Annotated in this window: 97 protein-coding genes and 1 pseudogene (2 of these 98 cut by a window edge); 70 read left to right on the forward strand and 28 right to left on the reverse strand. The window is 61.9% G+C overall.

The window, feature by feature from the left end:
* From ACA067_RS10995 to ACA067_RS11020, 6 genes are all read left to right on the forward strand, one after another.
* Nucleotides 1–383, forward strand: partial view of an aliphatic sulfonate ABC transporter substrate-binding protein gene (locus ACA067_RS10995; RefSeq protein WP_497461768.1) — the 3' portion only. It extends 559 nt beyond the left edge of the window; only the last 383 of its 942 coding nucleotides appear in the window; its start codon lies off the left edge, out of view; it ends in the stop codon at nucleotides 381–383.
* A 12-nt stretch (nucleotides 384–395) separates the two neighbouring features.
* Nucleotides 396–1,721 carry an LLM class flavin-dependent oxidoreductase gene (locus ACA067_RS11000; RefSeq protein ID WP_497461769.1) on the forward strand — a complete coding sequence of 442 codons (1,326 nt, stop codon included), beginning with the start codon at nucleotides 396–398 and terminating at the stop codon, nucleotides 1,719–1,721.
* Nucleotides 1,722–1,750: 29 nt separating this feature from the next.
* Nucleotides 1,751–2,824 (forward strand): ABC transporter substrate-binding protein, encoded by a 1,074-nt coding sequence (locus tag ACA067_RS11005; protein WP_497461770.1) that lies wholly within the window; start codon nucleotides 1,751–1,753, stop codon nucleotides 2,822–2,824.
* Nucleotides 2,811–3,809: an ABC transporter permease gene (locus ACA067_RS11010; protein WP_497461771.1), complete on the forward strand. Its 999-nt coding sequence runs from the start codon at nucleotides 2,811–2,813 to the stop codon at nucleotides 3,807–3,809. The genes ACA067_RS11005 and ACA067_RS11010 overlap by 14 nt, the downstream gene beginning before the upstream one ends.
* Nucleotides 3,803–4,594 carry an ABC transporter ATP-binding protein gene (locus tag ACA067_RS11015; RefSeq protein WP_497461772.1) on the forward strand — a complete coding sequence of 264 codons (792 nt, stop codon included), beginning with the start codon at nucleotides 3,803–3,805 and terminating at the stop codon, nucleotides 4,592–4,594. The genes ACA067_RS11010 and ACA067_RS11015 overlap by 7 nt, the downstream gene beginning before the upstream one ends.
* A 165-nt stretch (nucleotides 4,595–4,759) precedes the next feature.
* Nucleotides 4,760–7,030 carry a molybdopterin guanine dinucleotide-containing S/N-oxide reductase gene (locus ACA067_RS11020; RefSeq protein ID WP_497461773.1) on the forward strand — a complete coding sequence of 757 codons (2,271 nt, stop codon included), beginning with the start codon at nucleotides 4,760–4,762 and terminating at the stop codon, nucleotides 7,028–7,030.
* A 158-nt stretch (nucleotides 7,031–7,188) separates the two neighbouring features.
* Here ACA067_RS11020 and ACA067_RS11025 read toward each other — a convergent pair whose 3' ends face one another.
* From ACA067_RS11025 to ACA067_RS11085, 13 genes are all read right to left on the reverse strand, one after another.
* A complete protein-coding gene (locus ACA067_RS11025; protein WP_497461774.1) occupies nucleotides 7,189–9,678 on the reverse strand; it encodes a TonB-dependent receptor plug domain-containing protein in 2,490 nt (829 codons plus the stop codon).
* 276 nt (nucleotides 9,679–9,954) lie between these two features.
* Nucleotides 9,955–10,452 (reverse strand): RidA family protein, encoded by a 498-nt coding sequence (locus ACA067_RS11030; RefSeq protein WP_497461775.1) that lies wholly within the window; start codon nucleotides 10,450–10,452, stop codon nucleotides 9,955–9,957.
* 177 nt (nucleotides 10,453–10,629) lie between these two features.
* The gene (locus tag ACA067_RS11035) at nucleotides 10,630–12,204 is read right to left on the reverse strand and encodes a flavin monoamine oxidase family protein (RefSeq protein WP_497461776.1); all 1,575 of its coding nucleotides are present in this window, start codon (nucleotides 12,202–12,204) and stop codon (nucleotides 10,630–10,632) included.
* 554 nt (nucleotides 12,205–12,758) lie between these two features.
* Nucleotides 12,759–13,718, reverse strand: coding sequence for a D-isomer specific 2-hydroxyacid dehydrogenase family protein (locus tag ACA067_RS11040; protein ID WP_497461777.1), 960 nt, complete (start codon nucleotides 13,716–13,718; stop codon nucleotides 12,759–12,761).
* Nucleotides 13,715–14,902: an acyl-CoA dehydrogenase family protein gene (locus tag ACA067_RS11045; RefSeq protein WP_497461778.1), complete on the reverse strand. Its 1,188-nt coding sequence runs from the start codon at nucleotides 14,900–14,902 to the stop codon at nucleotides 13,715–13,717. Before ACA067_RS11045 ends, ACA067_RS11040 begins: the two co-directional genes overlap by 4 nt.
* Nucleotides 14,903–15,095: 193 nt before the next feature.
* The gene (locus ACA067_RS11050; protein WP_497461779.1) at nucleotides 15,096–16,106 is read right to left on the reverse strand and encodes an ABC transporter substrate-binding protein; all 1,011 of its coding nucleotides are present in this window, start codon (nucleotides 16,104–16,106) and stop codon (nucleotides 15,096–15,098) included.
* Between the two features lie 13 nt (nucleotides 16,107–16,119).
* A complete protein-coding gene (locus tag ACA067_RS11055; RefSeq protein WP_497461780.1) occupies nucleotides 16,120–16,809 on the reverse strand; it encodes a peroxiredoxin-like family protein in 690 nt (229 codons plus the stop codon).
* The gene (locus tag ACA067_RS11060) at nucleotides 16,806–18,152 is read right to left on the reverse strand and encodes an LLM class flavin-dependent oxidoreductase (protein ID WP_497461781.1); all 1,347 of its coding nucleotides are present in this window, start codon (nucleotides 18,150–18,152) and stop codon (nucleotides 16,806–16,808) included. Before ACA067_RS11060 ends, ACA067_RS11055 begins: the two co-directional genes overlap by 4 nt.
* Before the next feature lie 27 nt (nucleotides 18,153–18,179).
* Nucleotides 18,180–19,142, reverse strand: coding sequence for an ABC transporter substrate-binding protein (locus ACA067_RS11065; protein ID WP_497461782.1), 963 nt, complete (start codon nucleotides 19,140–19,142; stop codon nucleotides 18,180–18,182).
* A gap of 352 nt (nucleotides 19,143–19,494) precedes the next feature.
* Nucleotides 19,495–21,969: a TonB-dependent receptor plug domain-containing protein gene (locus ACA067_RS11070; protein WP_497461783.1), complete on the reverse strand. Its 2,475-nt coding sequence runs from the start codon at nucleotides 21,967–21,969 to the stop codon at nucleotides 19,495–19,497.
* Between the two features lie 115 nt (nucleotides 21,970–22,084).
* Complete coding sequence (locus ACA067_RS11075) at nucleotides 22,085–22,954, reverse strand: TauD/TfdA dioxygenase family protein (protein ID WP_497461784.1); 870 nt, start codon at nucleotides 22,952–22,954, stop codon at nucleotides 22,085–22,087.
* 102 nt (nucleotides 22,955–23,056) lie between these two features.
* Nucleotides 23,057–24,640 carry a rhodanese homology domain-containing protein gene (locus ACA067_RS11080; protein WP_497461785.1) on the reverse strand — a complete coding sequence of 528 codons (1,584 nt, stop codon included), beginning with the start codon at nucleotides 24,638–24,640 and terminating at the stop codon, nucleotides 23,057–23,059.
* Nucleotides 24,637–25,245, reverse strand: coding sequence for a cysteine dioxygenase family protein (locus ACA067_RS11085; RefSeq protein WP_497461786.1), 609 nt, complete (start codon nucleotides 25,243–25,245; stop codon nucleotides 24,637–24,639). Before ACA067_RS11085 ends, ACA067_RS11080 begins: the two co-directional genes overlap by 4 nt.
* Nucleotides 25,246–25,476: 231 nt before the next feature.
* Between ACA067_RS11085 and ACA067_RS11090 the strand changes: the two genes are divergently transcribed.
* Both ACA067_RS11090 and ACA067_RS11095 read left to right on the forward strand, forming a co-directional pair.
* Complete coding sequence (locus tag ACA067_RS11090; RefSeq protein ID WP_497461787.1) at nucleotides 25,477–26,382, forward strand: LysR family transcriptional regulator; 906 nt, start codon at nucleotides 25,477–25,479, stop codon at nucleotides 26,380–26,382.
* A 123-nt stretch (nucleotides 26,383–26,505) separates the two neighbouring features.
* The gene (locus ACA067_RS11095; protein ID WP_497461788.1) at nucleotides 26,506–27,300 is read left to right on the forward strand and encodes a class II aldolase/adducin family protein; all 795 of its coding nucleotides are present in this window, start codon (nucleotides 26,506–26,508) and stop codon (nucleotides 27,298–27,300) included.
* 130 nt (nucleotides 27,301–27,430) lie between these two features.
* Here ACA067_RS11095 and ACA067_RS11100 read toward each other — a convergent pair whose 3' ends face one another.
* Nucleotides 27,431–28,519, reverse strand: coding sequence for an LLM class flavin-dependent oxidoreductase (locus ACA067_RS11100; protein ID WP_497461789.1), 1,089 nt, complete (start codon nucleotides 28,517–28,519; stop codon nucleotides 27,431–27,433).
* Nucleotides 28,520–28,900: 381 nt separating this feature from the next.
* Between ACA067_RS11100 and ACA067_RS11105 the strand changes: the two genes are divergently transcribed.
* From ACA067_RS11105 to ACA067_RS11120, 4 genes are all read left to right on the forward strand, one after another.
* Nucleotides 28,901–29,782, forward strand: a complete 882-nt coding sequence (locus ACA067_RS11105) for an ABC transporter permease (RefSeq protein WP_497461790.1) — start codon at nucleotides 28,901–28,903, stop codon at nucleotides 29,780–29,782.
* A 1-nt stretch (nucleotide 29,783) separates the two neighbouring features.
* Nucleotides 29,784–30,584 carry an ABC transporter ATP-binding protein gene (locus tag ACA067_RS11110; RefSeq protein ID WP_497461791.1) on the forward strand — a complete coding sequence of 267 codons (801 nt, stop codon included), beginning with the start codon at nucleotides 29,784–29,786 and terminating at the stop codon, nucleotides 30,582–30,584.
* A gap of 37 nt (nucleotides 30,585–30,621) precedes the next feature.
* A complete protein-coding gene (locus ACA067_RS11115) occupies nucleotides 30,622–31,647 on the forward strand; it encodes an ABC transporter substrate-binding protein (RefSeq protein ID WP_497461792.1) in 1,026 nt (341 codons plus the stop codon).
* A 300-nt stretch (nucleotides 31,648–31,947) separates the two neighbouring features.
* Nucleotides 31,948–32,457, forward strand: coding sequence for a hypothetical protein (locus ACA067_RS11120; protein ID WP_497461793.1), 510 nt, complete (start codon nucleotides 31,948–31,950; stop codon nucleotides 32,455–32,457).
* A 122-nt stretch (nucleotides 32,458–32,579) separates the two neighbouring features.
* On the opposite strand, the gene ACA067_RS11125 is transcribed toward ACA067_RS11120, so the two are convergent.
* From ACA067_RS11125 to ACA067_RS11135, 3 genes are all read right to left on the reverse strand, one after another.
* Nucleotides 32,580–33,170, reverse strand: a complete 591-nt coding sequence (locus tag ACA067_RS11125; RefSeq protein ID WP_497462762.1) for a helix-turn-helix domain-containing protein — start codon at nucleotides 33,168–33,170, stop codon at nucleotides 32,580–32,582.
* Nucleotides 33,171–33,223: 53 nt separating this feature from the next.
* Nucleotides 33,224–33,385, reverse strand: a complete 162-nt coding sequence (locus ACA067_RS11130) for a hypothetical protein (RefSeq protein WP_008156931.1) — start codon at nucleotides 33,383–33,385, stop codon at nucleotides 33,224–33,226.
* A gap of 118 nt (nucleotides 33,386–33,503) precedes the next feature.
* Entirely contained in the window at nucleotides 33,504–34,364 is an 861-nt protein-coding gene (locus tag ACA067_RS11135) for a LysR substrate-binding domain-containing protein (RefSeq protein WP_497461794.1), read from the reverse strand.
* Between the two features lie 254 nt (nucleotides 34,365–34,618).
* Between ACA067_RS11135 and ACA067_RS11140 the strand changes: the two genes are divergently transcribed.
* From ACA067_RS11140 to ACA067_RS11300, 33 genes are all read left to right on the forward strand, one after another.
* Nucleotides 34,619–35,461 (forward strand): transporter substrate-binding domain-containing protein, encoded by an 843-nt coding sequence (locus ACA067_RS11140; protein WP_497461795.1) that lies wholly within the window; start codon nucleotides 34,619–34,621, stop codon nucleotides 35,459–35,461.
* Nucleotides 35,462–35,533: 72 nt separating this feature from the next.
* Nucleotides 35,534–35,656: a hypothetical protein gene (locus ACA067_RS11145; protein ID WP_497461796.1), complete on the forward strand. Its 123-nt coding sequence runs from the start codon at nucleotides 35,534–35,536 to the stop codon at nucleotides 35,654–35,656.
* On the forward strand, nucleotides 35,653–36,387 hold the full coding sequence (locus ACA067_RS11150) for an amino acid ABC transporter permease (RefSeq protein ID WP_497461797.1): 735 nt from the start codon (nucleotides 35,653–35,655) through the stop codon (nucleotides 36,385–36,387). Before ACA067_RS11145 ends, ACA067_RS11150 begins: the two co-directional genes overlap by 4 nt.
* Nucleotides 36,377–37,165 (forward strand): amino acid ABC transporter permease, encoded by a 789-nt coding sequence (locus tag ACA067_RS11155; RefSeq protein ID WP_497461798.1) that lies wholly within the window; start codon nucleotides 36,377–36,379, stop codon nucleotides 37,163–37,165. The genes ACA067_RS11150 and ACA067_RS11155 overlap by 11 nt, the downstream gene beginning before the upstream one ends.
* Entirely contained in the window at nucleotides 37,152–37,988 is an 837-nt protein-coding gene (locus ACA067_RS11160) for an amino acid ABC transporter ATP-binding protein (protein WP_497461799.1), read from the forward strand. Before ACA067_RS11155 ends, ACA067_RS11160 begins: the two co-directional genes overlap by 14 nt.
* A gap of 17 nt (nucleotides 37,989–38,005) precedes the next feature.
* On the forward strand, nucleotides 38,006–38,602 hold the full coding sequence (locus ACA067_RS11165) for a cysteine dioxygenase family protein (RefSeq protein WP_497461800.1): 597 nt from the start codon (nucleotides 38,006–38,008) through the stop codon (nucleotides 38,600–38,602).
* 43 nt (nucleotides 38,603–38,645) lie between these two features.
* On the forward strand, nucleotides 38,646–41,402 hold the full coding sequence (metC, locus tag ACA067_RS11170; protein WP_497461801.1) for a cystathionine beta-lyase: 2,757 nt from the start codon (nucleotides 38,646–38,648) through the stop codon (nucleotides 41,400–41,402).
* Between the two features lie 134 nt (nucleotides 41,403–41,536).
* Nucleotides 41,537–42,367, forward strand: a complete 831-nt coding sequence (locus ACA067_RS11175) for an energy transducer TonB (RefSeq protein ID WP_497461802.1) — start codon at nucleotides 41,537–41,539, stop codon at nucleotides 42,365–42,367.
* A gap of 83 nt (nucleotides 42,368–42,450) precedes the next feature.
* On the forward strand, nucleotides 42,451–43,173 hold the full coding sequence (locus ACA067_RS11180; RefSeq protein ID WP_497461803.1) for a MotA/TolQ/ExbB proton channel family protein: 723 nt from the start codon (nucleotides 42,451–42,453) through the stop codon (nucleotides 43,171–43,173).
* Between the two features lies 1 nt (nucleotide 43,174).
* Nucleotides 43,175–43,576 carry an ExbD/TolR family protein gene (locus ACA067_RS11185; RefSeq protein ID WP_019578566.1) on the forward strand — a complete coding sequence of 134 codons (402 nt, stop codon included), beginning with the start codon at nucleotides 43,175–43,177 and terminating at the stop codon, nucleotides 43,574–43,576.
* Nucleotides 43,577–43,909: 333 nt separating this feature from the next.
* Complete coding sequence (tssB, locus tag ACA067_RS11190; RefSeq protein WP_150763192.1) at nucleotides 43,910–44,413, forward strand: type VI secretion system contractile sheath small subunit; 504 nt, start codon at nucleotides 43,910–43,912, stop codon at nucleotides 44,411–44,413.
* A gap of 34 nt (nucleotides 44,414–44,447) precedes the next feature.
* On the forward strand, nucleotides 44,448–45,986 hold the full coding sequence (gene tssC, locus ACA067_RS11195) for a type VI secretion system contractile sheath large subunit (RefSeq protein ID WP_497461804.1): 1,539 nt from the start codon (nucleotides 44,448–44,450) through the stop codon (nucleotides 45,984–45,986).
* Nucleotides 45,987–46,010: 24 nt separating this feature from the next.
* Complete coding sequence (tssK, locus tag ACA067_RS11200; RefSeq protein WP_497461805.1) at nucleotides 46,011–47,366, forward strand: type VI secretion system baseplate subunit TssK; 1,356 nt, start codon at nucleotides 46,011–46,013, stop codon at nucleotides 47,364–47,366.
* Nucleotides 47,363–48,046, forward strand: coding sequence for a type VI secretion system protein TssL, short form (gene tssL, locus ACA067_RS11205; protein WP_497461806.1), 684 nt, complete (start codon nucleotides 47,363–47,365; stop codon nucleotides 48,044–48,046). The genes tssK and tssL overlap by 4 nt, the downstream gene beginning before the upstream one ends.
* A gap of 190 nt (nucleotides 48,047–48,236) precedes the next feature.
* Nucleotides 48,237–49,847 (forward strand): OmpA family protein, encoded by a 1,611-nt coding sequence (locus ACA067_RS11210; protein WP_497461807.1) that lies wholly within the window; start codon nucleotides 48,237–48,239, stop codon nucleotides 49,845–49,847.
* On the forward strand, nucleotides 49,813–50,304 hold the full coding sequence (locus ACA067_RS11215; protein WP_497461808.1) for an Hcp family type VI secretion system effector: 492 nt from the start codon (nucleotides 49,813–49,815) through the stop codon (nucleotides 50,302–50,304). The genes ACA067_RS11210 and ACA067_RS11215 overlap by 35 nt, the downstream gene beginning before the upstream one ends.
* Before the next feature lie 155 nt (nucleotides 50,305–50,459).
* On the forward strand, nucleotides 50,460–53,126 hold the full coding sequence (gene tssH / locus ACA067_RS11220) for a type VI secretion system ATPase TssH (protein WP_497461809.1): 2,667 nt from the start codon (nucleotides 50,460–50,462) through the stop codon (nucleotides 53,124–53,126).
* Between the two features lie 2 nt (nucleotides 53,127–53,128).
* Nucleotides 53,129–55,993, forward strand: a complete 2,865-nt coding sequence (locus ACA067_RS11225; protein ID WP_497461810.1) for a type VI secretion system Vgr family protein — start codon at nucleotides 53,129–53,131, stop codon at nucleotides 55,991–55,993.
* The gene (locus ACA067_RS11230; protein WP_497461811.1) at nucleotides 55,990–56,412 is read left to right on the forward strand and encodes a hypothetical protein; all 423 of its coding nucleotides are present in this window, start codon (nucleotides 55,990–55,992) and stop codon (nucleotides 56,410–56,412) included. The genes ACA067_RS11225 and ACA067_RS11230 overlap by 4 nt, the downstream gene beginning before the upstream one ends.
* Before the next feature lie 81 nt (nucleotides 56,413–56,493).
* Nucleotides 56,494–56,880 carry a DUF7079 family protein gene (locus tag ACA067_RS11235; RefSeq protein ID WP_497461812.1) on the forward strand — a complete coding sequence of 129 codons (387 nt, stop codon included), beginning with the start codon at nucleotides 56,494–56,496 and terminating at the stop codon, nucleotides 56,878–56,880.
* Nucleotides 56,881–57,059: 179 nt separating this feature from the next.
* Nucleotides 57,060–59,099 carry a lipase family protein gene (locus tag ACA067_RS11240; RefSeq protein WP_497461813.1) on the forward strand — a complete coding sequence of 680 codons (2,040 nt, stop codon included), beginning with the start codon at nucleotides 57,060–57,062 and terminating at the stop codon, nucleotides 59,097–59,099.
* A 29-nt stretch (nucleotides 59,100–59,128) separates the two neighbouring features.
* Nucleotides 59,129–59,902 (forward strand): hypothetical protein, encoded by a 774-nt coding sequence (locus tag ACA067_RS11245; RefSeq protein WP_497461814.1) that lies wholly within the window; start codon nucleotides 59,129–59,131, stop codon nucleotides 59,900–59,902.
* Nucleotides 59,899–60,672 (forward strand): hypothetical protein, encoded by a 774-nt coding sequence (locus ACA067_RS11250; RefSeq protein WP_497461815.1) that lies wholly within the window; start codon nucleotides 59,899–59,901, stop codon nucleotides 60,670–60,672. The genes ACA067_RS11245 and ACA067_RS11250 overlap by 4 nt, the downstream gene beginning before the upstream one ends.
* Nucleotides 60,673–60,839: 167 nt before the next feature.
* The gene (locus tag ACA067_RS11255; RefSeq protein WP_497461816.1) at nucleotides 60,840–61,106 is read left to right on the forward strand and encodes a PAAR domain-containing protein; all 267 of its coding nucleotides are present in this window, start codon (nucleotides 60,840–60,842) and stop codon (nucleotides 61,104–61,106) included.
* Nucleotides 61,107–61,109: 3 nt separating this feature from the next.
* Entirely contained in the window at nucleotides 61,110–62,273 is a 1,164-nt protein-coding gene (locus tag ACA067_RS11260) for a KPHS_23130 family T6SS system protein (protein ID WP_497461817.1), read from the forward strand.
* Nucleotides 62,270–65,635, forward strand: a complete 3,366-nt coding sequence (locus ACA067_RS11265) for an ImcF-related family protein (protein ID WP_497461818.1) — start codon at nucleotides 62,270–62,272, stop codon at nucleotides 65,633–65,635. Before ACA067_RS11260 ends, ACA067_RS11265 begins: the two co-directional genes overlap by 4 nt.
* Entirely contained in the window at nucleotides 65,632–67,218 is a 1,587-nt protein-coding gene (gene tssA / locus ACA067_RS11270) for a type VI secretion system protein TssA (RefSeq protein ID WP_497461819.1), read from the forward strand. Before ACA067_RS11265 ends, tssA begins: the two co-directional genes overlap by 4 nt.
* A 23-nt stretch (nucleotides 67,219–67,241) precedes the next feature.
* Entirely contained in the window at nucleotides 67,242–69,011 is a 1,770-nt protein-coding gene (tssF, locus tag ACA067_RS11275) for a type VI secretion system baseplate subunit TssF (RefSeq protein ID WP_497461820.1), read from the forward strand.
* Nucleotides 68,975–70,072, forward strand: a complete 1,098-nt coding sequence (gene tssG, locus ACA067_RS11280) for a type VI secretion system baseplate subunit TssG (RefSeq protein WP_497461821.1) — start codon at nucleotides 68,975–68,977, stop codon at nucleotides 70,070–70,072. The genes tssF and tssG overlap by 37 nt, the downstream gene beginning before the upstream one ends.
* Nucleotides 70,053–70,589 (forward strand): type VI secretion system lipoprotein TssJ, encoded by a 537-nt coding sequence (gene tssJ, locus ACA067_RS11285; RefSeq protein WP_497461822.1) that lies wholly within the window; start codon nucleotides 70,053–70,055, stop codon nucleotides 70,587–70,589. Before tssG ends, tssJ begins: the two co-directional genes overlap by 20 nt.
* Before the next feature lie 3 nt (nucleotides 70,590–70,592).
* Entirely contained in the window at nucleotides 70,593–71,039 is a 447-nt protein-coding gene (gene tssE, locus ACA067_RS11290; protein WP_497461823.1) for a type VI secretion system baseplate subunit TssE, read from the forward strand.
* Between the two features lie 15 nt (nucleotides 71,040–71,054).
* Nucleotides 71,055–72,173: an OmpA family protein gene (locus ACA067_RS11295; protein ID WP_497461824.1), complete on the forward strand. Its 1,119-nt coding sequence runs from the start codon at nucleotides 71,055–71,057 to the stop codon at nucleotides 72,171–72,173.
* Nucleotides 72,174–72,434: 261 nt separating this feature from the next.
* Nucleotides 72,435–72,833 carry a DUF6124 family protein gene (locus ACA067_RS11300; protein ID WP_497461825.1) on the forward strand — a complete coding sequence of 133 codons (399 nt, stop codon included), beginning with the start codon at nucleotides 72,435–72,437 and terminating at the stop codon, nucleotides 72,831–72,833.
* Between the two features lie 75 nt (nucleotides 72,834–72,908).
* Here ACA067_RS11300 and ACA067_RS11305 read toward each other — a convergent pair whose 3' ends face one another.
* Entirely contained in the window at nucleotides 72,909–73,622 is a 714-nt protein-coding gene (locus ACA067_RS11305) for a cupin domain-containing protein (protein WP_497461826.1), read from the reverse strand.
* Between the two features lie 55 nt (nucleotides 73,623–73,677).
* Nucleotides 73,678–74,535 carry a GNAT family N-acetyltransferase gene (locus tag ACA067_RS11310; protein ID WP_497461827.1) on the reverse strand — a complete coding sequence of 286 codons (858 nt, stop codon included), beginning with the start codon at nucleotides 74,533–74,535 and terminating at the stop codon, nucleotides 73,678–73,680.
* A 242-nt stretch (nucleotides 74,536–74,777) separates the two neighbouring features.
* On the opposite strand from ACA067_RS11310, the gene ACA067_RS11315 reads away from it, so the two are divergent.
* From ACA067_RS11315 to ACA067_RS11375, 13 genes are all read left to right on the forward strand, one after another.
* Nucleotides 74,778–76,250, forward strand: coding sequence for an aldehyde dehydrogenase family protein (locus ACA067_RS11315; protein WP_497461828.1), 1,473 nt, complete (start codon nucleotides 74,778–74,780; stop codon nucleotides 76,248–76,250).
* A 513-nt stretch (nucleotides 76,251–76,763) separates the two neighbouring features.
* Entirely contained in the window at nucleotides 76,764–77,432 is a 669-nt protein-coding gene (locus tag ACA067_RS11320) for a haloacid dehalogenase type II (protein ID WP_129444761.1), read from the forward strand.
* Nucleotides 77,433–77,474: 42 nt separating this feature from the next.
* Nucleotides 77,475–78,749 carry an NAD(P)/FAD-dependent oxidoreductase gene (locus ACA067_RS11325; protein ID WP_497461829.1) on the forward strand — a complete coding sequence of 425 codons (1,275 nt, stop codon included), beginning with the start codon at nucleotides 77,475–77,477 and terminating at the stop codon, nucleotides 78,747–78,749.
* A 254-nt stretch (nucleotides 78,750–79,003) separates the two neighbouring features.
* Entirely contained in the window at nucleotides 79,004–80,641 is a 1,638-nt protein-coding gene (locus tag ACA067_RS11330; RefSeq protein WP_497461830.1) for an ABC transporter substrate-binding protein, read from the forward strand.
* Nucleotides 80,642–80,687: 46 nt separating this feature from the next.
* The gene (locus tag ACA067_RS11335; protein WP_497456659.1) at nucleotides 80,688–81,644 is read left to right on the forward strand and encodes an ABC transporter permease; all 957 of its coding nucleotides are present in this window, start codon (nucleotides 80,688–80,690) and stop codon (nucleotides 81,642–81,644) included.
* Nucleotides 81,641–82,516 (forward strand): ABC transporter permease, encoded by an 876-nt coding sequence (locus ACA067_RS11340; protein ID WP_497461831.1) that lies wholly within the window; start codon nucleotides 81,641–81,643, stop codon nucleotides 82,514–82,516. The genes ACA067_RS11335 and ACA067_RS11340 overlap by 4 nt, the downstream gene beginning before the upstream one ends.
* Nucleotide 82,517: 1 nt before the next feature.
* Nucleotides 82,518–84,359, forward strand: coding sequence for an ABC transporter ATP-binding protein (locus tag ACA067_RS11345; RefSeq protein ID WP_497461832.1), 1,842 nt, complete (start codon nucleotides 82,518–82,520; stop codon nucleotides 84,357–84,359).
* Nucleotides 84,356–84,664 carry a (2Fe-2S)-binding protein gene (locus ACA067_RS11350; RefSeq protein WP_497461833.1) on the forward strand — a complete coding sequence of 103 codons (309 nt, stop codon included), beginning with the start codon at nucleotides 84,356–84,358 and terminating at the stop codon, nucleotides 84,662–84,664. Before ACA067_RS11345 ends, ACA067_RS11350 begins: the two co-directional genes overlap by 4 nt.
* Nucleotides 84,646–86,037, forward strand: coding sequence for an FAD/NAD(P)-dependent oxidoreductase (locus tag ACA067_RS11355; RefSeq protein WP_497461834.1), 1,392 nt, complete (start codon nucleotides 84,646–84,648; stop codon nucleotides 86,035–86,037). The genes ACA067_RS11350 and ACA067_RS11355 overlap by 19 nt, the downstream gene beginning before the upstream one ends.
* On the forward strand, nucleotides 86,034–87,188 hold the full coding sequence (locus ACA067_RS11360) for an NAD(P)/FAD-dependent oxidoreductase (protein WP_497461835.1): 1,155 nt from the start codon (nucleotides 86,034–86,036) through the stop codon (nucleotides 87,186–87,188). The genes ACA067_RS11355 and ACA067_RS11360 overlap by 4 nt, the downstream gene beginning before the upstream one ends.
* Nucleotides 87,185–88,342 carry an acetylornithine deacetylase gene (argE, locus tag ACA067_RS11365; protein ID WP_497461836.1) on the forward strand — a complete coding sequence of 386 codons (1,158 nt, stop codon included), beginning with the start codon at nucleotides 87,185–87,187 and terminating at the stop codon, nucleotides 88,340–88,342. Before ACA067_RS11360 ends, argE begins: the two co-directional genes overlap by 4 nt.
* 274 nt (nucleotides 88,343–88,616) lie before the next feature.
* Nucleotides 88,617–90,074 carry an NAD-dependent succinate-semialdehyde dehydrogenase gene (locus tag ACA067_RS11370; protein ID WP_497461837.1) on the forward strand — a complete coding sequence of 486 codons (1,458 nt, stop codon included), beginning with the start codon at nucleotides 88,617–88,619 and terminating at the stop codon, nucleotides 90,072–90,074.
* 26 nt (nucleotides 90,075–90,100) lie between these two features.
* Complete coding sequence (locus tag ACA067_RS11375; protein WP_497461838.1) at nucleotides 90,101–91,180, forward strand: tartrate dehydrogenase; 1,080 nt, start codon at nucleotides 90,101–90,103, stop codon at nucleotides 91,178–91,180.
* 123 nt (nucleotides 91,181–91,303) lie between these two features.
* Here the strand turns inward: ACA067_RS11375 and ACA067_RS11380 are convergent, their stop codons facing one another.
* Nucleotides 91,304–92,230, reverse strand: coding sequence for a 2-hydroxyacid dehydrogenase (locus ACA067_RS11380; RefSeq protein ID WP_497461839.1), 927 nt, complete (start codon nucleotides 92,228–92,230; stop codon nucleotides 91,304–91,306).
* 274 nt (nucleotides 92,231–92,504) lie between these two features.
* Between ACA067_RS11380 and gabT the strand changes: the two genes are divergently transcribed.
* The 6 genes from gabT (at nucleotide 92,505) to ACA067_RS11410 (ending at nucleotide 98,987) form a co-directional block, all read left to right on the forward strand.
* The gene (gene gabT, locus ACA067_RS11385; RefSeq protein WP_497461840.1) at nucleotides 92,505–93,797 is read left to right on the forward strand and encodes a 4-aminobutyrate--2-oxoglutarate transaminase; all 1,293 of its coding nucleotides are present in this window, start codon (nucleotides 92,505–92,507) and stop codon (nucleotides 93,795–93,797) included.
* A gap of 98 nt (nucleotides 93,798–93,895) precedes the next feature.
* On the forward strand, nucleotides 93,896–94,552 hold the full coding sequence (locus ACA067_RS11390; RefSeq protein WP_497461841.1) for an HAD family hydrolase: 657 nt from the start codon (nucleotides 93,896–93,898) through the stop codon (nucleotides 94,550–94,552).
* A 44-nt stretch (nucleotides 94,553–94,596) separates the two neighbouring features.
* Complete coding sequence (locus ACA067_RS11395) at nucleotides 94,597–95,085, forward strand: Lrp/AsnC family transcriptional regulator (protein ID WP_003174918.1); 489 nt, start codon at nucleotides 94,597–94,599, stop codon at nucleotides 95,083–95,085.
* Nucleotides 95,086–95,563: 478 nt separating this feature from the next.
* On the forward strand, nucleotides 95,564–96,331 hold the full coding sequence (locus ACA067_RS11400; protein ID WP_497461842.1) for a DUF4198 domain-containing protein: 768 nt from the start codon (nucleotides 95,564–95,566) through the stop codon (nucleotides 96,329–96,331).
* 39 nt (nucleotides 96,332–96,370) lie between these two features.
* On the forward strand, nucleotides 96,371–97,576 hold the full coding sequence (locus ACA067_RS11405) for an acetyltransferase domain-containing protein (protein WP_497461843.1): 1,206 nt from the start codon (nucleotides 96,371–96,373) through the stop codon (nucleotides 97,574–97,576).
* Nucleotides 97,577–97,643: 67 nt separating this feature from the next.
* Nucleotides 97,644–98,987 (forward strand): OprD family porin, encoded by a 1,344-nt coding sequence (locus ACA067_RS11410; RefSeq protein WP_497461844.1) that lies wholly within the window; start codon nucleotides 97,644–97,646, stop codon nucleotides 98,985–98,987.
* Nucleotides 98,988–99,041: 54 nt separating this feature from the next.
* Here ACA067_RS11410 and ACA067_RS11415 read toward each other — a convergent pair whose 3' ends face one another.
* The 3 genes from ACA067_RS11415 to ACA067_RS11425 all read right to left on the reverse strand — a co-directional run bounded on the left by ACA067_RS11415 (nucleotide 99,042) and on the right by ACA067_RS11425 (nucleotide 101,043).
* Nucleotides 99,042–99,455 carry a VOC family protein gene (locus tag ACA067_RS11415; protein WP_497461845.1) on the reverse strand — a complete coding sequence of 138 codons (414 nt, stop codon included), beginning with the start codon at nucleotides 99,453–99,455 and terminating at the stop codon, nucleotides 99,042–99,044.
* 90 nt (nucleotides 99,456–99,545) lie between these two features.
* On the reverse strand, nucleotides 99,546–100,205 hold the full coding sequence (locus ACA067_RS11420) for a TetR/AcrR family transcriptional regulator (RefSeq protein WP_497461846.1): 660 nt from the start codon (nucleotides 100,203–100,205) through the stop codon (nucleotides 99,546–99,548).
* Nucleotides 100,192–101,043, reverse strand: coding sequence for a 3-hydroxybutyryl-CoA dehydrogenase (locus tag ACA067_RS11425; RefSeq protein ID WP_497461847.1), 852 nt, complete (start codon nucleotides 101,041–101,043; stop codon nucleotides 100,192–100,194). Before ACA067_RS11425 ends, ACA067_RS11420 begins: the two co-directional genes overlap by 14 nt.
* A 166-nt stretch (nucleotides 101,044–101,209) precedes the next feature.
* Between ACA067_RS11425 and ACA067_RS11430 the strand changes: the two genes are divergently transcribed.
* The 3 genes from ACA067_RS11430 (at nucleotide 101,210) to ACA067_RS11440 (ending at nucleotide 105,354) form a co-directional block, all read left to right on the forward strand.
* Entirely contained in the window at nucleotides 101,210–102,247 is a 1,038-nt protein-coding gene (locus tag ACA067_RS11430; RefSeq protein WP_497461848.1) for an AraC family transcriptional regulator, read from the forward strand.
* A gap of 114 nt (nucleotides 102,248–102,361) precedes the next feature.
* Entirely contained in the window at nucleotides 102,362–103,492 is a 1,131-nt protein-coding gene (locus ACA067_RS11435) for a hypothetical protein (protein WP_497461849.1), read from the forward strand.
* Between the two features lie 47 nt (nucleotides 103,493–103,539).
* Nucleotides 103,540–105,354, forward strand: a complete 1,815-nt coding sequence (locus tag ACA067_RS11440; RefSeq protein WP_497461850.1) for an ABC transporter ATP-binding protein — start codon at nucleotides 103,540–103,542, stop codon at nucleotides 105,352–105,354.
* A gap of 3 nt (nucleotides 105,355–105,357) precedes the next feature.
* Here the strand turns inward: ACA067_RS11440 and ACA067_RS11445 are convergent, their stop codons facing one another.
* From ACA067_RS11445 to ACA067_RS11460, 4 genes and pseudogenes are all read right to left on the reverse strand, one after another.
* Nucleotides 105,358–106,302 carry an alpha/beta hydrolase gene (locus tag ACA067_RS11445; protein WP_497461851.1) on the reverse strand — a complete coding sequence of 315 codons (945 nt, stop codon included), beginning with the start codon at nucleotides 106,300–106,302 and terminating at the stop codon, nucleotides 105,358–105,360.
* Between the two features lie 213 nt (nucleotides 106,303–106,515).
* Entirely contained in the window at nucleotides 106,516–107,514 is a 999-nt protein-coding gene (locus ACA067_RS11450) for an NAD(P)H-quinone oxidoreductase (protein WP_497461852.1), read from the reverse strand.
* A pseudogene (locus ACA067_RS11455) lies at nucleotides 107,511–107,846 on the reverse strand (YbfB/YjiJ family MFS transporter); the annotation flags it as partial. The gene ACA067_RS11450 and the pseudogene ACA067_RS11455, both read right to left, overlap by 4 nt.
* A gap of 143 nt (nucleotides 107,847–107,989) precedes the next feature.
* Nucleotides 107,990–108,712: a pirin family protein gene (locus ACA067_RS11460; protein ID WP_497461853.1), complete on the reverse strand. Its 723-nt coding sequence runs from the start codon at nucleotides 108,710–108,712 to the stop codon at nucleotides 107,990–107,992.
* Nucleotides 108,713–109,038: 326 nt separating this feature from the next.
* On the opposite strand from ACA067_RS11460, the gene ACA067_RS11465 reads away from it, so the two are divergent.
* The gene (locus ACA067_RS11465) at nucleotides 109,039–109,989 is read left to right on the forward strand and encodes a GlxA family transcriptional regulator (RefSeq protein ID WP_497461854.1); all 951 of its coding nucleotides are present in this window, start codon (nucleotides 109,039–109,041) and stop codon (nucleotides 109,987–109,989) included.
* A gap of 184 nt (nucleotides 109,990–110,173) precedes the next feature.
* Complete coding sequence (locus ACA067_RS11470) at nucleotides 110,174–111,658, forward strand: ATP-binding protein (protein WP_497461855.1); 1,485 nt, start codon at nucleotides 110,174–110,176, stop codon at nucleotides 111,656–111,658.
* On the opposite strand, the gene ACA067_RS11475 is transcribed toward ACA067_RS11470, so the two are convergent.
* Nucleotides 111,623–114,421: an ATP-binding protein gene (locus tag ACA067_RS11475; RefSeq protein ID WP_497461856.1), complete on the reverse strand. Its 2,799-nt coding sequence runs from the start codon at nucleotides 114,419–114,421 to the stop codon at nucleotides 111,623–111,625. The genes ACA067_RS11470 and ACA067_RS11475 overlap by 36 nt on opposite strands.
* A 180-nt stretch (nucleotides 114,422–114,601) precedes the next feature.
* Here ACA067_RS11475 and ACA067_RS11480 point away from each other — a divergent pair, with 180 nt between their 5' ends.
* On the forward strand, nucleotides 114,602–115,343 hold the 5' portion of the coding sequence (locus ACA067_RS11480; RefSeq protein ID WP_497461857.1) for an alpha/beta fold hydrolase. It continues 83 nt past the right edge of the window; 742 of the gene's 825 nt are visible here — the first part of the coding sequence; it begins with the start codon at nucleotides 114,602–114,604; its stop codon lies beyond the right edge, outside the window.

Genomic DNA, 115,343 nt, shown 5'->3' on the forward strand with positions numbered 1-115,343 from the left:
AGCAACTGGATCATCACGTGCGCGTGCTGGCCGATGGCAAGGACGGTGTGGCCAATTACAACCGCTTCTACCTGGCGACGTCGGAGTTCGCCAATGCACACCCGGACGTGTTGCAGGTCACCTTCGACACCCTGCGCGAGACCGGGCAATGGGTCAAAACGCACCCGCAAGAGGCCGCGAAAATTCTCGGACCGCTGTGGGGCAACATTCCCCCGACCACGGTGGAGCTGGCGAACACCCGCCGCAGCTACGACATCGTGCCGGTCAAGGTCGATGAACTGGCCGAGCAGCAACGCATCGCCGATACCTATTACGCGGCGAAGCTGACGCCCAAACCGTTGAAGGTATCCGACATCGCTGTCTGGACGCCGAAGGCGCAGTAAGGGGGCGTTGCCATGAGTCGTCAAATTCACCTGTCCGCCTTTTTGCTGACCGGCCCGGTCGTCCACAGTCACGCGGTGTGGCGTCATCCGGAAACCGTCGGTAACTACCTCGAACCCGAGTACTACGCGCGCGTTGCGAAAGTCGTGGAGGAGGGCTTGTTCGATTTTCTGTTCTTCGCCGATCGCCTCGCGGTCGGTGACCAGATGGGCGGCTCCCGGGATCTGGCCTTGCGCTATGGCGCCCAGGACGCGACCCGCCTGGACCCATTGCCGATCCTGTCTTACCTGATCGGGCAGACCCGCAAGCTGGGCCTGGGCGCCACCCGTTCCACCACCTATTACGAGCCGGCGCATATCGCCCGGGAATTCGCCACCCTGGATCACCTGTCCAGGGGCCGCGCGGCCTGGAATATCGTGACCTCGATGAACGACAGCGAAGGGCGTCTGTTTGGCAAGGACAAGCACCTGGAGCATGACCTGCGTTACGACCGTGCCGACGAGTTCGTCGAAGTGGCGTTGAAGCTGTGGCGCAGCTGGGGTGCGGACGCGCTCAAGCTCGACCGGGAAAGCGGGGTGCTGGCCGATCCTTCGCAGATCCGGTCGGTGCAGCATCAGGGTGAGTGGTTCAAGGTCCAAGGCCCGTTGAACATTCCGCGCACACCCCAGGGGCGACCGGTGCTGATCCAGGCCGGCTCGTCCGGTCGAGGCCGGCGTTTCGGCGCGCGTTGGGCCGAGGCGATCTTCACCATTCATCCGCACTTGAACGCCATGCGCGCCTTCCGTGACGACGTGCGGGCGCAGGTCGTGCAACAAGGTCGCAAGGCCGACAGCTGCAAAGTGCTGACGGCGGTCATGCCGTTCATTGGCGGCAGCGAAGCCGAAGCGCGGGCCAAGCGTGATCGGCACAACGCGCTGGCCCGTCCCGAATTGGGGCTGGTCACCCTGGCCTCGCAACTCAATGTCGACCTGTCGCCGTTTGCGTTATCCGCGACCCTGGCCGAGATCGCCCGGTCGCCGCTGATCCATCCGGCCGCTGCCGAAAAGCTGCTGATGCAGGGCCCGGAAACCACCCTGGAGCAACTGGGACGGATTTTCGCCAGCAGCGTGCGCGTACCGCAGCTGGTGGGCACCGGCGCACAGATCGCCGATCAATTGGCCGAGCTGTTCCTGGGCGAAGGCTGCGACGGCTTCGTGATCTCGCCGGCTTACCTGCCGGGCTCGTTCAGCGAATTCGTCGAAAGCGTGATTCCCCATCTGCAACGCAAAGGGTTATTCCGTCGCGCCTACGAGGGTTCGACCTTGCGTGAACATCTGGGGCTGGCCGGGCTGAAGGACTAAGCACCTCCATCAATCAAAGGGATATTTGCATGGCTGTTTTCGATCGTTTGACCCGTCGTCACCTGCTGGGCCTGGCCAGCGTCGCCCTGGCGAGTCCGTTGCTGATGTCATTGCCGCGCGCCAGTTGGGCGACCGATGAACACGCTGGACATGCTGTCGAGGGCGCAAGCGAGCCCGGCGGCACTGGCGAGTTTATCCGCCTGGACGCGCCGCGGGCGCTGAAGCTGGCGGTCAACCTCAATGCGGTGTGCCTGGCGCCGGTGGTCATCGCCCACGGGCAAGGCTTCTTCAAGAAGCACAACCTCGATGTGGAACTGGTCAACTTCGGCAACTCCACCGAGGTCCTGCTCGAAGCGATCGCCACCGGCAAAGCCGATGCCGGTGTCGGCATGGCGTTGCGCTGGCTCAAGGCCCTGGAGCAGGGCTTCGACGTCAAGCTCACCGCCGGTACCCACGGCGGTTGCCTGCGTTTGCTCAGTGCGGTCAATGGCGACGTGCATAAACTCGAAGACCTCAAGGGCAAGACCATCGGCGTCACCGACATGGCCAGCCCGGACCGCAATTTCTTTTCGATCCTGCTGAAAAAACACGGCATCGATCCGGTGCGCGATGTCGACTGGCGACTGTTCCCGGCCGACCTGCTGGGCACGGCGCTGGAACGTGGCGAAGTCCAGGCCATCAGCGGCAGCGACCCGTTCATGTACCGCCTGATCAAGGGCGGCCAGGCCCGGGAACTGTCCACCAACCTGGTCGAGGAATACGCCAATCTCAGCTGCTGCGTGGTCGGCGTGACCGGCAAACTGGTGCGCGAGGAAAAACGCGTGGCGGCGGCCCTGACCCAGGCGATTCTCGAGGCCCACGATTACTCGGTGAAAAATCCCCGGGCCGTGGCCAAGGGTTTCCAGGCCTATGCCCTGAACACCTCGGTCGAAGAAGTCGAGGCGATCCTGCATGACCACACCCACGGCCATCATGCCGTGGGCGCGCTGCTGACCAAGGAAATCACCACCTACGTCAGCGACCTGAAAACCGTGGAAGTCATTCGCCAGAGCACTGACGCCGGCGAGTTCGCCAAGGAGATCACCGCCGATGTCTTCAGCTGAGGTTTCAACACTGGCCGCAGCGGCGACGTCGCGGGCGTTCAAGGTCTGGCGCCAAGGCGCGGTGGCGGTGACGGCATGGGTGGCGGTGGCGCTGTTGATCAGCTATTGGCCCAACGCCACGCGGGTCTGGCCGATGACCCAGGGCCTGGCGAATCTGTGCCTGGCGGTGGCGGCCTTGATCGGGCTGCTGGGTATCGTCGGTCGCTGGTCGGTGAAGATCGCCACCCGGATTCGTGCAGCAGGGGCCTGGTTGATCGCATTGCCGATCCTGTTGGCTATCTGGGAGCTGCTCACCGCCAAGCTGGGCCTGCTGCCGGTGCCATTCTTCGCGCCGCCCCAAGCCTTGCTCGCGGTGTACGTTGAAGACTGGCCGCGTCTGGCCGAGAGTTTGCTGCATTCGGCGCTGCTGCTGGGCACGGGCGTAGCGCTGGGCGCGGCGACGGGTTTTGTCGCCGGGGTGGCCATCGGTTGGTCGACGAGCATCGGCTACTGGCTGCATCCGGTGCTGCGCATTCTCGGGCCGGTGCCTTCCACGGCCTTGCTGCCGCTGTGCTTCTTTCTGTTTCCCACCAGCTGGAGTGCCAGCGTATTCCTGATCGCCCTGGCGACCTGGTTTCCAGTGACAGTGCTGACCTGGTCCGGCGTGGCCAGCGTCGACAAGGCTTATTACGACGTGGCGCGGACCCTGGGCGCGAAGCAGGGCTTCCTGATTTTCAAAGTGGCGATCCCGGCGGCGTTGCCCCATGTGTTCGTCGGATTGTTCATGGGGCTGGGCGCCTCGTTCTCGACCCTGGTGGTCGCGGAAATGATGGGGGTCAAGGCCGGTATCGGCTGGTACTTGCAATGGGCCCAGGGTTGGGCCGCGTACGCCAATATGTATGCTGCGCTGTTGATCATGGCACTGGCTTGCTCGGGGCTGATCTCGGCGCTGTTCCTGGTCCGTGACCGGTTGCTGGCGTGGCAAAAAGGAGCGATGAAATGGTAGCGCTGGCACAAAAAACAACGGCATCGGCTTCGGGGCTGGCCTTGCGCATCGACAATCTGAGCCATGGGTTTGCCCTGGACGGTCAGCACTTGCCGGTGCTGGAGCGGGTTTCCCTCGACGTCGCGCCCGGCGAATTCGTCGCCTTGCTCGGGCCTTCGGGTTGCGGAAAGTCCACTCTTCTGCGGCTGGTGGCCGGGCTGGAGCCGGCCGATTCCGGCAGGTTGCTGGCTGACGGTGTGTCTATCACCGGCCCGGACCCGAGTCGGGTCGTGGTGTTCCAGGATCCCACGCTGTATCCCTGGCGCCGGGTGTGGGACAACGTCGCCCTTGGGCTCGAAGCCCAGGGCATCCTGAAAACCCATTCGGCCAAGGTCGATGCCGCCCTGGAAAAAGTCGGCCTCAGCCAGTTCGCCCGGGCTTACCCACGGCAGCTGTCAGGGGGGATGGCCCAACGTGTGGCATTGGCCCGGGCGCTGGTCAACGAACCGCGGTTGCTGATTCTCGACGAGCCGCTGGGCAAACTCGATTCCCTGACCCGCATCACCATGCAGAAAGAGCTGATCGATTTGTGGCAACGCCAGGGCTACACCGCGCTGCTGGTGACCCACGATGTCGAAGAGGCCTTGCTGCTGGCCAATCGGGTGATCGTGTTCAGCGACCGGCCGGCGGCGATCAAGGCGCAATTGACCATCGAACGGCCGTATCCGCGGCATCGTGATGATCCTTATCTGGTGGATCTGCGACGCCAGATCATGGGCTTGCTCGGGTTGGGGGAGAGCTGGTAATCGTGGGGTGAATCCCGGCTCGCGACACAACGAAGTACCCCTGTGGGAGCGAGCCTGCTCGCGAAGGCGGTGTGTCAGGCAATATATATGTCGACTGATACACCGCCTTCGCGAGCAGGCTCGCTCCCACAAAGAACTCCATATTCCATAGGATTCGTTCAGACCATGAGTTTCACTTCCATGCATTGGGGGGCCTACCGCCCGCAGGTCGTCGACGGAAAGCTGGAAGCGATGGTCCCGGCGGAATGGGACCCGGATCCGTCGCCTATCGGCGCCTCGATTGCCGAAGCCCTCACATCGCCGACGCGAATCTTGCGCCCGGCGGTGCGCCGCAGTTATCTCGCGGAGCCCGGTTCTCACCCTGAGCTGCGCGGCCAGGAGCCCTTCGTCGAAGTGTCGTGGGACGTTGCCCTGGACCTGGTCGCCGGGCAGCTGAAACGGGTCAAGGCCGAGCATGGTAACCAGGCTATTTTCAGCGGCAGCTACGGCTGGGGCAGCGCCGGCCGATTCCATCATGCGCAAAGCCAGTTGCACCGCTTCCTCAATCTGTTAGGTGGCTACGTGTTCAGCATGGACAGCTACAGCCTGGGCGCCGGCCGGGTGCTGATGCCGCACATCGTCGGCAACATGGACTGGCTGCTGGCGGCCCATACCTCATGGAAAAACCTGGCGCAGCATTGCGAGCTGTTTGTCGCCTTCGGTGGCCTGCCGGCGAAAAACGCCCAGACCAGCCCCGGTGGCGCCAGCGAGCATCTGTTGTCCCGCGCGTTGGAAGAAATGTCCGGGGCCGGGGTGCAGTTCGTCAACGTCAGTCCCTTGCGTGACGATCTGAGCGGGCCGCACAACATTCAATGGCTGCCGGTTCGCCCCGGCAGTGACACCGCGCTGATGCTGGCGTTGTCCTACGTGCTGGTCAGCGAAGGCTTGCACAACGAGGACTTCGTCCGGCGCTACACCGTCGGCTATGAGCGGTTTCACGAATACCTGCTCGGCCATGCGGACGGCCAGCCCAAGGACCCGCTGTGGGCGCAGGCCCTGACCGACATCCCGGCACAGCAGATCATCGACCTGGCGCGGCGCATGGCCCGCCAGCGCACCATGATCAACGTTGCCTATTCCCTGCAGCGTTCGGTGCATGGCGAGCAGCCGTTCTGGATGACCGTGACCCTGGCCGCGCTGCTCGGGCAGATCGGCTTGCCGGGTGGTGGCTTCGGGCTCGGTTATGGCTGCATGAACAACACCGGCAGCGGTCGCAAGGCGTTTTCCGGACCGCGTTTTTCCCAAGGGGTCAACCCGGTCAAGGATTTCATCCCGGTGGCCCGGGTCACCGACATGTTGCTCAACCCGGGCGCGCCCTTCGACTACAACGGCAAGCAGTTGCATTACCCGGACATCCGCCTGGTCTATTGGGCAGGGGGCAACATCTTCCATCACCACCAGGACCTCAACCGTCTACTGGAGGCCTGGAAGCGACCGCAAACCATCGTCGTCCATGAGCAGTTCTGGACCGCCCAGGCCAAGTACTCGGACATCGTGTTACCGGCCACGACGGCCCTGGAACGCAACGACATCGGCAGCTCCGCGTCGGACCGTTTCATGATCGCAATGCACCAGGCGATCGCGCCGGTGGGTGAATCCCGGGATGATTATTCGATCCTGGCGGATATCTCCAGGCGCCTGGGTTTCAGCGACGCCTTCACCGAAGGTCGCGACGCTGAAGCCTGGCTGCGCTTCACCTATGACGAGTCCCGGGGTAGGGCGCAGGAGCACGGGATCGAGCTGCCGGACTTCGACCGCTTCTGGCGCGACGGCCTGTTCGAAGTCGATTACCCCGACAACGATACTGTCCTGCTCAAATTTTTCCGCGAAGACCCGGACGCCCATCCGCTGCCGACGCCCTCGGGACGCATCGAAATCTTCTGCGAACGCATCGCCAGCTTCGGCTACGCCGATTGCCCCGGTCATCCAGTATGGCTGGAAAAGCCGCCGGCCCGGTTCCCGTTGCAGCTGCTGTCGAACCAGCCGAAAACCCGCCTGCACAGTCAATACGATCACGGCGCCTACAGCCGCTCCTCGAAGATCCGGCAGCGTGAACCTTTGACTCTCAACCCCGCGGACGCGCGCGCTCGAGGCCTTGTCGACGGCGACGTGGTCAAGGTGTTCAACGAGCGCGGTGCCTTCCTGGCCGGGGTGATTGTCTCTGACGGCATTCGCCCGGGCGTGGTGCAAATCGCCACGGGGGCCTGGTTCGATCCGTGGGTGCCTGGCGAGCGCAACAGCCTGGAAAAACACGGCAACCCGAACATGATTACCGCCGATGTCGGGGCTTCAAGTCTGTCCCAGGGCTGCTCGGCGCAGACCGCTTCGGTGGAGATCGTGAAGTGGGATCAGGCGTTGCCACCGGTCACGGCGTTCGAGCCGCCCTCGATGGTTTGAGGGTGGAGCAGTTTGCCCGATTCACCGACGAGGTCCTGCCCCCCTGTAGGAGCTGGCTTGTCGGATCGCCGCACCGCAGCGACGGCGGTCTCAAGCCTTGCAGCGCCCCTGAAGACGCCTTCGCCAGCAAGCCGGCTCCTACAGGGGTGGGGGAGAACTCAGAACGCGTACTGCAACCGGGTATAGTAATACCCACCTGTGAAGCCAAAAGGTGAGTAGCTACCCCAGTTATCGCCGAACGACGAATTGGGCACGCCGATATGATCGGGGTATTTGTCGAATAGATTCTGCGCACCAACGGCTACGGTCAGCTGTTTGTTGATCGCATACGCCACGTCGAGGTCGGTAATCCATTTTGCCGAATACTCCCGATCCAGGCTCGGATCACTCGAACTGTTGACCTCGGTGTAAGTGCCATAACGGGTCAAGCGCAGGTTGACGTCGAAGTCGCGGATCGCCCAGTCGGCAGAGAAGATCATCTTGCTGCTGGGGGAGGTCTTGGTGATCAGCGCCCGTGACTGGCGCCCGAGCGTTTGAAAGTTGCTGCCCAGGGCCGTGAGTTGCGACGGGGTTTCGTTGACGCTGAGGATTTGCGTGTGGTTGTAGTTCAGCGCCGCGGTCCATCTTACCGAGCCAAACCGGTTGAGATCCTGTCGGTAGTTACCCACCACATCCACCCCCGAGGTGCGGGTGTTGGCGCCATTGGTGAAGTACTGCGCCCCGGCGGTGGCGGGCACGCCGATGCTGTCGAGAAGGGCGGCGACGCCCGGGCCCTGGAAGCGTTCGCTGAGCACCAGGCGGTCGCGCAGGTTGATCACGTAGCCGTCCACGGTCAGGCTCAGGTCTTCACTGGGCGTCAGGGCGAAACCGAGACTGAAGTTGGTCGAGCGCTCGGGTTTCAACGACTCGGCCCCGAGTGCCTGGGCGCCTGCCGAGTTCACCGGCAGGATCACGTAGTTGTAGGACTGGTAGACGCCATTGATGGTGTCGAACCCGGTCGAGCGCGCGGTGAAGATCTCGTTCGCCAGCGACGGCGCGCGGAAGCCGTTGCTGATGGTGCCGCGCACCGAGAACACCGGGTTGAATTCGTAGCGGGTGCTGAGCTTGCCGCTGCGGGTTGCGCCGACCCCTTCGTTGTAATGCTCATAACGTGCGGCGATGCCGAGGTACCACTGCTCGACCGGATAGAAACCCAGATCGATGTAGCTGGCGACGCTGTTGCGACTGACTTTCTGCGCATCGTCCGGGGTTATGCCGTTGGTGACCTGAGCGCCCGGATCAGGCCGTTGCCCGGCGCGCGGATGACCGGCCGGGAACACGTAGCCGCCATCGATATAAGAGGCTTCGGAACCGGCGCGGGTCTCGTAACTTTCACGCCGATGCTCGAAGCCGAAGGCCACGTCCAGTGGCTTGGCCAGGCCGATCTCGTAGCTGTTTTTCAGGTCCAGGTTGCTGGTCAACTGGTCGGCGATGTAAATGCCGGAGGTGAACTTGTTCGGGGTGTTTTCACCCAGCGACGGGTTCTGGTTGTTGTAGGTCCGTTGCTTGGCATAGTTACGGCCATAGGTGCTGCTCAGGTCCCAGGCCCATCCGCCGATATCGTCGCCCTTGGCACCGAATGCGGACTGGAAGTCGTTTTCGTTGATCAGCCAGTACGGGCTGTAACCGTCGGGATAGCCGTTGGGGCCGGTGGTGATGGTGTTGCGGCCGTTGGGTAGGCGAAAGTTTTGCCCGTCGTTGTTCTCCCGGGTGGCCAGGGTCGAGAACGAATAGAGAGTGACGGCATCGTTCAGCGGCAGGTCGAGGTTATAGGCGACATCCGCCAACTGACTGCGCGGCAAGCCATAACCTTTGTAGGTGTGATGGCTGGCGGTGGCTTCGCGCGGGTCGGGCGAGCCGTCGGCCAGTGGATAGTAATGCGAGCTGTAGCCGTTGCTGCCGGCCTTGTTGTCCCGTTCCTGGTAGCGGGTGTCGAGGGACAGATTGAGCACGCCGGCTTCGCCGACTTCAAAGCCATAGTTGATCGCCTCTTGCCCGGTGCCGCGCTTGCCGTCGTAGCCCTGGCCGAGGCTGGTGTCGGAACTGCCGCCGGTGGTCTGCTTGAGGATGATGTTGATCACCCCGGAAATCGCATCCGAACCGTATTGGGCGGCGGCGCCGTCACGCAGCACCTCGATATGATCGATCGACGCCACCGGGATCAGGTCCAGATCGCTGGGCGCCGCGCCGCTGTTGATGCCGTTGATGTTCAGCGTGGCGCTGGTATGCCGCCGCTTGCCGTTGACCAGTACCAGCACATGGGACGCGGTCAGGCCGCGCAGGGTGGCCGAGCGCACCACGCCGCTGGCGTCCCAGCCCGCACGGTCGGGCAGGTTGAAGGACGGGATGAATTTACTCAGCGCCTCCAGCAGGCTCGGTTTGCCGACCGAGCGCAGTTGTTCGCCGGTCACCACGTCTATCGGTGTCGGGCTGGTGGTGACGGTGCGTTGCTCGGCGCCACGGTTGCCGGTGACGACCACCGTATTGAGGGTCGGTGAAGGGGTTTCGGCAGCCTCCAGGTGGAACGAGGCCAGGCCGCAGGCGATCGACAACGGAACTAACAAAGGACGATAGGAAGGCGCCGTTCGGCGCGCTGGGCAGTTGACCATGAATATGAAGCTCCTGAATAACCTGATGCTGTTCCCTGAGGCGCGAGCATCCACATCTGTGGCGAGGGGGCTTGTCGGAACGCCGCATCGCCCCGTCGGGTCGCGAAGCGGCCCCCTGCGTCCATTCAGACAAAACCGAGTTGTCCGGACTTACGACTGCTTCGCAGCCGAACGGGGCGATGCGGCGTTCCGACAAGCCCCCTCACCACAGATTTGATGTTTGCCTGAAGGTTTTTTAAGAGAGCGCAATGAACTCAATAACGGGTGATGTCCGTGTCATTTCTTGCGCGCTGCGACAGCCTCGATTTCGACCAGGCCGCCGGGCAGCGGCAGGGCCACTACCTGCACGGCGGTGCGTGCCGGTTTGTTCGGTTGCGCGGCGCTGCCGAAGAACGGCGTATAGCCTTCCTGCAACCCGGCAAAGTCGAGCTTGCCGTCCTTGGCCGGGTCACCCACCAGGAACACCCGCAGTTGCACCACATCGCCCAGGTCCAGGCCCTGGCTCTGCAATACGCCTTTGAGCTTGTTGAGGATCGAGGTGGTCTGGGTTGCGGTATCGCCATAGGCAGCGAAGGAATCCTTCGCTGCCTTGGGGTCATGCAGGTCGGCGAGCAGGCCGCTGACGAACAGCAGGTCGGTTTGCGCCGGCACCGACACCGCCAGGGAAATCGGGAAATTCGAGTTGGGCAGGGCGATGCGTTTGATCTCGTCGGCGTGGCTGGTGAGGGCGGTCGCGGTCATGAGGAGTCCTGTGAGCAGAGTAATGGCTTTCATCGGTCAGTCCTTTTATGAAAAAAGTCGGGTGGTAACGCTTAATGCCAGTCAGTTGATGAACCTGTGGGAGCGAGCTTGCTCGCGAAGGCGGGGTGTCAGGCGACATCAATGTTGACTGTGCCGCCGTCTTCGCGAGCAAGCTCGCTCCCACAGGGGATTGCGGTTAATTGAGCGGCATCAGGCGGCAACGCCCGGTTGCTGGCGTTCGGCATGGCGGCTGATCAGTGAAACGATGCGCCGCGCCGAGTCGGCGGCGCTGTTCTGCCAGATGCCGACACCGCCGTGGGCGAGGGCGTCGCTGGCCAGATAAGTGCGGCCTTGAGGTTCGTTGAGGATCTGATAAGCGCTCTCGCCGACCTCGTCGTTGACGATCCACGGGCCTTTGCTGAAAGGCACCTTGGCCCAGTTGATCGCCACCGGTTTCTGCAGCTTGTTGCTGTGGCCGGGGTGCAGCAGTTCCACGGCTTGCCGGGAGGATGCGAACTGTTCGGCGAGGGATTTCTTGCTGAAGGCCTGGGCCGATTCGCTGGTGTTGTAGGCCGCCACCAGAATGCCCTGGGCACTGTTCAAACGATCGCTGGGGTACCACAAGCCTTTGACTTCATGGTCCAGGTAAGAGAGCCCGCCGTAGATGTTGAAGTCGGTTTCCCAGAACCGTGGCGACTGCCAGGCGACCTTGTTTGCCTGATCGCTTTGCGCGCTGAGAATCGCCTGCTTGAACGGCAGGCTGAAGTTGCTCGGCAACCTGGCCAGTAATGGCAGGGGCACGGTGACGATGGCGTAGTCGGCGTTGAGCGTCTGGGTGGCACCGGTCTTGCGATCCCGGAAGGTGATGCGGCTACCTTGTTCCGAGGTCTGGATGTCGCTGACTTCGGCGTTGAAGCGCACCGCGTCCTTGAGCTTGTCGTAGAACGCATGGGGAATCCGGTCCATGCCGCCGACCGGCTGGAACATGGTCGAGGAGAACTCGGGGATTTCATCGAACACCAACGCACCCCAGAGCTTGGGGTTGAGCAGGGTCTGCAGCTCCAGCGGCGCGCGGGTGATGCCGGTCTGGTCGCCGGCACCGGGCACACGGTCGTAACCGGAGCGCACCGAACCCTTGTATTGCAAGTCGGCATTGAGGTCGCCGTAGACCTTGAGGAAACTCAACAGCGCCTGACGGTCGTCGGCAGTCAGATCCTGGTCCAGGGCTTTGCGGCTGACGGTGCGCGCCAGCAGTTCGGACAGTTGCCCGCGAGTGTCATTGACCGCCTGGCGCAACTGGAACGCCGGTTTTTTCGGATCGGGCAAGGCCAGGGCGTTGCGGCTGCTGTTGACCAGCACTTGCAGTTCGACGCCCAACTCGCGGCAGTAACCGAGGATGGTCTGGTGATGGCTGGGAATGCGCGCAGGGCCAGCATTGAAAAACTGCCCGTCATCGAAGTCCACGGTCTGGCTGACGCCATCGTCGAAATCAATTTTGCTGCCGCGCCGCAACGTCCAGTTGCGCCCGCCCACCCGCTCGCGGGCTTCGAGGATGGTCACGCTGAAGCCCGCCTTGCGCAGCTCGTAGGCACTGACCAGCCCGGAAATGCCGGCGCCGACCACCACCACATGCTTGCCTTTGCCACTGCTGCCCAATTGCAACGGGTTGAACGTTGCCGCCACGGCCTGAGGCGTGAGCCCCAGTGCGCCAAGCGCGCTGACAGCGGCGGAATAGCCACCGACGGCGGCAATGCGGGAGATCAGTTCCCTGCGGGTGAAAGCCATGGTGTCGCTCCTTGGGGTGTTCACACATCGTTAGAAATGGGTACAGATCACCTGTAGGAGCTGCCGCAGGCTGCGATCTTTTGATCTTGATCTTTCGCTCAGACCACGGGTTGCCTGTACCCATGTGAAGATCAAAAGATCGCAGCCTGCGGCAACTTCTACGGGGTGTTTGTATTCAGGTCGGAGGTCGTAGCGCACCAATGACAAGAGGGGTCGCGGGTCGTTGACCAGGTTTGGTTATTGCGTTGACCGTGGAGTGGTGTCGGCCGGAAAAACGTGCAGTTCCGTGGGCCTCCACCTGGTCAGGGGTCGGTAATGGTTGTAACAATATTTGTATAAATAGGCGCTGTAAAAGTCCGAATAGTTATAAGGTAATTATAAAAAACTAACATTAATATTTATTATTAAATGCGTATATCTGATGTTTATTTTTTTGGCTGACATGACGCAATCGCGGGCAAGCCCGCTCCCACAGGTAATGTGCATAACCTGTGGGAGCGGCGGTGCGACGATTCGACTTGCCCGCGATGACGGTGGATGGGAATGACTCGGGATCAATACCCGCGCTGTACGTCCGCCTGATTCTCCAGCGCCAGGCCATTGAGGTAGCGCTCGAGATTGGCCAGGAAACTGTCGGCAATCTCGTGACGACTGTTGCTGGAAATCGCCGAGGTATGGGGCGACAGGCGCACCCGAGGGTGGGCGTAGAGCGGGTGTCCGTCCGGCAGGGGCTCGGGTTCGGTGACGTCCAGTGAAGCCAGGCCGACGCTGCCCGTTTCCAGTGCCTCCAACAACGCCCCGTGGTCGAGCAGGCCACCCCGGGCGATGTTGATCAGGTGCAGGCCGGGCTTGGCGCTGGCCAGCACGGCGCTGTCGACGATGTGTCGGGTCGAAGCGGTCAAGGGCGCGGCCAGCACCAGGTGATCGGCGCGGGCAAACAGGTCATGGATATCCCGCGCGGCTTCCACGCCTTCTACCTCGAACGGCGTCTGGCTCTGACGCAACGCCAGCACCTTGATGCCCAGGGCATGGGCCTTGGTTGCCAGGCTGCGACCAATGGCGCCGAAACCGAGAATCCCCAAGGTGGTGCCCTTGAGCGGCGTCAGTGCGGTGAAATTCCATTGCGAGTCGTGCACCCAAATATCTGGCAGGCGCTTGGCCGCCGCGAAAATCGCAGCCAGGGCGAACTCGGCGATGTTCTCGGCGGCGCTGCCGCGGGAGGTGCTCACCGGTGGGCCGTTGAACAGCCATTTCGGGTAGAAGTCGATGCCCGAAGACACCACCTGAATCCACTTCAAGCCATAGGGCCAACCCGGTGGCGGCGTGTCCGGCGCTTGATAACCGCGCACGTTGATCGGCCGCGCCAGCAGGATGCCAACCTCGGCCGGCAGGTCGCTGGGCACTCCGGCCGGCACGCCGATGACGCGGGCACCAGGGTGGGTTTGCGCGAGGCGCTGGCGGATCACTTCGTTGAAATCTTCATCCAGTTGGCTGGCGATGACGAGCTGGCTCATGGGCGTTCCTTTGGCTGGCGCTGGGCGAAGACCGCTTTGCCGACGCCTTGCAGGACGGCGTCGTTTTGCGGGGTGTGAACCCGGCTGCAGAGCACGTCGCGATAATGCCGTTGCAGCGGATTGGTGCGTGACAGGCCCGGGTTGCCGGAGGCCTCGATGGCCAGCTCGACGGCGCGGATGGCGTTGCCGGTGACCAGGTATTTCAGTTGCGCCGCGTGACTGGCCGGGGTGTGGCCCTCGGCGGCGGAGTCGAGCAGGCTGCGGTTGGCGAACAGCAGGGTGTCGATGTGGCCGACGGTTTCCTGAAAGCGCGGCAGGGTTGACAACGCCGCGCCGAGGTTCGACGGCGCGCGGCTTTCCAGCCAGCCCACCAACCAGTCGCGCGCCGCCTGGGCGACCCCGTCGTAGACCGAGGACAGCAACACCGACATCCACAGAAAACCATCGCCATCGAGCTCGGGTTGCGGCGCGCTCCAGCGGCTGACGCTGACCGCGTGATCCAGGGGCACCAGCACATTGTCGAACACCACCTCATGGCTGCAGGTGGCGCGCATGCCCAGATGGTCCCAATCCTCGATGATGCTGATGCCCGGTGTGTCCTTGTGCACCAGCCAGGCGCCGACCAGCGGGTCTTCATCGTTGCTGCGCGCCCAGACGCTGAACCAGCTCAGGCCATGGCTGCCGGTGGAGTAGATTTTCCGCCCGCTGATGCGCCAGCCCGCCGCGGTACGCCGGGCGATGGTCGCCGGCAGGCCGCCACGGGCCGGGGTGCCGAGGTCGGGTTCGACGCGCAAGGCGTTGATCAACGCGCCACGCTCGACGGCGTCCCGGGCAACCTGCTGGCGCAGCGCGTCAGGCCAGCTTCGACTGTCTTGCAGTCGTGAGTGCTGCAGGTATTGCATCACCAGAATCAAGGCCGTGGAGGGCTCGCCCTTGGCGATGGCACTGATGGCCTTGCGTGCTTGTGCCAGGTTCGCGCCGCCACCGCCCAGGGCCTTGGGTACGGTCAACGCGACCAGGCCGTGTTCGTGCAACAGCTTGAAGTTGTCGTGGGGAAAGGCGCCGCTCTCGTCATACAGGTGGGCCGTGGCGGCCAGTTGTGCGCCGATGTTTTCGAGCAGGGTTTCGAATTGCGCCACTTCGACGGATCGCAGTGGTGGGGAATGTTGGGAAGAAAGACTCATGGTGGATTCACTCGATCAAAAAAGCGTGAGAGCCGGTATCTGTTCATGTACGACACAGCCCCCTGTAGGAGCTGCCGAAGGCTGCGATCTTTTGATTTTGAAGATCGAGATCAAAAGATCGCAGCCTTCGGCAGCTCCTACAGGTGTCAGGGCAAGCCTCCTCATTACAGGGTTCGGTGTATGGCCACAGTGCTCATAACGGCAGCAACGGGAAGTTTTTGTCCCACAACGGGCTGACGTCGAGCCGTTCGCTCAACACACCCGCATCGAAGAACAGATCCGCAACCTCCTGCTGCGAATCAATGGCCTGATCGTTCACGGCAATGATTCTCGACGGCTGGCTACGGCTGTTGTACATGTCGAGAAACACCGCTTTGTCGACCCCCAGCAATTGCGCCGATTTCGCGGCCCAGGGCTCGGGATTGTTGTTGATCCATTCCAGCGTGCGTGCCTGGCGCTGCAGGTAGTCCTGGATCGCCTGCTTGCGCAGCGGATCTTCCAGTGCCGCGGGGCGCGCGGCGATCAGGTAGTTGCCCGAGAGGTAACCCAGGGCGGTTTTCAGCACCCGGGCGCCGCTGCGGAATTTCGCCAGCTGGATAAACACGCCATAGATCACCCAGGCATCGAGCTGGCCACTCTGGAAAGCACTGAAACCATCCTGGGGCGTGAGCGCCACCGGGGTGATGTCCTTCAGGGTCAGGCCTTGTTCCTTCAGCGCCTTGATCAGGAAATAGTGCGAAGTGGTGGAGCGCACGTAGCCGACCCGCTTGCCGCGCAGTTGCGCCACCGATTCCAGGGTCGAGTCCTTGGGGATGAGGAACACCTGGTTGTTCACATCGCCTTGCAACACCGCGATCAGCCGCGGTTGGCGATGGCTCTGGATCGAGAAGATCGGTGGAATCTCGCTCATGCCGCCAACGTCCAGGCTGCCCGAGGCCAAGGCTTCGACGATCAGGTTGCCGCCGGCGAACTCGGAGTAATCGACTTTGTAGGGCGTGTTGGCGGTGCCGGCGTCTTCCGTGAAATACGAGTCCTGACCCCGGTAAGTGGCGACGCCCAGGGTCAGGTCCGAGAGCTTGTTGGCCTGGGCGAATGCACGCGGCGCCAGTCCCAGGGAAGACAGCCCCAATGCGCCAAGGGCGATAGAGCTGGCCGTCAGGAAACCGCGACGATTGAACTGTCCCTGTGTGATCTTTTTCGTCATGGTCAGGCTCTTGTCAGATGGCGAGTTGCAGGGGGGATTGCCCCAGCAGTTGTTCGACCGCGCGCAATACCGGATCGGCTTCGGTGCGCACCAGCCAGTCGGGGCTGACTTCGGCGAAGGCCACCGTGCCGTCCTTGGCGATGACGACCACAGTAGGCTGCGGCAATTCCCAGGTGCCGGTGCCGGTGCCGGTGGTTTCACCGATGCCATTGCCCTTGGCCAATGCCGCTTTGCGGGAGGCTTCATCGAAGCTGTAGAGAATGCCCAGGCGCCGGCCGAGGCTGTTGTCCGGGTCACTGGCCACTTGCAGTTCAAGGTTATGGCGGGTCTTGATCTCCACCAGTTTTTCCGGCACCTGCGGGCTGACCGCCACCAGCGGCACGCCCAGTGCGTGCAGTTGCGGATAGAGCCGGCGTTGGTAATAGGGGATGGCGATGTTGCAGGCCGGGCAGCCGGCGAAGCGGAAGAAAATCAGCACCGCCGGACCGTTGGCGAGCAACTCGTCGCGGCTCAGACTGCCGCCTTCGACCTTCAACAGGGTGAAGGGCTCAAGCGAGTCGCCGGCCTTGACGAAGTCCTCGACCCTGGCTTCATCCACCAGGCGCTGGCGTTGATCGATATTGACTTGCAGGGCCGCCGGCTCCCAGGTCGCCACACGTTCGGCATGCAGGTTCGCCAACAGGCGGTTGAGGGATTCGCTCATGCCAGTGCCTCGCTGTTCTCTTCAACCTGAGTGATGGAATGACGGTTGGCCGGTACCTCGAGACCGAGGTTATCGCGCAGGGTGCTGCCGCTGTATTCGTCGCGAAACAGACCGCGCTGTTGCAGCACCGGCACCACCAGTTCAGTGAAATATTGCAGGCCATCCGGCAACAGCGAGTTGATGATGAAACCGTCCGCAGCGCCTTGTTCAAACCAGGTCTGCAGGGCATCGGCCACCTGTTCGGGCGTGCCGACGAAATCGCGCCGTGGTCGGGAGAAGCGCAGGGCGACTTCGCGCAAGGTCAGGCCTTCATCCCGCGCAAACTGCTTGATCCGGTCCGATCCGCCTTTCTGGCTGTTGGAACCCAGGTCGCCCAGCTCGGGGAATGGCGCATCCAGCGGGTATTGGCTGAAGTCATGGTCATTGAACGGCCGACCGAGAGCGACGATGGCATCCTCGATGGTCACCAGTTCCACCGCTTGCTGGTAGCGGCTTTCAACTTCCGCTTCATCACGCCCGACGATCGGGCGGATGCCCGGCAGGATCGACAGCTTCTGCGCCTCCCGGCCGAAGCCGCTGGCCCGTTGTTTCAGGTCCTGGTAGTAGGCGCGGGCTTCGTCGAAGGACTCGGGGCTGACGAAAATTGCATCGGAGTTTTCGGCGGCGAAACTGCGTCCCGCCTCGGAGGTGCCGGCCTGGAATATCACCGGTTGACCTTGCCGGGAGCGAGCGATGTTCAGCGGTCCTTTCACCGAGAAGAATTCACCCCTGTGCTCCAGGGCGTGCAGCTTGCCAGGAGTGAAAAACTCGCCGCTCTGCTTGTCGTAGGCGAAGGCATCGTCTTCCCAGGAATCCCACAGGCCCTTGACCACGGCGACGTGCTCCTTGGCGATGCGGTAGCGCACGGCATGGGGCGGGTGCTCGGCCTTGCCGAAGTTATCGGCGGTGCCGCTGAGCCAGGACGTCACCACGTTCCACCCGGCGCGACCGCCGCTGATGTGGTCCAGCGAGGCAAACTGGCGCGCGACCTGGAAGGGTTCGGTGTAGCTGACCGTGACAGTCGCCACCAGGCCGATGTGGTGCGTGGTAGCGGCCAGGGCCGAGAGAATGGTCAGCGGCTCGAAGCGGTTGAGGTAGTGCGGGCTGGATTTTTCATGGATGTGCAAGCTGTCGGCGATGAACACGAAGTCGAACTTCGCCGCTTCCGCCAGCTGCGTCTGCTGCTTATAGAAATCGAAGTTCACGCTGGCGTTGGCCAGGGCCTGTGGATGGCGCCATTCGCCCCAGCCATGGCCGACGCCATGGACCATCGCACCGAGTTTCAGTTGGCGTTGTTTGCTCATGGTTCTACTCCTGAATCAGTCGCATTGTTAGCGCGATGCCTGGTTAAGTTGCGCACGCTTGGCGTTGAAGCTCTTGTCGAAGCCTTGGGAGACGTCGATGTGTTTTGTGAGAATGCCTTCTTCCTGATAGATGTCCGCGGTGGTTTGCAGGCCGCTGATGACCTTGTCGTCAATCTCCACGGGTTCCATGTGGGTGCCTTTGGCCACGGCGACATGCACCGCCAGCGGCAAGCCGGTCACGCGCGCCTGGGCGGCGGCGTATTCCTCGGGATGGGCGTTGGTCCAGCGGTAGGCACGATCGACCCGGGCGACGAAGTCTTCGAGTTGCTGGCGTTTGCCGGCGATGGCCTGGCTGGTGGCGGCCAGGTACAAATGGTTGGTCAGCAGGGTTGCGCCACTGGCCAACACCTTGGCCTGATTCTGGGTGGTGGAAATGGTGGTGTAGGGGTCCCAGGTCGACCAGGCATCGGCGCTGCCGTTGTCCAGGAGGATTCGCGACTCGCTCGGCAGCAGGTAGATGAACTGCACGTCGTGGGTGCTCAGGCCGACGCTGCGCAAGGCTTTGATCGCCAGGAAGTGGCCAATGGAGCCGCGGGTGGTGACGATCTTCTTGCCCTTGAGGTCGACTGGATTGTTCAGCGGCGAATCCTTGGGCGCGAGGATCGCGGTGGTGTAGCGGCCTTCGGCATGCACGATGCTGACGACCTTGATCGGCGCACCGGCGCCGAGGGCGAATACGTAGGGCGCGTCGCCCAGGGCGCCGATGTCCACCGCGCCGGCATTCAACGCTTCGCCCAACGGGGCGGCGGCCGGGAACTCGGAGAACTGGATGTCGTAGGGCACGTTCTTCAGCTCACCGGACACTTCCAGCAGCACCTTGATCGAGGACTTCTGATTGGCCACCAGCAATGGTTGAAGGTCGCTGGCCTGGCTCGATGCAGCGAAGCCCAGGGTGCAAAAGAGGCTTAACAGCAGGGGTTTTAGTGACATGGGAAACTCCAGGCGGGTGGTTGCGTTTCGTGTTACCTCCGCCTGGAGAAGGGGTCGGTCTGGAGTTGACGTTATCCCTATAAAAAGTCGCTGTGAAATTCTTTATAGTTATATGCTAATTATTAAGTTAGCTGATTATGTGGTTTATAATTATTAAATTAATGCATTTAATGCGACGCCAAAGATCCTCAGCTTAAGCGCCAGACCTGTGGGAGCGAGCCTGCTCGCGAAGAACGATGACGCGTACTGCCTGAAAAACCGTGGTGTCTACTTCGCGAGAGGCTCGCGCCCACAGGTCTGCGGCGTATGATCGCCCTTCACTGGCAGGACTTTTCCCCTTTATTCAATACCGTCAGAAGTTGTAAGCCAGCCGCGTGTAGTAATAGGCCCCACCAAACCCGAACGGCGAGAACTGGCCGTATTTGTAGCCACCGGCCCAATCCTGGATGCCGTTCTTGTCCGGGTACACGTTGAACAGGTTGTTGGCCCCCAGCGCCACCGTCAGGTGTTTGCTCAGGTCGTAGGCCACGTCCAGGTCGGTAATCCACTTGGCGCTGAACTTGCGGTCGTTCACCGGGTTGTTGTCGCCCTCGATGTAACTGCCGAAACGGGTGACGGCCAGGTTCAGGTTGTAGTCGGTGACTTTCCAGTTCGCCGCCAGGATCAGTTTCGATTGCGGCGTGGCGACGGTCAGGTCCTTTTGCAGGCGCCGGTCGAACAGCTGGTAGCTGGAACCCAGGCTGCTGAGTTGTGGCGGGTTGTCCTGGAGTTTTTCGATCTTGGTCTGGTTCCAGTTATAGGCCGCGCTCCAGCGGATCTGGCCGTACGTGTCCAGTTGCTGGCGATACTCGTTGATGATGTCGATGCCACGGGTGCGGGTGTCGACGGCGTTGGTGTAGTACTGGGCAAACAGGCCGGGGGACAGGCCGTTGGCGACGAGGATTTGCGAAACCGCCGGGCCACCGAGCAGGCTGGTAGAGACGATGCGGTCGCGGATCCCGATTTGATAGAGGTCGGTGGTCAGGCGATAGTTTAGCGCAGGCTCGTAGGTGAAGCCGAAGCTGTAGTTCAAGGACTTTTCCGGCTTGAGTTTTTCCGCGCCCAGGGCCTGGGCTTCGGTGGTGTCCACCGGCAATACCTTGACCGGCACCGAGACCTGCTGGCCGTTGACCACGCCGCCGGAGGTGAAGGTCGATGAGGCATAAATGGTCTGCGCCAGGGACGGGGCGCGAAAGCCGTTATTGATCGTGCCGCGCAGGGCGAAGGCGTCGGTGAACTGGTAGCGGGTGGAGAACTTGCCGCTCCAGGTGCTGCCGATGGCCTGGGTGTAGCGCTCGTAGCGCGCCGCCACGCCCACGTACCATTTGTCCGTTACGTCCAGGCCCAGATCGACATAGCTGGCGACGTTGCTGCGACTGATCTCCCCGGCATCGGCGGGGCTGGTGCCGTTGTAGGAGGCGAGGCCGGGCAATGGTGTCCGACCGGCAAAGGGGCCGCTGGGGATGACATAGTTGCCGGGGGTGTAGGACGCATAGTCGCCGGGCTCGATCTGGTATTTCTCCCAGCGGTATTCGAAGCCGAAGGCGGTTTGCAGCGGGTTCTTCAGGCCGATGTCGAATCCGCGATTGAAGTCGAGGTTGTTGGTCCACTGATCGAAAATCTGCGAGGCCAGATGGAACGAGGTGGGGCTGGTCGGTCCCCAGGATGGGTTGAGGGTATTGCTGGCGTTGAGCGTCGAGTCGTCCTCGCCCCAGGTTGAACTGGCGTCATAGTTCCACCCGCCGACCTCGCCCTTGAAGCCACCCGCAACCTGAAAGTCGATGGTGCGATTGCGCCGCTGGGCGTGGACGCCATCAGGGTAGGGGGTGTTCGGGTCGCCGGCCAAAGAGTAGATATCGTTGGGCCGATAGTTGCCCGTGATCTTGGTGGTTTCCATGTAGCTGGCGGTAGAAAAGGAATAGAACGTCAGGTGATCCTCGATCGGCAATTCCAGGTTGTAGCTGGCGTTGGTGACCTTTTCCCGGCCCAGCCCGTAACTGGGGTTCCAGCCATGGCGATTGACGGTCTGGTCGCGGCTGTCGGGGAAACCAGGCGACGAGTAAAGGTTGCCGGTGGCGCTGCCGGAGCGGTCGAAGGGTTCCTGTGCCTTGCTGTCCAGCGCCAGGTTGGCGAAGCCGTCGTTGGGCAGTGCCAGGCCATAGTTGATCGTCTGGTGCACGGTGTCGCCGTCACCACTGCCGTAGCGCCCGAATGAGGTCTCGGCGCTGCCGCCGCTGTCGTTTTCCTTGAGAATGATGTTGATCACCCCGGCGATGGCATCCGAACCATATTGCGCGGAGGCGCCGTCGCGCAGCACCTCGATGTGATCGATCGCCGAGACGGGAATCAGGTCGAGGTTGACCGGCACCGCCGCCGTGCCGATCCGGGCCAGGTTGTTGATCAACGCCGTGTTGTGCCGCCGTTTGCCGTTGACCAGCACCAGCACCTGATCCCCGGACAGGCCGCGCATGGTCACCCCGCGCACCGACCAGGAGGTGCCGCCGCCATTGATCGCCGGCAGGTTGAAGGAGGGCAGCAGGCGCGCGAGCAATTCCTTGAGGCCGACCTTGCCGCTGGCCTGCAATTGTTCGGCGCTGATCACATCGATCGGCGAAGGACTGTCGGTGATGGTGCGTGGCTGGCTGCCGCGGTTACCGGTCACCACCACCGTGCTCAGGGTTTTGTCCGAGGCGCTGTTGTCGGCATGGGCCTGGATGCTCGCGGCCAGCAGACTGAGGGTTGCGGCGGCGTAATAATCGAGTTTCTTGCGGCTGCTGAATGAGCTCATGACGCGACTTCCTGAAAGATTGCACGCACAGGCGAACCCCTTCGCGAGGGTTCGCGAATAGCAGGGGGGGGCCAGGTTTGCCATCCTTAATCGATGGACATGTTTTTGAGGGGGATCAGGCCGCGTTGGCGCGTCTTGTCCGATGAGGAATGTCGTCATAAGCGATCAGCACCCGTTCCATGCGGCGCGGGTAGTCGCCGTAGTTGTAGACCGGGTAGTGCAGGGTCGAACGGTTGTCCCAGAACGCCACCGAGTTTTCCCGCCACTTGAAGCGCACCTGGTGTTCGGGCTTGTTGAATTCCAGCAGCAGGCGATTGATCAGTTGCTTGCTCTTCTCTGGCGTCCAGCCGATCACCGAAGGGTTTTGCGAGAAGTTGATGAACAGGCCGTCCTCGCCGGTTTCCGGATGGGTGCGCACCAGCGGATGGGCCAGGATCGGGTAGTCATAGCCGACCTTGTCCAGTGACGACTTGAAGTCGTGGACCACCTGCAAGTCATCGATTTCTTCGCGCAGCTCGTCGGGCAAGGCGCGATAGACCGCAGCCGTGTCGGCCCACAGGGTATCGCCGCCCACCGGGGGCAAGTCGACCGCGCGCAACACGGCGCCGAGGGTGGGCTGCAACAGCCAGCTGGTATCGGTGTGCCAACGGCCGCTGATCCTCGGGCCGTAGAGTTTGCGTTCGTCCTGGGCCTGGATCAGGTGCGCTTGCGGTTGTGTCGGGTCGTTCTGCCGGGTGGTGGGATGAACATAGAGCTCACCGAATTCGCGAGCGAAGGCAATCTGCTGTTCGGTGCTGATGGCCTGGTCGCGGAAGAAGATCACCTTGTGTTCGAGCAGCAAGCCGCGCAGTTCGTCGCGCAGCGCCGGGGTCAGCGGCTGGCGCAGATCGATGCCGGCGATTTCCGCGCCGATGGTGGGTTCCAGGCGAGTGATCTGCAGTGTTTTGGTGGCCTGTGAAGGGGCGTGGTGCAAGACAGCGGACATGATGTAAATCCTCTCGATTGTGGGTTCAGCCTCCGCCTGGAGAGGGGTCGGATGTTTAGTGAAGCAGCCCCTGTACCTGTCAAGGCACAGGGGCGCGGATTGCTAGATCACGAAAAAGCCATGGGTACCATCGCGAGCAAGCTGGTCCACCAGCCCGAACTCCCAGTCCAGGTAGGCTTGCATGGCTTCGCGAGGGTTATCGGTGCCTTCGTAAGGGCGGCGATAGCGATCGATGCGCGGGGACGCCAGGTGAATCTCGCCTTCCTCCAGTGGTTGTTGCGCGGCGATCCAGCTGGCGGTGCCGCCACCCAGCAAAAACACTGCCTTGCCGGTCAGCGCCTCGACCTCGGCGACCGCCAGGCGTGCCAGCTGGCTGCTGCCGCAGGTCAGCACGTAGCGCTGCGCCGTCGGCACCTTCGCCAGGGCTTCGCGCAGTTGTCCGCGCAGCACCCACCAGGCACCCGGGATATGGCGTTTGACGTAGTTGGCGCTGCTGGTGAAATCCAGCACGGCGGTGTCGCCATGGCTCAGCCAGTCGGCCAGGGTCTCGGGGCTGATTTCCTCGGCCTGCCGTGGAGTGGGGACCGGGGCCTGCCAGGCACCGTTTTCGCTGAAGTGCACCGGCTGCAGGTCATCCAGCACGTGCACCTCCCAGCCCAGTTGCGCGAGCCAGGACGCCGACATGTTGGCGCGCACGCCATCGTCGTCGGCCAGCACCAGGCGCGCGCCGCGCACACTGGCGAAATGGTCGGTCTCCTGCACCAGTTGGCCGCCCGGTGTCGAGCGGGCGGCGGGCAGGTGGCCGGCTTCGAATTCTTCCGGCGTACGCACATCGAACAGGTAGGTGCTGCGTGCCGGCTCCTGCTGCCAGCGTTGCAGGTCCGCCAGGGTCGCGCGGCCCACCAGGGCCTTGTCGGCAACGCGGCGGGCATCGCTGGCGGCGATTTGTCGGTGTTCTTCGCTGGTCGGGGCGAAACGCCGCGACTGGCCATGCTGCAGTGTCTGACCGGCCAGGGTCCAGCCGATGGTGCCGTTGCGCAAGGCTGACACCGGGTTGGCGATGCCGGCATTGATCAGCGACTGGGTCCCGATGATGCTGCGGGTACGCCCGGCGCAGTTGACGATGATACGCGTGGCCGGGTCCGGCGCCAGCTCGCGGGCACGCAGCACCAGTTCCGCCCCCGGTACGCTGATGCCGGTGGGAATGCTCATGGTCTGGTATTCGTCGAAACGCCGGGCATCGAGCACCACCACGTCCGCCTCGCTGTCGAGCAGCGCCTGCACCTCTTCCGCCGCCAGGGACGGAGTGTGGCGCTGGCTTTCCACCAGTTCGCCAAAGGCTTTGCTCGGCACGTTGACGTCGATGAACAGCTCGCCGCCGTTGATGCGCCAACCTTCCAGGCCGCCTTCGAGCAGGCTGACCCGGGTATAGCCAAGGTCCTGCAAACGCTGGACAGCGATGTTCGCCAGGCCTTCACCATTGTCGTAGACGGTCACTTGGGTATCGCGCCGGGGAATCCGTGAATACACCTCAAGCTCAAGTTTCGACAATGGAATGTTGGCCGCAAACAGTGGATGTGCCTCAGCGAAGGGGGCTTCTTCGCGCACATCCACCAGCGCCAGTTCTTCATGGTTCAGCAGGGCCTGGCGGATCTCGGCGTAGGAGCGGGTAGGTGCAGTGCTCATAGGGCTTGGCTCTCTTTGGACAAATCCCAGATATTGGGGAGAAAGGCGTTGGAATAACCGGAGATAAACAATTTCTCGCTGCCGTCGGGCTGGTACACCGCGCGGCGCACGGCACCGATGTTGGCGCCATAGACATGGATGCTGATCGAGACCTGATCGTCGAAGGCGTTGCTGACTTGATGAATGTCGCCGATCTTCGGCGACACCGCCTCGATCTGACCTGGCACCAGCTGTATACGCCGGCCCTCGGGCACCAGGCTGCCGTCAGGGTTACGGGCGAACCCTTGCGAGTACTCCGAACCGCGCAACATGCCGATCAGGCCCCAGACCCGATGATCATGGATGGGCGTGCGTTGTCCCGGCCCCCAGACAAAACTGACGATACTGAAGCGCTGGCGTGAATCGGCATGCAGCAAAAACTGTTGATAGCGTTCTGGATCCGGTTGGGCAAAATCGTCGGGCAGCCAGTCGTCATGGCTGACCAGTTGCGCGAGCAGCTTACCGCCGCGATGCAACAGATCACCCTCGCGAGGGTTGCCGTCGATCAATTCAGCCAGGGCGCCTATGAATGCTCTGAGTCTCTCCGGGTGTCGGGCCTGGGTCATGGCGATTTCCATTGTTCGTTCTGAAAGTTGACCTTTTGATTTAAGCATAATGTTTTAGATCAATATGCGATTGTTTAATGATTAGGTTATAGCCGAAAGGAATTAATAACCCGGTTGCATGACCTATGACGGCAGTGAACGGTGCTGAGGAATACGGCGGACTATCCAGATCCCAACAATAGAACTATGCTTTTCAGACATCTTATCGACTGTTCTCTATGTGCGGGCCAAATGAAAATTGATGATATCGACGCCTTTGTCGAAGTGATTCGTTGCCAGTCCATCAGCCATGCCGCCGAGTCGTTGCAACTGACCCAGCCGGCCATCACCCGGCGCGTGCAGAACTTTGAGCAGGCGTTGGGCGTGGAGCTGTTCGACCGCAACACCAAGCCACTCAAGCCCACCCTGATAGGGACCCGGGTGTATGAACAGTGCCGTTTGATCCTGCGGGAAATGGATGCATTGCGCGAACTGGTGGCCACCGATGCACCGCCCACCGGGTTGTTGCGCCTGGGCGTTCCGCAAACTATCGGTGATGTGGTGCTGCTCGACGCACTCAAGCATCTGCGCATCGAATACCCCGACTTGCGGGCGCAGGTGGCCACGGGCTGGGGCAGTCAACTGGTCGGCAAGATCGAGCGCGGGGAGCTGGATGCGGCGGCGGCGCTGTTCCCGGCGGGCAAGATTTTCCCGGACAACATTGTCGGCGAGTCGATCGGCAAGATGGAGCTGGTGGTGGTGTGCGCCAAGGTGCAAGTGCCCAAGCGTCCCTGCAAACTGGCTGACGTCTACCAGAGTGGCTGGATTCTCAACCCCGATGGCTGCGGCTTCCGTGCCGGCTTGCAACGCACCCTGTCGGACCAGGGCCTGGCCCTGCGGGTCAACCTGGAAACCTTCGGTACCGAATTGCAATTGGGTCTGGTTGCTGACGGTCTGGGACTTGGCCTGGTGCCGCGTCCGTTACTGGAGCGCAGCGCGCATTTCGATCAGTTGGCGGTCATGCCGCTCAAGGATTTCAAGCCGGTGATGGACCTGTGGCTGATCTATCCACATTTCCTCGGCAACCTGCAGGGACCGGTCGACGCCTTTGGCAAACTGGTCGCCGGATCGCTGCAAAAGATCAAGAGCGCGGCGTGAAGAAGGGGAGCGAAATATAATAAAAAAAAATGATAATTAGCTTAGATTAAAATGTGCTTTTTATTATTTTTTTGCTTCCCATAGGCTTGCTGGAGACCTTAAGGCCATCCAGGAAGTTTTGCCATGAGCAGCGTCAGTCCGTTATCCAGCGTCTCGAAAAATGTTCGCCAGCGCGTCAGCCCCGAAGAATGGGAAGTGCGTGTCAAACTGGCCGCGGCCTATCGGCTGGCGGCCCTGTTCAAGTGGACCGACCACATCTACACCCATTTTTCTGCACGGGTGCCGGGGCCGGACGAGCATTTCCTGATCAATGCCTTCGGACTGTTGTTCGACGAAATCACCGCCTCCAACCTGGTCAAGGTGGACATCGACGGCACCATAGTCGACGACCCGACGGGGCTGGGCATCAACTACGCCGGCTACGTGATCCACAGTGCCATTCACGGCGCGCGTCCGGACTTGCAAGCGGTGCTGCATACCCATACCCGCGACGGCATCGCGGTGTCCGCCCAGCGTGACGGCCTGTTGCCGATCTCCCAGCACGCCATCGGTTTTTCCGGACGCGTGGCTTACCACGGTTACGAAGGCGTGGCGCTGGACCTCGACGAGCGCGAACGCCTGGTGGCGGACCTGGGGGATAAAAGCGTGTTGATCCTGCGCAATCACGGGTTGTTGACGGCGGGCATCAGTGTCGAGCATGCGTTCCAGCAACTGCAAGGACTCGAGCGCGCCTGCAGTATCCAGATCGCGGCGCAGGCTGGCGGCAATGCCGAATTGATCTTCCCACCGGCGGAAGTGGTGGCCAAGGTCGAGAAACAGGCCGAGGTGTTCAAGAGCGGGGATGGGCCGGGTGTGGCACGCCACTGGAATGCGCTGATCCGGCAGTTGGAGCGCACGGATATCGAGTACAAGAACTGAGCCTACCCTGTAGGAGCTGGCTTGCCTGCGAAAGCGGTCTATCAGCCAACACCTCTGCTGAATGTGCCGCCGCCTTCGCGGGCAAGTCGGATCGCCGCACCGCCGCTCCCACATTTAAAACTCGGTGCCTTTACGCGACTTTTTCCGCTGCTTGCCGTTCACGCTCGGCCACCAGTTGGCGGGTCAGGGGAATCAGGCGTTTGCCGTAGTCGATGGCATCGTCGAGCGGGTCGAAGCCGCGGATCAGGAAGGTGGTGATGCCCAGGTCGTAATAGTCGAGCAGGGCCTCGGCCACTTGTTCCGGAGTGCCCACCAGTGAGGTCGAGTTGCCTTGCGCACCGAGCAATCCAGCGATCCCGGTCCACAGGCGTTTATCCAGGCGCGAACCCTGGGCCGCTGCCGCCAGCAGGCGTCGGGAACCTTCATTCGGTGGCTCGCGGCGAACGAAGCCGTTCTGTTCGGCCAGGGCGGTGGCCTGTTGCAGGATGCGCTCGGCACGCTCCCAGGCCAACGCTTCGGTGTCCGCCAGAATCGGACGCAACGACAAACTGAAGCGAACTTCGCGGCCATGTTTAGCGGCCTCGGCGCGCACCTGATTCACCACTTCACGTACCTGGTCATAGGTTTCACCCCACAACGCATAAACATCCGCATGCTTGCCCGCGATCTCGATGGCCGCCGTCGACGAGCCGCCGAAATACAGCGGAATGTGCGGCTGTTGTGGCGACTTCACGGCCGAATGCGCGCCTTCGACCTGATAATACGTGCCCTCATAGTCGAAGGGCTTGTCGCTGGTCCATTCCTGGCGCACCACATCGAGGTATTCATCGGTGCGCGCATAGCGCTCGTCCTTGCCGATATAACTGCCGTCGGCGCGCAGTTCGCGATCATCGCCGCCGGTGATGATGTGCACGGCGGTACGCCCGCCATTGAACACATCCAGGGTGGCGAACTGTCGCGCGGCCAGGGTCGGTGCGGCGAACCCCGGCCGATGGGCGATGAGGAACTTCAGGTTTTTCGTCACGCTGGCGGCATGGGAGGCAATCAGCGTGCTGTCCGGACTGTTGGAGTGAAAGGCCACCAATGCGCGATCGAAACCGGCCTCGTCATGGGCGCGGGAGACTTTTTCTACGTACTCGGGTTGCAGGACAGGGCCGCTGCGGGGGTGGATTTCCGAAGAGTGGTGGCCGCCGATGTAACCGATGAATTCAATACTCATGGTGAGTTCCTTGTCGTTGTCTGGACGTGATTCAAGCCTCCACCTGGCAGGGGGTCGGTCTGGTGTGACGAAAGTAGGCGCAGCAGGGCGGGCCTGTGAAATGCCGTTTTGTTCTAAGTTAATTATTAAATTTATGAATCTTGATAAATATTAGATATCAGCAATGCGCATTTTAACCCCGGTCAACGCCACACCCCCGAAAGGATGGGGCCTGGGCGCATTAATTATGCAAATAATTTATCTGGCCTATTTTTTATCTGATTTATAATCATATTAGGTTATTCCTAAAAAGAATTTCACTGCGGTTTTTTATGCGAATAGCATGAATCCAAAGCTGACGCATGGCGCCTCCAGCCATGTTCTTTATAGGAAGGAAGCCTGATGACTGAAAAGACCTTCGATACCCAGAGCGCCAGCTCGTTTTCCGTCGATAAGGCTGCACGCCGCACAGGTGACCTGCAGGGCGCGTCGCGGTTGATCCCCAACTGGGTGCGCAACTGGCGCACCCCCGAAGTCTTGCTGCGCCTACTCAGTCCGATCGCGCTGCTGCTGTTGTGGGAACTGGCCTCGCAAGCGGGGCTTATCCCGCAACGGGTCATCGCGGCGCCGTCGCAGATTGGTGGCACGCTCTGGGCGATGATCGTGTCTGGAGAACTGGGCAAGCATTTGCTGGTGTCCCTGCAGCGCGCGCTGCTGGGCTTGAGCATCGGGGTCAGCGTCGGTGTCGTCGCTGCGCTGATCACTGGCCTGTCCAAGCGCGGCGAGGTGATCCTCGATTCGCCGATGCAGATGCTGCGCACCATTCCTTCCCTGGCACTGGTGCCGCTGTTCATCCTCTGGTTCGGCATCGGCGAATTCACCAAGATCGCGCTGATCGTCACCGGTACCACCTTCCCGGTGTACCTGAACCTGTTCGCCGGGATTCGCAACATCGACCCCAAATTGATCGAGGCCGCCAACACCCTGGGCCTGAATCGTCGCGAGCTGATCTGGCATGTGATCCTGCCGGGCTCCTTGCCTTCATTCTTTGTCGGCTTGCGTTATTCCCTGGGGATTTCCTGGCTGGCCCTGGTGTTTGTCGAGCAGATCAACACCACCGCCGGCATCGGTTTCCTGGCCAGTGACGCGCGGGACTTCATGCGCACCGACGTCATCGTTATCTGCCTGCTGATCTACAGCGTCCTCGGCCTGTTGATCGACGGACTGATCCGCACGCTGGAGCGTATCGCCCTGGCCTGGCGCCCATCTTTTGTGAGGAACTGATATGTCGAGCATCGATTTTTCCGACGCGGCAAAAAACCTGCATTCTTCGGCCCCGGTGCAACTGCGCAATGTGGTGCGTCAGTTCGGCCAGCAGCGGGTCATCGACGGCCTGGATCTGGACATCGCACCGGGCGAATTCGTCGCGTTGCTCGGGGCCAGTGGTTCGGGCAAGACCACCTTGCTGCGCAGCCTGGCCGGCCTGGACAGTATCGACAGCGGTCAGCTACTGGTGCCCAAGGCCCGGGCCGCGGTGTTTCAGGAGCCTCGATTGATGCCTTGGAAGCGGGCCTGGAAGAACGTGATTCTCGGTCTGCACATTCCCGACGCCAAGGCTCGCGCGGTGCAGGCCCTGACGGAAGTGGGGCTGGCCCATCGGCTCGAAGCCTACCCGGCCACCCTGTCCGGTGGCGAAGCGCAACGGGTGGCGCTGGCCCGTGGCCTGGTGCGCGAGCCCAAGTTGCTGCTGCTCGATGAACCGTTCGCCGCACTTGATGCGCTGACGCAGATTCGCATGCATCGGCTGATCATCGAGTTATGGCGCAAACACAACCCGGCCGTGCTGCTGGTGACCCATGACGTGGACGAAGCGATCCTGCTGGCCGACAGGGTCATCGTGCTGGCCAACGGCAAGATCGCAGAACAATTGTCGATCGATCTGCCCCGGGCGAGAGACACCGGACAGGAGGGGTTCCAGGCCATCCGTGCACGGTTGCTGGGTTTGCTGGGGGTTGAAGTGGAAACCGCAGCGGTTACCGAACGTCAGGCCACAAAGGCTACTGTCCGGCGTTTCGCCCATGGCTGATAGCGCTTGCAATCCATTGATACAGGGATGTTCTGTCATGCCGATTCGCGTCTGGAAATCTGCGATGCTGTTGTTGTCTGGCGTCGCGCTATTGCTCGGCGGCTGCGGTGACGCCGTTGAGTCCAAATCCCCATCCGCCGCCCAGTCAGACCTCTCCAGCGTGACGCTGGTGCTCGGCGATCAAGCCAAGGGCCTGCGCACGGTGGTCGAGGCGGCGAATGCGCTGGAGGGCATCGACTACAAGGTCGAGTGGGCGAACTTCCAGGGTGCCGCGCCGTTGTTCGAGGCCTTGCGCGCCGGTGCCGTCGACCTGGGGCCGGCCGGTGACACCCCGGTGCTCGCCGCCGCGACCGGGGGCACGCCATTGCGCATCGTCGCGGTACGCCGCAGTCAGTCACGTGGAATTGCGATCCTGGTTCCAGCCGATTCGGATATCCGCACCGTTGCCGATTTGAAAGGCCGCAATGTCGTGGTGTCTTCGGCCCGCGGCAGCATTTCCCAATACCTGTTGATTCGCGCCCTGGCCAATGCCGGGGTCGATGAGCAGGACGTCAAGGTCGGCTTCGTCCTGCCGACCGACGCCTTGTCCGCGTTCAACGCCGGCAAGATCGAAGCCTGGGCCACTTTCGGTATCTACCAGGCGTTTGCCGAGCAGCAGGGCGCGCGGGTGCTGATCAGCGGCGAGGGCATCAACACCGGGTTGACCTTCATCACCGCCTCGGACGAAGTCCTGACCGATCCGCTAAAACGCAAGGCACTGGGTGACGTGCTGCAGCGTTTCGCCAAGGCGTTCGAGTGGGCGCAGCAGAATCCGGAGGAGTACGCCCGGGTCTTCGCCAAGGTCAACGACATTCCACTGGACGTCTCGCAGCGACTGCGCAGCTGGGGTGACGAATCGTTGTTGCCGGTCGAGCCGCGGGATGTTCAGGCGTTGCAGCAGGTCGATGATTTGTTCGCGGAGAAGAAGATCTTTCCCCATCGGGTCGATGTGCAAAAGCTGACGGATTATCAGGTGTTTTCGGCCGAGTCGTTGGCATTGAGCCCATCAACTTCCGCGAAGTAGACCCTGCCAGGGCCGTTGGCTGAAAATACCCGGCCCTGTTTAGAACGATTATTTCTTTCGGTTATTTATATAGATGCAGATTGCATATCCATAACCAAGGAATGCCTGCTGCTGTTTTCAGCGTGTCTGTCATAAAAGCTGAATGATCGTGGCAGCAGACATTTGCGTTCCATTCACTGCGCTAAGGTCGCTTCAGCATTCATTCCAGCTGTTCGATCGTCATCTTGTTGCGCTTGGACCATTGCTTAGAATCCGCTCCATCAGCTTTGTCCAACTCTCCATCCTTCAGGGAACAACACCATGATGAACGCCATGCAGATGCAAATGCCGATGAACGCCAACATGCCGATGATGCCGATGATGGGCATGCCAATGATGATGGCGACCATGACCTGCGACATGATGGACGACGGCATGATGTGCAAGATGATGCCGGCCGCAGGCATGGACATGGCCATGTTCAAGAACAGCGCCGAAATGATGCAGATGATGATGAACTGCGGCATGCCGATGATGATGCATTGCGGCAACATGAGCATGATGTGCATGTCCCAGGCGAGCATGACCATGCCGATGGCGAACATGATGATGCCGATGCCGATGATGGGCATGCCGATGCCATCGATGAAGTGCGTGATGGAATGCACCCTGATGGACGACTGCATGATGTGCAAAATCATGCCGATGGCCGGCATGAACATGGACATGATGAAAAACTGCTGCGCCCTGATGATGAAAATGATGAACGACTGCAGCATGCCGATGATGATGAGCTGCAACGGCATGCCGCTGATGTGCTGCACCTGCTGATCCCTATGTCGGATCGCCGAACCGCCGCTCCCACATTGGATGGATAGTGTTTTCAAGTCGTGCATCCCACACGAAAAAACCCGGCAGGGGTTATCCCGGCCGGGTTTTTTCATGCCTGCGCTTCAGTCCAGGCGTTCGGGGTAGGTCACCACCAGGTACGCCACCGCTTCACTGTCGGCAGGGTTGCGATAACGGTGGGGCTGGTCGGCATAGAACAGGATCGAGTCCCCCGTGGACAGCAGATATCGCTCATCGTTAACGCTGATCTCCAGCACGCCCTGAGCCACCACCAGGTTTTCCTGAACGCCCGGGCCATGCCCCTCGGATTGGTCCTCTCCCAAAGGACTCAGGCGCAGTTCGTAAAACTCCGATTGGCGTGCCACATCGAAAGGGAACAGGGCGCGGCTGACAAAGGCGCCATTGGCACTGACCAGGCGTTTGCTCTGGCTGGCCGACAACACGGCCACTCCTTCAAAGGCCCGGTGCTCGAGAAACGCCGCGACCGATACCTTCAAGCCCTTGGCGATTTTGCACAGCACCTTGATCGACGGCACGCTGCGTCCGGACTCGATCTGCGCCAGCATTGCCCGGCTCACACCGCACTGGCGGGCGAGGGCGTCGAGGGACAGATGCCGCTTGCCCCGCAGGCGTTGCAGGTTCTGCGCGACCCGCTCGCAGATCGGGTCTTCTTCCAGGGGTCCCAGGTTATTCAAATCCAGTACCGGCTCGTCGGCGCTCGCCAGAAAGCGCGAAGGTTGCTGCACGTTCACGCGTGACGCGTCTCGGTCGCCTTGGCCGCTTGCACCCACTGAAAGGCCTGTAAGCCTGCGTTGCGTGCGTACATCTCCCACATGGCCCGTGCCCGTTGCTGAGCCTGTTTGCGTTTGCGGTAGCTGGCGAAGTCGATGAGGTTGTCAGTCGGATTCATGGGGCACTTCACTGTGGTAATGAATGACGGGAATGGACTGAGCGTACGCGGATATTTTTATAACGATAAATACTTATTTTGTATTTATTAATTCTTTTTGGTTCTTATGAGCGTTGCATCAGAGACCCCTACTGCTCCTGATCAACTCATAGGCCCGACGCACCAGCGGATTGACGGTGTTGGGCCTGATCCACAGGTGATAGGTCACGTCCGGCAGTCGCGGCAAACCATCGTTTTCGCCGAGCACGCGCATGTCCGGGCCGAGCATTTCCATACTTCGGGGGGTGACGCCCAGACCTGCCCGCGTCGCCGCTTTAATGCCGATCAGGTTCGACGCCAGATACGCCTGGCGCCAGGGAATATTGGCGCGCTCCAGGGCCTCGAGGGCGTAGCGGCGATAGATGCTCGGCTCATCCACCAGGATCAGCGGCAAGGGTTCGCCGGGGTTGTGAATGTACTGCGCCGAGCAGATCCACCACACCGGTGAGGTGCGCAAGGCAAAGCCTTCCAGGCTGGGATCTTCGCGGGTGGAGATCACCATGTCGACCTTGCCCCGGTGCAGGTCGTCCATCAGGAACGGGCTGCGGCCGACGTCGATTTCCAGGCGCAGGCGCGGTGCCGAGCGGGCGATGTGGCTGAGGATCGGCGGCAGGATGGTGTCGGCGATGTCATGGGGCGAGCCGATGCGCAGCACGCCGCTCAAGCTGCTTTCGCGCAGGGAATTCAGGGCGTCGTCGTTGAGCGAGAGCATCTGCCGCGCATGACGCAGCAACTGCAGGCCCGCTTCGGTGAGTTGTTTTTGTCGCCCGCATTTTTCGAACAGGCTGACCCCGACCAGCTGTTCCAGGCGTTGCATGTGCTGGGTGACCGACGATTGCGTGCGGGCCAGTTGCGCGCCGGCTTCGGCAAAACTGTGGTGATCCACCACGGCGATGAAGGTGCGCAGTAATTCGAGATCGAGGGTAGCTGAAGTCGACATGGGCCATTCCCGGCGTTGTTTTTATATCAAGGCTGCAAACCTAAATATCACAGATCTTTATGTATTTTTCGACATCATTCAGCAGTTTATCTGTGGGCACCCGTGAATACGGGTCGTAGGCGGCTCTCCTGTCAATTTTGACACTGGAAGTTATAACGATATTAGATATTTGAATTTCCGTTACTTCGGCGCTGTACCTAGGATGCCCACACATCAGGTCGGGGTACGCCGATCATTCCATGAGGGGGAAAACCATGTTGCTCGAGCGCTCGCCTGTTAAAAAATTGTTGCCTGTGATGCTGGGGGCCTTGATCTCGATGGTCGGCATGACCAGCGCCCAGGCCGATGCCACCCTGGACAAAATCCAGCAGCGCCATGTGCTGGTGGTCGGTGTGTTGCTGTCCGGCGGCCCGTTCGGCGGGATCGATCCGACCACCCAGAAACCCCGGGGTCTGAACGTCGACCTCGCCCAGGAGCTGGGACGGCAACTGGGTGCCGAGGTGCAACTGGTGCCGGTGCTGCCCGCCAACCGCGTGCAATTCCTGCAGCAGGGCAAAGTCGATTTGCTGATCGCCAACATGGAATGGACCGCCGAACGCGGCGAGATCCTCGGCTTTGTGCCGACCCCGTTCTACCGTGTCGGCGGTACCGCTGCGGTGTTGAAAGACAGCAAGATCGCCCGTTGGGAAGACCTGAAACATCAACCGGTCTGCATCTCCCAGGGCAGCAGCTACGTCAAGCCGCTCACCGAGCTGGGCGTCGAGATCAAGGCCTTCAAGAGTTCGTCGGAATCCTTGCTGGCGCTGCGTGGCAACAACTGCGTCGCGGCGGTGCATGACGCCACGCTGATCAACCCGTTGCTCGCCGACACCGCCGAATGGCAGGGCTATCGCGCGCTCAGCCCGGAACTCAACCCGGCCCCGTCGGTGATCTGGACCCGCCGTGGTGAAAGCGATACCCAGGCCAGACTCGACCCGATCATCAAGGAACTGCATCGCAGCGGTTGGTTGATCGAAGCCCAGACCCGCAACCACATCACCCCCGCGTCGCCAGCCCTGGTGGAACTGCAGAAGCAGTTCCAGGCCAACGGCGCCTGAGCCCGGTTCTCCACCCCCCATCGTTTTCAAATGACCGTCGTTGTGTACGACGGTCGTTCAAGGTAGTCGCCCATGAACCGTTATTTTTCCGCCAAGGCCCTGTGCCTCGCCTATGAGCCCACGCCTTATGAAGAAGTCGGAGGCGCCGGGTGTCGCATCGCGGGCGCCTGCGGGAAATTGCGGGGCCAGGCATGAGCCAGTGGCTGGAGCTTTTCGTCCACTGGAGCGCCGGGTTCGGCCTCAACTACGGCTTTTTGCTGGATGCCTACCAACGCGGAACCCTGGAGCAGGGCGCGCTGACCACAATGTTGCTGTGCCTGTTCACCATCGTCGGCAGCCTGCTGGCCGGTGTCGGCCTGGCGGCGATGCTGACCTCGGGCAAACCCTGGCTGGCGAAACCCGCACGGGTGTTCATCGAAGTCACCCGCAACACACCCACCCTGGTGCAGCTGTATTGCGCCTTCCTGGTGCTGAACATGCTGCTGACCCAGGCCGTCGGCGCGGCCAACCCGCTGACGCCGTTCGCCTGGGTGGTGATCGTGATCTCGCTGCACAAGGGCGCGTTCCATGCCGAAGCCTTGCGCGCCGGTATCGAGGCGGTGCCGACGGTGACGCTGGAGGCGGCCAGTTCGCTGGCGTTCAGCAGCCGCCAGTTGCTGTGGAATGTGCAATTGCCGCTGGCCTTGCGCTTCGCGTTACCGTCGCTGATCAACAACCTGATTGACCTGGTGAAGATGACCGCCGTGGCCTCGGCCATTGCCGTGGGCGATATCACCTACGCGGCGATCATGATCTGGACCCAGAGCGACAACGTGCTGGAGCTGATGATTTTGATCCTGAGCTTTTTCGGGCTGCTGAGTTTTATCGTCAATTGTGTGGGGCGCTACCTTGAAGCGCGCCTGAGGATGCCCGGCTATGGCCATTGAATCGTCCGTCAGCGCACCGCTGGCCTGGCCCCGGCGGCATGTCGGCAAGCTGTTGCTGTTGCTCTGCGCCGTGCTCGGGCTGCTCTGGTTCGCCCCGTACAGCCCGGTATTGAAAGCCTTGCTGCAATGGTCTCCGGCACTGGCCGTGGGCTTTGGCCAGAACATTCTGATCAGTCTGGTCGCCATCGGCCTGGGGTCGTTGCTGGGGCTGTTGGTGGGTGCCTTGGCGTTGTCGCCCCTGGGCCTGCTGCGCTTGCCGGCGCGGATCTGGGTGCAGATTTTTCGCAATGCGCCCTGGCTGGTGCTGATCTATTTCACCACTTATGTGTTCCCGTTCGAGATCCACATCGGCAGCGCCTATGTCTCGTTCCCGGACTGGGTCAAGGTCACCATCGGCCTGGCCCTGCCGGCCAGTGCCAACGTCGCGGAAATCTTCCGCGGCGCGATCGCCTCGATCCCCAGCACCCAATGGGAAGCCGCACGTTCCCTGGCGTTCACCCGCGGGCAGATTTTCCGTTCGATCATCCTGCCGCAGTGCTTCAAACGCATGTTGCCGCCGTGGATGAACCTTTACGCGGTAATCACCATGGGCACTGCGCTGGCGTCCCTGGTGGGCGTGCACGACGTGATCGACACCGCGCAAATCGCCAGCAACACCGTGAACCTGACCGGCTTTACCGTGGTGATTTACCTGAGCCTGCTGGTGCTGTTCTTTGCTTACTGCTACCCGATTTCCCGACTCACCCAACACCTGGAGCGACGTTATGCCTTCTACTGAAACCGTCGCCGAGCCCCTCGTCAGCCTGCGCGACCTGCACCTGTCGTTCGGCACCAACCCGGTGCTCAAGGGCATCGACCTCGACGTGCACCGCGGCCAGGCCGTGTCGATCATCGGCCCGTCCGGCTCCGGCAAGTCGACCATCCTGCGCTGCATCACCGGCCTGTTGCAGCCTCAACGCGGCAGCATTCGCGTCGGCGGTACCGAGGTCCACACCCTGGCCCGGGAAGCCCAGCGCATCGAGTTGCGCAAGCGCGTGAGGTTTGTGTTCCAGCAATACAACCTGTTCCCGCATTTGTCGGTGCTGGAAAACCTGGTGATTGCCCCGCGCAAGGTGCTGGGGCGCAACCGCATCGACGCCGAGAAAGACGCCCGCGCCTTGTTGGCCAAGGTGCGCATGGAACACAAGGCCGATGCCTGGCCGGGGCAACTTTCTGGCGGTCAGCAACAACGGGTGGCGATTGCCCGCGCCCTGGCCATGCGTCCGGAACTGATTCTGTTCGATGAAGTGACCTCGGCCCTCGACCCGGAAACCGTCGGCGAGGTGCTGACGGTGATTCGCGAGTTGACCGAAGAGGGCATGACCTGCGTGCTGGTCACCCACGAGATGCGCTTCGCCGAAGAGATCAGCGACATTGTCTATTTCACCGAGAACGGCGTGATCGTCGAGCACGGCAGTGCCGCGCAAATCTTCCAGCACCCTGTCAGTGAGCGGACCCGGGAGTTTCTGCGTCACGCCCTGGGTGATCCGGGACGCCGGCCGCACACCGCCAATGATCCGTATCTGTTGACCAATCTGAGTCGCTACAGCCTGTCCGTCTGAGACCGAGGAGCCTGTCCATGAGTACTGTTAACCGTGCCGCTGTCATCGAGGATTTCCTGAAGAAAATCCGCGTCATCCATCAACGGGGCGTCGACCGCGCTGCCCTGGTGGAAATTGTTTCCTTGCTTGAAACCCTGGCCGAGCGCCGCGATCTGTTCAATTTCGAGCAATTTCCGGCACCGGTACCGGGGCAAGGCAGCACCGCATTCCGCTACCGTCTCAACGATGATGGCGACACCCCCACGCTGTACCTGAACTCGCTGTTGCCGGGCAAAAACACCATCCCCCACAACCACGAAACCTGGGCGATCATCAGCGCCGTCGAAGGCCAGGAAATCAACTACGTCTACCGTCGTGATGACGAAGGCCGGGAGCCTGGCTTCACCACCTTGCACCTGGAACACGAGGTGATCGTGCAGCCCGGCACGTCGATCTCGTTCCTCGGTGAAGACCTGCATGGCATTCGGGTCGACGGCGAACAACCGACCCTGCATTTCCACCTCTACGGCTTGCCGCTCGAGTCCCTCAACGGCCGTTACGGCGTCGAGGCCGACGGGCGCATCCTCAATTACAACGCCTCGCAAATGGCGCCGTCGATCAAGGCCTATGCGTGATCGATCTGTACTTTTAATTGTTCAACTTTGAAGCGGGACTTCCATGAGCCAGACCGTAACTCCAGGGCAACTGCAGCAGTGGCTGTTCGACGGGCAGGAAATTGCCCTGTTTGACGTGCGCGAGCACGGCCAGTATGGCGAAGCGCACCTGTTTTTCGGGGTGAACCTGCCCTATAGCCGTCTGGAGCTGGAGGTCCGGCGTCTGGCGCCGAATCCTCAGGTGCGGCTGGTTATTTATGACCAGGACGGTGGGGACGTCGCGGCGCGTTCCGCCCGGCGTCTGCAGGCGCTGGGTTACCGCCGGGTGCATATTCTCCAAGGTGGCGCCGAGGGTTGGCAGGCCGCCGGTCTTCAGCTGTTTGCCGGTGTGCATGTACCCTCGAAAGCCTTCGGCGAATTGGTCGAAGAGGCCAGCCATACGCCCCATGTCACCGCGCAGCAGTTGGCCGAATGGCAAGCCCGGGGCGAGCCGCTGGTGGTGCTCGACGGGCGTCCGTTCGATGAATACCGCAAGATGACCATTCCCGGCTCGGTCTGCTGCCCGAACGGCGAACTGGGCTATCGCGTGCAGGATCTGGTGCCGGACGAGCACACGCCGATCGTGGTCAATTGCGCCGGCCGCACCCGCAGCATTATCGGCGCCCAGACGCTGATAAACCTGGGCGTGAAGAACCCGGTCTATGCCCTGGAAAACGGCACCCAGGGCTGGTACCTGGAAGATTTTCAACTGGAGCATGGCAGCAACCGCCGCTATGCCGATGAGGTCTCTCCGGCGACATTGCCGGCGCAGCGTCTGGCTGCCGTACGATTGGCCGAGCGCGCCGGAGTGAAATCCGTCGAGGCCGCGCAGGTCGAGCAATGGGCCAGGGATGCTGGACGCAGCCTGTTCTTGTGTGATGTGCGCACTGCCGAGGAATTTGCCGCGGGCAGTCTGCCGGGTGCGCAACACACGCCGGGCGGGCAGTTGATTCAATCCACCGACCTGTACATTGGCGTGCGCCAGGCGCGACTGGTGTTGATCGACAGTGATGGCGTGCGTGCACCGATCGTTGCCAGTTGGCTGCGGCAGTTGGGGCATGAGGCTTATGTGCTGGCGGGAGGCGCGAGCAGTGGCCTGGCGTTGCCCGCGCCTGAGGTTGGCGCACCTGAAACGCTGTCGTTGATCACGGTGCAGGCCTTGGCCGATGCGTTGAAGGACGACGCGGTGGCACTGATTGATTTGCGTCCGAGCATGGTTTATCGCAAGGGTCATATTGCCGGGGCGCGATGGTCGATCCGTTCGTTGCTGGCAAGCGCGGTGGCGGGCGAACAGCGGCCGCTGGTGCTGCTGGCCGATGATCCGCAGCTGGCCGCTTTTGCGGCACTGGAGTTGCCCGACACCCAGCGCGCGCAAGTCCGCCTGCTGGACGGCGGTCTCGATGCCTGGCGCGCGGCAGGTCTGGCGCTGCAGGAGGAGGGCAACCCATTAGCCGATGAGCAGTGCATCGATTTTCTGTTCTTCACCCACGATCGTCATTCCGGCAACAAGGACGCGGCGCGCCAGTACCTGGCCTGGGAAATCGGCTTGCTGGCGCAGATGAACGCGGATGAAATCGCCAGTCTCAAACCGTTGCGCGCGCAAGCTCAAGCTCCTGGAAATGCGCGGGTCCGCACCCGTCTGATCCATTCGGCGCGCAGCGAAAAGGGCAGCGGCGCGCGGTCGGTCAACGTGCCGGTCAGCCGCTTGAGCACGGTGCTGTTCGACAACCTGGCGCAGATGCGCGACGCCCGTGCCCGTCGTGACAGCGAACGGGTCTTGAGCTATGGCGCCCGGGGCAACCCGACGGGCTTTGCCCTGGAAGACCTGGTGACGGAACTGGAGGGCGGTTATCGCACCCGCCTGTTCGGCACCGGCCTGGCGGCAGTGGCGCAGACCTTTCTGGCCTACCTGCGGCCCGGCGACCATGTGTTGATCACCGATGCGGTGTACGCGCCGGTGCGGCGTCTGGCCCGGGAATTCCTCGAGCCCTTCGGCATTCAGGTCGGCTACTTCGCGCCGGACGGCAGCGGCCTGCAAGCGCAACTGCAGGCCAACACCAAAATGGTCTACACCGAAGTCCCGGGTTCCTTGCTGTATGAACTCTGTGACCTGCCGGCGATCGCGGCCCTGTGCAAGCCACGCGGCATCCTGCTGGCGGTGGACAACACCTGGGGCTCGGGCTACCTGTATCGGCCACTGACCCTGGGCGCGGACATCTCGATCATGGCGTTGACCAAGTACCTGTGCGGCCACAGCGACGTGGTCATGGGCAGTGTGTGCACCCGCCAGGAAGTCTGGCCGGCACTGTCGGCCATGAGCGACACCTTTGGCAGCGCCGTCAGCCCCGACGATGCCTACCTGGTGTTACGCGGTGCACGCACGTTGGCGCCACGTCTGGAGGTGCATGAACGTCAGGCGCTGCAAGTCGCGCGCTGGCTGCAAGCGCAACCGCAGGTGAAACGGGTTTTCCATCCGGCCTTGCCCGAGCACCCCGGTCACGCCCTGTGGCAGCGGGACTTCAATGGCAGCAACGGTTTGTTGTCCTTCGAACTGTGTGAAGCCGACGCCGCGTACGTCGAGCGCTTCATCGATGCGTTGCAGGTGTTTGGCCTGGGCGCTTCCTGGGGCGGCTACGAAAGCCTGATTACCGTCGCCGACACAACGGATCGCAACAGCGCTGCGGATCGCGCCTTGAACCCGGTACTGCGGCTGCATGTCGGGCTTGAGGATGTCGAAGCGTTGGTTGAGGATTTGCAGCGGGGATTTGCCGCTGCAAACTGATCCTGGAGCCTTCGTTTGATATTTGTTATGCATAAATTGCATATCTGGATAATTAAATATTCTTTTAAGAGATAAAAACTTTCGTTGATGATGCCTGTAGCCAGATCAATCCAAAGGCTTACAGGAGTAAATGAATGGGCAATGTCCAGAGCGCCACCCGTGCCTTCGAGGTGTTTCGACACCCGGCACCCGGTGGCGAACTGCTCGACCTTGGCCGGGTCTTCCGGGAACCCCTGGCGCTGTCGCGGCTGCACAGCACACCCAAGCGGGTGTTGAGTCGCCGCGAAGGTGTCCTGCTCGGGGTGTTCGCGCTGGTGCTGCATGGCGCGGTGATTGTCTGGGTCAACCAGACACCGCCGCCGGCACTGCCGGTGGTGCCGCCGGAGATCCCGCCGATGACCATCGAGTTCTCGCAACCGGCACCGCCAGTGGTGGTGCCGCCACCGCCCGAGCCGATACCGCAGCCCGTGGTCGAACCGCCACCGCCGATTGAAGATGAGTTGGCTGTGAAACCCCCGCCACCTAAACCCGTTCCCAAACCCAAGCCTGTGGTCAAGCCGGTGTCCAAGCCCAAGCCTGCGGTAAAACCGGAGCCCAAACCGGTGGAACAGCCACCGGCACCGCCCGCGCCGCCACAACCGGTCGCCGCCCCGGCCCCCCCCGCACCCCCCGCACCGAAACCGGTAACCCCGGCATCGGCCAGCGCCGGTTACCTGAAGAACCCGGCGCCGGAATACCCCTCCCTGGCGATGCGTCGCGGCTGGGAAGGCACGGTGCTGTTGCGGGTGCATGTCCTGGCCAGCGGCAAACCGGGCGAAATACAGATCCAGAAAAGCAGTGGCCGCGATCAACTCGACGACGCCGCCCTGGCCGCAGTCAAACGCTGGAGTTTCGTCCCGGCCAAGCAGGGCGATGTCGCCCAGGACGGCTGGGTCAGCGTGCCCATCGACTTCAAAATCAAGTAACTCAACCCCATCGACAGAACCGCGGGCCACCTGACAAAAGGCGCATCGCTACAACCGATTTAATGCCTTGTTGGAGAGCCTGAATGAACCTGATTGCATCCCCCTTCGAATCCATCGAACACGCCGTCATCTGGCTGTTGATTATCTTCTCTGTCGCAACATGGGGCCTGGCCTTGCTCAAGGGCGTGCAGTTCACCCGCCTGAAGACCCAGGACCGCAAATTCCATAAACACTTCTGGGCAGCCTCCAGCCTCGATTCCGCCGCTGAATTGGCCCATAGCCAACCGGGCGCCGCCGCTCGCGTCGCACTGGCCGGTTACGCCGCGATCCAGGTCAGCGATCAGCCGGGCACTGACCTCAGCCAGTCGATCAACCATCAAGACCGCCTCGAACGCGCCCTGCGCCAGCAGATCGTGCGTGAACGGCGCTCACTGGAAAGCGGCCTGGCAATCCTCGCCAGCATCGGCAGCACCTCGCCCTTTATCGGCCTGTTCGGCACCGTCTGGGGCATCATGTCGGCCCTGAAAGGCATCAGTGCGGCGGGCTCGGCGAGCCTGGAAACCGTGGCCGGGCCGATCGGTGCGGCGCTGGTCGCCACCGGCGTCGGCATCGCCGTCGCGGTGCCGGCGGTGCTGGTCTACAACTACTTCCTGCGACGCCTGAAACTGACCGCCGCCGACCTCGACGACTTCGCCCACGACTTCTATAGCCTCGCGCAGAAACATTCGTTCCGCGTGCTGCTGCACCCGGTATTGAACAAGTCCGGCGCCACCGTCGCCGGGCAGAAAGTCAAGGAGGCGTCCTGAGATGGCCTTCTCCACACAAGACAGCGATGAAGTGCTCAGCGAGATCAACGTCACGCCCCTGGTGGACGTCATGTTGGTATTGCTGGTGGTGTTCATCGTCACCGCGCCGCTGCTGACCAACGCGATCCCGATCAACCTGCCCAAGACCGAGTCAGTAGCACCGGTCGAACAGAAAGATCCGCTGGTGGTGAGCATCGACGACAAGGGCAAGGTGTTCATCAACAAGGACGAGATCCAGGCGGATCTGCTCGAGTTCAACCTGCAGGCGGCCAAGGCGAAAAACCCTGATGTGCGGGTGCAACTGCAGGCGGACAACGGGGTGAATTATGGCGAGGTGGCGCGGGCGATGGCGTCTATTGAACGGGCGGGGATTACCAAGTTGTCGGTGATTACGGCGAAGTAGGAAATGTTACGGAAGGTTAATGCTTGTTTCTTTTGGCCGCCCACGAGCGGCCTTTTTTATTGCTGTTTGTTTCAATTTGTAGGCAGTTTCTGAAAATGCGTCGGAAACGTCCTAATCATGCGCCGAGATATAGATTAGCAGCCTGGGATGATTCATTGTGTTTGTAGGTTGCTGAACTACACCTGAATCGAAAACATTTTATTCGCTGTATCAAAAAGGAATTCACAGTCCGTTGGCGGCAACTTTTTTGTTGGGTTGGCAAAATGGCATGGATTCCAGTCGTTCTTGTTTTTGTGACGGTGCATGCCGTTACTTAATGTGTCTGGAGGGGATATGGCTTCAAGCAGTTTTCAAAACGAAGTACCCAAGGCTCGCGTCAATATCAAGCTCGATCTGCACACCGGTGGTGCGCAGAAAAAAGTCGAGTTGCCGCTGAAGTTGATGGTGATGGGGGATTACAGTAACGGTAGGGAACAGCGTTCTCTGTCTGAAAGAAGCAAGGTCGATATAAACAAGAACAACTTCGACAGCGTTCTGGCCGAGTTCTCTCCACGCCTGACACTGGCCGTGGAAAACACCTTGGTCAATGATGGCTCTGACGCCTCCGTCAAGCTGGAATTCCAGGGCATGAAGGACTTTGAACCGGAACAGGTGGCGCGTCAGATACCGCAACTACGTGCGTTGTTAGCGATGCGTAACCTGTTGCGCGACCTCAAGTCGAACCTGTTGGACAACGCCACCTTCCGCCACGAACTGGAGCGCATCCTCAAGGATGACGCGCTGAGTGACGAGTTGAGAGCCGAATTGGCCGCTCTGGCTCCAGAACAAGATCGTTAATTCACCTCGGTTGGTTTAAAGGGAAGTTTGCACAATGTCCGTAGAAAACTCTTCCGCGCAATCGCGTGGCGCTGCAGTGCTGTCTGAAGAAAACCATACTGTATACAGTGGCTTGTTTAGCAAGATCAACCTCAGTCCGGTTGCAGAGCTGGGCGCAATAGACGTTTTTCAGAACAATGAAGCCTTGTCCGAGGCTTCCACCGATGAGCGAGTGACCGCGGCCGTCAGTGTATTCCTGAAGTTGCTCAAGCAATCGTCGAAGAAAGTCGAGCGCCTGGATAAGACACTGTTGGATGAGCATATTGCGTCGCTGGATGCGCAGATCAGTCGTCAACTCGATGCGGTCATGCACCATCCGGATTTTCAGCGCGTCGAGTCGACCTGGCGCGGCGTCAAATCGTTGATCGATCAGACCGACTTCCGCCAGAACGTGCGCATTGAACTGTTGGATCTGAGCAAGGACCACTTGATCCAGGATTTCGAAGATGCACCGGAGATCGCCCAGAGCGGGCTGTATGTGCATACCTACACCCAGGAGTACGACACCCCCGGTGGTGAGCCGATTGCGGCGGCCGTTTCCAACTATGAGTTCGATCGCGGCCCGCAGGACATTACCCTGCTGCGCAATATTTCCAAAGTTGCAGCAGCAGCACACATGCCGTTCATTGGTGCTGTCGGCCCGGCGTTCTTCGGCAAGGAATCGATGGAGGAGGTGGCTGCGATCAAGGACATCGGCAACTACTTCGACCGCGCCGAATACATCAAGTGGAAGTCATTCCGCGATAGTGACGATGCCCGTTACATTGGCCTGACCATGCCGCGCGTGCTGGGTCGCTTGCCCTATGGCCCGGATACGATTCCGGTGCGCAGCTTCAACTACATCGAAAGCGTCAAGGGCCCTGATCACCACAAGTATCTGTGGACCAACGCCTCGTTCGCCTTCGCGGCAAACATGGTCAAGAGCTTCATCGCCAACGGCTGGTGCGTGCAGATTCGCGGGCCGCAGTCAGGCGGCGCGGTCACCGAGCTCCCGATTCACTTGTACGATCTGGGCACGGGCAGCCAGGTGAAGATCCCTTCGGAAGTGATGATTCCGGAGACGCGTGAATTCGAGTTCGCCAACCTCGGATTCATTCCATTGTCGTACTACAAGAACCGCGACTACGCCTGTTTCTTCTCGGCCAACTCGGCTCAGAAGCCGGCGCTGTATGACACGTCCGACGCCACCGCCAACAGCCGGATCAATTCACGGTTGCCCTACATCTTCCTGCTCTCGCGCATTGCGCATTATCTGAAAATGATCCAGCGCGAGAACATCGGAACGACCAAGGACCGTCGTTTGCTGGAGCTGGAGTTGAACAAATGGGTCGGTGGGCTGGTCACCGAAATGACCGATCCGGGCGACGATCTGCAGGCTTCGCACCCCTTGCGTGATGCGAGGGTGACCGTGGAAGACATCGACGACAACCCGGGCTTCTTCCGCGTCAAGCTGTACGCCGTGCCGCACTTCCAGGTGGAAGGCATGGACGTCAACCTGTCGCTGGTTTCGCAGATGCCCAAAGCGAAAGCCTGAATCAACCCCTAGAGAAACAACGTCATGAAAATCGACCGCCCCCTGTGGGCCGCGGGAGCCTTGCTGTGCCCGCAGCAATTCCAACAGCAGGCGCGCTGGGAGGCCTGGGCCAACGAGAGTCTGGCCCGTCTGTCCATGGTTCACCCCTGGGGTGTCCAGGTGGTGGGGTTTGACCCGCAAGCCCTGCGGCTGGGCAAGCTCAAGGCCACCCAGCTGCGCCTGCGCATGCCCGATGGCACCTTGATCGATACCGATCAGGTGGATCGACTGCCCTCTGCCCTGGAGTTGGCCCGCCTGCTGGCCGATGACGTCCAGGACGCTACCTTGCTCCTGGCCTTGCCGCTGGAACAGGCCAATGGCAACAACTGCCTGTTCGACGCCGCCAAGGCTGAACGGCCGACACGTTATCGTCAGGATTGGCGTGACGTCCAGGACGTCTACGCCGACGAGGTGCAATCGATCGGCGTGCTGGAGCACGCGTTGAGCCTGCGCTTTGCTCATGACGAAAACGGCGATTACCTGACCTGCCCGATTGCACGCCTGGCGCGCGACGGGCAGGGCGGCTGGAGCCTCGATCCGGATTATGTGCCGCCGCTGCTCGACTTCGCGGCTCATCCCGGCTTGCTGGCACAGCTTGATAACCTGTTGACCCAGTTGTCCGCCAAGCGGCAACGGCTGATGGGCATGCGCCGCGAGAGCAACCAGCGCATGGCCGACTTCGCCGTGGCCGATGTCTCGCTGTTCTGGCTGCTCAATGCCTTGAACACTTACCAACCGGTATTGGCCGATCTCAAGGCCTATCCTGCGCGGCATCCCGAGCAGGTCTATCTGGAACTGGCCAAGTTGGCCGGCAGCCTGCTGACCTTTTCGCTGGAACACGATATCGATCAGATTCCGGCTTATCGACACGAACATCTGCAGACCGTGTTCCCGCCGTTAATGCGCTTGATCTCCACCTTGCTGGAGGCCAGCCTGCCGTCACGGGTGATTGCCCTGGAACTTGAGGAGATCAGTACCAACCGCTGGCAGGTCACGATCAATGATGCGCGCCTGCGTGAGGATGAGGGTGCCGATTTCTATCTGTCGGTGCGTTGCCGTATGCCGGCCGCACAGTTGCAAAGCCAGTTTCCGCGCCTGTGCAAGGTCGGTACACCGGATGATGTCGATCACCTGGTCAACGCCGCACTGGACGGTGTTCCGTTGCAGTCGCTCAGCCACGTGCCGGCCGCCATTCCGCTGCGTCTGGAAAACCAGTATTTCGCCCTCGATCTCAGGCATGCCAAGGGCCAGGCCGTATTGGCCCAGGGGGTCTGTGCCTTCTACGTTCCGAGCACGCTGGCCGATGTGAAGCTTGAACTGTTCGCGGTGCTGCGCACATGAACCGGGTTATCTCCAACAGACAGACTGCGACTGCACCGGATATCGACGCGCTGTTGCAGGACAGCTACCTGCTGGTGGTAGAGCTGCGCCATGGCGCTTGCGCGCAGAATGCCGACGAACTGTGGGAGCGTTGCGCCGGGCAGATCGAGTTCGTTCGGCAAATGCTCGAGCACGCCGGCTTGAGCCAGCGCAGCATCGACCATATCAGCCATGCCCAATGTGCATTGCTCGACGAAACCGTGCTCACCTGTGCCAAAGCCGATGCCCATGCCAAATGGGCCCGCGAACCGTTGCAGGCGAAGTTCTTCAATCGTCACCAGGCCGGTGAGTTTTTATACGAAGACATGCGCGAAGTGCTGCGCGAGCCGACGCCCGATCCGCAGGTGCTGACGGCGTTTCAACGGGTGCTGATGCTGGGCTTTCAAGGCCGATATCGCGAACTGAGTGATCCTGAGCGCGAACAACTGCTGACCGCCCTGAATGGGCACGTCGCGCCGATGGAACTGCGCCTTGGTATATCGACACAAGCGAGTGTCGCTAACCGGATCGGTAGTCTGCGCTCGCTGGGATCACCGCTGGCTCATGTTCTTGCGGTGGGCCTGTTGCTGGTCGCTGTGTGGTGGGGGCTGGACCATCTGTTGAGCGGTCTGGTCACTACGCTTTTGCCCGGTGCAGCCTGAGATGGGACTGACAGCGCTCAAGCTGACACGCGGTCTTTGGCTGTGGGCGGGGTCGCTCACCCTCGCGCTGCTGGCGGTTTTTCCATTGACTGCCGGGACCCGTGCAATAGCAATTCTGACTCTGCTGTGCTTGGTCGTCCTTGCATGGCATCGAGCTGGACGACGTGCTGCGGCACCGGGCGAGTCACTGTTGCTGGACGGCAATGCGTCCTTGCCGCCTGCGGCCTACCGTAAGCCAGTGGTATTGGTGTGTGGCGATGGTCTGGCGGGTCTTTTTGGCGCAACTGCCGTCGAACAACTGGCCTTGCACCTCACCAAGGACGGTTGCTATGTGCGGGTACCCGAGCTGGAGCAGCTGCCGTCGGTGACCGCTGGTTTGCTGGCCCTGCGTCCGGAGTGGGGCGGGCAGCTCAGCGTCATGTTCGTCGTCAACCCCGCCGAGCATACCGACGCCGCAGTGCTGGCTGGACAGATACGTGCCTTCAGTTATCAGGTAGCGCAGGTTCGCAAGCGCGGCATCGTGCTGCCGCTGCTGCTGGCGAGCTATCTGCAAGCCTCGCGAGGCGCTGGCCCCTGGTTCAGTTGGCAGGCAGGCGAGGGTAGCCCCCGCGTGCGTGAAGCCGGGGCGTGCGTCAGCCTGGCCGATTGGCAGCGGCAGACCGCTGACAGCGCAACGCAGGCGGCCCGGTTGCACACCAGTGTCCAACTGAACAGCGTTGCGGCCTGGCTGGATGAAGCGGTACTGCCACATTTCGCACGCCGTGAAACCCGTAATCCCGTCAGCCTGCCGATGGTCTGCGCCATTACGCTCGTACCGGTACTGCCTCAGTCAGTGGCGGGCAATCTGTGGCACCAATGGCTGCGTAACAAAGTGGCGCTGGTTGACGCCAGGCAGGCGGAGCCTGGGGAGGGCACGCGCTTGCCGTTCCCTGATCCCTTGCTGCATCTGCTCCCGGTTCATGGGCGGCGTTCCCCGTTACGCCGTGCCAGTGTCATCGCGTCGTGGTTGTTCGCAGTGGCCGGCGTCGTCGCCCTGGCCAGCTCGGCCTGGCAGAACACCTTGCTGGTGCGTCAGATCACCGATGACCTGCGGCGGTACACGTCGCTTCCCCCGACAGGGCAACGTGACCGGCCCGAATTCGCCCTGCGCGAGGAAGCGTTTGCGCAGCTGCGCCAGGACGCCACGCGTCTGGATCACTACTACCGACAAGGCGCACCACTGGCGCTGGGCCTGGGCCTGTATCGCGGTGAGCCTTTGCGCGCGCAGGTGCTGGCGACGATTGCCGGTCACCGTCATCCGGCGACGGCTCCGATGCCAGCCGGGAGCCCCAGACCGGTGCGTCTGGACAGCCTGTCGCTGTTCGGTACCGGGAGCGCCCGGCTCAAGCCTGGCTCGACCAAGGTGCTGGTCAATGCCCTGGTCGGCATCAAGGCCCAGCCTGGCTGGCTGATCGTTATTGCCGGGCATACCGATGCCACGGGCAACGCCGGGCACAACCTGCATTTGTCCCGTGCCCGGGCGGCCGCGGTGCACGAGTGGATGCAGCACATGGGCGACATCCCTGACAGCTGTTTTGCCGTCCAGGGTTTTGGCGCCAGCCAGCCGATTGCCAGCAATGACACCGAGGCCGGGCGCGCGGCCAACCGTCGAGTCGATATCCGTCTGGTGCCGGAAGTGGGGGCCTGCGTGCTTCCCACGCCGGCGCCGGACGTACAACCCCCTGTCGCATTGCGCGACATTCATGTTCTGAGAGAAGGAGCTTCACATGGCAATTCCGGTTTATCTGTGGCTGAAAGATGACGGCGGCGCGGACATCAAAGGTTCGGTGAACGTGCAAAACCGCGAAGGCAGCATCGAGGTGGTGGCCCAGGACCACAGCCTGTACATCCCCACCGACAACAACACCGGCAAGTTGACTGGCACGCGGGTGCATACCCCGTTCCAGTTCACCAAGGAAATCGATGCATCCACCCCCTACCTGTACAAGGCGGTGACCACCGGCCAGACCCTCAAGAGTGCCGAGTTCAAGTGGTTCCGCATCGACGATGCCGGCCAGGAAGTCGAGTACTTCAACACCAGACTTGAAAACGTCAAGGTGGTGAAAGTCGCGCCGAAAATGCACGACGTCAAGGACCCGGCCAAGGAAAAGCACAACCACCTGGAGCATGTCGAGTTGCGCTACGAGAAGGCCACTTGGACCTTCAAGGACGGCAACATCATCCACTCCGATTCCTGGAGCGAGCGTCAGAGCGCCTGACGTGAAAAAAACGGCAGACAGATTCCTGTCTGCCGGTTCCCGGTGTATCGGGCCGAGCGTCCTTTTCAGGACGCTCCACCCGGCACATCGAGTTTCAGCCCCGCCACTTGCACACCCGGCTACGCGCCGAGAACCCCGAACAAGGACGCGCCCGCATGGCACACAATTCCACCCGTTTGCTTCGCCGCCTCAACCCCTATTGCGCCCAGGCGCTGAGCGCGGCGGCTTCGCTGTGCCAAAGCCGCGGCCATGGACAGATCAGCATCGAGCACTGGCTGCTCAAGCTGCTGGAGCAAGGCGAGGGCGACCTGACCCTCATCGCGCGTCGCTACGAATGGGATATGGACGCGCTCTGGCGTGGGCTGCTCGACCATCTCGACAGCCTGCCACGCAGTGTGCAGGGCAAGCCGCAGCTGTGTGGCAAGTTGCAGCAACTGATCAAGAACGCCTGGCTGCGTGCATCCCTGGACGACAACAACGAGCGCCTGCGCTCCGCACATCTGCTCGGTGCGTTGATGGACACCCCCGGCCTGCTCGGGTGCGACGCCGCCTGGCCGCTGCTCAGCCTCAGTGACGTTCAATTGCAGCGTTTGTTTGCGTTGCTCGATCAACACTCCGAAGAGCGTCCGCCAGTACAGCAAGAAGCGGCCCTGGGCCAGATAGAAGTGTCTGCTGGCCAACCGGTTACCCCTCCAGCCGGTGCCGTCATGCAGGATGCGCTGCAGGCCGTGCTGGACAAGTTCACCCAGGACATCACCGCCAAGGCCAGGGCAGGGCAGATCGACCCGGTGTTCGGCCGTGACGATGAGATCCGCCAGGTCATCGACATCCTCAGTCGCCGGCGCAAGAACAACCCGATGCTGGTCGGCGAACCCGGGGTGGGCAAGACCGCCCTGGTCGAAGGCCTGGCCTTGCGCATTGCCCAGGGCAATGTCCCGGACAGCCTCAAGCCGGTCAGCTTGCGTACCCTGGACCTGGGGCTGTTGCAAGCGGGCGCCGGGGTCAAGGGCGAGTTCGAACAACGCCTGAAAAACATCATTGATGCCGTGCAGCAATCAGCCAGCCCGGTGCTGCTGTTTATCGACGAAGCCCACACCCTGATCGGTGCCGGCAATCAGGCGGGCGGTGCCGACGCGGCCAATCTGCTCAAGCCGGCCCTGGCCCGTGGGGAACTGCGCACCATCGCCGCCACCACCTGGAGCGAGTACAAACAATACTTCGAGCGCGATGCCGCCCTGGAGCGGCGCTTCCAGACAGTCAAGGTGGACGAGCCGGACGACGCCAGCGCCTGCCTCATGCTGCGGGGTCTCAAGGCGCGCTACGCCAGTCACCATGGCGTGCACATCCAGGATGCGGCGGTACAGGCCGCGGTCAGCTTGTCGCGGCGCTACCTCACCGGCCGGCAACTGCCCGACAAAGCGGTCGACCTGCTCGACACCGCCAGCGCGCGAGTGCGCATGAGTCTTGACTGTGAACCCCAGGAACTGGTCCGGCTCAAGGCTCGGCAGGCCGCCCTGGAACTGGAGCGCCAGGCCCTCGAAGAGGATCGGCAACTCGTGGGCGGCAGCGCCAGCGAGCGTTTGGAGACGATCACTGCGCAACAGGCGGATCTGCAAGGTGACCACGCCGAGCTCGAACAGCAATACCGGCATGAACTCGACCTGACACGACAATTGCTCGATGCACGCCAGGCCGAACCACCCCAGCCGGATGTCTGCGAACAGTTGCAACGACGACTGACCGATGCCCAGGGCAATCAACCGTTGCTGGCCCTCGATGTCTGCGCACGCAGCGTGGCCGAAGTGATCGCCGACTGGACCGGGGTGCCGCTGGGCAGTCTGCTCAAGGACGAACACGCCAACCTGCTGGCACTGGAGCAGCAATTGAGCGAACGCGTCATTGGCCAGGAGCCTGCGTTGAACGCCCTTGCCCAGCGTCTGCGGGCAGCCAGGACCGGCCTGACCGAAGAACAGGCGCCGCTGGGGGTTTTCCTGCTGGTGGGCACCAGTGGCGTCGGCAAGACCGAGACCGCCCTGGCTCTGGCCGATTGCCTGTTCGGTGGCGAGAAATCGCTCATCACCCTCAACCTTTCCGAATACCAGGAAGCCCACACCGTCAGCCAACTCAAAGGCTCGCCTCCGGGCTACGTCGGTTACGGCCAGGGCGGCGTACTCACCGAAGCGGTGCGCCAACGGCCCTACAGCGTGGTGCTGCTCGATGAAGTGGAGAAGGCCCATCGCGACGTCATCAACCTGTTTTACCAGGTGTTCGACCGTGGCTTCATGCGCGATGGCGAAGGGCGTGAAATCGACTTCCGCAACACCGTCATCCTGATGACCTCCAACCTCGGCAGCGATCCACTGCAGGCCTGCCTGCAGCAACAACCTGACGCGCCGGACAGCACCCTGCAGGAACTGCTGCGGCCGATCCTGCGCGAGCACTTCCAGCCGGCCCTGCTGGCGCGTTTCCAGACCCTGATCTATCGACCGCTGCAAGCCGACGCCCTCAAGGGCATCGTCGTCCTCAAGCTCGCCCGGGTGGCCAGGCGTCTGCAGCGTCACTACGGCCTGGCCTGCCAGATCGATGAGGCCCTCAACGAAGCCCTGGTTGCCGCCTGCCTGCTGCCCGACTCCGGCGCGCGCAACATCGACAGCCTGCTCAACCAGCAGATACTGCCGGTGCTCAGCCAACAGCTGCTGCAACGCCAGGCGGCCCGGCAGACAACCCACGGCGTGACCTTGGGCTACAGCGACGATTACGGCGTGACCCTGCATTTCACCGACGCCGACGACGCTGCGCACCTTGCCGTGACAGAGGTGTGAAGATGTCCAGCCAACTGCCCATCTTTTTCGACCACAGCCGGCACAAGCTGCGCGTCCATGACTTCGACGCCACCCTCGACGTCCTGGCCTTCCACGGCGAAGAACAGCTGAGCCAGCCCTTCCACTACGTCGTCGAATTCACCTGCAGCGAACAGGACATCGCCGCCGACCAACTGCTTAACCGCGAGGCCCAGTTCAGCCTGCACCCCGTGCCGCGCAAGCTCACCTTCCTGACCAAGGACCTCAAGGTCAAACCGCTGCGCACCTTCAACGGCGTGATCACCGGCTTCAAACGCCTGTCCGGCTCGGTTGACGAAGCCCGCTACGAAATCACCCTGCGGCCGCGCCTGGCGCTGCTCGCCCGCGGCCAGCAGTTCCGTATCTACCAGCACCAGTCGGTGCCGGAAATCGTCGAACAGATCCTGCGCAGCCGGCACGATTTCAGGGGCGAGGATTTTTACTTCAAGCTCACGCGGGACTACCCCAAACGCCTGCAAGTCATGCAATACGGCGAAAGCGACCTGGCCTTTATCGCCCGGCTGCTGGCCGAGGTCGGCATCTGGTACCGCTTCACCAGCGACGAACGCCTGAACATCGACGTCGTCGAATTCCATGACGACCAACTGCATTACCAGTCCGGCATCGAGCTGCCGTACCACCCACCCGCCGGTTTAAGCAGCGACCAGGACGGCGTCTGGTCCTTGCAAACCCAACACCAGGTGGTGGAACGCCAGGTCAACATCCGCACCTATCAGCACCGTGACGCCCGTGCCCACCTGGACGGCGAGATCGACCACACCCGCGGCGCGACCACCACCTACGGCGAGGCCTACCACTACGCCGAACCCTACACCGCCCTCGGCGACCGCTACCAGTTCTACGAAGACCTGCCGCCGGAAACCGGCTACTTCTACGCCCGCCTGCAACACGAACGTTACCTCAACGATCAGACCCGCCTCAGCGGCACCAGCAGCAGCGCGACCCTGGCCCCCGGCCAGGTGCTGAAAATCTCCGGCGGCGCGCCCCAGGCCTTCGCCCCCGGCACGGTGATCACCCGACTCAGCACCCGCGCCGCCCGCGATGCCAGCTTCGAAGCGCAGTTCCAGGCCATCCCCTATTCGGAAAGCGTGTGCTTCCGCCCGCCACTGCTGGCCAAACCGCAAATCGCCGGCACCGTCCCGGCCCGGGTCAGCAACCCGCAAAAACACGACCCCTACGCCGAAATCGACGTCGAAGGCCGCTACCGCGTGCACTTCCTGTTCGACCGCGACACCTGGAAACCCGGCCAGGAAAGCATGTGGCTGCGCCTGGCCCGTCCCTACGCCGGCGACACCCACGGCCTGCATCTGCCGCTGATCGCCGGCACCGAAGTCGCGGTGGCTTTCGAGCAGGGCGATCCGGATCGGCCGTACATCGCCCACGCCCTGCACGACAGCCAGCACCCGGACCACGTCACCCTGCGTGCACGCAATTACAAGCGCAACGTGCTGCGCACGCCGGCCAATAACAAGCTGCGGATGGAGGACACGCGGGGGGAAGAGCACGTCAAGCTCAGTACCGAGCACAGTGGCAAGAGCCAGCTGAATCTTGGGCATTTGGTCGATGCCGAGCAGAAAAAACGTGGTGAAGGGTTTGAACTGCGCACCGATGGCTGGGGGGCGATTCGGGCGGGGAAGGGGCTGTTCATCAGTGCCGACGAACAAGCCAAGGCCTTGGGTCAGCAACTCGACATGACCGCGGCCATTGAACAGCTGGAAAGCGCGCTGTCGCTGGCCCGCTCCCTGGCCAATGCCGCCCGTAGCGGGGAGGCGACACCCGGCGATACCGACAGCCAGACCCGCCTGACCCACGCCCTCAAGGGGTTGGCGCAGCCGGGGCTATTGCTGCAGGCCCCGGCGGGTATCGGCCTGGTCAGTCCCGAAGCCCTGTGCCTGTCCTCCGGAAGCGCCAGCGTGGGCATCATGGCGGCGCACAACGCCGACATCAGCGCCGGGAACGACATCACCGCAGCGGCGGAGGGCGGCATCAGCCTGTTCGCAAAACGCGCCGACCTGAAGCTCAAGGCGGCCAAAGGCAAGGTCGAGCTGCACGCCCAGGGCAGCCACCTGCACGCCTTGGCCAAGACCGACATCAAGATCGAAAGCGTGGAAGGGCGCGTGGAAATCAGCGCGCCGGACGAACTGCTGTTCCGCTGCGGCGGAGCCTACATTCGCCTCAAAGGTGGCGAGATCGAGCTGGGCGCGCCCGGCAACATCTACCTCAAGGCCGCCCATGTGCAAAAGCTCGGTGGTGCCAGCCTGGACACCCCGGCCACACCGCTACCGGCAGGTTATGCCGCCCGCTACACCGTGAAAGACGACGCTCAGACGCCGGTGTCGTTCAACCGCTACCGGATCACCACCCAGCAAGGCGAGGTGTTTAACGGGGTGACCGACAAGGATGGCCAGACCATGAGTGTGCATACGCTGGTGCCGGGGGATCTGAAAATCGAGTTTCCGGATCAAACGCCAGAATCGGGTCCAGGGCACTGGGTGACCATCGATCACGATTATCACGGTCTGAAAAATACAGCCCTCATGGCACTCAATCGCCTCATATCGATGGGCGATGAGGGAAGACTTTTCGGTTCCGAAGGCAAGGACTACATGAACACTAAACGCGACAAGGTTCAGGAGTGGCGCCGGATGCCCGACGATGTCGAGGAGTACAAAAAAACGCAATCTGCAATTCATCCCTACGGCGAAAAAAGACGAATAACTCAAACCTACCTGGAGGGGGATGACGCCTGGGCCAATGGCGGGAAGTCCTGGTATTGGCAGCCAGGAGTCGCCGATGACGTATATGAAAAAAAGGGAGAGGGGAAATGAAAGCAAGAGGACTTTATTGGTTCTGGGGCGGGATGGATTTATTTTATGTCGTCCGGTTCTGCTACCTCAATTTTTCCCAGGGAAAAGTTCCGATTTACAGTGATATACAGTCCTTTCTCTTGTTGAATCCGGAGCATGGTGCCGTTTCGGCTTTGTTTTTCTGGCTGTCTGTTTTTTTAAACGTTTCGATAGTCGTTTCAATGTTCATGTTTTTTCTGGGTGCGCGCCGAGTGCAATCTTTGGTCTACATACAGGCCCCGCTCAGGGTATTGCTCACGGTGCCTTCGTTATCGTTTCTCCTGTGGCTTTCTAAAGTTGGGGGTGTGACGTCCGCAGCGTGGCTGTTTGGCCTGCTGCTGTTTTCGGAAGTGATCAAATTATTTTCAATTTTCTTCAGAGAAAAACTGCGCCTGGTTTAATCGTGGCTGCTGCTGTTTCAACAGCCCGCGCAAGTATTAAAGGACTGATTCGATTGACGATGAAATCGAAGAGCTTACGAAGTGGAAAAGCAATTAGATAAACAAAAGCTATGGGCGGCTTTATCATATGTGTTCGTCGATAACGAAATTGATTGCAGGGATATCGTCAGTGTGGCAAAAAATTACTCAATTGAAGAAGTTGAGTTCGCTTTTTTCGAAAGAGTCGCTCCTGTGTGCATTAGTAATATGTTAACGCCAGCGCCTCCAATTTGGTGGTTTTTCGATGAGGCACAGCTTGTCGCTGATATCGAAATCTTAATCCATAAGAGAGCAAGGCAGGGGTGCGCGGAAAAATGTATGTCTGCCGTGGTTAGGTGGGTGATTCGGCTAATGTGCAAGAGTGTATGGACTGAAATAAAGGCTGAAGTCGAAAAAGCAAAGTTCGCCGATGACGTATATGAAAAATAGGGGGAGGGGAAATGAAAGCAAGAGGGCTTTATTTATTCTGGGGGACTGTGTGGCTGTTTGGCCTGCAGCCGTTTCGGAAGTAATCAAATTATTTTCAATTTTCTTTAGAAGAAAACTGGGCCTGGTTTAATCGTGGCTGCTGCTGTTTCAACAGCCCGCGTAAGTATTAAAGGACTGACATGAACGACGCTCTGCACCGTACGGACACCCTCAACCCAAACAAAACTGTGACTGGGAGCAAATCGAAGCTGTACTGGATCGAATTTCAGCTGCTGGACGAGCAGGGCGAACCTCTGGCGAACATGCCTTATCGGGCGGTGAACGAGGCCACTCGCACAGCTTACGTGCCGGTGTATACCGGCCAGAGCGATGCCCAGGGCGTGATCCGCCTCGACGGCCTGCACCCGCTACCCATCACCCTGCTGATGGAGGCCGGCCCGTTGGCCGAGCAGTTGCAGACCCGTCGCTTGCGTGCCGAGCGACCCGAGCCGCCCCGACCGGGCGTGGGTGATCGCACCCCATTGCATGGTCCGCAGCGCTCAGGCTTCTCGCCCATCGAACAACAGGCCCTCGCGGCAGGTCATGGCTATCACTACCTGCGCATTGGCCAGTTGTGCGATAAACAGCCGGACTTCGACCCACCCTTGGCCGACCCGAGTCAGCTTCCGGCCTTCCATTTTCCTGATCGCACATATAGCGGTTTTACCCTGGGCGACGATCAGTTGGGCCGCCGCCATGTGCTCGAAGTCTGCCCGTTTCGCGCCTGGTCGCTGGTGTTGCACCACCAGGCCGAGTACAGCCTGGTCAATGCCTACAACCTGGGGTTGATGAGTATTCTGGCTTACAGCTCGCAGTCAGAGACGGAACTTGGTTCGGCTGAGGAGTTTTTTCTGCAGCAGTGCCTGGACCTGTCACGTACACCACGGGTATGGGACAACGGGCAGAATTGGCCCTGCCTGGTAACCGATGTGTCCTTCAGTCAACGGTATACCCAAGCACTAATGCTAGACACACAAAAGGCCGATCCACCGGAAGGCAATACCCAACTGTTCTTCGCCATCAGTGCATCCCAGGTCCTGGTCGCCTGGCGGGGCACAGAGATGAAGTACCCATTCACCGACTTGGTGACCGACCTGACGTTTCGCCCTACCAAGCCGGAAGTACAGACTAGCTGCGAAACGAAAGTGCCCTGCGCTGGCCTGACCTCGGAGGGTAGTGTGCATTTGGGGTTTCGCGATGCGTTTGAAATAGCCAGAAAGATTTATGCCAAGGATCTGGGCGAAATGATTCCTGGAGAGGCTCGACATAAGGAGCTGTTCATCTGTGGTCATAGCCTGGGCGGTGCATTGGGACTTGTCCATGCAGCTTCTCTGAAAGAACGAAATCCACTGCTGTACACCTACGGCATGCCGCGCACCTTCACCCTCAAGGCTGTGCTGTACCTGAACAAGTTGTGGCACTTCCGTCATGTCAATGACACCGACCTTATCCCCCGTGTGCCGCCCGATGCTGCTTTGGACAATTATCTATACGACCTGTATGGCCCGATGGGTACGTTGCTAGGTTTTACCTGGTCGGCACGCCAGGTACTGGCCAATGCGATGTTCAAACACGGCGATCCCTTCAGCCATCACGGCGAAATTGCGATGTTCTTCAGGGCTGAGCAGCACATCGACCAACAAATCACGCCTTATCCTGCCTATCGCAATCCAAATGGCGAGCCCTATCGCAGCACCATCACCCGTCGCCTGCCGGAAAAGGCCAAGTTGTACCTGATACCTAGCCTGAGCAAGGAAGATGACGAGCATTCCGAGCAAGCCCAGAAGCGCTTGAACGCCTCGCTGAACGCGGAGAGCCGGGCCAGATTCTTCCCAGATAACGGCAACCCCGAGGTGGGCAGGATGCTGAGCATTGGCGATCACTTCATGTCGGAGTACCAACCCTATATCCACAATCAGCTGCTGGAGTCGATCGACCCGGCGCGCGATCCGTTACTGGAGCGGCAGGTGCTGCGACGCAAGTTTGAACAGCAGATGAAGGACCACTACGGACGCACTCCCACGGATGAGTTCGACCGTAACAGCGTGTTCCTGGAGTTGCAGAAGCTGACCGATCAGGCATTGCATGTAACGCAGCAGATCGACGGCGGCGCCGAGGCGTTAAGGCGCTTCAATGCCGTGGCCGACCCGCAGGCCTATTACGAAAAAACATACAGTTAAGCCCTGTTAACACGGCAAAGGAAATGACCATGCTTAGGATTCCCGTCGTCATATTTGCGCTGTCGTTCAGCCTCAGTGGGTGCGGTCAGGATTACAGCCTGGCCCCCCCTGCCGACAGCGAACAGGTCACAGTGACAGTGAAGGTGCCCAAGGAGCTCGTAGCAGAGACCATGCAGGTCATGTATCGCTCGGCCACCTGTAAAGGCATCACTCACGGTGCCAGTGGTCAACGCATTGAGCTGGACGGTCGTCACGGCGTTGATGTGCAACTGCAACGTCAAGGGCAGAGTGATCTCTATCAAGCCAGGCTGCCAATGAATGGCGGTGGTGCGTGTCGGTGGCATTTGAGCAATGTGATGTTTGGTGTCGCCTATGGAGATACTGCTCGCTTTGGAGAGGGGGTGACGTACGGAGCAGGAGGCGGCGTTATGGTGAAGTTTGATCACAACCGTCCCATGAGAAGTTCCGGGCTGCCGATAAAAGTCGATGGGGATTTGACGATCAAGAAGGATTACTACCCTTGGATCGATGAGGAGTTTTTGGGACCTTACAAAAAAACTGTAAGTTTGGCAGGCGAAGGCAATATTTATCTCAGCTATCAGGCATTGCAGGCCCGCCAGGTGTATTTCGAACCTGTCCTGCATTCCGACTATGTGATCTATTCAGCCGGGCCGAAGGTAAAGAAAAAAGGTAATCACACCACCTTTACTTATCCCGATGGCAGTGTTGTGGCCGATGGTCGCGGGGGACCGAATTTCCGAAAACTGCAGGCCCTGCGCCTGGCTGCGGAGAACAAACCATGAGACGGACTCTTCCCGCCGCATTTATCGCTTTGTTCTTCAGTCTGAACGGTTGCGCCAAGGATTACAGCCTCGCGCCCCCTGCGGACAGCGAACTGATCACCGTGACGGTGAAGGTCCCCAAGGAACTCGTAGCAGAGACCATGCAGGTCATGTATCGCTCGACCCTTTGCACCTTCACCGATCGTACCGCCAGTGGGCAACCTTATAAGCGCGACGGGTACCAGAGTACCGATGTGCAACCTGCGCGTCAGGGGCAGAGCGATCTCTACGAAGCCAAGTTGGCGGTGAACGGAGGCGGGCCTTGCCAGTGGCGATTGAGCAATGTGATGTTTGGTGTCACCTATGGCTATCCGACTCGCTTTGGAGAAAATGTTAGCTCTGGCGCCGGAGGAGGTGTTGTAGTTGTATTTGATAAAAACAACTCGCCACGCGGTGGAACTGGAATAGAAGTTAATGGGGATTTGACAATCAAGAAGGATTACTACCCTTGGCTAAAAGAGAACTTTTTAGGTGGATACAGTAAACGTGTCAGCTTAGCCGGTGAGGGGAATATCTATCTAGGTTATCAGGCATTGCAGGCACGGCGGGTGTACTTCGAACCTACCTTACACTCTGACTTTCTGGTTAGCTCGGTAGGTCCTAAGGTTAAGAAGAAGGGTAATTATGCAATATTCACTTATCCCGATGGCAGCCTTGAGGCTGTAGCCCGCGCAACTCCGGATTTCCGCAAACTGCAGGCCCTGCGCTTGGCTGCGGAGAGCAAAAAATGAGGCTGGGTTTTCTTACAACTACGTAGTGTTCAATAGTGTTTAAGAAGGCCTTGTTTTTATATTGGTTGGCGGTCACTGATTATTTGAAGTCTACGGGACTTTAATGCTCTGACAGTCATGGCGTTTGAATTAAGTATGTTCAGTGCATAAAGAGAGAGTTAATTAATATGTCTCAGGCATTTGTTCTATTGGGTGATGCAACTACCCACGGTGGAGAAGTGATATCGGCCTCGTCGACGACGATCATTCAGGGCAAGCCGGTGGCCTTGGTGGGCGATCTGGTCATTTGTCCGATTCCGGGACACGGGGTCAATGCGATTGTGGAAGGCTGCGCGGAGTGGTCCGAGGATGGCCGGGCGATGGTCGTCAACGGCTGCCTGTGCGAATGCGGCTGTCAGGTCGTTTCCAGCGTTTCCGAATGCGTGGTGGGTTGAGCCATGGGTTGGGATCGTCAACCACCCGAGGTGGTGGCAGCTCCAGCGCGTCCTGTCCTGGGCCGATGGGTGTTGGCGGCAGGCGTTGCGGCGTTGGCCTGCGTGCTGCTGTTCCTGCTGTTCGCCTCCGAGCGACTGCCACAACTGCAAGCGCTGAATGTCTGGGTAGTGTCCGGCTCGCCGTTGCTGGTCTGGGTGCTGGCCTTCGGTGCTCGCGCTTATGTCTTTGGTGGGGCCTTGAGTCATCACCAGTTCCTCGAAGAGGAGGCGCAAGGTGCGCAATGGGCCTGGCAGGAGTGGGCGCAGCGTTACCTGGCGGTGCAGGCCAGTTGTGTGCTGCTGCCGGACCAGGTGTCCGCCAGTGTGCTGACTCAAGGCCCTCTTGATTTACCACCCCGTACCGGGCAGGCGCGGCGCATTGCGGCCCTGCCAGCACAAAAGGAGGAACGCGCGCAGGCCGGGTTGCAGTTGGTGTTACCGGCGCTGGGCCCTGCCTTGAAGGCCTTGCCTGCGGAGCATGAACTGCGGGTCACCTTATTGAGCGATGTCGAGCCCGGCCAATACGAAGCGTTGCGCAATGCCTGGCAGCAGAGCTGGGCCTCTGCGACACCCCGAGCGCAACCCGCTACGGTCACTTTGGCCGCGCAATTGTCGTACCAGTGGCTCGACGAAAAGCTGAAGACAGCCAGCTCGACCTTTGAGCTGATCGTCGTCTTACAGGTGCACGGCGAGACGGCGTATTCCGATGGGCTGGCGGCAATGCTGCTGTGTCCAGACAGCCTGGCGCTCGCGTGCGAACTGCCGGTCACGGGGGCTTTGTTGCGCCCTATGCCGTTGGACGTCAACGCGCTGCAGAGCGAATTGCCGCTGTTCCTGAAAACCCAGACAAATGCATGCCAGGCGACGGCGCTGTTGGCCGACAGCGTTGGCTGGCAGCCATTGGCCGGCAAGATCATTGCGGCCGGCGTTGCTCACGGTGCTTCGCTGAACGTGGAGCAGCAGTGGATTCAGGAATCTCTGTGCGGATTGCCGGGCCCTTTCAGTCACTGGCTGGTGGCAGCACTCGGAGTGGAAATCGCACGTCATCAGCAGCGGCCTCTGTTGGTGCTTGCCCAGGAAGAATCGCAGCATTGGATCAGTACCGTCAGCACAGGAGAGGGGGCATGAAGACCGGGAGTAATGCATGGCGGCATATCGGCGCGGCGGTTTGGTTCAGCGCGCTGGTCGCGGCCTTGGGGGGGGCGATTTGGGGTTATGGTGAACGGGTCGGGTTGGTAGAAAACCATCACAAGCTATTGGCCTTTTTACTGATCGTCGCCATCGTTCTGGTGGGGGTTCAGACTCCCCGCCTGTTGATACATTTCAAGCGGCAAAGTCACCGCGAGCAGGGGTTGACGGATAAGGTCTATCCGCAGAAGGACGTGCGCTTGGTACTGCCGCGTCGCCCGGTTTTCGATCCCACAGAACTGCACGACCACCTTCACCAGTACTACGGCTTCTTCTGGCGCCGCAAAGTCCGCCTGCTGCTCGTCGTCGGCGAACACGAGCAAATCCAGGCCATCGCCCCCGGCCTGACCGAACAACAGTCGTGGCTGGAAGGCCAGGACACGGTGCTGCTGTGGGGCGGCAGCCTGCAAGGCGAACCCGATCAGGCAAACCTTGGCCAATGGCGCCAGCTCAGCCGTTGGCGCGGCCTGGATGGCGTGGTCTGGGCATTGAACAAAAGCCAGAGCGCCGAAACGGCCCTGATGGGCACCGGCGTGCGCCGCCTGCGGGAACTGGCCCGGACGCTGGGCTGGCAATTGCCATTGCACCTATGGCAGGTCTGCGACAGTGAGTGGGCGCAGCCGAAACGCGCGACCCAAGCGGTGGGTTGCAGCCTGCCTTCACGCTTCACCGCGTTGGCCCTGGAAACCGGCCTGGACAACCTGATCGTGCCCTTGCGCCAATCAGGCTGGGCGCAAATGCACGGCGACATGAAGCATGACTTCCTGCTGCGCCTGTCGCGCGATCTGCAGGTCGAGGGCATTGCCCGCTGGCGTCAGGCGCTGGCACCCTGGTTCGGCGAATTCAATCGTAGCGTGCCGTTGCGCGGGCTGTGGTTCAGCCTGCCGCTGACGCGAGCACCGTCACTGCAGAAACACGATTGGCTGATAGAACCGGTTTGGCATGGCGTGCTCGGCGACCCCGCTGCCAGTGGTCGCCGTCTGGGCTGGAGTCCTCCGCGTATCGCTTATGTCCTGCTGCTGAGCCTGGCCACGGTGTGGGGCGCCGGACTGCTGTTGTCCTTCGCCACCAACCGCGTGCAGATCGCCCAGGTGCAAAGCGCGCTGGAATCGCTCGAGCAAGCCGGGCAGGGCGACGCACAACTGCTGGCCCTGAACGACCTGATGCGCGAACTGGCGCGCCTGGACTACCGTGCCCAACACGGCGCCCCCTGGTACCAGCGCTTCGGCCTGAACCAGAACCAGAACATGCTCGAGGCCCTGTGGCCGCGCTATGTCGAAGCCAACCACCGCCTGCTGCGCGACCCGGCCGCCGCCAACCTGCAGGCGAAACTCAGCGCCCTGGTCAAGCTGCCCCCGGGCAGCCCTGAACGCGCCCAACGGGCCCGGGAGGCCTACGACCAGCTCAAGGCCTACCTGATGCTGGCGCACCCGGACAAAACCGACGCGGCCTTCCTGGCGAAGACGTTAATCGACGCCGAACCCGTGCGCGCCGAAATATCGCCAGGTCTCTGGCAAGGCCTGTCGCCGAGCCTGTGGCAGTTCTACGCCGAGCACCTGGCGGCGCATCCCGAGTGGCGCATCAAGGCCGACCCGAAGCTGGTCGCCCAGGCCCGGCAAGTGCTGCTCGGCCAGTTGGGCCAGCGCAATGCCGAAACCAGCCTGTACCAGCAGGTGCTCGACGCGTCGGCCAATCACACCCCGGACTTGAGCCTGGCGCAGATGGTCGGCGACACCGAGGCCGGCGCGTTGTTTGCCACCCGGGCCAGCGTCCCCGGCGTGTTCACCCGCCAGGCCTGGGAAGGCCAGGTGCGCCAGGCCATCGAGGCCGTCGCCGAGGCGCGGCGCGAGGAAATCGATTGGGTACTCAGCGACCACCCCACCGAGCTCGATGCCGACCTGACCCCGGACGTGCTGAGAGCGCGCCTGACGGAACGCTACTTCGAGGACTACGCCAGCGCCTGGCTGGATTTTCTCAACCGTTTGCGATGGCAGCCGGCCGATAGCCTGGGCGAGGTGATCGATCAGTTGACGCTGATGAGCGACGTGCGCCAGTCGCCGCTGATCGCGCTGATGAACACCCTGGCCTACCAGGGTCAGGCCGGCGTCCGCGGCCAGGCGTTGGCCGATTCTTTGATGAAGTCCGCACAGAAGCTGGTCGGCCAGGCCCCGGTGCCGGCGATCGACCAGCAGTTGCAGGGACCGAGCGGTCCGCTGGACGCGACCTTCGGCCCGTTGCTGGCCCTGCTGGGCAAAGACGCCGAAGGCAGCAGCGACAGCGATCGGTTGAGCCTGCAGGCCTTCCTCAACCGCGTTACCCGGGTGCGCCTGAAACTGCAGCAAGTGCACAACGCGCCCGACCCGCAGGCCATGACCCAAGCCCTGGCGCAGAGCGTGTTCCAGGGCAAGAACGTCGACCTCACCGACACCCAGTCCTACGGCAGCCTGCTTGCCGCCAGCCTCGGCGCCGAGTGGGGCCAGGTCGGCGAGACACTGTTCGTGCAGCCGCTGGACCAGGCCTGGCAGCGGGTGCTCCAACCCTCGGCGGCGGGGCTCAACCGTCAGTGGCAACGCGCGATCGTCAGCGACTGGCACAGCGCTTTCGCCGGCCGCTACCCCTTCGCCGCCACCGCCAGCGACGCCTCCTTGCCGATGCTGGGCCAGATGATCCGCGCCGATTCCGGGCGCATCGACCAGTTTCTGCAGCAGCAACTGGGCGGCGTATTGCGCAAGGAAGGCAGCCGCTGGGTGGCCGATTCCCGGCACAGCCAGGGCTTGCGTTTCAACCCGCAGTTCCTCACGGCGATCAATCAGCTCAGCCACCTGGCCGACGTGCTCTACACCGACGGCGGCATGGGCCTGAGTTTCGAACTGCGCGGTAAACCGGTGCGCGACGTGGTGCAAACCACCTTCGTGCTCAATGGCGAGAAACACGAGTACTTCAACCAGAAGGAAAGCTGGCAGCGCTTCAGTTGGCCCGGCTTCAGCAGCCATCCGGGCACCAGCCTGACCTGGACCAGCGTGCAGGCCAATGAACGGCTGTTCGGTGACTTCCAGGGCACCTGGGGCCTGATCCGCTTGCTGGAGCAAGCCCAAATCACCCCGCTGGACGATGGCGGCAGCCACTACCGCGTCGTCCTCAAGGCCCCCGACGGCCTGGGCCTGACCTGGCACTTGCGCACCGAGCTGGACGCGGGGCCGCTGGCGCTGCTCAAGCTGCGCAGCTTCAAGTTGCCGGCGCAGATTTTTCTGAGTGAGGGCGATCAGGCGGTCGCCGATGTGCAGATGAGGAGGATCAAATGAGCCTGCGTACATTAATCGCCCGATGCCTGGGCGAACGCGATGCCCTTTCCCTGGCCCACCTGCAAGCCGAGCGTTGGCAAGCCTGGTTGCAACCGATCAGCACGGACTTGCCCGTGGGTGAGGATCCGGGCTACGACGATGACTTCCAGCGCATGCGTGAAGAGGTCAACAAGCTGTCTGGCGCCGATGTCGATCAGGTGGAGCAACTGGCAGAGAAACTCATCACCCAACGCTGCAAGGACCTGCGCGTCGCCACCTACTACTTATGGGCGCGCTTGCACAAAGACGGTGAGACCGGGTTGGCTGACGGTCTGGGCCTGCTGGCTGCTCTGCTGGAGCGCTTCGCCGACGAGGTGCTGCCCGCGCGTCCCAATAGCCGCAAGATGGCATTGGAGTGGCTGACCAGCGGCAAAGTGCTGGACAGCCTTTCGCTGTTTCCGGAAGTGGTCAAGGACGAGGCTGAGCGCACAGTGGCGGCGCTGGCCTGGCTGGAACGCGGGCTTGAAGCGTGGCCGCCGGAGCAACGGCCCGCCTTGGGCGCACTGTATGGCGCCTTGTCGGCGCGTCTGGCGCAGTCCGGCGGGGTGGACGCACTGGTGCCGCAGAACAGCGCCAGTCAGGAGTCCAGTGCGCAAACGACCATGGCCAACACGGCAGCAATCAAATCCGGCCGCGACCTGTTGGACAGTGGCAGAGCCCTGGCCGGTTATCTGCGCGAGCAACCCCTGGGCTGGCTGGCGGCTCACCGCCTGATGAAGAGCCTGCGCTGGGACACTGTGCATCAGGCGCCGCCCCAGGACGCCAATGGCATAACACGCCTGGCTGCGCCTCGTGGCGAATATCGAGCACAACTCAAGCGCCTGTATCTGCAACAGAGCTGGACGCAATTGCTCGATCAAGTCGAGCGGATGTACGCCGAGGGCGTGAACCATTTCTGGCTGGACCTGCAGTGGTATGCCTGTCAGGCGCTGAGCAAACAACCCGCACCGCAGGACGGCTGGGCCGATGTGGCCAAGCGTGATCTGGGCATGTTCATCGAGCGCCTGCCGGGCGTTGAAGCCTTGTGCTGGAGCGACGGCTCACCCTTCGCCGATGAGACCACCCGGGAGTGGATTGCCCGGCACGTCAGCGGCAATCATCCCCAGCAGTGGTTACCGGCACCGACCGTCGCAGCGCCCGGCGCGGATACCGAGATCCTTTCACTGGAAGGTGAAGCCCTGGCCCAGGCCGACAGCGACGGCATCGAGCAGGCGCTGGCCTGGCTGGCCGCGCGCCCCGGCATACACACCGGACGGCAGCGCTGGTTGCTGCGTCTGCTGATGGCGCGGGTGGCCGAGCAATATGGCAAAAGCGATCTGGCCATCCACCTGCTGGGCGAGCTGGACGCCACCGCCCAGCGCCAGGCGTTGGCCGAGTGGGAGCCCGAGCTGAATTTCGAGGTCAAGGCCCGCCTGCTCAAATTGTTGCGCTTGAAAGCACAGCGCAACGATGCCGACAAACCCACCCTTGCCCGGCGCATGGAGGCGCTGCTGGCGGCGCTGGTGGCCATCGATCCGGTACGTGCCGCAGTGCTCTGCGGCTAACCTCATTCATCAGGATTTTTTCTTTGAGCATGGACAATCTGACACTGCGTTATTTCGACGCCGAGATGCGTTATCTGCGCGAGGCTGGCAAAGAGTTCGCGCAAGCGTTTCCGGACCGGGCGGCGCAACTGAACCTGGACAAGGCGGGCGCACACGACCCCTATGTGGAGCGCCTGTTCGAGGGCTTTGCTTTCCTCATGGGACGGCTGCGCGAGAAGCTCGACGATGACTTGCCGGAGCTTACCGAGGGCCTGGTCAGTCTGCTGTGGCCGCATTACCTGCGCACCATTCCATCGCTGTCGATCGTTGAGCTGGCGCCCGATCTCAAGGAGATGAAGCGCAGCGAACGGATCGCCACGGGCTTCGAAGTCCTGTCGCAGCCCATCGGCCCGCATCGCACTCAATGCCGCTACACCACCACCCAGGACCTGATGCTGCAACCACTGGCCGTGGAGTCTGTGCGCCTGGCACATGAGCCCGACGGACGCTCATTGCTGCGGCTGCGCTTTGCCTGCGGCGCGATGGCCGATTGGGGCGAGATCGACCTGAGTCGCCTGCCGCTGTACTTGAATGCCGATGCGCCCTTGGCAAGTGCGCTGCACCAGGCACTGACCCTCAACACCCAGGCAATGTACGTACGAATGCCAGGACAAACGGACCGTCAGTTACTGGAAGGCCATTTTGTGCCCAAGGGGTTCGCCGATGAGGACCGTCTGTGGCCCAAAGGCGACAGCGCCTTCAGCGGGTATCAGTTGCTGCTGGAGTATTTCACCTTCCGCGAGAAGTTCATGTTCGTGACCCTCTGCGGGCTGGAGCGGTTGAACATCACCCAGGGTACACCCTGGTTCGAACTGGAGGTGGTGCTTGGCCAGCCATGGCCTCAAGCGTTCAACCTGAGCGCCGGGCACATTTGCCTGCATGCGGTGCCGGTGATCAATCTGTTCACCCTGGAGTCCGACCCGCTGGACCTGGCACCTTTGCAAACCGACTACCTGCTTCGCCCCATGCGTCTGCAGGACGGTCATACCGAAATCTATTCGGTGGATCAGGTCACCTCTTCCAGGAGTACCGAGCGCCAGGATTATGTGCCGTTCACCAGCTTTCGCCACAAGGGCGGCATGCTGCGCGACGAGGCGCCCGAACATTACTTCCACACGCGCTTGAAGCGGGGCGCCAATGGCCTGCATGACACCTGGCTGATTCTGGGCGGCGAGGGCTTTGACCAGGATCGGCTGCTTGCAGGCGCAAGCCTGTCGTTGCGCCTGACCGGCACCCACGGCCAACTCCCGCGCAAGGCCCTGCAAAGTACCTTGCTCGATACCCTGGTGCAATCCACCCAGACCGGCTTGCGGGTGCGCAACCTGTGTGCGCCGACCTTGCCGCGCTACCCGCCGAACCGCGATCGTTTTCACTGGCGCGTGCTCAGCCACCTGGGCTCGAACTTCCTGCCGATGCTCGACAACGCCGAAGTATTGCGCGGCACCCTGGCGCTGTATGACTGGACGGGCAGCGAGCTGAACCGACGTCGGCTGGCGGCGATCGTCGAGGTGCGTCACCACCTGATCCAGCGTTTTGAAAAAGGCTTTCTGCTGCGCGGTGTGGATATCGAAGTCACCCTGGACGCCAATGGCTTTTCCGGTGAGGGCGACATCAGCCTGTTCGGCGAGATGCTCCATCGCTTCTTCAGCCTGTACGCCGACATTCATTTATTCAACCAGCTCACGCTGATCCTCCAACCTACTGGAAAGTGCCTGCGATGGAACGAGAACCACAGTCAGCGTATTCCCGGCTGAAAGCCAGTGGATTACTGGAAGGACTGCAGGGGCGGGTGGCCGAGGCCAATCTGTATCGTTTCTGCCAGTTGCTGGAACAGGCCTTGCCGGATCATCCGCCATTGGGTAGCACGGCGCATCCGGCGGATGACCCGGTACGCTTTCGGCCCGACCCTGGCATGGGCTTTCCTGCCGGGGAATTGAAGGCGATCGAAACCAGTGACAATCATCCGCAGCGTCCGGCAACGGTGCGCACACGCCTGCTCGGGTTGTACGGGGTCGACTCGCCGATGCCGACGGCTTTTCTCGACGATATCGCCCAGCGTCGGGAAGGGCATGAGGCAGTGGAAGCCTTCCTCGATATGTTCAACCACCGGATCTTTACCCAGTTCTACCGTATCTGGCGCAAGTACTCTTATCCGGCCACGTTCGAGGCGGGCGGCACCGATGCGACCTCGCAATGCCTGCTGGGGTTGATCGGCCTGGGCATTCCCGGCACCGCCCGGCAGATTGCCACGCCGGTATCACGCTTCCTGGCGCTGCTCAGCGTGATGCGCCTGCCCACCCGCAATGCCGAAGGCATCATCGCGCTGGTCAAGCTGCTGGCCCCCGCGACCCGGGCACGGGTGACGCCCCATTGGCCGCAGAAAATCCCTTTGGCGCATCCGGCGAGTCTGTGCAGCCATCGCCCGGTGAGTCTGTCCCAGGGCACGCCTTTGGGCAGTGTCGGGCATGACGCCAATAGCCAGTTGCACCTGGCGCTGTTCACCGAGGATGCAGACGAGGCCCGTGGCTGGCTGCCGGGTGGTCAGTTGCACAACGACCTGCGGGTGCTGCTGCGTGTGTACCTGGGCTGGCGTTGCACTGCGAAGCTGCAGTTGTCGCTACCGCTGCGCAGCCTGCCGACGCCGGTGCTGGGGCGAGCCTCGGTACGGCTGGGCATGACCGCTGTGCTGGGCCTGGGCAGTGACGCCTGGCAAGTCGGGGCGCACGACACCATCACCCTCAATCTGGGCCGATACCAGGGCCTTTCGAAAAATTCCCAGGACAGAGAGATACACCATGTCACGTACGGTTTTTAAATCATCGATGGTCGTTGCGCTGGGTGCATTGCTCGCCGGCTGTGGGGTGACCCAGTCAGTGACAGACACCACCACATCCGCCGCCAGTACGATCTTCTACAAGCAGGTGAAAACATTGCACCTGGACTTTAGTGGTCGGGCATCGATAAACACGGATGGGGCAGACATGAATGCATTGTCGATGGCCACGCTGATTCGGGTGTACCAACTCAGCGACAGCAAGGTGCTGGAGAAGGCCACTTACGACAGTTTGCTGAGCCATGACGACCGGCTGCTGAGCGCGGATCTGCTGGACAAACGGACCGTGGTGGTCAAGCCGGGTGAAGGGGCGCAACTGAGCGTACCGCTGGACAAGAACGCGCGCTCCGTCGCGGTGGTCGCGTTGTTCCGCCAACCCGACAGTCAACTGAAGACGTGGCGCCTGACGCTGACCCGTGATGACCTGGATCCGGACCAGGCTCGGGTCATCGAGCTGGCAGACAACCTGCTGACCTTGCGCCCGCTGGCTAAGGAATAACCGATGACCGACTTCAATCCTTCGCTCTACGAAATGCTGCTGCAGAATTTCGACGGCGAATTGGACCTGTATCGCGTTGGCGAAGAAGACCAGCACACCCTGTCGGTGCTGGACAACCTGCAACGCATCCTCAACAGCCGGGCGGGCGCGCTCAGTCATCTGCCGGATTACGGCCTGCCGGATATGGGCCTGATCCTCCAGGGCTTGCCTGGCACGGCGCATGAGTTGATGAGAAGCATGGGCGATACCGTGCTCAAGTACGAACCGCGCCTGGCGGCGGTGAACATCGAACTGCTGCCGCAGGTGCAACCGGGTCATCTGGAATACGCCCTCGACGTGCAGCTCAAAGCGGGGCAGCGAGTAACCTTCGGTACCACCCTGGCGGCCGAGGGCCGAGTGCTGGTGCGTCACCTGAAGCGGCAGAACTATCTGTCGGCCACGAACCTGTAACGGAAGGGAAGCTGGATGACGGCGTTGTTTGAAATGCGTATACGCACGGGTGGTGATCCGCGCGGCTTGGGCGAGTACATGGCGTTGCGTGATGAACTGGCCAAATTGAGCCACCCGGCGTGTCCGGACGTGAGCTGGGTCAAGGTGGAGCAGTTGTGCCTGAGCTTGTTCCAGAACAATGGGGCCGATCTGCAAACCGCGGCCTTTTACGCGCTGGCGCGCAGCCATCGCCAAGGCCTGGCAGGCCTGGTGGAAGGCGTGGGATTGATCGATGCACTGTGCTGCGAATGGCCACGCTTGTGGCCGCCTGTGGCGTCGCTGCGCCTGGATATCCTGAACTGGTTGTTCGCTCAATGGCAGCCCTTGCTGCGCGGCTTGTTGATGGATACGCGGAGCTTGCCGGCACTGGTCCATCTGGACACCGAGTTGAGCCGTTTGAACCAGCGACTGGGCGCTCAGGCTCAAGTCCCGATGCTCACGCTGCAGGGTCTGCGCCAGCAGGTCGATAGCCTGATGCGACGCTTGCAGCAAAGCACTGCTGCGGGCGAAACAGTGCAGCTGTCGACGAGGTTCCCCGAACCGGCATTCTCGATGCCGGTTGTGATCCTGCCGCCCCCTCGCATGCTCGAAGCGGGAACTTCAGAGCAGAAAACCAAAAGGCGTCGGATTTCCCTGTGGCTGTTCGCAGTGGCGACTGCCATCGCCTTGACCAGCTGGTTGGGGTGGAAGCATTGGCTGGCAGGCCAGGACATCGATCGCTTGCCCGCCGATCCCGTGCAGTTGGACAGTCTGATGCTGTTCGATGCCGGCAGCGCCGAGCTCAAATCCGGCTCGACCAAAGTGCTGATCACCGCCCTGGCCGGCATCAAGGCCCGGCCAGGCTGGCTGATCGTCATCGCCGGGCATTCCGATGCCACGGGCGATGCCGGACAGAACTTTGCGCTGTCACGCGCCCGCGCCTCCGCAGTGCGTGACTGGATGCAACGCATGGGCGACATCCCGGACCGTTGTTTTGCTGTCCAGGGACTCGCAGCCAGCCAGCCGATCACCGGCAATGACACCGAGTCCGGACGCGCGGCCAACCGCCGTGTCGATATCCATCTGGTGCCGCAAGAGGGGGCCTGTGGAAGCTGAAAAAGGCGTGGCAGCCCGCAGAAAAAGTCGGTGGATTCTGGCGCAACTGTAGGCAACGACACAAAATGTTGTAGGCTGCGCGAAGGCATTTTGCCGCTGATTAAACAAGCTCCGACAAATGCGTGTATTTTCGGCTGTAGGCTTCCCGCAGCCGATTAAAACAAGCTGGAAATACAGGAAATGTCCGACGTATTTTTAGGGTTGGCTGTCGGAAGTGCGGCGGTTAGCGTGGTAGCTCTCATCACTCATCAGAGAGCCACCATGCCCGACGACATACTCAAGACCCCCGAGCCATCAACGGTGCAGAGCACCTCTCCGTACCTCTCTGGCGATTCGAAAAAATTTCACCAGGCCGCCGACCGGGCTCTCGACCACTACCTCAAACCCGCCGCTCCCGAATACGCCTGCAATCCGCGCAAACCGGCGATGATTTTTATCGTTGCCCCCGAAGTCGACAACGAAACGCTGCTGGCCCAGGTCTGCGAATTGCTGGCGTCGGCCAATGCCATGGTCAGCGATCTGGCCGGGCTGGTGGACGGATCTCAGCGCAACACGATGCTGGCGGTTCAGCAGGTCATCATGCTGGGTGAACTGGCGGTGAATCGGGTGCTGGACAATGTGGCGCCGCCGCAAAAGGCTCAACCGCTGCTGAACAACTGACGGATCAGGTTGGGTGTACTCCCGGTCCAGCGCTTGAACGATCAATACCGCTTCCAGTGAAAGGCCGTGGCGGGATTACTTGACGGCGTAAAACTTGCGCACGTAGCGGGTGCTGGTCCATGCGCATGGCGCGCCCCGGGGGACGAACACGCTGTCGCCGGTGTTGACTGTCAGACTGCTTCCGTCCGGGGCCTGCAAAGTCACGCTGCCTTCGATCAGGTGCATCAACTCATGGAGTTTGTGCGGCCGACCATGGCGCTGGTAGGACGTCGAGTCCCAGACGCCGACGCGCAGTTCGGTCGCGTCATCTTCGAAGGCATTGCGTGAGCGGCATTGCGGGGTGGGGCCGATCAGAATCTGTGGCTCCGGTGCCGCCGACGGCGAGAGCAGGGCCAGCGGGTCGAGGATGGTCAGGCCGGGTGCCGGCTTGGCAACGGGAGAGGTGATTGCACAGAAGGCCCAGCGGGTGCCGGGTTGAACCTGCACCTGCAATACCGTGCCGCAGCCGATGACGGCAGCGGCGCCGACGCCCAGTTCCAGCGTCTGCCCGTCACTGTGCAGCACGACCTGTCCAGCGTGCACGACCATGACTTCGGTGTGGGGAAATTGATCGATCGATAGGGCGGCGTCGATCTGTACGATGCCCGCCGACACGCCATCGGCGTCGCTGTAGGCGATCTGACGACCGTGTCGGAACGGGTCGGCGGCACTCAAGGGCGCTGTGGTGAATGACGTGGCAACAGGGCTGCCGTCGGCGCGCGCCAACAGCACAAGGGTAGGGTGGGACATGCGGATGACGCTCCATGAAAACAAGCTGTGAACGGGATTGGATAGCGTGCGGCGTTCAGCCGATGGCTTGGGTGACAACCGCGAATTGCCGCACGTTTGCGCTCGCTTGCGGTGGGGTGCCCTTGGCCATTTGCGCCACCGTGTCGACCTGTTTGAGGCCGGCCTGCTCCAGCCATTGACCCAAGCCACAGTCCGCCGGAATGTCGATGCGCACGAAGGCGTCCGGCACTTGGGCCAGCAGCACGCTGATCAGGTGCCTGGCCTGTTCGACATTCTCGGCGATCACCGGGCCGAGGCAGCGACCACGGCCGAAAGGGCGCAGCAGGGCGAAGGCGCGTAACTGGCCGTCACGCTCGATCCCCACTGAATGTTCGACCCCCTCGAACAGGTCCGTGAGCACGGCTTGGCGGTCCAGCCCGCTGCCGGCGTTGGCCAGGGCCAGCAGTTGCGCCCGGTCATCGGCGTGCAAGCGGCGGCATTGTTCGTTGGCTGCCAGCGGCTCGGGGACAGGGCCTTGCGCCTGACCTTGATGCTGTTGAATCCGCCCGAACTCGACAAACCCCTGGCTTACGTAAAGCGGCGCACCGGCCAGCGTGGCATTGAGCATCGGCGTGCGGGACTGGCAGGCATCCAGCGCCTGTTCCATCAACTGGCGACCGATGCCCTTGCCCTGGTAGTCGTCGCTGACGATCACCAGGCCGATGGTGGCGAACCCGCCCTGGGGGCAAGTGAACGCGGTACCGATCAGGCGTTCGCCGTCCAGCACCACGAAGCCATGGCTGACCCGCTGCAACATTGCCCAGTCTTCCAGGCGATGGGGCCACTTCAACTGCACCGACAACGCGTGGGCCGAGGGCAGGTCGGCGGCGGTCATCGGGCGATAGACATAAGCAGGTTGTTGCAAGGCGGACATGGCGAGTCTCCGTTGGACAATGTGCGCGAGCGACCGGATTTCCAGTGCGATGCTGCCTGTATCCCATCTGCACGAAAGCCTGACAAGGGGGGGCCGAGCATTCGGCAGATTCCGCAAGGCAGAGGCGGCAAGACCACACTTCCTACTTAATTGCCCGGCAAGGTCGGCAGCAAATGCTTGGGCTTTTTTTCTACGATGGAGGCCTGGGTTCACGACTCACCGTCCCTCTTCTGGAGTGCTCCATGGATAGCTTCGATCCTCGTCTCATCGCTGTGCACAGCGCTCATTTCATCGGTGGAAAATACCGCGACGCTCAACCCGGCCTGGAGGTGGTGCGGCCCTCGGATGGCCAGGTGTATGCCGAGTTGCCGATTGCCGATGCCGCGCTGGTGGACGAGGCGGTCAACGATGCCTGGCAAGCGTTCAACCGCAGCGATTGGGCCAGTCGGCCGCCCAGGGAACGGGCGCGGGTGATGCGTCGTTGGGCCGATCTGATCGAAGCCGACGCGGCCGTGTTGGCGCCGCTGGAAGCGCTGGGGTCGACCCGTCCACATAAAGACGTGATCGCCTGGGATATTCCTTATGTCGCCGAAGGCATTCGTTTTTTTGCCGAGCTGGCGGACAAGCATGGCGGCCAGGTGGCGGCGACCCAGACCGATCGCCTGGGCCTGCAGATCGCCGAACCTTACGGCGTGATTGCCGCCATCGCGCCGTGGAATTTCCCGTTGAGCATGGCTTCCTGGAAAGTCGCGCCGGCCTTGGCGGCGGGTAATGCCGTGGTGCTCAAGCCTTCGGAGTTGACGCCGTTCTCCAGCCTGCGCTTTGCCGAGCTGGCGTTGCAGGCGGGCATTCCGGCGGGGATCTTCAACGTGGTGCAGGGCGATGGCCGCACCACCGGCGACGCGCTGTGTCGGCATCCGCGGGTCGGCAAGGTGACCTTTACCGGGTCCACGGCGACCGGCTCGAGCATCATGTCGACCTGCGCGCTGGTGGGGCCGAAACCGGTCACCCTGGAACTCGGCGGCAAGAGCCCGCAACTGGTGTTCGCCGATGTTCCGGACATCGCGAAAACCGCGCGCACCGTGGCACTGGCGATTACCGGCAACGCCGGGCAGGTGTGCGTGTCCGGCTCGCGGCTGCTGATCCAGCGCTCGATCATGGAACCCTTCGTTGCTCATCTGCAGGCGTATTTCGAAGCACTGCGTCCCGGGCCGACCTGGTCAACCGAGGCCACGCTGTCGCCGATCATTTCCCGGCTGCAGGCCAGCCGTATCGATGGCATCGTCCAGCGCTCGCGCCAGGCCGGTGCCGAAGTGCTGACCGGTGGCGGGTTGTTCGAGGGCCTGGGTGGCGCCTACTACCGACCGACCTTGCTCACCGGCCTGGACAACGACAACCCGGCGATTGGCGAAGAAATCTTCGGCCCGGTACTGACCGTGCAGGCGTTCGATGATGAGGAGCAGGCCTTGAGCCTGGCGGCCCACGCCACCTATGGCCTGGCGGCGGGCGTGCACACGGCCGACATCAATCGTGCCCTGCGCCTGGTCCGGCGCCTGGAGGCGGGGACCGTCTGGGTCAACCGCTACGGGCGCAGTAACGACTACATCCTGCCGACTGGCGGCTACAAACGCTCCGGCATCGGCAAAGACCTGGGACGCGAAGCCTTCGAGGCCAACTTGCGCTTCAAGAGTGTGTTGATCGATATCGTGCAGTGAGGTGTTTTACCACCGATCGTTCCCACGCTCTGCGTGGGAATGCAGCCCGTGACGCTCTGCGTCACAACGGTGTCAGGCGTGACGCCGGCACAGAGGCCGGAACGCGGAGCGTCCCTAGAGGCATTCCCACGCAGAGCGTGGGAACGATCGGATCGCACCGCTTGCTCCTACAGGTTTCATGCCATTTACGGGCGCTTTCGTAGGGAAGCGCCCGTTTTCGTTCCACCCGGCGCAGGTTCTGCGGCAATTGCCCGCGCGTTCGCCCCCGATGGTCCCGTAAAGTCCCATAAGAGCGCACAAATACAGGCTTCGCCCAAGCCTGGAGCGCGCCGCAAAGTCTGCTGAGGGCGGGTACCAAAACGGTGGTTTGTATCGAGCGAAGGTCGCTTTTAACGCCATCTGCTGAATTCACGGTGTTGTAATGACGGTGTGCTGCAGCGTTGCATCACGGCTCCGAAAATGGAGCGAATGCTTGTCACGCCATGACCTCAACGAACTTCAGGACCGCACTCAATGAGCTTTCTTCGCCCCAAATTCATTACGTTCGACTGCTACGGTACGCTGACCAATTTCCACATGGGCACCATGACCCGCGAACTGTTCGCCGATCGCGTGAAGCCCGAGCAGATGGATCAGTTCGTCAAGGACTTCTCGGCCTATCGCCTGGACCAGGTCATGGGTGACTGGATGCCCTATGACGAAATCCTCAAGACCGCGCTGGCGCGGACCTGCAAACGCTGGGGCATCGAATACCGTGACGAAGGCCAGCTGTATTACGACGCCGTGCCAACCTGGGGCCCGCACCCGGACGTGCCGGCCGGCCTGTCGAAAATCGCCGACAAGATCCCTCTGGTGATTTTCTCCAACGCCAGCGACAGCCAGATCATGTCCAACGTCGACAAGCTCGGCGCACCGTTTCACAAGGTCTTCACCGCCGAACAGGCCCAGGCCTACAAGCCACGTCTGGCCGCGTTCGAGTACATGCTCGACAACCTCAACTGCGGTCCGGAAGACATCTTGCATGTGTCCTCCAGCTTCCGTTACGACCTGATGCCGGCCCACGACATGAAGATCAAGAACAAGGCGTTCGTCGCCCGTGGTCACGAGGTTCCGGCCAATGCCTTCTACGGCTACCAGCAGATCACTGACATCGGTGGTCTGGCGGCGCTGGTCGGGCTCTGAGTCGAACGGTAACGGCACTCTTAACCACATAAGGGATCAGACATGGGCAGTGAATCCTACTGGCTCGACACCGCACCGGCCTTCACCGGTGCCCAGCCCGGCGCTTTGCCCGGGCAGGTCGATGTGGCCATCGTCGGTGGCGGTTTCACCGGTTTGGCGGCGGCTCGGGCGTTGGCCTTGAAGGGCGCCAGTGTGGTGGTGCTGGAAGCCGGAAGGGTGATCGGCGAAGCCTCCGGGCGCAATGGCGGCCAATGCAACACCGGCGTGGCCCAGGACTACGCCGGGCTCAGCGCCAGCCTCGGTGCCGACAAGGCGCGGGCTTATTACCAGGCTTACGAAAGCGCCGTGCAGAGTGTCGTTTCATTAGTGGAGCAGGAGCAAATCGCCTGCGACCTGATCCGCAACGGCAAGCTCAAACTGGCGGCCAAGCCGATGCACTACGAAGGCCTGGCGCGCACCTGCGAACTGATTCGCAAGGAAGTCGATGCCGATGTCGAGTTGCTGACCGCCGAGCAGACCCGCGCCGAAGTAAATTCGGCGCAGTTCCACGGTGGCTTGTTGCAGCGCAACGGCGTGCAGATGCACGTCGGGCGCTTCGGCGTCGGGCTGGCCGAAGCGGCGGCACGTCACGGTGCCTTGATCCATCAAGGGACCTCGGTGGTGGACTGGAAGGCGAAGGCTGGCGGCTATCAGGTCAACACCAGCAAGGGCTCGCTGCACGCCGGGCAAGTGTTGCTGGCCACCGGCGCCTGTCAGCACGGCGGCTTGGGCTGGTATCGGCGGCGGATCGTACCGGTGGGCAGTTTCGTGATCGCCACCGAAGTCCTGCCGCAGGCCTTGATCGACCAACTGCTGCCCGGTCGGCGCGCCTATGTCACCAGCCGCATGATCGGCAACTATTTTCGCCTCACCCCGGACAACCGCCTGCTGTTCGGCGGCCGTGCGCGGTTTGCAATGTCCGACAGTGTCAACGACGCCAAGAGTGGCAAAGTGCTGCAAGCGGCGATGGTGCAGATGTTCCCGCAGCTGGCCAAGGTGAAGATCGATTACTGCTGGGGCGGCCTGGTGGACATGACCTCCGACCGCTTGCCCCGGGCCGGCCAGCACGGCGGGATTTATCACTCCATGGGCTACAGCGGCCACGGGGTGCAGATGTCGGTGCACATGGGCCAGGTCATGGCTGACGTCATGGCCGGCAAGGTCGAGGCCAACCCCTGGCGCGAACTGGAATGGCCGGCGATTCCAGGCCATTTCGGCAAACCCTGGTTCCTGCCGTTTGTGGGCGCCTGGTACCGATTCCAGGATTATTTGCATTGAGTTGATGTTGTGGCGTCACCGTCGTTTGTGTTTCCAGGACGCTCGGGACATCCGCGAGCACTGAGTGTCCGGTCTCGCCAATACAAGCCACTTTTGACGGCGTCTGTTGTCGCCATGCTGCGTTGCCGCTCCTCGCCATAGCCAGCTATGACTCGTCGCGGCGCCTTGCCTGGCAACAACAGCCACTCGCCAAAAATGGCTTGTATTGGCGAGACCGGACACGAACCTTCTGATTATCGACAGGTACAACTGATATGACTGACAACAAGATCGACTCCCAACTGATCTCCGGCCAGGACAGCCTGCGGGTGTTCGAAGGCCTCAATCGCGGCATGTCGCGCCGCAATGCCTTGCAGATGCTCGGCGTGGCCGGCGTCGCGGCGGTGGGTGCCGGCAGCCTGTTCGGCGCCGCCGGCAAACTGTTCGCCGAAGAAGCCGCCACCCCGGGCAAAGGCAAGCCGGGCGGGCGCATCCGCGTCGCCGGTATGTCCAGTTCCACCGCCGACACCCTGGACCCGGCCAAGGGCGCGCTGTCCACCGACTACGTGCGTCACTTCATGTTCTATAACGGCCTGACCCGTTTCGACAGCCACCTGGTGCCGCAACTGGAACTGGCCGAGCGCATCGACAATACCGATGCAACGCTCTGGACCATCACCCTGCGCAAGGACGTGACCTTCCACAACGGCAAGACCCTGGGCGCCGCCGACGTGGTGTATTCGCTGTCACGCCACAAGGACCCGCTGACCGGTTCCAAGGTCATGCCGCTGATGGCGCAGTTCGAGGAAATCAAGGCCACCGGCCCCAACGAAGTGCAGATCCGCCTCAGCGCGCCAAACGCCGAATTGCCATCGATCCTCGCCGTGTCGCACCTGATGATCGTTCCAGAAGGCACCACCGACTTCAACCAGGGCATCGGCACCGGGCCGTTCAAGGTCAAGGAATTCAAACCCGGCGTGCGCTCGATTGCCGCGCGCAATACCGGCTACTGGAAACCTGGCCTGCCGTACCTGGACGAGATCGAGTTCATCGCCATTGCCGACGAACCGTCGCGGATCAACGCGCTGCTGTCGGGCGATGTGCACCTGATCAACGAGGTCAACCCGCGCTCGACCGCACGGATCAAGGCCAGCGCCAAGCATCGGGTGGTCGATGCGCCGTCTGGCAACTACACCGACCTGATCATCCGCCAGGACCAGATGCCGGGCAAAAGCGCCGAATTCACCCAGGCGATGAAGCATCTGCTGGACCGTGAACAGGTCAAATCCGCGGTGTTCCGTGGCTATGCCGTGGTCGGCAACGACCATCCGATTTCCCCCGGTTCGCGCTATTACAATGCCGACCTGCCGCAGCGGGTCTACGACCCGGAAAAAGCCAAATTCCTGCTGAAGAAGGCCGGCATGGAAAGCATCAGCATGCCGCTGGTTGCATCACCTGCCGCCACCGGTTCGGTGGACATCGCCGTGCTGCTGCAACAATCGGCGAAGCAGGCCGGGCTCAAGCTCGACGTCAAACGTCTGCCGAGCGACGGCTACTGGTCCAACCACTGGATGAAGCACCCGTTGAGTTTCGGCAACATCAACCCGCGGCCGAACGCCGACGTGATGTTCTCGCAGTTCTTCCAATCCAAAGCGCCGTGGAACGAATCCGGCTGGCAGAACGATCAGTTCGACCAGTTGCTGATGCTCGCCCGGGGTGAAACCGACGACGCCAAGCGCAGCAAGATGTACGCCGACATGCAGACCCTGGTGCATGACCACAGCGGCATCGGCGTGCCGGTGTTCATCAGCAACATCGACGGCGTCGACCAGCGCATCAAAGGTTATGGCAGCAACCCGCTGGGCGGCTTCATGGGCTACATGTTCGCCGAGCAGGTCTGGCTGGACGCTTGATCCGCGATGGGTTTGCGCTACGAGGACATTGCATGAGGGTAGGGCGATGAATAGCAACACACTGTGGTTGATCGGCCGGCGCCTGGGCGCCGCGATCGTGACCTTGTTGATCGTGTCCATGGTCGTGTTCGCGATCACGGCAGTACTGCCGGGGGACGCGGCGCAACAGGCGCTTGGGCAGTTCGCCACGCCGGAACAAGTGGCAGCCTTGCGCCTGAAACTGGGGCTCGACCAGCCCGGTGTGTTGCGTTACCTGCACTGGTTGATGAACCTGCTCAGCGGTGACCTCGGCCAGTCGGTGTCCAACGCCATGCCGGTCAGCGACCTGATGGCCGGGCGGGTGCCCAACACCCTGATGCTGGCGGCCGCCACGGCGCTGGTGTCGGTGCCGGTGGCGTTGATCCTCGGCATCGGTTCGGCGATGGGCCGCGGTGGGCGCATCGACAGCTTCCTGAGCTTTTTCACCCTGGCCATGGTGGCCGTGCCGGAGTTTCTGGTGGCGACCCTGGCGGTGCTGATTTTCGCGGTGAACCTGGGCTGGTTGTCGGCGCTGTCCTACGCCAGCGACATCACTTCACCCTGGCAATTCATGCGCACCTACGCCTTGCCGGTGATGACGCTGTGCTGCGTGATCGTCGCGCAAATGGCGCGCATGACCCGGGCGGCGGTGATCGATCAGCTCGACAGCCCTTACGTGGAGATGGCCCGGCTCAAGGGCGTGAGCCCGATGCGCATCGTGCTGCGCCACGCCTTGCCCAACGCCATCGGGCCGATCGCCAACGCCATCGCCCTGAGCCTGTCCTACCTGTTGGGCGGGGTGGTGATCGTCGAGACGATCTTCAACTACCCCGGCATCGCCAGCCTGATGGTCGATGCGGTAACCAACCGCGACATGGCGCTGGTCCAGGCCTGCACCATGCTGTTTTGCACGGCGTACCTGGGGTTGGTGCTGATTGCCGACCTGTGCGCGATTCTGTCCAATCCGAGGCTGAGAAACCAATGAACAATCTCATTGTGAAATCGACGCCTGCTGCGCCTGAACTGGCGGTGGGCAAGGTGTCCGGCGGCGCTTCCTGGCTGGGGCTGGTCGGGGCGGTGATGTGTTTGCTGTGGCTGCTGGTGGCGATCTTCGGCCCGTGGCTGGCGCCGCACCCGGTGGGGGCCGTGGTCTCCGACAACGTCTTTGACAGCATGAGTACGGTCTACCCGTTCGGCACCGACTACCTGGGCCGCGACATGCTCAGCCGCGTCCTCGTCGGCGCCCGGTTTACCGTGGGCCTGGCGTTGGTGGCGGCGGTGTTGGCCAGCGGCCTGGGCACCGGTTGCGCCTTGCTGTCGGTGGTGTCGCCGAAGTGGCTGGATGAAGTGATCAGTCGCCTGATGGACGCCTTCATTTCGATCCCGAGCAAGATGCTCGCCCTGATCATGGTCTCGGCCTTCGGCTCCTCGGTCACCTTGCTGATCTGCACGGCGGTGTTGAGCTTTACCCCGGGCGCGTTTCGCATCGCCCGCAGCATGGCGGTGAACATCGAAGCCCTGGAGTACGTGCAAGTAGCCCGTACCCGCGGCGAGCGTCGGCTGTACATTGCCTGCGTGGAAATCCTGCCGAACATGCTCAATCCGGTGCTGACGGACCTGGGCTTGCGCTTCGGCTTCATTGTGCTGCTGCTCAGCGGCATGAGCTTTCTCGGCCTGGGCGTGCAACCGCCGGATGCCGACCTCGGCTCGCTGGTGCGCGAGAACATCGGCGGCCTCAACCAGGGCGCGCCGGCCATCGTCATCCCGGCCCTGGCCATCGGCACCCTGACCATCGGGGTGAATCTGTTTATCGACCGGCTGTCGTCGCGACGTAGTCGACGTTCGGGAGGTCATTGATATGAGCCAATTGATACGCGTCGAAAACCTGCGGGTGGTCGCCTGTGGCGAGCGCGGCGAGGTGGAAATCGTCAAGGGCGTGAGCTTCGCCCTGGCAAAAGGTGAAGTGCTGGCGCTGATCGGCGAGTCCGGTTCCGGCAAGACCACCATCGCCCTGGCGCTGCTCGGCTACGCCCGACGTGGCTGCCGGTTGGCGGGCGGGGTGGTGCAGGTCGGCGAGCACGACATGCTGGCGTTGAGTGAACGCGAGCTGCAAGACCTGCGCGGCAACCGGGTGTCGTACATCGCGCAAAGCGCCGCGGCGGCGTTCAACCCGGCGAAAAAACTCATCGACCAGGTGGTGGAGGGCGCCTTGATTCATGGCCTGGGCAGTCGCGCCGTACTCGAAGCCAAGGCCATCGAACTGTTCCGCGACCTGGCGCTGCCGGACCCCGAGCGCATCGGCCAGCGCTACCCCCATCAGGTCTCCGGCGGGCAACTGCAGCGGGTGATGGCGGCCATGGCGCTGATCAGCGATCCGCTGCTGGTGGTGCTCGACGAACCGACCACGGCCCTCGACGTGACCACCCAGATCGACGTGCTGCGCGCCTTCAAGCGGGTGGTGCGCGAACGGGGCGCGACAGCGGTCTATGTGTCCCACGACCTGGCCGTGGTGGCGCAAATGGCCGATCAGATCGTGGTACTCAACGGCGGCCAGATCTTCGAACAGAGCGCCACCGCGCCTTTGCTCAAGGGCCCGGCCCACGAATACACCCGCAGCCTGCTGGCGGCGGCGCGGCCGGACACCACCATCCGCCCACCCTGTGGTGTCGCTGAAGACACGCCGTTGCTGACGATCCAGGGCCTGACCGCCGGCTACGGCAACAAGGACACGCACGGCATGCCGTCGATTCGTGTGCTGGAAGACATCGACCTGACCGTGCGCCGGGGCCAGGCCATCGGCGTGATCGGTGAGTCGGGCTCGGGTAAATCGACCCTGGCGCGGGTGGTGGCAGGCTTGCTGACCCCGGCGCTCGGCGGTTTGACCTTTGACGGCCAGCCATTGGGCGGCAGCCTGTCCGAACGCACCGACGAACAATTCCGGCGCATTCAAATGGTGTTCCAGAATGCCGACACCGCCCTCAACCCGATGCACAGCGTCAGCGCGATTCTGAGTCGGCCGCTGAAGATGTATTTCGGCCTCAAGGGCGCCGCGCTGCGCGAGCGTATCGGCGAGCTGCTGGACCTGGTGCGCCTGCCGCGAGCCATGGCCGAACGCCGGCCGAACGAACTGTCCGGCGGGCAAAAACAGCGGGTCAACCTGGCGCGGGCCCTGGCGGCCAAGCCGGACCTGATTCTTTGCGACGAAGTGACCTCGGCGCTGGATACCGTGGTCGGTGCGGCGATTCTTGAACTGCTGCGCGACCTGCGCCAGCAACTGGGGGTGTCCTACCTGTTCATCAGCCACGACATTTCCACGGTGCGCGCGCTGTGCGACGACATTGTGGTGATGTACAGCGGCCACAAGGTACAGGCCGGCACCCGGCAAGCGTTCGCCCAGGCACCCTTCCATCCGTACACCGACCTGTTGATTCATTCGGTGCCGGAACTGCGCCAGGGCTGGCTGGAGAACTGCGGCACCACCTGCGGCGAGCTGCCGCCGATGGGTGCCAGGGCCAACGTGCCAGAGCTCTGCACCTTCCTCAATCGGTGCCCGGTGCGGATCGATGGCGTGTGCAATCGCACGGCACCGAACCGGCGGATCATTGCCGGTGGCAGTGAAATCCTCTGTCACCGCGACAGCGCCGAGTTGCTCAAAACCCAGCAGGATTTGAACATCATGACCCAGGGAGCCTACGCATGAAGGGGCGTTTTGTGAGACTGGCCGAGCAGGGCCGACCGACCGTCAGTTTGACCGTGGACGGCGCACCCATCGAGGCGTTGCGTGGCGACACCCTGATGGTCGCGTTGCTGACCCAAGGCTCGGCGTTGCGCCAATCGGAATTCGATTCGGGGCGGCGCGCCGGTTTCTGCCTGATGGGCGCCTGCCAGGATTGCTGGGTCTGGACTCGCGGCGGCGAACGTCTGCGTGCCTGTTCCAACGAAGTCCGTGAAGGACTGGACATCGTCACCACACAACCGGAGGCGATATGGCCATTGCGCGGCTGAGTGCTCATCGAGTGGTTATCGTCGGCGCCGGGCCGGCCGGCATTCGCTGTGCAGAGACCTTGCTGGCGGCAGGGGTCAAGCCGATCCTGATCGACGAGAATCGCCGGGATGGCGGGCAGATCTACCGCCGCCAGCCCGAAGGGTTCACCCGGGATTACGCCACCCTGTATGGCACCGAGGCCACCAAGGCCCGGCACCTGCACCAAAGTTTCGACCGCTTGCGCGGGCAGATCGACTACCGCCCGGACACCCTGGTGTGGAACCTGACGCCGGGGCAACTGTGCTGCGTCAGTCAGGGCCGACATACGACGGTGGATTACGACACATTGATCCTCTGCACCGGCGCCACCGACCGTCTGATGCCGATCGAAGGCTGGCAACTGGCGGGGACCTACAGCCTCGGCGGGGCGCAAATCGCGCTCAAGTCCCAGGCGGTGTCCATCGGCCACAGCGTAGTGTTCATGGGCAGCGGGCCGTTGCTGTACCTGGTGGCCAGCCAGTACGTCAAGGCCGGTGCCAACGTGGCGGCGGTGCTCGACACCTCGCCGCTGCGCAAACGCATCCTCGCCCTGCCCAAACTGCTGGCGCGTCCCGGGTTGCTGTTCACCGGGATGAAACTGCTGGCGCAGCTGTATCAGGCGAAAATCCCGGTGCACCTGGGGGTGCAGCCGCTGCAAGTTGTGGGCGACGCCGCGAGCGGTGTCAGCGGTGTGCGGGTGCGTACCGCCAAAGGCGAGACCTTGGCGGTGGATTGCGACGCCGTGGCCCTGGGTTATCACTTGCGCCCGGAAACCCAGCTGGCCGATCTGGCCGGTTGCCGCATGCGCTTTGATGACGCCTCCGGCCAATGGTGGCTGGCGGTGGACGAGGACGGCCGGACGTCGGTCGATGGTGTGTATGCCGCCGGGGACGGTTCGAAGATTCGCGGCGCGGATGCGGCGGAACACGCCGGACGCCTGGTGGCCATGGCGCTGCTGGAAGACCTGCATCAGCCAGTGAATGCCGGTGTGCGCGACAAGCAACGCCACGCACTGGCAGTGATGGACCAGTTTCGCCTTGGCCTGGCCCAGGCGTTTCCCTGGCCTGCCGAACACGCCAGGGCACTGCCGGATGCAGCCATTGTCTGCCGCTGCGAAATGATCAGCGCCGGCGAGTTGCGCCGCACCGTCAGTGAAAAGGGCGCGTGTGAAGTCAATCGGGCCAAGGCGTTCAGCCGGGTCGGCATGGGCCGTTGCCAGGGCCGTTATTGCGCCCAGGCCGGGGCCGAGGTGATTGCCGCGGCGGCCGGGGTCCAGGTGCAACAGGTCGGCCGGCAGCGTGGCCAGGCACCGGTCAAACCCCTTTCGATGCTTACCGAGGAGGTGTCGCCATGACGGTACACAAAGCCGATGTCGTGATTGTCGGCGGCGGCCTGATGGGCTCGGCGGCGGCGTTTTTCCTGCGCCGACGCGGGCAGTCGGTGATCCTGCTGGAGCGCGACCAGATTGGTCAGTACGCCAGTGGCGTGAACTTCGGCAACGTGCGGCGCCAGGGGCGCTACCTTGGCCAGCTGGCGTTGGCCAACCGTTCCTGGGCGCTGTGGAAGCGTCTGCCGGAGCTGATCGATGACGACCTCGAATTCATCGCCAGCGGCCACATGCGGGTGTGCTACCGCGAAGACGAAATCCCCGAACTTGAGGCGTACGCGGCAGCACCCGAAGCGGCGCAGCTGGACCTGCAGATCTTTCGTGGCGCCGAGCTGCACGCGCGTTTTCCGTTCCTGGGGCGGGACGTGAAGGGCGGTTCCTATGCGCCCCACGATGGGCACGCCAATCCGCGCCTGGCAGCCCCGGCCTTTGCCCGTGCCGCACGCCGCCTCGGCGCGCGGATCGAGGAGCAGACCGAAGTCGCCGAGGTGCAGAAGGTCGGCGGCGCGTTCAGCATCACCACCACCGACGGCCGCCGGTTCAGCGCCCCACAGTTACTGATCACCGCCGGCGCCTGGGGTCAGAAGCTGTCCAGCCAGTTCGGCGAACCGGTGCCGCTGGACACCCACGGCCCGCAAATGGCCGTGACCGAGCCGGTGCCGTACGCCTTGCCGACGGTGATCGGCGTGTACACCAAAATTCCCGAGGAAGTGATCTATTTCCGGCAGATCCCCCGGGGCAACATCGTCATCGGCGGCGGCTACCGCAGCAAACCGGACATGCTCAATCGCCGGGCCCAGGTCGAGCCGCGCAGCATCCTCAATCAGCTCGAACAAATGCGCCGCCTGCTGCCGGGTGTCGGCAACCTCAACATCATCCGGGTCTGGAGCGGCATCGAGGGTTACCTGCCCGATTCCCTGCCGGTGATGGGCCCGAGTGGCACCGTCGATGGCCTGTTCTATGCCTTCGGCTTCTGCGGCCATGGCTTCCAGCTCGGTCCGGGCGTCGGCGACGTGATGGCCGAACTGATCAGCACCGGCAGTACCAGCACTTCGATTGAGCCGTTCTCCATCAACCGGTTCGCCCTTTCCGCCGAGCAACGGAGCAAGGCCTCATGAAACCCCGTGTACTGGACATTCTCAAACGCCTGATGGCTTTCGACACCGTCTCTTCGGAGTCGAACATGGCGCTCATCGAATACGTGCGCGACCTGCTGTTGAGCAAAGGCATCGAGTCGCTGATCGTGCAGGACGAGACCGGTAAAAAAGCCAATCTGTTCGCCAGCGCCGGCCCCCGGGAGTTACCGGGGATCCTGCTGTCCGGCCATACCGACGTGGTGCCGGCGGCGGGGCAGGCCTGGACCTTCCCGGCGTTCCAGGCGACGGTGCAGGACGGGCGGATCTACGGCCGTGGCAGTTGCGACATGAAGGGCTTCATCGCCCTGGCCATCGACGCCATGCTCGACGCGGCGGACAGCCCGTTGAGCCGGCCACTGCAACTGGCGCTGTCTCACGACGAGGAAACCGGCTGCGTCGGTGTGCGCCGTTTGCTCGACGTGCTGCACCTGGCGCCGGTGCGGCCGTTCCTGTGCCTGATCGGCGAACCGACCAACATGCAGTTCGTGCTCGGGCACAAGGGCAAGGGGTCTTACCGCACTTACTGTCGTGGCCTGGAGGCGCATTCCTCGCTGGCCCCGCGTTCGGTCAATGCGATTCACGTAGCCTGCGATTTCATCACCGCGCTGCGTCAGAGCCAGCAGCAGTTGCAGGAGCAGGGCGCTCAGGATGCGGACTACGACGTGCCCTACAGCACCGTGCATGTCGGGCAGATTGTCGGCGGCAAGGCGCTGAACATCGTGCCCAACCTGTGCACCCTGGATTTCGAAGTGCGCAACTTGCCGGCGGACGATCTGGATCAGTTCCTGGAGCAGATGCGCGAGCGCGCCGAAGTGATTGTGCGCGAGGCGAAAAAGCTGTCCAGCGTCGCGGCCATCGAGATTGAAACCATCAATGTGTATCCCGGCCTGGACACGCATCCGAGCGTCGAAGCGGTGCGTTTTCTGAAGAACTTCGCCGCGCCCGATACCGGCACCGCCAAGGTCTCTTTCGGCACCGAGGGCGGGCTGTTCAAGCAGCGCCTGGATGTGCCGGTGGTGGTCTGCGGCCCGGGCTCGATCGAACAGGCGCACAAGCCGGACGAGTTTATCGAGATCAGCCAGATGGAGGCGGGGGAGCGGTTTCTGGAAGGGTTGCTGGGGTCCTTGAAGTTGTAATCCACTCTATGGCAAACAGAGATCAAATGTGGGAGCGAGCTTGCTCGCGATGAGGGCGTGACATTCAACATTGATATTGACTGATCTTCCGCTATCGCGAGCAAGCTCGCTCCCACAGGGTTCTGTGTTTACCTGGACAGACCCTGTCTCCCCCCGGTAGAGCCTGCCGTCCCGCCGCCAATTTCAGCATCCAACACCGCCCAATCGGCGCTTTCAGCATCCTCACCCGCAGCACCTCCCTAGACTGGAACCTGTCTCGGATCAGGACTCGACCATGCTCAAGAATCGTTTGAAAGACCCCAGCCTTCTGGCAGAACTTGCCTACATCGACGGCCAGTGGACCGGCGCCGACAGCGCCGCGACCCTGGACGTCATCGACCCGGCCAGCGGCCAGTTGCTCGCCCGCGTACCCGCGATGCACGGCAGCGAAACCCGTCGCGCCATCGAAGCGGCCGAGCGTGCCTGGCCGGCGTGGCGTGCGCGCCCGGCGGCGGAACGTGCGGTGCTGCTGGAGCGCTGGTATCAGGCCATGATCGACAACCTCGACGACCTGGCATTGATCATGACCTGCGAACAGGGCAAGCCGCTCAACGAAGCCAAGGGCGAAATTCGCTACGGTGCCGGCTTCGTCAAATGGTTCGCCGAAGAAGCCCGGCGGGTCTACGGCGAAACCATGCCGGCTCCCAGCGGCGATCGCCGGCTGCTGACCCTCAAGCAACCGGTCGGCGTGTGCGCTGCGATCACCCCGTGGAACTTCCCCAACGCGATGATCACCCGCAAGTGTGCACCGGCCCTGGCTGCCGGGTGCCCGATCATCGTCAAGCCCTCGGAGCTGACACCGCTGTCGGCCCTGGCCCTGGCGGTGCTGGCCGAACGGGTCGGCATTCCGGCCGGGGTGTTCAACGTGGTCACCGGCCTGCCCGCTGGCATCGGCGAAGAACTCACCGGCAACACGACCGTGCGCAAGATTTCCTTCACCGGTTCCACCGCCGTGGGTCGCCTGCTGATGCGCCAGAGCGCCGAACACATCAAGCGCCTGAGCCTGGAGCTGGGCGGCAATGCGCCATTCATTGTGTTCGACGATGCCGACCTGGAGCAGGCAGTAGCCGGCCTCATGCTCAGCAAGTTTCGCAATGCCGGCCAGACCTGCGTCTGCGCCAACCGCATCCTGGTGCAGGACGGCATCTACGAACGCTTCGCCGCGCGCCTGGTGGAAGAGGTGGGCAAACTCAAGGTCGGCAATGGTCTGGACGCCGACGTCAGCATCGGCCCGCTGATCAACCCGGCGGCGGTGAGCAAGGTCGCCCGGCACATCGACGATGCCCTGAGCCAGGGTGCGCGCGTGCTCTGCGGCGGCATGCCCGAGGGCGACAGCCAGTTTGTCCAGCCGACGGTCCTTGGCGAAGCCCACGCCGGCATGCTGTTGGCCAACGAAGAAACCTTCGGCCCGGTGGCACCGTTGATGCGTTTCAGCGACGAAGCCGAAGCCCTCGCACTGGCCAATGCCACGCCTTATGGTTTGGGCGCCTACTATTTCACCCAGGACTTGCGTCGTTCATGGCGCTTCGGCGAGGCGCTGGAGTTCGGCATGGTCGGGCTCAACACCGGGATCATTTCCATGGAAGTCGCGCCGTTCGGCGGCATCAAGCAATCGGGCCTGGGCCGTGAAGGCAGCAAGTACGGCCTGGATGAATACCTTGAAGTCAAAGCCTTCCACATCGGCGGGCTGTAATTCACAGACACGGGGAGCCTCGATTGATGAGCAAGACATTCAGAATCGCCGCGATTGCCGGCGATGGCATCGGCAAGGAAGTGCTGCCGGAAGGGCTGCGGGTACTGGAGCAGGCCGCGAAGAAATGGCAACTGGAGTTGAGCATCGAGGTGCTCGACTGGGCCCACTGCGATTACTACCTGGAACACGGGCAGATGATGCCCGACGACTGGTTCGAACAACTCAAGGGCTTCGACGCGATTTACTTCGGCGCGGTGGGCTGGCCGGACAAGGTCCCGGACCATATTTCGCTGTGGGGTTCGCTGCTCAAGTTCCGCCGCGACTTCGACCAGTACGTGAATATCCGCCCGGTGCGCCTGTTTCCCGGGGTGCCGTGCCCCTTGGCCGGACGCAAGCCGGGGGACATCGATTTCGTGGTGATCCGCGAGAACACCGAGGGCGAGTATTCGTCGGTGGGCGGCAAGATGTTCGAAGGCACCGAACATGAATTCGTGCTGCAAGAGTCGGTGTTCACCCGGCGTGGCGTCGACCGGATTCTCAAGTTCGCCTTCGAGCTGGCCCAGACCCGGCCGCGCAAGCGCCTGACGGCGGCCACCAAGTCCAACGGCATCTCCATCAGCATGCCGTATTGGGACGAGCGCACGGCGTTGATGGCCGCGCAGTATCCGGACATCACCTGGGACAAGCAGCACATCGACATTCTGTGCGCGCGATTCGTGTTGCAGCCGGACCGGTTTGATGTGGTGGTGGCGTCGAACCTGTTCGGCGACATCCTCTCCGACCTCGGCCCGGCGTGCGCCGGCACCATCGGCATTGCACCCTCGGCCAACCTCGATCCCGAACGGCGTTTTCCATCGCTGTTCGAGCCGGTGCATGGCTCGGCGCCGGACATCTATGGGCAGAACATCGCCAACCCGATTGCGATGATCTGGTCCGGGGCCTTGATGCTCGATTTCCTGGGTAACGGTGATGAACGTTATCGCGCGGCCCATGACGGGATTCTGCAGGCGATCGAGCGGGTGATTGCCGAGGGGCCGATTACGCCGGATCTGGGTGGGAAGGGGTCGACGCAAGACGTTGGCAAGGCCATCGCCGACAATCTCTGAATCCACCGCGTAGCTAATGTGGGAGCGGGCTTGCTCGCGAAGGCGGAGTGTCAGTCGACATCAATATCGACTGACACTCCGCCTTCGCGAGCAAGCCCGCTCCCACATTGGATGAGTGTGTATTCAGTAGCCCTGGGTGCGGTCGATCTGGCCCTCCATTGGCTCACCCCGTTGATACCGTCGAATATTCTCCAGCAACACCCCGAACGCACTTTCCGGCTGAGTCATCGCGGCAATATGCGGTGTCAGCAGAATCTGCGGATGATCCCAGAACGGATGATCCTGCGCAGCCGGCTCCTGCTGCAGCACATCGATCACCGCACCGCTGAGCTGCCCGCTGTCCAGCGCCTCCAGCAGATCGCTTTCCACCAGATGTCCGCCACGGCCCATGTTGATCAGCGCCGCGCCCCGGGGCAGTTGCCGGAACAGCTGGCGATCGAGAATGCCCTGGGTCTGCCCGGTCAGCGGCAGCACGCACAACAGGATGTCGCACTGGCTGAGGAACGCCGGCAGTTGTTCCTTGCCGGCATAACACTCCACGCCCGGTACCTGGTGGGCGCTGCGGGCCCAGCCCGATAGCGCAAAACCCAGTGGCTGCAACGTCGCCAGAATCTGCCGGGCCTGGGTGCCGAGGCCCATGACCCCGACCCGGCGCGAGGCTGCCGGTTGCAGCAAGTGCGCCTGCCAGCACCGGGCCATCTGTTGCTGGCGATAACGCAACATGTCCCGGTGCAGGCTGAGCACGGCGAAGCTGGCGTACTCGCACATGCCGCGGGTGATGCCCGGGTCCAGCAGGCGCACCACCGGCAGGCTCGCCGGCAAGCGAGCGAGGTCCAGTTGATCGACCCCGGCGGACAAGGCGAACAGCACCTTCAAATTCGGCAGCAGCGCTTGCAGATCATCGGGCGCCTGCCATGCAGCGAGGTACTCGATGTCCCTGGGATCACCGATGTCCGGCCAGGCGCGCCATTCGATGTCCGGGGCGTGTCTGGCGAACAGCGCTTGCCACTGTTCGCCGCGCACAGGGTCAGCTTTATAAAGCAGGGCCATGGGCATTTCCTGAAAAGGCTGAAGGGGTTGTCCATCATCGCGCAATGTCGGCGCAGGATCTGTCGAAAGGGCCGGGTTAAACGGCTTGCGCGAGGTTCTATCGGTGAGTGGCCGGCAGATTCGGCGGGCTGAAGGAATCTGCCGTTTGGCGGGGTGAAAACAGTCGATCCGAATTTCTCAGGGGCCAAGTTCGGCGTAGATCGTTTCGCGCAAGCCTTAACCTGAACACCATCGCAACCACTTCCCGGTTGCCGGACTCACGATGGGAAATGCCATGAACAGCAAAGTCGACGAAACCCCTCATTTGCTCCGTCAGCGCGATCAGTTCGTGCCGCGTGGCCTGGTCACCGCTCACCCCTTGGTGATCGATCGCGCCCAGGGGGCCGAGTTGTGGGACGTGGATGGCAAGCGCTACCTGGACTTCGTCGGCGGCATCGGCGTGTTGAACATCGGCCACAACCATCCGAAGGTGGTCGCCGCGGTGCAGGCCCAGTTGCAGAAAGTCTCCCACGCCTGTTTTCAGGTGGTGGCCTATCAGCCGTATCTGGACCTGGCCCAGCGCTTGTGCGAAATGATCGGTGGCAAAGAAGCTTATAAGGCGGCGTTCTTCACCTCCGGCGCCGAAGCCGTGGAAAACGCGGTGAAGATCGCCCGTGCCCACACTAACCGCTCGGCGGTGATCGCCTTTCGCGGCGGCTTCCACGGCCGTACCTTGCTCGGCACCACGCTGACCGGCATGAGTCAGCCTTACAAACAGAACTTCGGCCCCTTCGCGCCGGAAGTGTTCCATACGCCGTATCCGAACGCTTATCGCGGTGTCAGCTGCGACATGGCCCTCAAGGCCCTCGACGAACTGCTGGCGACCCAGGTTGCCCCTGAGCGCGTGGCCGCAATCATCATCGAACCGGTGCAGGGCGATGGCGGTTTCCTCTCGGCACCGGCGGAGTTTCTCCAGGGCCTGCGTGCCCTGACCGAGAAGCACGGCATCGTGTTGATCCTCGATGAAATCCAGACCGGCTTCGGCCGTACCGGTAAATGGTTCGGTTTCCAGCACGCGGGCATCCAGCCGGACCTGGTCACCGTGGCCAAGAGCCTGGCCGGTGGCTTGCCGTTGTCGGGGGTGGTCGGCAAGGCCGCGATCATGGACGCGCCGCTGCCCGGTGGCCTGGGCGGCACCTACGGCGGTAACGCCTTGTCCTGCGCCGCGGCACTGGCAGTGATCGAAGCCTTCGAGCAAGAACAGCTGCTGGCCCGCGGCGAAGCACTGGGCGAGCGTTTGCGCCAGGGCTTGTTGCAGTTGCAGGCCCGTCACCGGCAAATCGGCGACGTACGCGGCACCGGCTTCATGCTGGCGATCGAGTTGATCAAGGATGACGAAGCCCGCACGCCGGACGCCGACCTCAACCAGCGCCTGATCGATGAAGCCCGGGCCGGTGGCCTGCTGGTGATCAAGTGCGGGGTGTACCGCAACGTGCTGCGTTTCCTCGCACCGTTGGTGGCCACCGAAGCGCAGGTCGACGAAGCCTTGCAGATTCTGCAAGCGGCATTGGCACGGGTCTTGAAATAAGCTCATGCCCGCGCTCGGGGCGGTGCTGCAACGCATCGCCCGTGAGCGTTTATGGAGCATGGATGGAATGAAATGCATCATCGGAGGCGTTGCGCACCATGGGGCTGACTGATTATCGAGCACTGCTCATCGATTGCGATGAGGTCCTGGTCGATCGGGATTCGGGGGTCTGGACCGCGCTGCAACCGCTGCTCGACAGCCGGGGCGGGCGTCCTGAAAAGGATCAGGTGCTGGCCGAATACGCCGAGGTGGTTCGGGGGCTTTATCCGCGTTTCGATGAGCTGGGGTTCAGTGGCTTATTGTGTTTCGCCCATCGGCAACTGGCCGAGCGCTGGGGATTGAAAGCAAGCTGGGAGGAGGGCATGAGCTTTGCCCGTTCGGTGGCCGGCTGGTCACTGTTCGAGGATGCGCCGGGTGCGATGCTGTACCTGCGCAAGTTCTACCGCCTGCTGGTGCAGGGCGACCGGGATGCCGAAGATCGCGGCCTGCTCTGTGAGCGCCTGGGGATCAGTCCTGAGGATTTCATTTCACTGGCCAGTGATCCCTTGCTCGATCCGCAGTGGCTGCAAGCCAACGAACTGCAAGCCGCTGACATCCTCCAGGTGACCCGACCTTCGGTCGGTCGACAGGCGGGCAGGGCCCTGTGCCTGATCTGTCGCGGGCGGGCAAAACAGCCGACCCCGTGCGCCGCGGATTACTGCATCAACAGCATGGCGGATCTGGTGGCGCAGCATCAGCTGTCTTTACGGCGCTGATTTTGCTAGAAGATTGTCTTACAAATGGCAGTCAGAGGTAGGCAATGGAAGGGTTAGTAAAACTGGACCGGATCGATATCAGCATTCTGGTCGAGCTGCAAAAGGACGGGCGCATGACCAACGTCAGCCTGGCCGATGCCGTAGGACTGTCGGCCAGCCCCTGTCTGCAACGGGTCAAGCGGCTGGAGTCGGCGGGGTATATTTCCAGCTACAAGGCGCACCTGAACCTGGCGAAGATCACCGACTCGGTCACGGTCTTTACTGAAATCACCTTGAGCGACCACAAGCGCGAAGACTTCGCCAAATTCGAATCCAACATCCGTCTGGTCGATGAGGTACTGGAGTGCCACCTGATCAGTGGTGGCTACGATTATCTGGTGCGCTTCATGACCCGCAGCATCCAGCATTATCAGGAAGTGGTCGAAAGCCTGCTGGACAAGAATATCGGCATCTCCAAGTACTTCAGCTACATCGTCATCAAGTCGCCGGTACTCAAGGACGGCGTGCCGCTGCGTAAACTTTTGCGTCACTGAGACATCCCCCACCCCCATTCCCATACAGCCCGCCGCGACTTTGAAAGAGGTGCGCGGCGGGCTGCTGTCAGTCAGTCAGTCAGTCAGTCAGTCAGTGCAATCCATGTGGGAGCGAGACCGGCTTGCCGGCGAAGGCGGAGTGTCAGTCGACATCAATATCGACTGACCGGACGCCTTCGCCGGCAAGCCGGTCTCGCTCCCACAGGTTGCGCATTCTGAAATGCACCTCGGTTGGACACGGTTCGCGCAGAACCACTCCTGGCGCTTCATGCTGGCGCAGTCCGCATAAACGGCTGTTTTCGAGCCGAAAACAGTTGCCGGTAGCGCTGTAAACGCTGAATTCGGAGCAACGTGCAAAAGGGCCTGCGTTGTAATGCGTTCAGAGAGAGGGGTGCGGATTGTGGCGTGGCTGTCGACCCGGCCAGGGCGGTTGCCACGATCCGCTGAATAACACCAATCGGAGCGTAAAAAAATGCGAATGAGCAACGCAAAGGCATTATTGGGTTTTGGCGTCTTCATGCTGGCGAGCAGCAGCGAGGCGCATCAGATCTGGTACGAACAACCACCCGGCCAGTCACTGGCGCTGTACTACGGGGAATACGACAAGAACATCCTGGAAGTGACGCCGGGCGGGATGGACCGCTTCCAGCAACTCAAGGGTTGGTCGGTGAGCAACCCTCAGCCGTTGACGCTGACCTTGCAGCGCCAGGCTTTTGCGGTGGCCCATCAAACCAAAACCGATGACTCGCTGCTGGCCCAGGACCCGCACTATCCGATCTTTGATTTGCATGAGGCCGACAAAACCCTGAAGGCGCACTGGACGCCGGCGACCCGCTGGGTCGGTGACTTGCGCGCGCGGACTCCGGAATTGACCCTGGACATCGTCCCTACCGGCATCGTTGACGGAAACAAGGCGCAGTTCCAAGTGTTCTATTCGGAAAAACCTCTTCCAGATCAGGATGTTATGCTGGAAACAGGCTCCGGTGAGGTCGTTACCCGGCGCACCGATGCGACCGGCAAGGTCAGCTTCGATTTGCCATGGCAGGGCACGTACGTGGTGGCCGTCGAATACAAGGACCGCACCCCCGGCGAGCGCGTCAGTCCCCAAGGCAAGACCGAGCCATTCGACCTGAAGAGCTTCAGTTCGACCCTGTCGTTCTATCGAACGCAGGGCCAGGCGCCGTTGCCCCGGGCTCCGTCGCAACTGCCGGCATCGGAAGTCGCCCGGCTGAAGAAACAGGCCTGATCCTGCTGTCGTCCATCGACCTTTACATGAGTGACTGATATGTCCCTATCTTCAGGATTGGCAGGGCAGGCGGGAACCGTTTCCCCTGCACTTGCAAACAGTGCCGTCAAGGCCAACACCCGGATGCTGGCAATCGACGCCCTGCGCGGTTTCGTCATGCTGCTGATGCTGATCGACCACGTGCGCGAAACCTTTCTGCTGCACCTGCAAGTGACTGATCCGATCGATGCCTTGAGCGTCACGCCGGACCTGTACTTCACCCGCATGCTCAGCGAAATCTGCGCCCCGGCATTCATCTTCCTCACCGGTCTGTCGGCCTGGCTCTACAGTCAGAAACACACAGCGAAGGAAACCTCGGTGTTCCTGCTCAAGCGCGGGCTGTTCCTGGTGTTTCTCGAAGTCACCTTCGTCTGCTTCGCCTGGAACGCCGAGTTTCCGCCCAAGACCCTGTGGCTGCAGGTGATCTGGTGCATCGGCATCTGCATGATCGTGCTCGCCGGGCTGCTGCACTTCAAACGCAGCTGGCTGATCGTGCTCGGGGTGGCCATCGTTGCCGGGCACAACTTGCTCGACGGCGTGACCGTGGGGCCTGAGTCGCCGTTCTTCGTGCCCTGGTCGATCCTGCATCAGCGGGTGTTCATCGATATCACCGAATTCACCCGGGCCCGCACCACATACCCGGTATTGCCCTGGATCGGTGTGATCCTGCTGGGTTGGGGCATCGGCCCGTGGTTCGGCAAGGACATGCCGTCGGCCGAGCGCAATTCCCGGCTGCTGAAACTGGGCTTCGGCTTGCTGGTGGCGTTCGTGTTCATTCGTTACCTGAACGTCTATGGCGAGAAACCCTGGGTGCGGACGGGTGATTCGCTGCGCACTTTCATGAGCTTCATGAGCGCGAAGAAGTATCCGCCGTCGCTGATGTTCCTGATGCCGACGATCGGCCTGTCGCTGATCCTGCTGGCGTGGTTCGAGAAACTGCAAGAGCGCTGGTCCATCGCCACCCTGGCGATCTACGGCGGCGCGCCGATGTTCTTCTACTTGCTGCACCTGTATGTGCTCAAGGCCATGTACCTGGTGGCCGTTTCGATCTGGGGCGCCAATCAGGGCGCTTACTACGGCTTCGACAATTTGCCGACGGTGTGGCTGTGGAGCGTGATCCTCGGGGTGTTGCTGTTCTTCCCGACGCGCTGGTTCGCCAACCTCAAGCAGCGCCGCCGCGACATCGCGATCCTCAAATACCTCTGACGTGCCCAAAGGGTGTCCCCCGATCGGCGGGACACCTTGCCAACCCCGATTTTCCTGGAGTTGCACTGTGAAAACCCTATCGACGCATACCCTGCTTCTGGCATTGGGCGGGCAGTCCCTGCTCGCCCTGGCCTCGGAGCAAGACACCGCCAAAGGCTTTGTCGAGGACAGCCAATGGAGCCTGCTCAACCGCAGCCTCTACGATCGGCGCGACTATCAACACGGCTCGCTGAGCAATGGCGCACGCAATGCCTACAAACCCCGAAGCGAACGCAGTGACCTGGCCGAGGAGTGGGGTTACGGCCTGATGGCCGATTACACCTCCGGCTATACCACCGGCACCCTGGGCGTGGGCCTGGACGCCCATGTGTATTCCGGCTGGCAACTGGACAGCGGCGGCGGTCGGGCCGGCAAGGCGCGGGTGCTGGGTGTGGACAATGACGGGCATCCCAAGGATGAATTCAGTCGCGGCGGCGCGGTGGCCAAACTGCGCTTGTCCTCGACGGAGTTGCGCTACGGCGAGCAGCGGGTGAAAACCCCGGTGTTCGGCTCATCCGACAGTCGCCTGCTGCCGGAAACCGCCACAGGCTGGCTGCTGACCAGCCGTGAACTGCCCGCCACCACCCTGTACGGCGGGCACTTCAACGAGAGTACCGACCGCAACGCCAGCAGTCACGACCGAGGATTTGTGGTCAATTACTCCAACGGCAGGCAGGGCAACAGCTTCGATCTGGTGGGGGTACGCAACACGGCGGTCAAAGGCCTCAGTGCCAGCCTGTTCAGCGCAGTCTACGACGACACCTGGCGCCAGCATTACCTGGGGGCGCTCTACACCCGGCCGTTGGCGCCGGGCCAGGAGTTGATCTTCGACCTCAATCTGTATCGGACTCAGGACACCGGCAAAGCCTTGTCCGGCCGCATCGACAACACCACCTGGAGTTTGCTCTCGACCTACAAGATCGGCTCTCACAGCTTTGGCCTGGGGTATCAGAAGGTCGATGGCGACACGCCTTACGACTATGTGACCCGTGGCGCGATCTATCTGAGCAATGCCGTGGCGCTGTCCGACTTCAACGCCCCCGAAGAAGCGTCGTGGCTAGCCCGCTACGATTTGAACCTGGCCGGCTATGGCATTCCCGGGCTGAGCTTCAGTGCACTGTACGTACGCGGCAGCGGCATCGATGGCAGTCATATGGACCCCAACGGTGGCTACAAGTGGCTGGGCTACGGGCAGGGCGGCAAGCACTGGGAACGCGATCTGCAGGCCAGGTACGTGGTGCAGTCGGGGGTGGCGAAGAACCTGGCGTTTTCCTTGCGGCATGCAGTGCATCGCGGGAACACGGCCCAGGCCGAACTGGACGCCAATCAGATTCGCCTGGCGGTCGAGTATCCGTTGGGCGGGAAGTTCTAAAGCGCGGATCCCCGGCGGGAAGGGGCCCAACCTTGTTCAGGTTGGGCCCTTTGATCACTGATCCTTTTCGCAGTTCACCATCCACGACACGCCAAACCGATCGACCAGCATGCCGAAGCGCGCCGCCCAGAACGTGGCTTCCAGTGGCATTTGCACCTTGCCGTCTTCGGCCAGCGCCGTGAACACGCGCTCCGCCTCGGCAATGCTCTCGACATTCAGCGAGACCGAACAACCGGCCATTTCATCCGCGGGACGGTCCGGTGTGGTGTCCGAGCCCATGATCGCCTGGTCGCCCACCGACAGGCGGGTGTGGATGATCAGGTTGTGCAAATCCGCGGGAAAGTGTTCGCGCGCCGGGCTTTCACCGAAGGTCATCATCATTTCGATCTGGCCTTGCAGGGCTTGGGCATAGAAGGTGAAGGCGGCTTTGCAATCGTCATTGAAGATGAGGTAGGGATTGATTTTCATGTTTCAGCTCCCGGTCATTGAGGGTACACATCGGTTGACCGTTTGCCTGGCCAGTGACTTCCGATGTGTTTCGACTCGGGTAGCAAAGCCTTAAAACGCAGCGGGCGGTTGGGTTTTTTTAGATGTTTTTTCTATGGACGAGGCAAGGCTTATTGCCTCGGGCGCGCGTCGCGGCGCGAGCACACGCTCGATGGCGCCGCGCACCAGGCTTTCCAGCAATTCATCGCGCTCCGGTTCATCCAGCGCAGGCTGCGCCAGCCAGCTGGGCGCGCTGTTGAGCAAGGCAGCAATCGCATGCCCGGCGGCCCGCCGGCCCTGTTCACTGAACCGCGACCGAGTACCGAGCATCTGCAGCAATTTGCATTCGTACTGCTCGCGCAGTTGCCGCACCCGTTGCTGTTGCTCTTCGTTCAGGCAGCCGCTGTCGCGCTCCACCAGACGAAAATGCCAGGGCATCTCCTGATGCAGGTTCACATGCGCGCGGATCAGCGCCTGCAGTTTGTCGCGCTTGGCCGGAGCCTGTTGGGCGATGCGCCCCAGGGTGGCCAGCAGCTCTTCGTAGAACTCTTCGATCAGATCAAGCAGCAAGTGCTGCTTGCTGGGGTAATGGTGATACAACGATCCCGGGGACAGCCCCAGGCAGGTCGCGAGCTCACGCATGCCGACCTGGCCGAACCCCTTGCTGGCGAACAGTTCCAGGACTTTGTCCCGGTACTCGGTGAAACGTGAACAACGCTCAGGCATAGGCATGGAAGCCGCGCCCCGTTTTGCGTCCCAGGTAACCGGCAGCGACCATTTCCTTGAGCAGCGGAGCAGGGCGGTATTTGCTGTCGTTGAAGCCATCGTAGAAGGCCTCGAGAATCGCCAGCACGGTGTCCAGGCCGATCAGGTCCGCCAGGGCCAGCGGGCCGATGGGCTGGTTGCAACCCAGGCGCATGCCGGCGTCGATCTCTTCGGCACTGGCCAGGCCTTCCTGCAGCACCAGGATCGCTTCGTTGATCATCGGCACCAGGATCCGGTTGACCACGAAGCCCGGACGGTTGCCGGCGGTGATCGCGGTCTTGCCGAGGGTGGTGGCCATGTCCAGCGCCAGGGCGTGGGTCGCGTCGCTGGTTTGCAGGCCGCGGATCACTTCGATCAGGCCCATCACCGGCACCGGGTTGAAGAAGTGCAGGCCGATGAAACGCTCGGGCTGGCTGACGCTGGCGGCGAGTTGGGTGATAGACAGCGATGAGGTGTTGGAAGCGATCACGCAGTCGGGGCTGACCTGCGCGGCAATCTGTTGCAGCACGCGCAGTTTCAGCTCGAGGTTTTCGGTGGCGGCTTCGATCACCAGTTGCACATTCTGCAGGCTGCTGTAGTCGGTGCTGGTGCGGATCTTGTCGAGGGTGGCGAGCTTTTGCTCCTGGGTCAGGGTGTCCTTGGCGATCTGCCGATCGAGATTTTTGCCGACCGTCGCGATGGCCTTTTGCAGGGCGCTGTCGGAAATGTCGATCAAGGTCACGTTGAAACCGGCCAGGGCGCAGACTTGCGCAATGCCATTGCCCATGGTGCCGGCACCGATCACGCCAATATCTTGCAGTTTCATGATTGTGTCCTTGCGCTCAAACCTTGCGATACCTTGGCCGCCGCAACGGCCGAAGGCGTACTATTGGCCACGAGTCTAGAGCCGGCAGGGCGGTTGTCCTATGCCGAAACTGTTCAACGGCACTGATGTTTTTTGCCATTCGGGTGATGGGGAGAGAAGCGTTCACATGCGGGAAAAGGACTCGGTAGCCGCCTACTTCGTACAGGCAATGATCCATGGGTTGGGAGACGATCCACAGCGCCGGAAGGTTGCGCTGGAACAGGCGGGCATCGACTCTCTATCGATCGCGCAACCCACGGCGCGGGTTCCTGCCAGTGCGTTTGCCGCGCTGTGGCTGATCCAGATTCGCGAACTCGACGACGAATTCTTTGGCCTCGACTCCCATGGCATGCCGCCGGGCAGCTTCGCCCTGATCTGCCGGGCGCTGATTCAGGAGCCCGACCTGCACAAAGCCATGCGCCAGTGCCTGGTCAACTTCGCCCTGTTCCTGCGGGACTTTCGCGGCACCCTGACTGTGCGCGGCAAACGGGCGGTCATCAGCCTGGAAACCCGCGCGCAAAACGACGACCTCGCACGCTTGGGCGAGGAGACGTTCCTGGTGTTGATGATCAGCCTGCTGTGCTGGCTGGGCGGTCGACGCATCCCCATCGATCGCGCGGACTTTCGCCATCAGCGCGTTCCCCTCAGCGATGACCATTTGCTCTGGGGGCCCAACCTGACCTTCGGCGCCGAACGCACCGAGATCGAATTTGCCAGTCATTACCTGCGCTTGCCGGTGATTCAGGACCTGGCCTCGTTGAAAGTATTCCTGCGCACCGCACCGCAATGGCTGGTGATCCGCTTCCGCAACCAGCACGGCCTGGCGTCGCAGGTTCATCAGCGCCTGCGCCACAGCCATTACAGCGAATGGCCGACCTTGCAGGCCTTCGCCCTGGAACAGCACCTGAGCCCCAGCACCTTCCGCCGCAAACTGGAGCGCGAAGGCTGTTCGTACCAGGAGATCAAAGATGAAGTGCGGCGTGGGGTGGCATTCGAGCAGTTGCGCCAGAGCAAGGCGAGCATCGGCGATATTGCCGAGCGGTTGGGGTTTCAGGAGCCGAGTGCGTTTCATCGGGCGTTCAAGAAATGGACGGGGGAAAGTCCGGGGCGCTATCGGGCGCGGTTTCAGGGTGAATTGTCAGAAGGCTCTGACAGACCGATCTGATTAAGCGCGACCCCGATGTTTTCGGCGGTTTCGGGCTGTAGAGTCGCAGCTCCTAGTCTCTGTTCAACGCTGTTTGCAACAAGGACGCTGACCCCAAGGAACTGGAGCCTGTCGATGACCGATATTGAAAACATTCCCCCGAGAACCGTAAACCCGACACCCGATCGCTTTAGCCGATTGAGTAAAAGCCTGTTGTGGCTCAATGAGCGCGCCTGGCCATTGACCCTGGCCATACTGCTCACTGCCGGGGTGTACCTGTATCAATACATTCAGGAAGAAAAGATCCCGCTGAGTATCACCTCTTCAGCCGTCATCTCTGCACTGCCGGTCATGTCCGCGATACTCGTGTTCATCATTTCGGTGCTGGTGGCTTTTGTCCTGTTGCCGATTTTCGTCCTGTTTCATCGATTGAATGATTCCGGCAAGCGCCTGAGCGACGAGCTCACCCTTGATCAAACCTCTGCCGAACACAGGGCGCGCCACCGTCGTATGTTATGGCGCTGGGGCGGAAGCCTATTGCTCCTCGGGACTTTCTGCGCAGTGCTCAGCGTCATCGGCTCTCAGGTGACGGGCAACTGGTACTGGGGCACCGCGGCGGTAGTGGGTACGGGGCTGACGATTGCCTGTTACTGCTGGCTGATGACGCGCGGTGTGGAAGGCCCGGTGTCGATGGATTTTCGCATTGCGTGTGTGATGTCCGCCTTTGTTCAGGTGGTCGTGATTCTCAATGTCACGATGGTGGCGATCGACATCGCCGGCCAATACGTCAGTAACCTGTGGTGGCTGGTGCCGCTGATGCTGGTGGAATTGCTGGCGGTCTGGATGATCCAGCTCCTGGGTGCGTTGTTCGTGGTCAAGATGCGCAGCCATGACAACCCGGTGGCCCTGGTGGCGTCCGCCGTCATGGTCCTGGTCATCGTCCTGGGCTTGTTTCCGACCTCAGGCGCCAAGCTGGGCGGGTTTGCCTTTCAAGTCTCGGCCTCCGGCGCACGCAATTGCACCCTCATGAATTTCGCCCCCGAGAGCAAAGGGCTCGAGGCACTCACGGATCCCGACAGGCCGGGCTTCAGTCGCCCGTTACGCGTCATTGCCGAGGCAGACGGTATTTACTTTGTGCGCCTGTGGAAGACCGACTCCAAGGCGGTGCAGTTTGTACCTCGTGCCAGTCTGGTGGGCGTTGATGTCTGCCCGCGCGCTACGCCAAAAACTGCTTCCTCTGCAGCACCCGCGCCAATCCCTGGCTGAAGTACCATGGCGCATTGTTGTCATCGCCAAGCCGGGTCCAGCGCCGTATGCCAGTTGCTCTTAACCGCGTCACTTCCTTGCTCGACCAGGCCAGGCGCGCCTTACTCCTGGTCTGGGGAACCTCACGCGGATTATTCCTAGGCCTGGTGCTGGCAACGCTGATCGCCGGTGTGCTTCCAGCGCTGGCCGCCTGGCTGGGCCAGCGCATCGTCGATGCGGTGGTCTTCGCCATGCAATTGCATGCGCAGCAGGGCAGTGCGCCGTTGTGGCCGGTGGTGCGTTATGTGCTGTTTGAAGCCGGTGTGCTGGCGTTGCTGTCCGGGACCCAGCGGGCGTTGTCGGTCCAGCAGTCGCTGTTGCGGGTGCAGCTGGGGCAGAAGGTCAACACGATGATTCTGGAGAAGGCCCAGACATTGTCGCTGGTGCAGTTCGAGAATTCCGAGTTCTACGACAAGCTGGTGCGGGTCCGGCGCGAGGCCTCGACCCGGCCGTTGGCGCTGGTGATGAAGTCGTTGGGGCTGATCCAGAACCTGATCGTGTTGATCAGCTTCGGCGTGTTGCTGGTGCATTTTTCGCCGTGGGCGCTGGTGCTGCTGGTGGTCGGCGCGTTGCCGGTGTTCTTTGCCGAAGCGCACTTTTCCGGGGATGCCTTCCGCCTGTTCACCCGCCGTGCGCCCGAGAGTCGCCAGCAAAATTACATCGAGACGCTGCTGTCCCACGAAGGCTATATCAAAGAGGTCAAGCTGTTCGGTTTTGCGCCGCTGCTGTTGAAGCGTTATCGCGAGACGTTCGCCCGTCTCTATGCCGAAGACCGGCGGTTGACGCTGCGCCGTGATGGCTGGGGTTTCGGGTTGGGGCTGCTGGGCACCGCTGCGTTTTACCTGGCGTATGCCTGGGTGGTGGTCGATACCGTCCATGGCAGCATCAGCCTCGGCCAGATGACCATGTACCTGGTGTTGTTCAAGCAGGGGCAGACGGCGGTGAGCAGCAGCCTCAGCGCCATCAGCGGTCTTTATGAGGATGGGCTCTATCTGTCGAGTCTCTATGAATACCTGGCCGAACCGGTGGTGGTCGATACCGGCAGCCTGACGGTGGGCGCGGTGCCCGGCGATGGTTTGCGTTTCGAGAACGTCGGTTTCCGTTATCCGGGTGCCAGTCGCGCCGCGCTGGAAGGCATCGATCTGCACCTGGTGCCTGGACACAGTGTGGCGCTGGTGGGGGAGAACGGTTCGGGCAAGACCACGCTGATCAAACTGCTGGCCCGTCTGTACCGTCCCGATCAGGGCCGGATATTGCTGGACGGCAGCGATCTGCAGACGTGGGAAGAAGACGCGCTGCGTCGCCGCATCGGCGTGATTTTTCAGGACTACATCCGTTACCAGTTCTCGGTCGGCGAGAACATCGGCGTCGGCGACACCCTGGCCTTCAACGATGAACAGCGTTGGCAGGAGGCTGCCGCGGAGGGCATGGCTGCGCCCTTTATCGAACGCCTGGATCGCGGTTATGCCACGCAGTTGGGCCGCTGGTTCGCCGGTGGGCAGGAACTGTCCGGCGGGCAATGGCAGAAAATCGCCTTGTCCCGCGCCTACATGCGCCGCGAGGCCGACATCCTGATTCTCGATGAGCCGACCTCGGCGCTCGACCCGGCGGCGGAAGCGGCGGTGTTCGAGCATTTCAGCGAGCACACCGAAGGCCGCATGACCTTACTGATTTCCCACCGCTTTTCCAGCGTGCGCAATGCCGATCACATCATCGTGCTGGACCAGGGTGCGATCCTGGAGCGAGGGGACCACGACAGTCTGGTGGCGGCGGGCGGGCGCTATGCGCAGTTGTTCAACCTGCAGGCCAAGGGTTATCGCTGAGCCTCAGGAATCCTGAGCGCGCCGAGGCACTGCCGGCCCCGCGACCTGGGCCGGCGGCGACGACTGAATCAAGCTATCCAGCGCCTTGCGGTAGGTCTGCCCACCCCGGCTCATGCTGTTGTTGTGCGAGGCACCGGGCACCAGCAACAGACGCTTGGGTTCCAGGGCGGCATTGAATAGTTGCTCGCTGAAGCGCGGCGGCACGTAGCGGTCGTCCAGCCCGTGGACCACCAGCAGCGGCATGTTGATCTCGGCGATCTTGTCGATGGAATCGAATTTCTGCGACAGCAGCCAGCGCACCGGCAGGGAAGTATTGGCCATCGCCGTGGCGACGTCGGCCAGAGAAGTGAAAGTAGACTCGATGATCAGCCCGCGAGCCGGCACCGGGGTCTGCTCTTTTGCAGCTGCCTGGCCCAACTCGGCCGCCAGGTCGATGGCCACGGCGCCGCCGAGAGAATGACCGTAGATCAGCCGTTTGTTCGCGTCCGGTTGCAGGAGCTTGAAGCGTTCCCAGGCAATCCGCGCATCTTCGTACACCGTGGTTTCCGACGGCAGGTCGCCGTGACTCTGGCCGAAACCGCGGTAGTCGATGGCCAGCACCGAGTAACCCAGTGCCTGCAGTTGCTGGATGCGAAACAATTGCCCGGTGAGGTTCCAGCGTACGCCATGCAGATAGAGGATCGCCGGCGCATTCGCCCGTTCCGCCGGCCACCACCAGCCATGGATACTTTGCCCGGCCTTGAAGCTTTTGGGCTGCAGCTCGAACTCCTCGACACTGCTCGGCAACCCGCTGTACCAACTGGCATTCCCCGGTTCGATGCGGAACAACAACTCCCGCTCCTTATGCTCCAGCACCGCGCAACCCACCGGCAGGCCGACGAGCAGCGCGGCCATGCATAGCAGCGGCAGCCAGCGTTGGCGTAGACGAGCGAGGAGGGAAGCGGGCATCGGGCGGTCCCCGGTAAAAAAAATGAAGTTCGGGTTTTAGCAGAAGTGTGCTCAGCGCGGGAAAAATTTCGACAGCCGTTCACCCGACCCCTTGTGGGAGCGAGCCTGCTCGCGAATGCGGTATGACATTAAGCATTGATGTCAGCTGACACACCGCTTTCGCGAGCAGGCTCGCTCCCACAAGGGGAGTAGCGCCGGTCAGGACTGCCTGTATCAATCCGCCCGCAACACAATCTTGCCAATGTGCTCGCCCGCTTCCATCCGGGCATGCGCCTGCACGGCCTGCTCCAATGGAAAGACCTTGTCGATCATCGGCAGGCACCGCCCGGCGGTAAGGACGGGCCAGACGTACTCGCGCAACTGCTCGGCAATCGAGGCTTTTTCTTCGCGGGTACGCGCGCGCATCAAGGAACCGGTGATCGTCGCGCGTTTGCCCAGGATCGCCATCAGGTCGACCTCATTGGCCTTGGCGCCGCCGAGAAAGCCCAGCATCACCAGTCGACCGTCCATGCCCAGCGCCGCGAGATTCGGGTTCAGGTACGAGCCGCCCATGATGTCGAGGATCACATTGACGCCTTTGCCGGCGGTTTTCTCCTGGATGACCTGGACGAAATCCTGCTCCCGATAGTTGATCGCCTCGGCCCCCAGCTTGCGGATCGCCGCACACTTTTCTTCACTGCCCGCCGTGGCGAAGGCCTTGATCCCGAATTCGCGACACAGCATCAGCGCGGTGGTGCCGATGCCGCTGGTGCCGCCATGAATCAAGGCGCGCTGGCCCTTGCTGGCGCCACCGAGGTCGAACAGGTTGGCCCACACGGTAAAGAACGTTTCCGGGATCGCCGCGGCTTGCAACCAGTCCATGCCTTGGGGAATCGGCAGCGCCTGACTGGCCGGGGCGACGCAATATTGCGCATAACCGCCGCCATTGGTCAGCGCACACACGCTATCGCCGAGGATGAATTCATTGACGCCCTGGCCGATCGCCACGACTTCACCGGCTACTTCCAGCCCGGGAATCGGGCTCATGCCGGGTTTCATCGGGTACTTGCCGGCGCGCTGGATCACGTCGGGGCGGTTGACGCCGGCGGCGTGGACGCGGATCAGTATCTCGCCGGCCGCTACGGTGGGGATGGGTACCTGGCGTGGTTGCAGGACTTCGGGGCCGCCGGGTTGGGTGATTTCAATCTGGGTCATGGTTTGGGGCAACGTCATGTCGTATACCTGTCTGGAAGGTGATCTGTAGATGGGATCACCTGAATGTACAAATCATTCAGTTCGTTACACCGATCAATGTGGGAGCGGCACAGGGCTCCAGTCGCTGGCCGGTACAGCAACCGCATACCCAATTCCAACAACAGCGCCACAACAATAGCCCCCGCCGCAATGACAAACATCACTGCATGCTGCCCGCCGCTGGCGTTGAACAACGCCGAATAGGCAAACCCTGCGATGGCCTGGAACGTGGCGAATGAGACCGTGGCGCGGCTCCAGGCGATCTGCTGCTGATGATGGTTCGGGATCAGTTCATTGCGGCATACGGCCAGGGTGCGTGTGGTCATCGATGAAATTGTCGCGGTGTTTCCGGGGACGGGTGAGTAACGTTTAAAAGATCGCAGCAGCTCCTACCGGGGAGATTGGTGTTCCCTGTAGGAGCTGTCGAGTGAAACGAGGCTGCGATCTTAAAATCTTATGGCATTTCCGGCAGTTCCTGCGGGCGCAGGTCGAACACCAACACCTCTGCATCCACACCCTTGCCCAAGCTCAGCACCCGTTCATCGCGAACCCGTACACCATCACCTTCCTGCAACGGCACACCATTAAGTTCGACACTACCGCGAGCAACATGCACATAAGCATAGCGATTCGCACCCAGTTCCAGGCTGGCGCTTTCCTTGCCATCGATCAGCGCGGCATACACCCGCGCATCCTGGCGCACCGTCAGCGAACCCTCTGTCCCTTCAGGGGAAATGATCAGTTGCAGACGCCCGCGTTTCTTCTGCGTGCTGAAGTGTTCCTGCTGATAACGCGGTTTGGCGCCGCTGACTTCCGGCACGATCCAGATTTGCAGGAAATGCACCGGCCGGGCCGCCGAGTGGTTGTACTCGCTGTGGGCGACGCCGCTACCGGCGCTCATCAGTTGCACATCGCCGGGGCGGATCACCGAACCGGTACCCAGGGTGTCCTTGTGTTCCAGGGCGCCTTCGAGCACATAGGAGAAAATCTCCATGTCGCGGTGCGGGTGCTGGCCAAACCCTTTACCGGCCGCCACGCGGTCATCGTTGATCACCAGCAGGTCGGAAAATCCCTGCTCTTTCGGGTTGCGGTAGTTGGCGAAGGAAAAGGTATGGTAGGACTTCAACCAACCGTGATTGGCGGCGCCGCGATCAGAAGCTTTGCGTAGGGTCAGCATGATGAAGTTCTCCTGTGGGGACGTTGCTTCGTCCGAGTGAGGAGAAGGTTAATGGTTACTGGTGGATGCAATAAGTAGGTGAAAATTGAAATACTGTCTCGTACAGGTTGACAGTTATAGACGGCTTTTCAAGTATGCTTGTTCGATGTCTCGCGTGGTCATAACCCTTAAGCGGGACGCTTACCTGTGGGAGCGGGCTTACCCGCGAAGGCGTCGGCACATTCAACATGACCGGTGACTGACACACCGCTTTCGCGGGCAAGCCCGCTCCCACAGGGGGCGGTGTTTATTCAGTATTATTTTTTTACCTCAGTGATTTTGATCCCATGAAAACCGTGGCAATGGTGCTGTTCCCCGACTTTCTCCTGCTCGACATGGCCGGGCCCATGGAAGTGTTTTCCATCGCCAACCGTTATCTGCCGAAGGCCGAGCGCTATGAGCTGTCGACCATCGGTACCGAACACGGTGCGCTGCGGGCCTCCAACGGCGTCAGCGTCCAGGCCGACCGGCACATCGATCAGGCAAGTGAAGCCTATGACTTATTGCTGGTGCCCGGCGGTCCCGGTGCCTATAACGAAAAACATCCGCCGTTGCTCGGCTGGCTGCAAGGCGCTGTCAGCCGCGCAGGCCGTTATGGTTCGATCTGCACCGGCGCCTTCGTGCTGGGCCATGCCGGTCTGCTCGACGGCTACCGCGTCACCACCCACTGGCACTACACCGAACGGCTGATCAAGGGTTTTCCCAAGGCGACGGTGGAGACCGACCAGATCTACGTGTTGGACCGCAACCTCATCACGTCCGGCGGTGTCACTGCCGGCATCGACCTGGCACTGGCGGTGGTCGCCGAAGACCATGGCAAGAAAGTCGCCCAGGACGTGGCCAAGGTGTTGCTGGTGGTGATGAAACGCCAGGGCGGGCAGGCGCAATTCAGCCCGTTGACGGCCGCCGTCGCCCCCCAGGAAACGCCGGTGACCCGCGTGCAGAACTATATGCTCGAGCATCTCGATGAAACCTTCAGCATCGAGCGTATGGCCGGCTTGGCCACCATGAGCCCACGCCATTTCGCCAGGGTCTTTGCCCGGGAAGTGAACATGACGCCCATGGAGTTTTTGCAAAGTGCGCGAATCGATTGCGCGCGGAACCTGCTGGAAACCAGCGACCTGCCACTCAAGACCGTGGCCTTCAAAAGTGGTTTCGGCAGCGTGCGGCACATGCGTTTCCTGTTCAGTGAAAAGCTCGGCCTGACCCCGACCCAGTACCGCGAACAGTTCAGCTAGAGCGCTCTTGTCCGTTGTGCGCACCCTGATGGCCGCGGCGCTCCCACCGTGGTGGTTGTACCGTCACCGAGGCCTGCCAAGATAGCGCTGAACCCTTTGAGATGGAGATGCGGGAGCCTGGATGGCGTGTGCGATGGAGCGTTGCTGCACTGTGCGCCGGTCAGGTTTCAGCACGAGAACGTGCATGAACAGCCTCAGAGATTTGAACAGCGAAGCGCTGCTGCGATTCGGCCCCTATGTGTTTCACCTGCGCCAACGACTGATCCTGCAGGGTGATCGACCGCTACGCATGGGTGGACGGGCCCTGGATATTTTGCAGGTGCTGGTGGAGCGTGCCGGCACAGTGGTCAGCAAGGACGAACTGATCGCTCGGGTCTGGCCGACGTCGGTGGTCGAGGAAATCAACCTGCGGGTGCACATTGCCGCGTTGCGCCGGGCGTTGGCCGACGGCCAGGACGGGCAGCGCTATATCGTCAATATTCCGCAACGCGGCTATAGCTTTATCGCCCCGGTGCAGCACGAGCCGGAAGCTGCGCCGGTTTCGATCGAGACGCTGCAGAAAACCCCGCACAACCTGCCCGCGCGGCTCTCGCCGGTGACCGGTCGGGACTCGATTGTCGGCAGCCTGGTGCGGCAGTTGCCGGTTCGTCGGTTGATGACCCTGGTCGGTCCCGCCGGCATCGGCAAGACCACCGTGGCATTGCGCGTGGCTGAGTTGCTGTTGCAGCACTACCAGGATGGCGTCTGGCTGATCGATCTGGCGGTGATCGATGACCCGGCACAAGTGGTCGATCATCTGACGCGTGCGCTCGAACTGGACATTGGCACCAGCCTTGAAGTGTTGGCGCAACGGCATACGTTGCTGCTGCTCGATAACTGCGAACACCTGCTCGAACCCTGCCGGACTTTGGTCGAGGACTTGCTGATGGCAGCGCCCCGGTTGTCGATCCTGGTGACCAGTCGCGAACCGTTGCAGGCACCGGGGGAAACGGTGCAGCGTTTGCCGCCCCTGGTGGTGCCGCCGGCTTCAGCGTTGCACAGCGTGGCCGAGGCCATGAGCTATTCGGCGGTGCAGTTGTTCGTCAGCCGTGCCCGCACCCGTCAGCAAGGCTTTGTCCTACGCGAACAGGACCTCCAGGTCGTAAGGGAAATCTGTCGGCGGCTCGATGGTTTGCCCCTGGCCATCGAACTGGCGGCAGCGCAAATCGACGCGTTGGCGTTGGTCGGTTTGCAAGCCCAGCTCGACAATTGTTTTCAGTTGCTGACCCAGGGCCGGCGCACGGCGGTCCCACGGCATCAAACCCTGAAAGCGGCGCTGGACTGGAGTTACGAACAGCTGGGTCCGCTGGAGCAGACCGTATTGCAGCGCCTGGCAGTATTCAAAATGGCCTTTACCCTGGAAGCGGCAATCGGCGTGATCGGTTGCGCGCAGTTGCTGCCCGGCCGCCTGGCCGAAGTGATCGAACGCCTGGCGCTCAAATCCTTGCTGTCGCGGGAGCAGGGCAACGGCGTGACCCGTTACCGTTTCCTCAACACCACTCGCAGCTACGCCCTGGAGAAACTCGAACACGAGGGGGGCTTGCGTGCCTTCGAAATGCGCTACGCCCGCTACATCAGCCGGGCGCGCTGGGCCTCAAGCGGCCAGGTGACGCTGCAGCTGGTCGAGTAACCGTCGGACTTTCATCAGGTCCGGCGTGGTAAAGCCTTCGGTGAACCGCTGGTAGATCGGCGCCAGCAGCTCATGGGCTTGCCCATAACGGCCCTGACGCAGCCAAAGCTGTGCCAGCGAGGTGGCGCAACGCAGTTGCCAGGCCAGGGCACCCTGGGTTTTTGCCACGTTGAGTGCCCTGATCAATAGCGCCTCGGCCGCTGCGGTTTTCAGCGGGCAGTCTTTGCTCAGTAGCGCTTGCGCCCTGGCTCGCAGGATCTCCGCCGTGCTCCAGCCTGCGGCGCCGGTATCGGCCCGGTGCAGCAAGGCGTCATCGACGAAACCACTGTCCAGCGTGACCATGATGTCCTTGATCAGCCCGCTGCCCGGTTGTGGCAGCGGCCGCGCGTCGGCTTGGTCGATCACCTGCGCATAGTGGCGGGCCCAGGTATAGAACAACAGCACCGAATGTTTCCGGGCTTGCTCCAGCAGCAGGCGCAACAGTTCGCGGGCGGTACGGGTCTCGCCGTTGTAGTGGGCGATCAGGCAGCCGGCCAGCGCCAGGGTGTAGCAGATGGACGTGCCGTGGTCGATCTGGATCGCGATATCCAGCGCCTGGCGGGCGGTGCGCCAGGCCTGTTCCGGTTGGCCCTGCAACCAGAGAATGCGCGCCAGGATGGTCAGGGCGGCAACGCTCTGGTCGTATTGCACGCCGAAACCGTGGGTAAAGCGGTTGAGGTGCCCGCTCTGGGCCATGCGCTGCAGGACCTGTTCGGCATTCACCCGTGCCGCTGACTGATCGCCGGCGAAGTGCAGGGCCAGCACCCGCAAGCGCTGCGCGCTCAGGGACAACAGCGCATCGCCCTGCAGCCCCAGTCGGTCGAATTGTCGGCTTTGCTCCAGCGCCGTTTGATAGTTGGCGCAACCGAGGTTGACCGCCATGTGCCCGGACACCGCTCGCAGTTGACCGTCCAGGTCGTTGCACGATTTGGCCAGCGCCCGGGCGTTGACGAAGGCTTCGACCGTTTCCGCCGTACCGCCCTGGGTGTGGTAGCACGAACTGCCAAGGGCCAGCTTGAGGGTCATTTTCAATTGCGCGCAGGGCTCGGGCGCTGCGTCGAGCAAGGCCAGAGCCTTGCGCACATAGGCCCCGTGTTCCTTGAGCAGCGACAGTTCCTGCCACAGCGGCGTGGACGTCGCGGCCAGATGGATCGCCAAGGTCTGCGGTCCTTGGGCAGTCAGGCCCCAGTCGAGTGCCGAGCGAATGTCTTCCAGGCTGCGGGCATAGCGCTCGATCCATAGCCTGGTCCTGACCAGCTCCCAGTCGTGCCGGGCCTGACGCATCAGGGTCAGACAATGTTCGGCATGGCGTTTCCGGGTGCCCTGCAAATCGGCGACCTGGTCGAGTTTTTCCAGGGCATAGCTGCGGGTGGTGTCGAGCAGACGGTAGAACACTTCTTCATCGCCCACTTCCACGTTGAGCAGCGATTTGGCCACCAGTTGCGTGATCGAGCCAAATACCGCGCGGGGTTCGATGTGTTCGCCGACAATCACCGCCGCTGCCGACTCCAGGGTGAAGCCACCCCTGAACATCCCCAGTCGACGCAGGCAGGTCTGCTCGCACGGGCTGAGCAGTTCGAAGCTCCAGTCCAGCGTGGCGCGCAGGGTTTGATGGCGCCCCGGCGCTGAATGACCGCCTTGGGTGAGCAGGCGAAAACTGCCTTGCAGTTGCTCCAGCAGGCCACTCAGGCCCTGGCTGCCCACCTGCGCCGCCGCCAGTTCGATGGCCAGCGGAATGCCGTCCAGACGACGGCAGATTTCAATTGCCAGCGGCAACTCGTCATCGGTCAGTTCGAAGCTGTCATGGCTGGCCATCGCCCGCTCGACGAACAACTGCAGCGCGGAAAAACCCAGGGCCTGGGCGCGGTCGGCGATGGGGGGAGGGCAGTCCAGCGAGTCCAGGCGCTGGACGTATTCGCCTTCGGCCCGCAGGCTCTCGCGGCTGGTGGCCAGAATATGCACCTGGGGTGCGCCGCGCAGGATGCTTTCGCTCATCACCGCGATCGCATCGATCAGGTGTTCACAGTTGTCGATCACCAGCAACATCTGCCGCTCGCGCAGGCACGCCGCGAGGCCGCTCACGGGTTCGGCATCGTGCAGTGACAGGTCAAGCAGTGTCGCCAGGTGGTGGGTGATCATCGACGGGTCGTTGATCGGTGCCAGGTCCAGCAGGCGGATGCCGTCCCGGTAGCGCCCGATCAGCTGTTCGGCGACGCGCAAAGCCACGGTGGTCTTGCCGATGCCGCCTGGGCCGACCAGGGTGATGAAGCGCTGGCGCGCCAGTTGCAGCACCAGACTGTCGACCAGTGACTGGCGACCGATCGGGCGGGTTCGGCGCACGGGCAGGTTGTGCCCGCTCGGTGGGAGGGCTTCGCTCGCGGGATGTGGCTCGACCTGTTCCAGGGAATAGGGCGCGACAAAACTGTAGCCACGCTGGACGACGGTGACGATGTAGCGCTGGCCGGCCTGACCGTCGCCGAGGGCTTTGCGCAGTGCAGCCATGTGCACACGCAGGTTGATATCTTCCACTATGCTTTTTGGCCAGACCCGGGCGATCAGCGCTTGTTTGCTGACCACATTCCCGGCGTGTTCCAGCAGGATCAATAGAATGTCCAGGGCTCGCCGGCCCAGGCGCAGTGGCTGGTCGGCCTCCATCACCAGGCGTTGGCCAGGATAAATCCGGTAGGGGCCGAAATGGATGGCTTGTTCGGGGGAAAGGGGCAACGGGTCACTCCGCGGAAATTAACAACGATTAACTCGTACTGCGTCAGGTCTGCGCCCAAAACTCTCTTATAAGGACTGTAGCGTCAAGAGCATGCCGAAGACCGAGTGGCGCGACTGGCAGAACGCATGAGTCACTCACCGATTGCTATCCCACCCGACACTCGCAAAGGAGACATCGCCATGAGTACTTTCACCACCCGCGACGGCACCGAGATTTATTACAAGGACTGGGGCACCGGCCAACCCATCGTCTTCAGCCACGGTTGGCCGTTGAATGCCGACAGCTGGGAATCGCAGATGATCTTCCTGGCCTCCAAAGGCTATCGAGTGATCGCCCACGACCGCCGTGGCCATGGCCGCTCCAGCCAGCCGTGGTCCAGCAATGACATGGACACCTACGCCGACGACCTGGCGCAGTTGATCGAGCTGCTGGACCTGAAGGATGCGGTGCTGTTCGGTTTCTCCACCGGTGGCGGTGAAGTGGCGCGCTATATCGGTCGCCACGGCACTGGCCGCGTGGCCAAGGCCGGGCTGATTTCCTCGGTACCACCGCTGATGCTCAAGACCGAAGCCAACCCCGGCGGCCTGCCGATCGAAGTGTTTGACGGCATCCGCCAGGCGTCCCTGGCCGACCGTTCGCAGCTGTACATCGACCTTGCCAGCGGGCCGTTCTTCGGTTTCAACAAACCGGAGGCCAAGCCGTCCCAGGGCATGATCGACTGGTTCTGGCTGCAAGGCATGACGTCTGGCCACAAGAACGCCTATGACTGCATCAAGGCGTTCTCCGAAACCGACTTCACCGAAGACCTGAAAAAATTCGATGTGCCGACCCTGGTGGTACATGGCGATGCGGACCAGGTGGTGCCGATCGAAGCGGCGGGCATGGCTTCGGCAAAATTGGTGAAAGGTTCGCAGCTGTTGG

Source organism: Pseudomonas sp. LBUM1674, assembly GCF_059695635.1.

Coding starts and splice junctions, on each gene's coding strand:
- ACA067_RS11295 (WP_497461824.1), top strand. CDS start 71,055: ATGACGGCGTTGTTTGAAATGCGTATACGCACGGGTGGTGATCCGCGC.
- ACA067_RS11230 (WP_497461811.1), top strand. CDS start 55,990: ATGAAAGCAAGAGGACTTTATTGGTTCTGGGGCGGGATGGATTTATTT.
- ACA067_RS11405 (WP_497461843.1), top strand. CDS start 96,371: ATGTCCCTATCTTCAGGATTGGCAGGGCAGGCGGGAACCGTTTCCCCT.
- ACA067_RS11065 (WP_497461782.1), bottom strand. CDS start 19,142: ATGTCACTAAAACCCCTGCTGTTAAGCCTCTTTTGCACCCTGGGCTTC.
- ACA067_RS11315 (WP_497461828.1), top strand. CDS start 74,778: ATGGATAGCTTCGATCCTCGTCTCATCGCTGTGCACAGCGCTCATTTC.
- ACA067_RS11105 (WP_497461790.1), top strand. CDS start 28,901: ATGACTGAAAAGACCTTCGATACCCAGAGCGCCAGCTCGTTTTCCGTC.
- ACA067_RS11470 (WP_497461855.1), top strand. CDS start 110,174: ATGAACAGCCTCAGAGATTTGAACAGCGAAGCGCTGCTGCGATTCGGC.
- ACA067_RS11055 (WP_497461780.1), bottom strand. CDS start 16,809: ATGAGCGAATCCCTCAACCGCCTGTTGGCGAACCTGCATGCCGAACGT.
- metC (WP_497461801.1), top strand. CDS start 38,646: ATGAGCCAGACCGTAACTCCAGGGCAACTGCAGCAGTGGCTGTTCGAC.
- ACA067_RS11435 (WP_497461849.1), top strand. CDS start 102,362: ATGACCGATATTGAAAACATTCCCCCGAGAACCGTAAACCCGACACCC.
- ACA067_RS11035 (WP_497461776.1), bottom strand. CDS start 12,204: ATGGCTTTCACCCGCAGGGAACTGATCTCCCGCATTGCCGCCGTCGGT.
- ACA067_RS11415 (WP_497461845.1), bottom strand. CDS start 99,455: ATGAAAATCAATCCCTACCTCATCTTCAATGACGATTGCAAAGCCGCC.
- ACA067_RS11120 (WP_497461793.1), top strand. CDS start 31,948: ATGATGAACGCCATGCAGATGCAAATGCCGATGAACGCCAACATGCCG.
- tssJ (WP_497461822.1), top strand. CDS start 70,053: ATGTCACGTACGGTTTTTAAATCATCGATGGTCGTTGCGCTGGGTGCA.
- ACA067_RS11225 (WP_497461810.1), top strand. CDS start 53,129: ATGTCCAGCCAACTGCCCATCTTTTTCGACCACAGCCGGCACAAGCTG.
- ACA067_RS11320 (WP_129444761.1), top strand. CDS start 76,764: ATGAGCTTTCTTCGCCCCAAATTCATTACGTTCGACTGCTACGGTACG.
- ACA067_RS11440 (WP_497461850.1), top strand. CDS start 103,540: ATGCCAGTTGCTCTTAACCGCGTCACTTCCTTGCTCGACCAGGCCAGG.
- ACA067_RS11085 (WP_497461786.1), bottom strand. CDS start 25,245: ATGACCCAGGCCCGACACCCGGAGAGACTCAGAGCATTCATAGGCGCC.
- ACA067_RS11130 (WP_008156931.1), bottom strand. CDS start 33,385: ATGAATCCGACTGACAACCTCATCGACTTCGCCAGCTACCGCAAACGC.
- tssB (WP_150763192.1), top strand. CDS start 43,910: ATGGCTTCAAGCAGTTTTCAAAACGAAGTACCCAAGGCTCGCGTCAAT.
- ACA067_RS11160 (WP_497461799.1), top strand. CDS start 37,152: ATGCCTTCTACTGAAACCGTCGCCGAGCCCCTCGTCAGCCTGCGCGAC.
- ACA067_RS11450 (WP_497461852.1), bottom strand. CDS start 107,514: ATGACGTTGCCCCAAACCATGACCCAGATTGAAATCACCCAACCCGGC.
- ACA067_RS11045 (WP_497461778.1), bottom strand. CDS start 14,902: ATGAGTCTTTCTTCCCAACATTCCCCACCACTGCGATCCGTCGAAGTG.
- ACA067_RS11010 (WP_497461771.1), top strand. CDS start 2,811: ATGTCTTCAGCTGAGGTTTCAACACTGGCCGCAGCGGCGACGTCGCGG.
- ACA067_RS11330 (WP_497461830.1), top strand. CDS start 79,004: ATGACTGACAACAAGATCGACTCCCAACTGATCTCCGGCCAGGACAGC.
- ACA067_RS11155 (WP_497461798.1), top strand. CDS start 36,377: ATGGCCATTGAATCGTCCGTCAGCGCACCGCTGGCCTGGCCCCGGCGG.
- ACA067_RS11185 (WP_019578566.1), top strand. CDS start 43,175: ATGGCCTTCTCCACACAAGACAGCGATGAAGTGCTCAGCGAGATCAAC.
- ACA067_RS11370 (WP_497461837.1), top strand. CDS start 88,617: ATGCTCAAGAATCGTTTGAAAGACCCCAGCCTTCTGGCAGAACTTGCC.
- tssE (WP_497461823.1), top strand. CDS start 70,593: ATGACCGACTTCAATCCTTCGCTCTACGAAATGCTGCTGCAGAATTTC.
- gabT (WP_497461840.1), top strand. CDS start 92,505: ATGAACAGCAAAGTCGACGAAACCCCTCATTTGCTCCGTCAGCGCGAT.
- ACA067_RS11380 (WP_497461839.1), bottom strand. CDS start 92,230: ATGGCCCTGCTTTATAAAGCTGACCCTGTGCGCGGCGAACAGTGGCAA.
- ACA067_RS11245 (WP_497461814.1), top strand. CDS start 59,129: ATGCTTAGGATTCCCGTCGTCATATTTGCGCTGTCGTTCAGCCTCAGT.
- ACA067_RS11005 (WP_497461770.1), top strand. CDS start 1,751: ATGGCTGTTTTCGATCGTTTGACCCGTCGTCACCTGCTGGGCCTGGCC.
- ACA067_RS11030 (WP_497461775.1), bottom strand. CDS start 10,452: ATGAAAGCCATTACTCTGCTCACAGGACTCCTCATGACCGCGACCGCC.
- ACA067_RS11355 (WP_497461834.1), top strand. CDS start 84,646: ATGGCCATTGCGCGGCTGAGTGCTCATCGAGTGGTTATCGTCGGCGCC.
- ACA067_RS11340 (WP_497461831.1), top strand. CDS start 81,641: ATGAACAATCTCATTGTGAAATCGACGCCTGCTGCGCCTGAACTGGCG.
- ACA067_RS11090 (WP_497461787.1), top strand. CDS start 25,477: ATGAAAATTGATGATATCGACGCCTTTGTCGAAGTGATTCGTTGCCAG.
- ACA067_RS11265 (WP_497461818.1), top strand. CDS start 62,270: ATGAAGACCGGGAGTAATGCATGGCGGCATATCGGCGCGGCGGTTTGG.
- ACA067_RS11025 (WP_497461774.1), bottom strand. CDS start 9,678: ATGGTCAACTGCCCAGCGCGCCGAACGGCGCCTTCCTATCGTCCTTTG.
- ACA067_RS11165 (WP_497461800.1), top strand. CDS start 38,006: ATGAGTACTGTTAACCGTGCCGCTGTCATCGAGGATTTCCTGAAGAAA.
- ACA067_RS11325 (WP_497461829.1), top strand. CDS start 77,475: ATGGGCAGTGAATCCTACTGGCTCGACACCGCACCGGCCTTCACCGGT.
- ACA067_RS11000 (WP_497461769.1), top strand. CDS start 396: ATGAGTCGTCAAATTCACCTGTCCGCCTTTTTGCTGACCGGCCCGGTC.
- ACA067_RS11390 (WP_497461841.1), top strand. CDS start 93,896: ATGGGGCTGACTGATTATCGAGCACTGCTCATCGATTGCGATGAGGTC.
- ACA067_RS11180 (WP_497461803.1), top strand. CDS start 42,451: ATGAACCTGATTGCATCCCCCTTCGAATCCATCGAACACGCCGTCATC.
- ACA067_RS11260 (WP_497461817.1), top strand. CDS start 61,110: ATGGGTTGGGATCGTCAACCACCCGAGGTGGTGGCAGCTCCAGCGCGT.
- ACA067_RS11255 (WP_497461816.1), top strand. CDS start 60,840: ATGTCTCAGGCATTTGTTCTATTGGGTGATGCAACTACCCACGGTGGA.
- ACA067_RS11020 (WP_497461773.1), top strand. CDS start 4,760: ATGAGTTTCACTTCCATGCATTGGGGGGCCTACCGCCCGCAGGTCGTC.
- ACA067_RS11115 (WP_497461792.1), top strand. CDS start 30,622: ATGCCGATTCGCGTCTGGAAATCTGCGATGCTGTTGTTGTCTGGCGTC.
- ACA067_RS11060 (WP_497461781.1), bottom strand. CDS start 18,152: ATGAGCAAACAACGCCAACTGAAACTCGGTGCGATGGTCCATGGCGTC.
- ACA067_RS11080 (WP_497461785.1), bottom strand. CDS start 24,640: ATGAGCACTGCACCTACCCGCTCCTACGCCGAGATCCGCCAGGCCCTG.
- ACA067_RS11015 (WP_497461772.1), top strand. CDS start 3,803: ATGGTAGCGCTGGCACAAAAAACAACGGCATCGGCTTCGGGGCTGGCC.
- tssK (WP_497461805.1), top strand. CDS start 46,011: ATGAAAATCGACCGCCCCCTGTGGGCCGCGGGAGCCTTGCTGTGCCCG.
- tssC (WP_497461804.1), top strand. CDS start 44,448: ATGTCCGTAGAAAACTCTTCCGCGCAATCGCGTGGCGCTGCAGTGCTG.
- ACA067_RS11100 (WP_497461789.1), bottom strand. CDS start 28,519: ATGAGTATTGAATTCATCGGTTACATCGGCGGCCACCACTCTTCGGAA.
- ACA067_RS11110 (WP_497461791.1), top strand. CDS start 29,784: ATGTCGAGCATCGATTTTTCCGACGCGGCAAAAAACCTGCATTCTTCG.
- ACA067_RS11175 (WP_497461802.1), top strand. CDS start 41,537: ATGGGCAATGTCCAGAGCGCCACCCGTGCCTTCGAGGTGTTTCGACAC.
- ACA067_RS11240 (WP_497461813.1), top strand. CDS start 57,060: ATGAACGACGCTCTGCACCGTACGGACACCCTCAACCCAAACAAAACT.
- ACA067_RS11465 (WP_497461854.1), top strand. CDS start 109,039: ATGAAAACCGTGGCAATGGTGCTGTTCCCCGACTTTCTCCTGCTCGAC.
- ACA067_RS11460 (WP_497461853.1), bottom strand. CDS start 108,712: ATGCTGACCCTACGCAAAGCTTCTGATCGCGGCGCCGCCAATCACGGT.
- ACA067_RS11150 (WP_497461797.1), top strand. CDS start 35,653: ATGAGCCAGTGGCTGGAGCTTTTCGTCCACTGGAGCGCCGGGTTCGGC.
- ACA067_RS11215 (WP_497461808.1), top strand. CDS start 49,813: ATGGCAATTCCGGTTTATCTGTGGCTGAAAGATGACGGCGGCGCGGAC.
- ACA067_RS11375 (WP_497461838.1), top strand. CDS start 90,101: ATGAGCAAGACATTCAGAATCGCCGCGATTGCCGGCGATGGCATCGGC.
- ACA067_RS11350 (WP_497461833.1), top strand. CDS start 84,356: ATGAAGGGGCGTTTTGTGAGACTGGCCGAGCAGGGCCGACCGACCGTC.
- ACA067_RS11395 (WP_003174918.1), top strand. CDS start 94,597: ATGGAAGGGTTAGTAAAACTGGACCGGATCGATATCAGCATTCTGGTC.
- argE (WP_497461836.1), top strand. CDS start 87,185: ATGAAACCCCGTGTACTGGACATTCTCAAACGCCTGATGGCTTTCGAC.
- ACA067_RS11400 (WP_497461842.1), top strand. CDS start 95,564: ATGAGCAACGCAAAGGCATTATTGGGTTTTGGCGTCTTCATGCTGGCG.
- ACA067_RS11425 (WP_497461847.1), bottom strand. CDS start 101,043: ATGAAACTGCAAGATATTGGCGTGATCGGTGCCGGCACCATGGGCAAT.
- ACA067_RS11040 (WP_497461777.1), bottom strand. CDS start 13,718: ATGAGCCAGCTCGTCATCGCCAGCCAACTGGATGAAGATTTCAACGAA.
- ACA067_RS11070 (WP_497461783.1), bottom strand. CDS start 21,969: ATGAGCTCATTCAGCAGCCGCAAGAAACTCGATTATTACGCCGCCGCA.
- ACA067_RS11300 (WP_497461825.1), top strand. CDS start 72,435: ATGCCCGACGACATACTCAAGACCCCCGAGCCATCAACGGTGCAGAGC.
- ACA067_RS11050 (WP_497461779.1), bottom strand. CDS start 16,106: ATGACGAAAAAGATCACACAGGGACAGTTCAATCGTCGCGGTTTCCTG.
- ACA067_RS11430 (WP_497461848.1), top strand. CDS start 101,210: ATGCGGGAAAAGGACTCGGTAGCCGCCTACTTCGTACAGGCAATGATC.
- ACA067_RS11445 (WP_497461851.1), bottom strand. CDS start 106,302: ATGCCCGCTTCCCTCCTCGCTCGTCTACGCCAACGCTGGCTGCCGCTG.
- ACA067_RS11345 (WP_497461832.1), top strand. CDS start 82,518: ATGAGCCAATTGATACGCGTCGAAAACCTGCGGGTGGTCGCCTGTGGC.
- ACA067_RS11145 (WP_497461796.1), top strand. CDS start 35,534: ATGAACCGTTATTTTTCCGCCAAGGCCCTGTGCCTCGCCTATGAGCCC.
- ACA067_RS11420 (WP_497461846.1), bottom strand. CDS start 100,205: ATGCCTATGCCTGAGCGTTGTTCACGTTTCACCGAGTACCGGGACAAA.
- ACA067_RS11075 (WP_497461784.1), bottom strand. CDS start 22,954: ATGTCCGCTGTCTTGCACCACGCCCCTTCACAGGCCACCAAAACACTG.
- tssL (WP_497461806.1), top strand. CDS start 47,363: ATGAACCGGGTTATCTCCAACAGACAGACTGCGACTGCACCGGATATC.
- ACA067_RS11135 (WP_497461794.1), bottom strand. CDS start 34,364: ATGTCGACTTCAGCTACCCTCGATCTCGAATTACTGCGCACCTTCATC.
- ACA067_RS11360 (WP_497461835.1), top strand. CDS start 86,034: ATGACGGTACACAAAGCCGATGTCGTGATTGTCGGCGGCGGCCTGATG.
- ACA067_RS11250 (WP_497461815.1), top strand. CDS start 59,899: ATGAGACGGACTCTTCCCGCCGCATTTATCGCTTTGTTCTTCAGTCTG.
- ACA067_RS11305 (WP_497461826.1), bottom strand. CDS start 73,622: ATGTCCCACCCTACCCTTGTGCTGTTGGCGCGCGCCGACGGCAGCCCT.
- tssA (WP_497461819.1), top strand. CDS start 65,632: ATGAGCCTGCGTACATTAATCGCCCGATGCCTGGGCGAACGCGATGCC.
- ACA067_RS11310 (WP_497461827.1), bottom strand. CDS start 74,535: ATGTCCGCCTTGCAACAACCTGCTTATGTCTATCGCCCGATGACCGCC.
- tssH (WP_497461809.1), top strand. CDS start 50,460: ATGGCACACAATTCCACCCGTTTGCTTCGCCGCCTCAACCCCTATTGC.
- ACA067_RS11140 (WP_497461795.1), top strand. CDS start 34,619: ATGTTGCTCGAGCGCTCGCCTGTTAAAAAATTGTTGCCTGTGATGCTG.
- tssG (WP_497461821.1), top strand. CDS start 68,975: ATGGAACGAGAACCACAGTCAGCGTATTCCCGGCTGAAAGCCAGTGGA.
- ACA067_RS11335 (WP_497456659.1), top strand. CDS start 80,688: ATGAATAGCAACACACTGTGGTTGATCGGCCGGCGCCTGGGCGCCGCG.
- ACA067_RS11095 (WP_497461788.1), top strand. CDS start 26,506: ATGAGCAGCGTCAGTCCGTTATCCAGCGTCTCGAAAAATGTTCGCCAG.